The following is a 112,281-nucleotide window of genomic DNA, read 5'->3' as shown; positions in this document are numbered from 1 at the left end:
CCGACGCCTTGCTCGATGCACTGGACAAATTCGCCGGTGAGCGTGCGGCGCTGCCTCCCGTGTTGCATGGCAGGTTGCAGGATCGCTTCAGCTTCCCGGCGCTCGCCGGCGACTGGCAACGTATCCTTGCCACGGTGGCAGAGACGGAATGAGACGATGAACCTCTTCTTTGGCCATCTCGGTCAGCTAACAACGCGCCCGGACGCGGTCGAGCGCGTGACCGAAGGTTTTGGCGTGGTTCCAAGCCTGCTTTCGGAACAGGCCGGAGCGGCGCTCTATTCCGCCACCGACGGCGGGGCGACGCTGGGGACTGCGCAAGAGGACGGCACCTCGCTTGTCCTGTTGGGCATGATCCTGGGCGGCGCGCCTGACTGGAAAGGGCCGGGAAATCCCATCGATGATCCCGACAGTGCGGCGGCATACCTGCTGCAGCGATACCGGAAACTGGGTACGGGCTTTCTGGACGGCATTCCCGGAACCTATGTCCTGGCGCTGCATGATGGTGAGAAGGGCGCAACCCTGCTCGCGACCGATCCTGCTGGAGGACATTCGCTGTTCCTGCGGGAAACTGGCGAGGGATTGCAGTTCGCCAGCAACCTCGCGCTGATGCCGACGGCATTCTCCGGCATCGCGCTAGATCGCGGGCTGGAGGATTTCCTGCTGGGATACCAGTTCCTTCCGGGAGGCCGGACGGTCTACAAAGGCGTAACGACGCTGCCCGGAGGAACGCTGCTGCAATGGCGGCAGGGGCAGGTCGAGCGGCACAAGATTGCCGCCTGGGCGGGCGATGCGCCGGACTTGTCGCAGGCCACGCTCGAAGAGGCCATGGATGCGCTGCACGACGGCTTCCTGCAGGCGCTTGAAGACGTAGCGCCGACCCACGAACGGGTGGCGGTGATGCTGGGCGGGTTCGATTCCGCGCTGGTCGCCGCTGGTCTGCGCAGGCTGGGCAAGACGGTGGAGACGTTCACCTTCGAATTTGCCGATGGCAGCTTCAACCAGCCGATGACGGAGAGGCTTTCGGCCGAGATCGGTTCGCAGCATCATTGGGTGGCCATCGGCCCCGAAGTGATCGCCGATGGCCTGCGGAACTACGGTCGCCGCTTCAACCTGACGGCCGTGCAGCCGCACTATCCGATCGAAAGCGTCGAGGTATGCCGCGTGATCCGCGCAGCCGGCCTGAAACATGCGCTGACGGGTGACGGCTGCGACGGCCTGTTCCTGGGCTATCCCACGATCTACCGGCGCACGCGGGTGGTGGAGGCATTGGCGAAGATTCCATCGCCGATCCGGGGATTGGCGGAAAGCGTCTTCGGATCGCGCGCGCTGGAGCGGCGGCTGGGCCATCCGCTGCGTGTCGGTCGCAACCTGATGACCATGCTGCGACGCGAGCCGCTGGTGCGTGACCACTTCGCGGCGCGCGCACTGGACAACAGATCGCTCGAATGGGCGCGTGGTGGGCCTTTCGAGCAGGAACGCGATGTCGAAGAGATATTGCGGGAACTGGCGCAGCCGGTCGCGAACCTCAGCCGGGTCCGTCGCGCCTATCACAGCAAGGCGCTGGCCGGCAGCAACCGCAACAAGGTGGAAGGCTGTTTCGATACGACCGGCGTCGCCATCGTTTCCCCGTTCAGCCACCCGCGCTTTGCCAAGCTGGCGAGCTCCATGTCGGATGAAATGTCGCGCCCGCAGGGTGGCCCTGCAAACATGGGCAAACATGCCCTGATGCAGATGGCGGTGACGAGGGAATTGCTGCCCGCCGATATCGTCTACCAACCGAAGCGATCCCCGGCAGAAGCCCCGGTCGACGGCTGGTATCGCGGCGAGTTGCGCCCTCTGATGGAAGACCTGCTGGGGCAGCTCCCCTTCGAGATCGACCGGCAATTTGCCGACAGCCTGTTTTCGAAGAAGTGGTCCGAAGACCTGTTCCGCAACAAGGTGGCGCTCGACACCATCGCCTCGCACGCGCTTACCGCCCTTGCGACATATGGCGCATTCAACGGTGTGCTGCAGGAAACCGAGGCATGAAACGCGCCTGGCGACTGATCGAGCAGGTGCTGTCGGTCGTCGGCTTCGCATGGCTGTGCTGGTTCATTTACGATAGCCGCGACACGATCTTCGAAGGAGTCGCCACTACCAGCGCCTTCGATCTTGCCGCGCTGATCGGGCTGATTCTGGTCAGCTGGTTTGCCATGGGCCTGCAGAACGTCGTCCTGCTCAAGAGCCAGAACGTGAACCTGGGGGCCGGGGAAAGCCTGTTGGTCCATGCCTCCAGCAGCCTGCTGAACTATGTGCCCACTCGCCTCGGCACCATGTTTCGCTTCCGCTACCTGTTGCAGGTCCACGGGCTTTCCTACGACAGGAACCTCGGCCTGATCGCGCTGAGGTTCGGCCTGCTGCTGGCGATTTCGGCGGTCATGGCGACAATCGGCATCGTTGGCCTCGGCCTGGTCGACGGCGTGAAGGATGCGGCGCTGACGCTGGGCCTGTTCGCCGTGGCGGGCATCGTCGTATTGCTGTTCCTCTGGCGCGTTGCCCCGTCGCAAGGGGAGGGGCTGTTATGGCGACTTTGGAACGGATTCGTCGCGGCTATCCATGAAGGCCGTCAGCGGAAGGACAGGCTCGCCATTCTGGCAGTGTTGATTGTCGTGCAGCTGGCTCTTGGCGCAATCCGGATGGATATCGCCTTCGACATTGTCGGCACCCCGGTGGACCTGCCCTTGCTGCTGGTCGTGTCACCCGTTGTCGTGGTGCTTGGGCTGTTCTCCTTCGCCTCGCTCGGCGTTCGTGAAGCGATCATCGGCGGGCTGGTGGCCGCGACAGGTCACAACTTTGCGGCGGGCGTCATCGCCGCCTCGGCGGAGCGCGCCGCCTTGCTGCTGCTCTGCCTTACGCTGGGCGTGGTGGGAACGGCGGTGATGTCTTTGCGGATGCGCGCGGTAGCCCGTGCAGAGGACGAGAGCGCCAGCTAGGCTGCGGGCTTGCGCGCCAGCAGCAGGTAGCCTGGGCCAAGATCGGTGGGTGCTGCGGCAGCCTGCATGGCGAAAAAGCCGCGCATGGCCAGGCGACCAGGCAGGGACTTCAGGATTGGCAGCATGCGCCGCTCGGCAGATCGTTCGATGCCGCTTTCGGCGGTGCGGGCGGCCGTGCTGTCTGCGGCGCTGGCTTTCGCCTTCGACCGGGCGCGGATCGGCGCGAGCATGTTCGCCAGCGGCCAGCCGTAGGTTTCCACCTGCTCTACCTTCGCGCCGCAGGAGGTGACGAGGTCTGTCAGCCCGTCGCGCGTGTAGCGGCGGATATGGCCTGCCCATTCGTCCGACGCATCCCAACGATGCGGACCTGCCGGAACGCTGAGGACAAGCTTTCCACCGGGCCTCAGGTAGGACAGCCATTCGCTGAGCGCCTCGCGGTCTTCCTCGATGTGTTCAAGGACTTCGAACGAGACCACGCAGTCGAAGCTTTCACGCCACGACGGGTCCGTTTCGCTTAGGATGGTGACAGACGGGTTTCCGGCGTGGAATTGGGTCGCCCCGGCGCGTGCGGCTTCCGATGTTTCGACAGCCGTGCACCTGTGCCCCAGCGCGGCGAAATCGGCGAGCATCGCCCCCGCTCCGCAGCCCAGTTCCAGCAAGTCGCCGCCGGGAATGTCCCGCATCATCTTCAGGATCCGATTGCGGCGCAGCAGGAAGCCGGGCGAGGGCACCCATTGGGACCCGGCTGGCGGCGTGGCTCCGAAAACCGGGTCTAAGGCCATCATGCGGCGGCTCGCGCCCGGCTGGCATCGATCAGCTCCACGGCGCGTGCCGTGGTGTTGCAGGAACGATCATGCAGCCTCGATGCGGCTTCGATCATCTGCGGGGAGAGCTCCGCGCGCTTGTCCAGCGCTTCGTCGATGGCCGCGATCACCTTGGTCTTGTCGAGGTCGTCGACCGGGAAAGCAAAGCGATCGAGGCCCATCTGCTTCATGAAGCCGGTCATCTTGTGTTCGTAGGCAATGCAGATGCCCGGCACACCGGCCGAAGCGGCGAAGATCTGCGGGTGGTAGCGACTGGCGATGAACAGGTCGCATGCACGGATCGCTTCGCGTTGCATGTCGGAATCTGCTTCTGGATCGAAGATCTCGGTTGCGATCACGTCCTGATGACGCTCGGCAAAGGCTTCCAGCACGGGCACGTCGCTGTGCGCCGTGCCGTAAAGCTGCGGGAACAGGACCAGCTTCGTCGCACCGCGCGCGGCAAGGTGCCGCACGGCATCGTCCAGCACCTCGACATAGCGAGCCTGGAGAGCCTTGCGCTCTTCCTCGTCCGCGGCATCGGCAAAGGGATGGTGGCGCACCGTCATGCCCACGACGAGGTCCGTGTCCTGCGGCGCAGGCTTGGGCTGGTAGGGCTTGCGCTGAAGGGCGGAATCCGCGGTCACTTCCACCGTCACGCCCGGAACGAAGTCCTCCAGCATGGCGCGGGAAAGGTCTTCACGCACGCACAGCTTGTCGAACCGGCGGAACATGATCCGTCGCACCGGATTCAACAGTCGATGGCGGAACGGCCCGACAGACGTGGCATAGAGGAACGCGGGCTTACCGTAGCGCCTGGCAAGCCAGACGTAGAACCAGTGCACGATCTCGTGTGCGGCGTAGATGTCACCGAAATAGGGGCCGCCCGGCGCGCTGACGACAAGGTCCGCGCTTTCGTAGGCGCGGCGAAATTGCGCAAGCTGGCTGTTCCCACGCGGACTCTTGCCGATGCCCAAGGGGCGCAGCAGCGCCGCGATCAGCAGGCCGAGGCCGATCAGCGGATTGAGCACCAGCGAATGCCATTCGACCTGCGCATCAAGCCGGGGGCGCAGGTTGCGGTCGCGAAACTGGTGCAGGATCGTGAAGCGCACATCGCCCAGCCGGTTTGTGAACTCGTCGATCATGGCGCGCAGGGCAGCCTCGTCGCCGCGGTTGTCGCCGTGCTGGTTCACGATCAGGATGTGAGTGGTGTTCGCCATGTTCTCTCAGAAGTCCGTGTAGAGCGGGCCGGGGGCAATGGGAACCGCTGGGCGGGCCAGGTTCGCACCCCAGACGAGCCGGGCGGTCGTTCCTTCTTGGACGAGGATCGCGTGAGTGCCACGGGTGATTTCCAGGGTATCCCCGGTCTCGTAGCTCACGCCGTCGATCCCGATGGGGCCCTCTTCGACCGTGTAGGTGCCGGGCACCAGGAATTCGTCGGTGAATTCGCTTTGCTGTCCGGCATAGTTCTTGCCGGCAATCCATACAGGCCATGCGAACTCGACATAGTTGTTGCGCAAGGCCTCGATGTCTTCGCGCAGAAACAGGTCGTCGCGCTCTCCGGTGATCACCTGCTCAAGGTCCGGATAGTTGGCAAGGAACAGGGGGATCGGCTGCTCCTCCATCGCCATCCGATACTGGGGGACTTTGTTCAGCCGATACAGTTCAAGGCCCCACGGCGTCAGCAGGCCATTTCCCTTGGGCCATCCGCCAAGCATGTAGTTGTGATCGAAATAGGCCACCGGTTCGGGGAAAATCTGCTGGACGTTGCTTTCGACCTGCCGCTGGCGCTCGATGATGGAGCGGTCTTCCGTCAGCCAGATGAGCGAGCCCATGGCCAGCAGGGCAAGCGCAAGGTTGCGCGAGGAGAACCGTTCGATGGCGAGGCGCAGCACCGGTATGCCGGCTATCGCGAGCGGCGCGAACAGGAAGACGTAAAAATAGCCCGCCGTGTTGGTGTAGAAGAGCAGGCAGAGCACGGGCAGCCACAGGCCGAGCAGAGCGACCTTTGTGACCGTATCAAGGCCTGCCTTCCGGACCACGAAGGGCAGCAGCAGGATGATCGCTGCCATCAGTGGTGCTGTCAGCAGGGCCTTGATGATCATTTGCCAATAGGGCGGAACGCCAAGGAAGAAGGCCCAGCTTCGCGAACGGCCGAGAACCTCGCTGGATGCCGCCACCGGGCTGTCGTCACCCGTCACGCCTTGCGAATGCAGCCAGTAGATCGCGCCGAAGGCCAGGGCCGCGGCAAGCCCGCAGGCCGCGATGCGGACCATTTCCGCTGCTTGCCAGCCGCTCCTGGAAGCGCGCCAGTAGGCAAGGCCAGCGAAGGCGGGGGCATAGAGAACCACCTTGATCGACACCATGGGCGCAAGGCCTGCGAGCGCACCGAAGCCGAGGATGTGCAGCAGCCTGAGCGGCGAGAGGACCAGAATGGCAAGCGCAGAGCAGAGCAGGGCAGTGGCAATCGGATCGACGCGGAAGGACGTCCCGTGTTGCAGGACGAAGCCTGCCGACACGTAGGCCAGCAGGGCAAAGGCCGCCGTGCGATTATCACTGAAGCGCTGGGCAATCGCGAAGATGCTGGCCAGCGTCACCAGTTCGAAGCCGAACATCGCCACGCGGGCAGCCACGATATGGTCGGTGCTGGTGGAAAACATCCCCGGCAGCCATGCGAACAGGCGCGTGTGGATGCTCTGCAGCGGTCGATCGAGGCGACCGTCAGCGAGCCAGGCTACCCCGCGGAAATAGGAGTATTCGTCCCAGTTGATGGCGCGGGTGAAGACGAGGGTGAATTGCAGGACCAGCAGCAGGACGAGGGCGGCCAGGGGCCAGATCGCGCTGTCAGTCGTACGCCACCACGGACGGGTGGTCGCCGACGTGGGCAGCTGCCCGTCGTGCAACGGATTGGCGGCACTCGCCATTGTCAGCCCAGCTTGCGCTTGGCGACTTCGACGACCGGGACGTCAACCTCTTTCGAGGGTTCGCTGATGGTCAGCTCGTGCTGGGTCAGCTTTTCCTCGATCTCGCGCACCTTCTGCAGGTTCATTTCCAGCAGCTTGCGGTTGGTGGCGATCAGGTCGGCAAGGATACCCATGACCGCCACGATCGTGCCGAGCATCAGAAGGGCGCCGCCAAGGATCAGCGACTGTACGTGTCCGGCGCCTTCGCCATTGGCCCAGAACCACAGGAAGCGCAGGATCGGCAGGGTGCCGATCAGGGCGGTGATCAGGCCCGTGCCCACGAAGGCGCGCAGCGCGTTGTGGGTGGTGTAGGCGCGCATGATGGTGACGCCGGTCTGCGCGATGAAGCCGGGGATCGACTTGAACAGGCGCGAGGGGCGTTCGGTCCGGTGGGTACGCACCGGCACCGACTTGATGGCCAGCCGCTTGCGGCCTGCCTGGATCAGCATGTCGGTGGTGTAGGAAAACTCGGTGGTGATGTTGATGCGGCGTGCGGCCTCGCGGCTGATGGCGCGGAAGCCGCTGACCGCGTCGCTTACCTCGACGCCGGCGCAGCTTTGCACCACGCGGCTGCCCAGCCGTTGCAGCAGCCGCTTGATCGGCCCGAAATGGGCGTTGTCGGCCACGCCGCGGTCGCCAATCACGATGTCGGCATTGCCGGCGATGATCGGCTGCACCAGCGCGGCGATATCCGCGCCTTCGTACTGCCCGTCACCATCGGTGTTGACGATGATGTCCGCGCCTTCGGCCAGGGCGCGGTCGATGCCGCTGCGGAAAGCGGCGGCGAGGCCGCGATTACGCCGGTGGCTGACGATGTGGTGCACACCCCACTGGCGCGCCACCTGGGCGGTGCCATCGCTGCTGCCGTCGTCGATCAGGAGGAATTCCACCGTGTCCACGCCATCTACCCGGCGCGGCAGGGCTGCCAGCGTTTCGGGCAGGCTGTTGGCCTCGTTCAGGCAGGGAATCTGGATAATAAGCTTCGTCATGACGCCCCCGGAAGGCACCCACTACGGGCACCGTCATAGGGCTTTGTTAAGCATGACCGTTTAACGCTTCGTAAACTTCGCCCACATGCATTTGCGACGGTTGCACAGGAAACCTTTGCCCCTGCTTCGCGCGATCACTAAGCCGCCCACAGCGCGAGTGGAGGGGACCGGGCGACATGCAACAATCCGACAGGGCAGGCCTGCTGTTCGCGCTGGCCGGATTCTGCACGCTTTCGCTCGGTGACGCGATCATCAAGGGCATGGCCGGCGAGTGGCCGGCCCCGGCCATGGCGGCGACCCGTTATATCGTCGGCACGGCGCTGCTGGCAGTCCTCATCGCGCGGCGTGAGGGACTGGGGGCACTGGCCCTGCCGAAGTCCCGGCTCCAGTGGCTGCGCGGCGTCTCGATCAGCATTTCGGCGGTGGGCATGTTCCTCGCCGTGTGGATCATGCCGCTGTCGGAGGCGACCTCGATCGGCTTTACCCAGCCGATCATCACGGCGATCCTGGCTATGATCTTCCTGGGAGAGCGCGCACGGCTGAGCACCTGGCTGGCCACGCTGGCGGCCTTTACCGGCGTCTTCATCGTGCTGCGGCCGACATTCGAGACGGCGGGATGGGGCGTCCTGCTGCCGCTGGTGGCGGCGACTGGTATGGCCGTGGTGCTGATCCTGAACCGCAAGGTCCACGGCAGCGCAAGCGTGCTGGCCATGCAGTACTACATGTCGGTGACGGCGCTCATCTTCCTGGTGATTGCCACGGCTGTTGGCCATGTCAGCGGGGTCGAGGGCTTTACCCTCCACTGGCCGGACTGGACCATCATCGCCCGCTGCGCCTTCATCGGCTGCTCCGCTACGCTGGCGCAGTGGCTGATCTACATGGGCACGGCCAAGGCAGGCGCGGGGACCATCGCCCCGATGACCTATGGGCAATTGCTGATGGCCGTGGCGCTGGGCGCGATCTTCTTCGAGGATTACCCCGATGCCGTCGCCCTGCTCGGCGCGGCGATCATCATTGCTGCGGGGCTGTTCCTGTGGTGGCGGTCGCGGGGACAGAAGAAGGCGAGCGCCGCACCCAAGCCGTAATGTTGCGGCCGTGCATCTGCACCGTGACCTTTTCTTCAAAGTCGCTTGCAAGTGCCTGATCCACAAGCGCGGCAGCGTCCGGATTACGGATGGTCATGCCGGTATCGGCGGTGACGATGGCACCGGGCTGGCTCGCTAGGATGCGCGAGATTTCCTCCACCTGATCCACGCCTAGCGCGCCGGTTTCCAGCGCATTGTTGAGATGGTCGGGATAGACGAAACGGGTCGGCACGCAGCTGTCGGCAAGGCGGTAGAGCGCCGTGGGGCCGTCCCAGATCCACAGGCAGTTCTCTTCGCGCCCGACATGCGGTGAGATGGCCCGCGCCAGCTCTGCGGCGGCGGCGCGTTCTTCCAGCGACTGTACGCGACGATCCGGCAAGGAGAGCAACGCCAGCAGGGCAATCGGCAGCACGAGAGCAGGCCCGAGCTTCATCGGCCCCCTGCGGTCGAGCAGCGGCAAGGCCACCAGCGCGGCAGGCGCGGACATGGCGGCGTAGTAGTAGAGGTAGACCGTGCCGGGCAGCAGTACCGTAGCCAGCGTGGCCAGCGCCCAGCCGGCGAAGAAGAGCCACGTGGCGAAGGGCTCGGGCCGGTTCATGCGCAAGGCAGCGTAGGTGCCTCCGGCGGCCAGGATCGCCACCGGGGCGACGCCGATCAAGTGACTGGGGATCCAGCGTCCCTGCGGCGCAGCGGCCCGCTCGAAGAAGCTGGCGAAATTGGCGAACCAGAAGGCGTCGAAATCGCCGATGGCGGCGTAGAAAGCCCCCACCAGAATGGTCGGCAGCAGGCCCATCGCGGCGAACAGCGCGGCAATGGCGGCAAGGGCGGGGACGCTGCGCCCGCGCCGATATTCCACCCACAGCGCGTAAAGGCCGAAGAAGGCGCATTGTGGCACCACGGTGTACTTTACCTGCAGCGCCAAGCCGCCAAGCAGCATGGCCACGGCGGCACGGCGCGTGAAATGCGGGTGATCGGGATCGACCAGCAGCGTGGCCATCACCAGCATCATGGGCACGAAGAAGACCTCGCTCTGGCCCGAATAGCTGGCATAGGCCGACAGCAGCAGCACGGCGATGGCGGCGGCTGCCGTAGCAGCGGCGCGATCGACCAGGCGGCGCGCCAGGCGGAATGTCAGCAGCGCAGTGAGAAAGGCGAAACCCGCGGCGACCAGTTGGTAGGCCAGCGCACTCGGCCCGAACAAGGCGTGCGCTACGCCGAACACGGCGAAGAGGCCGAAGGGTTTGCGGTCCCACCAGTCGACGAAGGGCAGTTCGCCATATTGCATGCGCCAGCCGATGAAGGAGTAGAGCTGCTCGTCGAAATCGGCGACCGGATCGCCGAACCAGATGCCGCGCACCGCCAGCACCAGCAGGGCCAGGGGGACCAGCCACGGCGCATCGCCGCGCAGCCACGATTGGGCCTGCGCGGTGGTTCCACTTTCTGGCGATGCTGCCACGCTCGTCATTGGGCGATTGGCCTCCTGTCTGGCGCGTGATCGCGCAACATGGTTAAGAACCGCTTATGACCGAGGCGAATGGCGAGACATGCTGGCTCTGCGAAAGGCCGCTGGGACGGCGCGTGCAGTTCCATCACGTGGTGCCCAAGGCGAAGAAGGGTAGGGAGACAGTGCCGGTCCACCCGATCTGCCACCGGACGATCCACCTGCACGCCACAAACGCCGAACTGAAGCGGATGGACGGGAATCGCACCCTGCTGCTGGCGATGGAAGAGGTGGCGAAATTCGTGGACTGGGTTGCCGACAAGCCGCCCGATTTCCATGCGCCGACACGGCGCAAGCGCTAGCGCTGCTGCTCGCTCAGTCTCAGGGCATAGGCGCGGCGCACGGCCTCTATGCTATTGCCGTGGACCCGGTCCCAGTTGGCTTGCGCTTCGGCACGGCTGTCGCCGCGTTCCCGTCGCACGGCGAGGGTGATTTCCTCGAGTGCCAGTCGCTTGGTGCGGCATTCGCTCTCCAGCCGGGCGAGCATCGCCTCTTCCGGCAGGCGGGCCTCGCGTGCCGCGCGCACCTGCGCGAACAGGCATTCGGTATAGGCGAGGTTGCGCCGGTCGGCTTCCTCGACCAGCGCCGTGCCGCTGAGGGCGGAGGCAAGCAGGATGGTGGTCAGCATGCACGCAGTGTGCGCTTGCCCGGTTACCGTGCCCTTAAAAGCAAAGGGCCGCGGCGATGGTTCGCTGCGGCCCTTCGTCTTTTCAGGTCAACCTGTGGGTCAGTCTTCGACGTGTTCCGCCAGGACCGTCAGGCCGTTGTCGCCCACTTCGGCAAAGCCACCGCGCACTTCGATGCTCTCGGGCTCGCCGCCTTCGGTCTTGTAGACCTGCACCGCGCCGTCGCGGATGGTCGACATGAAGGGCGCGTGGCCCTCCAGCACGCCGAATTCGCCTTCGGCACCGGGCACGACCACCATGTGGACGTCCTCGGAGCGGACTAGCTTGCTCGGCGTGACCAGTTCGAAGTGGAGTGCCATGCTGATTAGGCTTCCTCAGCCATCTTCTGGGCCTTCTCGACGGCTTCGTCGATACCGCCGACCATGTAGAAGGCAGCTTCCGGCAGGTGGTCGTATTCACCGTCCACAACCGCCTTGAACGAGCGCACGGTGTCTTCCAGCTGCACGAACTTGCCGGGGATGTTGGTGAACACCTCGGCCACGTGGAACGGCTGCGACAGGAAGCGCTGGATCTTGCGGGCGCGGGCCACGGTCAGCTTATCTTCTTCGCTCAGTTCGTCCATGCCGAGAATGGCGATGATGTCCTGCAGGCTCTTGTACTTCTGCAGGATTTCCTGGACGCGGCGAGCGGTTTCGTAGTGCTCCTGGCCGACGACGCGCGGTTCGAGAACGCGGCTGGTCGAGTCCAGCGGATCCACCGCCGGGTAGATGCCCAGTTCCGAAATCGCGCGGTTCAGCGTGGTCGTTGCGTCAAGGTGAGCAAACGAGGTTGCCGGGGCCGGGTCGGTAAGGTCGTCCGCGGGAACGTAGATGGCCTGCACCGAGGTGATCGAGCCCTTGGTGGTGGAGGTAATGCGTTCCTGCAGGTTACCCATGTCGGTCGACAGGGTCGGCTGGTAGCCCACGGCCGAAGGAATACGGCCGAGCAGGGCCGACACTTCCGAACCCGCCTGGGTGAAGCGGAAGATGTTGTCGACGAAGAACAGCACGTCCTGGCCTTCCTCGTCGCGGAAGTATTCCGCCATGGTCAGGCCGGACAGGGCCACACGGGCACGAGCGCCCGGCGGTTCGTTCATCTGGCCGAAGACCAGTGCCACCTTCGAACCCTCGGAGATGGCGTTGCCGTCTTCGTCCTTGGCGATAACGCCGGCGTCGAGGAATTCGTGGTAGAGGTCGTTACCTTCGCGGGTACGCTCGCCAACACCGGCGAAGACGGACACACCACCGTGGCCCTTCGCGATGTTGTTGATCAGTTCCTGGATCAGCACGGTCTTGCCCACGCCGGCACCGCCGAACAGGCCGATCTTGCCGCCCTTGGCATAGGGAGCGAGAAGGTCGATCACCTTGATGCCGGTGACGAGGATGTCGGCTTCGGTCGACTGGTCGACGAATTCCGGGGCCTCGGCGTGGATCGGGGCGCTCTTGTCGGCACCGATGGGGCCGCGCTCGTCGATCGGCTCGCCAACCACGTTCATGATGCGACCCAGCGTCTTCGGGCCGACCGGCACGGAGATCTGCGCGCCGGTGTTGATCACTTCCTGGCCGCGGACGAGACCGTCCGTGCCGTCCATGGCGATCGTGCGCACGGTGTTCTCACCGAGGTGCTGTGCCACTTCGAGCACGAGCGTGTTGTCGCCGTTCTTGGTCTCCAGCGCGGAGAGAATGGCGGGCAGTTCGCCTTCGAAGGTCACGTCGACGACGGCGCCGATGACCTGGGCAATGGTGCCGTTGGTGGTTTGGTTCAGTGCAGGTGCGGTAGCCATGATCAGTTCCTGTGGCGTCAAATAAGTGTCTGGTTCAATTCAATTACTGGGCGCAGACCGTCTCGGGATCGACGATGGCCCAGGCTTCGCCCGCCTCGTCGATTGCCAGAGTCGCATCGTGGCGCAGGTATTCGTCTTCACCCAGGCCGAACTCGCAGGAAACCGTGTCGGCTCCCATGGCGCGGCGGCAGACCGAGGTGCTTACCGGCTCGGCGCCCTCGCAGGTCGCGGCGTGCAGCGAGGCAAACAGCTCTTCGTCCGGCGCGGGCACGGTCGGGGTCGGCTCCGGCGTTGCCGTTTCGGTCGGCACCGGCTCGGGAGCGGGTTCTTCGCCACATGCGGCCAGCAGGGCGACGGGAAGGAGGAGGGGGAGATACTTCACGATTTCTGGTCCTGCTTACAGCGCTTCCGCGCCGGCAATGATTTCGATGAGTTCGGTGGTAATCGCGGCCTGGCGGCTGCGGTTGTACTGGATCGTCAGCTTGTCGATCAGGTCACCGGCGTTGCGCGTGGCGTTGTCCATCGCGGTCATCGAGGCGCCCTGTTCGGAGGCCTCGCGCTCCAGCAGCGCGCCGAATAGCTGCGTCTTGATGTAGCGCGGCAGCAAGTCTTCGAGGATTTCCTCCTCGCCCGGTTCGTATTCCACCACGGCTTCGGACGCCTCGGCGGTTTCCGGAGCCGGAACCGGCAGGATCTGCACCGTGGTCGGGTCCTGCGCCAGCGCGCTCTTGAACACCGGGTAGACGAGGTGGGCGACGTCGAATTCGCCCTTCTCGAACTTCGTCACCAGCTCGTCAGCGATCTTGTCCGCTTCGGCGAAGTCGGGGTTCTTCATCGCGCTGGTGTCGTAGTGGTGGTCGATCTTGTCGGCATAGTCGCGCTTGATCGGCGCACGGCCCTTCTTGCCGACGAGGTAGAAGCTCACGTCCTTGCCTTCGGCGATCAGCTTCTTCGCCTGCGCCTTGGCTTCCTTGACGATGTTGGAGTTCAGACCGCCACACAGGCCCTTGTCGGTGTTCACCACCACGAGCAGGTGCTTCTGGTTCGAGCCGGTGCCGCGCAGCAGCAGCGGGGCGGAATCGCCGCTCACCTTGCCGGCGAGCGAGCCCATCACCGACGCCAGCCGCTCGGCATAGGGACGCGCGCTTTCAGCGGCGGCCTGCGCCTTGCGCAGCTTCGCCGCGGCGACCATCTGCTTCGCCTTGGTGATCTTCTGCGTCGACTTGACCGACTTGATCCGGTCTTTGAGTTCCTTGAGGCTTGCCATGTCGGCTCCCTGTTAGGCTCGGTCCCGGATCAGGCGAACTGCTTGGCGAAGGCGTCGAGGGCAGCCACGACGGCTGCCTTGGTGTCGTCTTCGAACTTTCCGGTGTCGCGGATCGTCTTCAGCACGTCGGCATGCTCGTTGCGCATGAAGCTGAGCATGGCGGCTTCGTACTCGGTCACGCGCTCCACCGGAACGCTGTCGATGTAGCCGTTGGTACCGGCGAAGATCGACACGACCTGTTCTTCCACCGGCATCGGCGAGAACTGCGGCTGCTTCAGCAGCTCGGTCAGGCGCGCACCGCGGTTAAGCAGCTTCTGGGTCGAAGCGTCGAGGTCCGAACCGAACTGCGCGAAGGCAGCCATTTCGCGGTACTGCGCGAGGTCCAGCTTGATCGAGCCGGCGACCTTCTTCATCGCCTTGGTCTGGGCGGCACCGCCCACACGCGACACCGAAAGGCCGACGTTAATGGCCGGACGGATGCCCTGGTAGAACAGGTCGGTTTCGAGGAAGATCTGGCCGTCGGTGATCGAGATTACGTTGGTCGGAATGTAGGCCGACACGTCACCGGCCTGGGTTTCGATGACGGGCAGGGCGGTCAGCGAACCGGCGCCGTTTTCCTCGTTCATCTTCGCCGCACGCTCCAGCAGGCGGGAGTGCAGGTAGAACACGTCACCCGGATAGGCTTCGCGGCCCGGCGGGCGACGCAGCAGCAGCGACATCTGGCGATAGGCGACGGCCTGCTTGGAAAGGTCGTCGTACACGATCACGGCGTGCATGCCGTTGTCGCGGAAGAATTCGCCCATGGCGCAGCCGGTGTAGGGCGCCAGGTACTGCAGCGGAGCGGGCTCCGATGCGGTGGCGGCGACGACGATGGAATATTCCATTGCGCCGTTTTCTTCGAGCTGCTTCACGATCTGCGCGACGGTGGAGCGCTTCTGGCCGACGGCGACGTAGATGCAGTAGAGCTTCTTGCTCTCGTCGTCGCCCTGGTTGATTTCCTTCTGGTTGATGAAGGTATCGATGGCGACGGCGGACTTGCCGGTCTGGCGGTCACCGATGATCAGTTCGCGCTGGCCACGACCGACGGGGACGAGGGCGTCCAGTGCCTTCAGGCCGGTCTGCACGGGCTCGTGCACCGACTTGCGCGGGATGATGCCCGGAGCCTTCACTTCGACGCGCTTGCGCTCGGCAGCTTCGATCGGGCCCTTGCCGTCGATCGGGTTGCCCAGGGCGTCGACCACGCGGCCCAGCAGGCCCTTGCCGACCGGCACGTCCACGATGGTGCCGGTGCGCTTGACGCTGTCGCCTTCCTTGATCTCGGCGTCCGAGCCGAAGATCACGACACCGACGTTGTCGGCTTCGAGGTTCAGCGCCATGCCCTGTACGCCGTTTGCGAACTCGACCATTTCACCGGCCTGGACCTTGTCGAGGCCGTGGATGCGGGCGATGCCGTCACCCACCGACAGCACGGAGCCGACTTCGCTGACTTCGGCTTCGGTGCCGAAATTGGCGATCTGGTCCTTGATGACCTTGGAGATTTCTGCGGCGCGGATATCCATTTGCGTTCAGCCTTCTTGCGTTGGGCTACTCAGGCGCTCTTCATGGCCTGGGCGAGGGAGTTGAGACGGGTGCGGATCGAGCTGTCGATGCGCTTCGATCCGATGGTGACGACGAGTCCGCCGAGCAGGTCGGGGTCGACGCGGGATTTCAGTTTCACCGTGCGGCCTTCGCGGGCGCGCAGCTTGGTTTCCAGCTCTGCCAGCTGGGCATCGGTGAGCGCGTGCGCGCTGGCGACTTCGGCCTGCACTTCGCCGCGCTGGGCAGCGGCGATGGTGGCGAAAGCGCGGATCATGCCCGGCAGCTTCGACACGCGGCGGTTTTCCGCCAGCACGCCGAGGAAGTTGCGGGTGAGTTCGGACAGGCCGAGATGCTTGCCCACACCGCTCATCACGCCGGCCAACTGGCCGCGGCTGATCTGCGGGTTGTTGATAAGGGCTGCCAGCTCTTCCGATTCGCGAAGCGCAGCGTCCAGCTTCTCGAGATCGCTCTCGACAGCGGTGACGGTGCCAGCTTCACTGGCGAGATCGAATAGGGCCGAGGCATAACGCCCTGCCAGGCTGGCCTGAATACCGGCGGAAAGCTCCACGCGAGAAGGTCCTCTTGGGTCCGAAAAACGGAAAAATGTGACTGCCTTGATAAGGCATGCGAAAACGCACCCCCGTAAGGCTGGCGCGCGACTAGCACCGAGGTTGGATTAGTGCAACCCGAGTCCGGCCCGGTTCTGCCGGCTGAGCCCAAAGTGGCGGAATTTACTCGCCCGGTTCGGGCAGGGTTGTCGCCAAACAGCGATAGACCAGCCGTTCGTTCGGGCGCTGGGGCAGGGCGGAGATGATGGTGTTCTGGTTTGCGCTGAGTGCGCGCGCCGCGTCCTCGCCCGCGCCGCAACCGGGCGCCTGGTAACTACCGCGGGCGGTGCGGGCATCGCGCATGGCATTGAGGTCGAGCAGGTAGCGCTCCATCACCAGTTCGCCTTCGCCCGGATTGAAGCGGTTGATCGACACGGCCGCTTCGTTGGCGGGCACGAAGACCCGCGTCCAGTTACCGCCGTTGAGGCCATACTGGGTGCGCTCATTCACGCAACCATCTGCCGACCAGGCAATCGCGAGGTCGGTTTCCGGCGCGCCGGTGACGCGGCTGCGTTCCGTATCGAGGACGCACATGTAATTGGTCTGCGCCGTGGGGCTGGGGGCGGGCGTGTCGATGGTGCCGCTGGGGCCATCGGTCTCGATCCCTTCGCGCAATACCTCTTCCACGCGCTCGTCGATTTCGGCGAAGGGCGGGCGGGTAATCCACGATACCAGCGCGCCGACCATGCTGAGCGCGGCGATGGCCCCGGCGATGGAGCGCGTGCGCATGTCGTTCTGCAGATGGCCGAATGTCGCTACGCCGCCCGCGCCGAGCGCGACGATCAGCAGCAGCAGCGAAAAGGCCATCCCGTTGGTGCGCGCTTCCAGCACTTCATAGGTAATCACGCGACGGGTTTCGGCGGTGCGCTGTTCCAGCGCTTCGGCCTCGCGTTTGGAACGCTCTTTCTCCGCTTGGGTCTCCGCTTCCATGCGCGCGGCTTCCTGCGCCTCGAGGTCGGCCATGCTGCGGCAGGGCAGCGCGTTTAGGCGCGGCGTCACGTCATTGGCACGCAGAAAGGGCAGCAGCTCGCGGTTGCTGATGGCGAAGAAGAACTCCGCATCCGAGCCGGCGCTCTCCGTGCCGAAGGAATTGACGCCCAGCACCCGCCCGCAATCGTCGAGCAGCGGTCCGCCCGAATTGCCACGGGCGATGGGGGCAGTGTGGAGGATGGTGTCGAATTCGCGGCTGGGGCGGCGGCCGGACAGGAAGCCCGTGGCCGTCACCGGCGGCTGCGCCCGGAAGATATCAGACTGTCCAAGGCCCTGCGCCCGGTCGACGTTCAACGGATAGCCCACTGCCGTCACCGATCCGCTTTGCGCCGGATTGCCGGCAATGGTCAGCGGCGGCAGGCCGAGCGGTTCGGTCAACTCCAGCAACGCCAGGTCGTTGCGCGGGCTGACCGAGACCAGCCGGGCATAGACCGCTTCCGCACCTTCCGCCGGCACCACGCCTATTGCGAGCCGCTCGTCCTCTATCGCCTCCGCCACGACATGGGCATTGGTGATGATGCGCTCGCCGCCCACGGCAAAGCCGGTGCCGTGCGAGATGGGGAAGATTTCCTCCCCGTCGCGGCCGATGATGATCACGCGCACCACGCCGCGCGCGGCGGCTTCGATATCGGCGGCATCGGCGTGGGCCGGACGCGGCGCCACGGCGAAGGCGGCGACCAGTAGGGCTATGATGGCGAGCAAGCGGTGCATATGCGCGCCTCTCTATAGCACCCGACATTGACCGCAAGCTTCGGGAAGCACAGGTTCAGGCGAGGCGGTATATACAGGCCATGACCGACAAACCTCTCACCGATGACGACCGCTGGCAGATCGCGCTGGCGAAGGATCGCCGCTTCGACGGCGTTTTCGTCACGGGCGTGCACTCCACCGGCATCTATTGCCGGCCAAGCTGCCCGGCGCGCGCGCCCAAGCGGGAGAACGTGCGCTTCTACGCCACGCCCGACGCGGCGGAAGCTGCGGGCCTGCGTGCCTGCAAGCGCTGCGCGCCCGATCAGCAGAGCCGCGAGGAAGGGGCCGTGCTGCGCGTGCTGGAAATCCTGCGCGATGCCGAAGGACCTGTCTCGCTGGAGAGCCTTGGCGCGGCGACCGACTATTCGCCCACGCACCTGCAACGCGTGTTCACCCGCGCGGTGGGCATGTCTCCCGCCGCCTATTCCCGCGCGCTGCGGCGCGAACGGGCGGGAGAGGCACTGTCGCGGGAAGACCGCGTGACCGATGCGATTTACGAAGCGGGCTATGGCGCGCCCTCACGGTTCTACGAAGACATGAAAGGTAGCGGGATGACCCCTTCGGACTGGCGTGATGGCGGCGCGGGGCGGACGATCAATTATGCGCTGGTCGAGACCACGCTGGGCCAGATGCTGGTCGCGGCCAGCGAGAAGGGCGTGTGCACGCTTTCCTTCAACGAAGGTGTCGAGGAATTGCGCGTGCGCTTTCCCAAGGCGGAACTGATGGAGGGCGGGAATGCCTTCCGCGACTTGCTGGACCGGGTCATCGCCGCAGTGGAGGCTCCCGGCACCGGGCAGGACATCCCGCTCGACGTGAAGGGCACGGTGTTCCAGCAGCGCGTGTGGGAAGCCCTGCGGCAAATTCCGGCAGGCGAGACGCTGAGCTATGGCGAATTGGCGGCGAAGCTGGGCAAGCCCAAGGCCAGCCGCGCGGTCGGCGGGGCCAATGGTGCGAACAACATCGCCGTGCTGATCCCGTGCCACCGCGTGATCGCGGCGGACGGGTCGCTGGGCGGCTATGCCTACGGGCTGGAGATCAAGGCCGAACTGCTCCGGCGCGAGGGGAAGGCCACCGACTGACTGCCCGGAGGCCCGTATTGCCGCTCACGACACCCGGATGCATGACTGGCAAATGACAAACCGAGCTTCCATCGGCGACTACGCGCGCCAATCCGCGGTCCTGACACTGGCATTCGCCTATCCGTTGTCGAACTACCTGCCCAACGTCCTCGGCTTCGGGCGAGAGGTGGGCGAGAACAGTCCCGGCGAAATGCAGTTGCTGGTCCCGTTCGAGGCGGCCTTTGCGATCTGGGGGCTGATCTTCCTCGGCACCCTGCTGGCCGCGCTGGTGCAGGCCATGCCGTCGCGGCGGACGATGTCGGTCCATCGCCGGACGGGCTGGTGGTGGGCCGCAGCCATGGCGCTGTCGTGCTGCTGGTCGATTGCCGAGAGCTTCTCGCCCGACAACCTGCGGTCGTGGACCACGGCCTTTATCTTCACTCCCTACGTCGTCGCCATCTGCATCGCGATGGTGCGCTATTCGCGGGAGACCGCCGGAGCCGACTGGCCCGAGCGGCTGTGCTCCGCCGCAATCGGCCTCTACGCCGGCTGGACCTCGGTCGCCGTCTTCATCAACTGGGAACGGATCTTCACCAACGAACTGGGCTGGCTGACGGTCGAACTGACCGCGCTGGCGCTGCTGGCAGCAGCGCTCGGCTGGGTCTGCTGGAACCTGTGGCGCTCTGCCGGCCACGGCTTTTATGCCTTCACCGCTTGCTGGGGGCTGGCTTTCCTCGCCTATGACCGGCTGGCCACCGAAGACTACTCGTTGCCAATCGCCATTGCCTCGCTGGTGGGCATCGCTCTTATCGTGCTGGCAGTGTGGGGATCGCGCAAGCGGCGGGTGGCAGGCGCCTAGTCCTCAAGCGCCTGCCCCGCTCTTGCCACTCGCTCAGGCGTCGTCCGGGTCTTCCCAGTTGATGCGCTCGTCCATCAGCGCCAGAGCCGCGTCGCGATCGCCAGCGTCGATCTGCTCGACGATTTCATCGAGGCTCGGCGGACGCTCGCTGGGATCGCGTTCCTCGTCGCCGTCCGGGTTCTGGTTGTGCCCGCTGAAAGCGATCGGCATCAGCACCGTCTTGGCGTCGCTCAGTCGGTTCTCGAACAGCAACTGGCGCGCCAGCAGATGGCGATACCCGCGGTCGGAACCGGCGGTGTCGAAGGCGTCCTCCAGGGCGATGATGGCATTTTCGGGCGCTTCCATGCCGGCAGCGTAGAACGCGTAGTAGAAGGCAATGCGGCTGCGCGGGTCGTATTCGTCGATGAACAGCGCATCGACGGCATATTGCACCGCGCGGTCGTGCCAGTTGGCATCTTCGCGCGACAGCTCGGCAGCAGCCTGGCTGGCCAGCAGCGGACCGGTGATTTCGTCGGGCGCGACTTCGCTCATGTGATCGGCAACCGCGATTACCTGCTGCCAGTCCTCTGCCAGCGCATAGGCGCGGGCCAGCAGGCCAAGGCGGTGGCCATCGTTGGGCAGCGTGCCACCGGCATCGGCGAGGATGGAGCGGGCAATCGCGCTGGCTTCGTCCTTGTCGAGGAACTGCATCCGCAGTTCCATCTCCTCGCGGATGTTGCCTTCCTCTGCTTCGGTCAGGCGGCGCATCTCCACCTGCGGTTCGACGTAGTTCGGGATCGTCACCTGGATGCCGGGGAAGCCGTCCCCGCCGTCCTTGTAATCGTAAAGAGCCCGGTTGAGCGCATCGAGATCGCCGAAGATGCGGCGCGCGGCGGTCAGGCTGTCTTCGCCCTGGCCCAGCGCGACGAGATATTCGTTCAACTGCGCATAACGCTGCGGATCGAAGAACATGTAGTGCGAGAACAGCCAGCCGGTGGCGTAATGCTGCAGGGCATCCCAACGGCGCAGCGTATGGTTCTGGTCGAACATTTCCTCGAGGTCGAACGCCGACATCTGGAAAATCTGGTAGGCACGGTCCTGCGGCGGGTCACCGACGTGGAAGCTGCCGTCTTCGTTGAAGCGCAGCGTCGACATCAGCTCGGCATAGCCCTCGACATACCAGCGCGGATAGGTCGCGGCGAAGCGCTGCAGCATGAAATAGTGGACGTACTCGTGGTTGAGCACGGTGTTGATGTCAGTCTCCGCCTGGCGGTTTCGGCTGCGATCGACGTTGACCACGGTCATCGAGCGGCGACGCGGCTGGCGGGCCGGAGCGAACGCAACGTTGTCGCCAGCGTAGGCGAGGTAGAATCCCAGCACACTGCGGGCATTGATCAGTCGGCCCACGTCGCTCGGCTCGCCGAAGCGATAGACGGTCAGCTTGGTCGATTCGCTCGGCTGTTCCTCGCCGATTGGCATGTTCTGCAAGGTGCGCAGCGCCATGTCATAGCGTTCCAACTCGGCCGCGAAGTGGCGAACATCCTCTTCGTCGTCTTCCGAGATGATGATGAGAAATTGTTGGTCTCTGCGCGCCACCAGTCACGTGCGGCGGCCGGAGCTGAAACGAGCAAGAAAGTAAGAGCAGCGAGCAGCAGCCGCATATTGAGTCCCCATCGAGTTAGCGATTCGATCCGCCAGCACCTTAGCCAAAGTCATTTCGAATGAAACCTGAACCTTGGCAGATGTTTATTCACGTGTTGCGCGCCCATTCGTTGCCCGCCGGTTCCAGCGTGACGAGAAAATTCTCTGCGCTTTCAAGGTATTCGCGCTGGCGCTCCTCGCCCATGCGATCCCAGGTGGAATAGATGCGTCCGATGCGGTGATTGCTCTCCAGCCGGTCGCGGTGGCGGTGCATGAAATGCCAGTAGAGCGCGTTGAAGGGGCAGGCGCCTGCGCCGGTCTTTCTGGAGACCGAGTAGGCGCAGTCGCTGCAGTAGTTGCTCATCTTGTTGATGTAGTTGCCGCTGGCCGCATAGGGCTTGGACGCCAGCTTCCCGCCATCGGCATAGAGCACCATGGCGGCAACGTTGGGCAGCTCCACCCATTCATAGGCATCGGCGTAAACGACGAGGAACCAGTCCTGCACCGCACGCGGCTCCACGCCGGCCAGCAGGGCGAAATTGCCCAGCACCATCAGCCGCTGGATATGGTGCGCGTGGGCATTGTCGCGGGTGGAGCGGATGCAATCCGCAAGGCAGCGCATGTCGGTTTCGCCGGTCCAGTAGAACTCCGGCAGACCGCGCTGGGCATTGAGCTTGTTGGCCGATTGCAGGCCGGGCATCTGGTGCCAGTAGAAACCGCGCACATATTCGCGCCAGCCGATGATCTGGCGAATGAAGCCTTCCACACTGTTGAGTGGCGCGTGGCCGTCTTCGTAGGCCTTCTCCGCCCGCTGACACAGGTCCAGCGGATCGAGCAGGCCGAGGTTGATGCTGGTCGAGAGCATGGAGTGGAACAGGTCGTCCTCCCCATGCACCATGGCATCCTGGTAAGCGCCGAAGTCCGGCAACCGGTCGGCGAAGAAGGTGTCGGCGGCTTCCTCGGCCTGGTCGCGGGTAACCGGCCATTCGAAGCGGTCGAGACTGCCGAAATGGTCACCGAAACGGTCCTCGACCAGTTCGATAACCGCGCGAGTGATCTCGTCCGGTTCGAACTTCGGACGCTCGGGTGCCGAGAGACCGTCCTTGGGCGGCTTGCGGTTCTCTGCATCGAGGTTCCATTGTCCGCCAACCGGCTTGTCGCCCTCCATCAAGAGGCCGGTCTTGCGGCGCATCTCGCGGTAGAAGTACTCCATCCGCAGCGCCTCGCGCCCTTCGGCCCAGTCGCGGAATTCGGCCTTGCTGGCAATGAAGCGGTCGTCGGGGAGGATCTCGACCTCACAGTCGAACTTGTCGGGCCATTCATCGATGGCCTGTTGCACGCGCCATTCCCCGGCCTCGACCATGTGGATGGCACGCGGTGAGTGACGCTCCACCGCACGGGCGACTTCGCCGGTGAAGCTGCCGGAATTCCCCTCGTCAGTCAGCTTGACGTAGTCGACCTGCCATCCGGCATCGCGCAATTCCTGCGCGAAGTGCCGCATGGCGGAGAAGATCAAGGCGATCTTCTGCTTGTGGTGTTTGACGTAGGTCGCCTCGTCCCACACCTCCATCATTAGGATAACGGTGTCGTTCTTGGTCCGACCCCGGATCGAAGCGAGGTCGCGGGTCAGCTGGTCGCCGAGGATGGGAACGAGGATGGGATTGGACATGGATGCCCGCCCCTTAGCTGGCAGCCGTCAGACGAAGCTATACGGATCAATGTCCACGCCTAAGCGCACGCCGGGTGGGTGATCGACGCTGGCCAGCCAGTCGCGGATCACGCTTTGCAGGTTCGCCGTGCGCCGCGCATTGAGCAGCAGGCGATAGCGATAGCGACCGCGCAGCAGCGCCAGCGGGGCGGGGGCGGGGCCGAGCACCATGACATCGTCGAGCGTGGGGCGGGTGGTGCCCAGCCGGTTGGCGGCCTCGCGCGCTTCGGCCTCGTCCTCGCTGGAAATGATGATGGCGGCCCAGCGACCGAACGGCGGTGCCCCGGCATAACGGCGCGCCTCGGTCTCGGCCTCGTAGAAGGCATCGCGGTCGCCCGCTTCCAGCGCAGCGATGACAGGCGCTTCGGGATGGCGCGTCTGGATCAGAACTTCGCCCGGCTTCTCGCCGCGACCGGCGCGCCCGGCCACCTGCGCAACCTGCTGGTAGGTCCGCTCGGCTGCGCGCAAGTCTCCGCCTTCAAGGCCAAGGTCGGCGTCGATCACCCCCACCAGCGTCAGTTCGGGGAAGTGGAAGCCCTTGGTGACCAGCTGCGTGCCGACAATCACGTCGATCGTACCAGCCTCCGCCATGGCGACGAATTCGGCGGCCTTTTCGGGCGAATTGAGCGTGTCGGAGGTGACGATTGCAACGCGCGCCTCCGGCAGCATTTCGGCCACCTCGTCGGCAATTCGTTCCACGCCCGGACCGCAGGCGACCAGGCAATCGGGCTCGCCGCATTCGGGGCATTTCTCCGGCGGGGCGGTTTCGTGGCCGCAATGGTGGCAAGCGAGGCGGGCGGAGAGGCGATGCTCGACCAGCCAGGCACTGCAATTGGGGCACTGGAAGCGAAAGCCGCAATGCCGGCACAGCGTCAGCGGGGCATAGCCGCGACGATTGAGGAACAGCAGCGACTGCTCGCCCTTCTCCAGCCGGTCGAACATGGCACGGCGCAGGGGCGGGGCGATCCAGGCCCCGCTGCCGGGCTTTTCCTCCGTCAGGTTCACCAGCTTGATGTCGGGCAGCTCGGCGCCGCCGAAACGGCTGGGGAGCACCAGTTTCTCGTAGATGCCGCTGTCGGCCATGTGCAGGCTTTCGAGCGCGGGCGTGGCGCTGGCCAGCACCACCGGCACGCTTTCGAAGCGGGCACGCATCACGGCGACGTCGCGGGCGTTGTAGCGCACGCCGTCTTCCTGCTTGAAGCTGACCTCGTGCGCTTCGTCGACGACGATCAGGCCGAGGTTGGCATAAGGCAGGAACAGTGCACTGCGGGCGCCGACCACCACCTGCGCTTCTCCGCTGGCGATGGCGCGCCAGGCCCGTCGCCGCTCGGTCGACTTGAGCGAGCTGTGCCAGGTGACCGGAGCGGCACCGAAGCGTGCTTCAAAGCGACTGAGAAAGGCCTCGGTCAGGGCGATTTCGGGCAGCAGCACCAGCACTTGCCGGTCTGCGGCGATGGCCGCGCTAATGGCTTCGAAATAGGTTTCCGTCTTGCCCGATCCGGTGACGCCGTCGAGCAGGATCGGGGCGAATTCTTCTGCCTTCACCGCTTCCACCAGCCGATCCGCGACCTTGCGCTGGTCGTCGGACAGGTCCGGCAAGTGGAAGTCGGCGCGGGCGCGGGGGTAGGGACGGTCGATGTCGACCTCCACCGGCTCCAGCACGCCCTGGTTCACGAGGCCCCGCAGCACGCCTTCGGACACGCCGGCGATGCCGGAGAGTTCGCGGATCGTGGCCTGTTCGCCTTCCAGTGCCTCGATTGCTGCCGCGCGCTGCGGGGTCATGCGTTCGGGGGTGCCGCCGGTCAGCCGGTATTCGGTCATGGTGGCAGGACCGCGCAGCGCGCCGCCGCTGGAGATCACCATGCGCGCCACTGCCGCCATCGGGGCGACGTAGTATTCGGACGTCCACTCGATCAGCCGGCGCAGTTCCTCGCGCAGCGGCGGCACGTCGAGCACGGCCAGCAATCCGCGCAGCTTGGCATCCGGCACGCTGGTGGCAGGGAGGCGATCCGCCTCCCACACGATTCCCGTCACCTGCCGCGGCCCCAGCGGGGCGACGACGACCGAGCCGTATTCGACCTCCATCCCGTCAGGAACCTTGTAGTCCAGCGGGCCGAGCGCGGCGTTCATCACCAGTAGTCGGGCACGGTTTATGGGCATTGCGCGTTATATGGGCACCAGCCTATCCACCCGGCAAGGAGAGGGACAATCTTATGACCGAATTCGCCAGCCAGCCCACCAGCCGCCGCCGGTTCCTTGTCGGAGCAGGGGCGGGCGCGACGCTCCTGACGCTGCCGTCATGCGCCAGTTTCGGCGGGTTCAGCCTGACCGATGCGATCCGCCGCCTGCTTTACCTTTCCAGCGAACGTGCATTCCTGCGGCTGACCGCGCCCGGCGGTTTCTGGGACGAACAGGTGGCGGCGCTGGGGCTGCCCAACCTGCTGGGCACGCGCGGCGGGGTGCTGGCGAGCATTCTCACCTCTTCGCTGTTCAAGGACCGGCTGGAAGGCGCTTTTGCCGATATTGCCATCGAGGGGGCGGAACGCGCTGCCCCGCTGGTGGCAGATGCGGTACGGGTGATCGGTATCGACAACGCCATCGCGCTGGTCAATGGCGGGCCGACCTCGGCCACCGCTTTCTTGCGCCAGAGCATGGGCACGACGCTGGTCGAAGCCATGGTGCCCGAGGTGGGCGAGGCGATGACCATCGCCAGCGAACCGCTGGTGGCACAGCTGCTGGCGGGCCTTACCGGCATCGACGTGGCGGGCGTGGCGCGCAACGTTTCGACCAGCGTCGACAACGCCATCTGGCGCGAGATGGGCGTGGAGGAAGCCGCCATCCGGCGCGACCCTGGCTCCACCAACGATCCGCTGCTGATCGGCGTATTCGGCGCGGGTGCAGTCCTTTAACCCCTGCATGTTTGCAAGGTGGTGCACAAAAGAGCCCCTTGCGCCTAGCCGCACAGGCTCTAGGCAGCGGCACGAGAAAGTAGCCGCATGTCCGACGAATCCCCTCTCGATCGCTTCAAGACCGCGCTGACCGGCGCGACGCGCGCGATTGCGCGCAATCCGGAAGCGGAGATCGCCTGGACGGCGGACCAGCCTTCGCAGCAGGGCAAGTCCGCCCGCGTGCCCATGCCCCCGCGCGATGTGCCGCCCGAAGCGGCGCGGGAAGCACGCGGCTTTGCCGACAGCTTTGCCCTGCGCCTGCGCCATCATGACGGGGCGCTGCACAACAAGCTGCGGCCCGAGGATGCCGATGCGCGCGCCTGCTACGACACCATCGAGCGCGTGCGTTACGAGGCCATCGGCGAGACCGAATATGCCGGCATGCGCGGCAATCTGGAGGCGATGCAGGACCGCCGCTTGGCAGGCGACCCCATCACTCGCGCCGAAACCGCCGAGGAGGTGCCGCTGCACACCGCGCTGGGCTTGCTGCTGCGCGAGCAGCTGACCGGGCAGAAGGTCCCGCTCGCCGCGCGCGAGGGTGTGGAACTGGTGCGTGAATTCATCGAAAGCCGCACTGGCGACGATTTCGAGCAGCTGGGCGAGCTGCTGCACGACCAGTCGGCCTTCCAGCAGCTTGGCCTCGACATGCTGCGCCACCTCGACATGGTGCCTGCCCAGCCGGAGGAGGCCGACGGCTTCGACGAGGACGAGGGCGAGGACAAGGGCGAGGACGAAAGCCCCGAAGATCAGGACGAGGACGGCAGCGAACAGTCCGACCAGCCGGAAATGCGCGCCGAAGGTGCCGAGGGCGAGGAGGGCGAGGGCGACGAGTCAGAGCAGGTGCCTGGCGAGGACGAACTGGTCGAAGGCGATCCCGGCGAAGACGGCGAGGAAATGATGCTGCCCCAGCGCAAGAACGCGCCGTGGCAGGATATTCCCAGCACCTTCGAATACAAGGCCTTCACCGAGAGCTTCGACGAAGTGGTCGAGGCGACGGACCTATGCGATTACGAGGAACTCGATCGCCTGCGCGCCTACCTCGACAGCCAGCTTGCCGGGTTGGCAGGTGTGGTGACGCGCCTTGCCAATCGCCTGCAGCGCCGCCTGATGGCACAGCAGAGCCGCAGCTGGGATTTCGACCAGGAAGAGGGCCTGCTGGACGCCGCCCGTCTGGCGCGTGTCGTGGTCAGCCCCGGTCACTCGCTCAGCTACAAGGTCGAGCACGAGCAGGAGTTCAAGGACACCGTCGTCACCCTGCTGATCGACAATTCCGGCTCCATGCGCGGTCGTCCGATCTCCATCGCCGCGATCAGCGCGGACATCCTTGCCCGCACGCTGGAACGCTGCGGGGTGAAGGTGGAAATCCTCGGCTTCACCACCCGGGCCTGGAAGGGCGGGCAGAGCCGCGAGAAGTGGCTGGCCGATGGCCGCCCGGAGAATCCCGGTCGCCTGAACGACCTGCGCCACATCATCTACAAGAAGGCCGACGAGCCGATGCGCCGCGCGCGCCGCAGTCTCGGCCTGATGATGCGCGAAGGGCTGCTGAAGGAAAACATCGACGGGGAGGCGTTGCTCTGGGCGCACGAACGCCTGCTCGCCCGCCCTGAAGACCGCCGCATCCTGATGGTGATTTCAGACGGCGCGCCGGTGGACGACTCCACCCTGTCGGTGAACTCCGCAGGTTACCTGGAGGCGCACCTGCGCAAGGTGATCGAGTGGATCGAGAAGGTCAGCCCGGTCCAACTCGTCGCCATCGGCATCGGCCATGACGTGACCCGTTATTACAAGAAGGCGGTGACGATCATGGACGTCGAGCAACTCGGCGGCACGATCATCGAGCAGCTGGCGGACCTGTTCGAGATCGAGTGATGAAGAAATACCTCGCCGTCTTCTCGCTTACAGCTCTCGTCATCGGCGGTTGGTATCTCGCATCGCCGTACTGGTCGCTGATGAAGCTGGGCGAGGCGGTGCGCGATCGGAACGTGGCGGAACTGCAGGAACGCGTCGACTATCCCGCGCTGCGCGCCTCGGCCGCCGAGCAGTTCGGGCGCATTGCCCGGGAGCGCATCGAAGAGGGCAACCTGCTGGAGCAACTTGGCCGGGCAGCAGCATCTGCGCTTGACCGGAATGGCGACGATTTCACCCTTTCGCCGGAAGTCATGGTCGATACGCTGCTGACCGACGATCTTGCCCGCAACCTGGTGCCGCCGGACATCCAGGGCCCGCCGCTGGGCTTCGATATCGAGCGCCAGGGCTTCGACCGCTTTGTCGCGCTGGGCATCCACGATGACGGCACACGCGGTCCGGACCTGATTTTCGAGCGCGACGGGCTGGGCTGGGACCTGGTGGGCTTCGAACTGCCCTGAACCTGCTAGCGGCGCCACTCGCCGGCGCGCTGCAACAGGTCGATGACTTCCTCGTCGGTATTCTGCGCGAAGTCGGCATAGTGCGCGCCCACCGCGTAGAAGGGGTCGGGCGTTTTCAGGAAGACCAGTTCGTCGCACAGTTCTCGCATCTCCTCGACGGCAGACAGCGGCGCGACGGGGACTGCCAGAACGATCTTGGTGGCATTCGATTTGCGCAACGCCTGCAGGGCGGCCTTCACGGTGCCGCCGGTGGCGATACCGTCATCGACCACCACCACGGTGCGGCCTTCCGAGGAGAGCGCTTCGCCCGGCCGGTAGAGCGCGCGGCGGCGTTCGATTTCTTCCAGCTGCCGCGTCTTCTCCTGCTCGATATATTCCGGCGTCGCGCCGACAATCCGGGCGATCTGCTCGTCGATGACGACTTGCGGCGAGGCTCCGTCCACCAGCGCGCCGATGCCGTATTCCTCGTGACCGGGCGCGCCCAGTTTGCGCACCAGAATGATGTCGAGCGGAGCTTCCAGCCGCTTCGCCACCTCGTAGGCCACCGGCACGCCGCCGCGCGGCAGCGCGAGGATCAACGGATCGTCGAGGCCGAGCGCGGCCACCGCTTCGGCAAGTTCCCGCCCGGCGCTACGGCGATGTTCGAACTGGTCACGTCGCAGAGTCATTCCTGTCTCTCCGGCAGGTGGTTAAGGAACCAGCCGGTGGCGAGGTCGACGACCTGGTCCAGCGTTCCCGGCTCTTCGAACAGGTGGCCGGCACCGGGTACGATTGCCAACTCATGCTTGCATGTCATCGGCTCGGCGGCGGCACGGTTGAGGTCGATCACCATGCCATCCAGGCTGCCGACGATCAGCAGCGTGGGCGCCTTCAGTTCCACCAGCGCTGCCACGCCCGCGAGGTCGGGCCTGCCCCCGCGCGAAACCACGGCGGCGATCCGCCTGTCCCCGGCCGCCGCGCGGATCGCTGCCCCGCCGCCGGTGCTGGCGCCGAAATATGCGGGCCGGAGGCGGGCCGTGTCGGCATTGTCTGCCACCCAGTCGACCGCCAGCCGCAGGCGGGAGGCGAGCAGGCCGATATCGAACACGTTGCGCCGGTCCTGTTCCTCGGCCGGCGAAAGCAGGTCCAGCAGCAGGGTGGCGAGCCCGGCCTGGCGCAGCCGCGCGGCGACGTAGTTGTTGCGCGGACTCATCCGGCCGGAGCCGCTGCCATGAGCGAAGATGACGATCCCCGCCGCCTTGTCCGGCACGCCGAGAAAGGCTTGCAGCGCCAGTTCCCCGCCGAGGGTGACCTCGCGGCAGTCGGGTGGAGGCAGGGCCATGCTCATAGTCCGAACGGCCATGTGTCGGGCGCCCCGTGCGGGCGTTCGGCCCCCAACGGTGTGACCGCGCGACTTTCGTCGAACCAGACCCAGGCGTCGAACTGGTCGGCCATGATCGATTCGAAGTAGTGGCTCGAAAGCTCGCTTTGCGGGCGGTAGACGACGCCGATCGCCCGTTCGAGCAGGTTGTTCGATAGTGCATCGACCAGCTCGCGCCGCGTGCGGCCGCGCCAGTCGGTCAGCGAGCGGGCGATTCCGGTCTTGCGGAACATGCCTTCCCAGCTGTCGTCGCGGGCGGTGCGCACGCGCTTCACCTCCATGGCGCCGCCCCAGTCGGAAGCGGCGGCCACGGTGCCGCGGTCGGTTCCGAAGCCGATCAGCACCGCATCGTCGCCATAGGCATTGCGCACCAGTTCGCCGATGTTGAATTCGCCTTGCCAGCCCATCGCCGTGGCCGAGGCATTGCCGACGTGCGAATTGTGCGCCCAGACTACCGCGCGGGCCTCCTTGGTGTGGGCCATCAGCCGCTGGAGCGTGTCGAACATGTGCCGGTCGCGCAGGTTCCAGCTTTCGGCCGCGCCGCGATAGAGCGAGCGGTAATACCTCTCGGCTGCGCGCACGATGCGGGCGTTCTGTTCGGCATCGAAATAGGCTTCGCCGTCCTCGACTCCCTGCCGTGCGATCAGCTCCATCCGCCGCTTCAGGAGATCGCCGAGCTGGGCGACCATGGTTTCCTCGCACTTGGCAAGGCCGCCGTAGGCAACGGCACGGGCGTATTCCTGCGGTTCGTCCTGCCACGGGGTCAGGCAGCCGTACCGCTGCCGTGCCTGGTCCACTTCGTCAGGGCAGTGGTTTTCGAGATAGGCGATGACCGCGTGGATCGATTCACGCAGGCTGTAGACGTCGAGACCGCGCATGCTGGCGCGGCTTTCCTGGGGCAGGTCGGCATTGTGGTGACGCAGCCAGTCGGCAAAGGCGAGCACTTCCTCGTTGCGCCACATCCACGTGGGGAAGCGGGCGAAGGGCTCGCCGCCGCGTGGGCGCGCGGCACCATGGCGGACATAGTCGTCGATCCGGGCGACGTCCGGCCAGTCGCCTTCGATCGCCACGATATTGAAGCCGTGCCGCTCGATCAGGCGCCGGGTGATCTGCGCCCGCGCGGCATAGAATTCGTGCGTCCCATGGGTCGCTTCGCCCAGCAGGACGATCCGGGCGTCGGCAAATCGCTCGAACTTGTCGGCGAAATCGGGCGTATCGGGTGAGGGCAGCAGTTCGGCATGTTCGCGCAGGGTCACGGGCAGGTCAGCGGGAACCTGGGTGATTGGACTATGGATGGTCACTGTGCGCCTCCACTGCCGGAACTATCACGCCATATCAGGGCAAGCGCGCACGCCTTGCATTGATGTACGTCAAGTGCCGAGATGGCCGTGTCGGCGAGATTGCCGCAAGCGCGGCTTGTCCCCCGCCGCCGCCCGCTCTAAGCGAACGCGCAATGTCTGAACTGAAGCTCTTCAATTCCCTCACCCGCACGGTCGAGCCGTTCCACCCCGTCCATGAAGGCGAGGCTCGGGTCTATACCTGCGGGCCGACGGTCTACAATTACCCGCATATCGGCAACATGCGCGCCTATGTCTTCGCCGACGTGCTGGGCCGCACGCTGAGCTGGAAGGGCTACAAGCTCACCCACGTGATCAACATCACCGACGTCGGCCACCTGACCGACGATGCCGATGCCGGCGAGGACAAGATGGAGAAAATGGCTGCCGAACGCGCGCAGTCGATCTGGGACATCGCCAAGCACTATACCGAGGCCTACTGGGCCGACGTGAAGGCGCTCAACATCCGCCAGCCGGCACACTGGTCCGTCGCCACCGACTACATCGACGAGATGCTGGAGTTCGCCAAGAGCATTGCCGACAAGCATTGCTACGAGCTCGACAGCGGCCTCTACTTCGATGTTTCCACCGTGGAGGACTACGGGCGGCTGGCGCGTGCGGTCACCGAAGAAGGCGAAGGCCGGATCGATACGGTGGAAGGCAAGCGCAACGCTGCCGATTTCGCCATCTGGCGCAAGACCCCGCCGGGTGAGAAGCGGCAGATGGAATGGGACAGCCCGTGGGGCAAGGGCGCGCCGGGCTGGCACCTCGAATGTTCAGTGATGGGCGAGAAGCTGCTCGGCTTCCCGTTCGACATTCATACCGGCGGCATCGACCACCGCGAAATCCACCACCCCAACGAGATCGCCCAGAACCAGGCCTTCTGCGGTTGCGGCGGCCTGTCCGAAGCCACCAACAGCGGGGCGCGCTTCTGGATGCACAACAACTTCCTGGTCGAGCGCAGCGGCAAGATGAGCAAGAGCGCAGGCGAGTTCCTGCGGCTGCAACTGCTGATCGACAAGGGCTACCACCCGCTCGCCTACCGCATGATGTGCCTGCAGGCGCATTACCGCAGCGAACTGGAGTTCAGCTGGGAAGGGCTGGGCGCGGCACTCACCCGCCTCAAGCGCATGGTGATGCAGGTCGAACGCTGGAAGGACCGCCATGCCGAGCGCGGCGGCGAGGCCATTGAGGCCGATGCCTGGAAGGGTCATCCCAAGACGCGCGAGCCGCTGGACAGGTTCGATGCCGCCATTTCCAGCGATCTCAACACCGCCGATGCACTGGTGATGCTGGACGACGTGCTGTCGCTGAAGAAGATCGATCCCGCGATTGTGCTTTCCGCCGTGGCGCGAATGGACGCGGTGCTGGGCCTCGGCCTGCTCGACCTCTCGCGCACCGACCTGCGCATCCGCCCGAAAAACGCCGAGATTACCGAGGCGGAGATCGAGGATGCGCTGGAACGCCGCAAGGTCGCTCGCGCAGAGAAGGACTTTGCCACCAGCGATGCCTTGCGTGACGAGCTAACTGCCAAGGGCGTCGAGGTGATGGACGGCGACCCGCTCGGCTGGGAGTGGAAGCTATAGTCCGCGCGGTCCTCCCCGCATGGGCTCGCCCCGGACTGGAAGGGAATCTTCCCGACTGGCTGGACGTTGCCTGGTGGGAGGACGAGCAGCAGTTGCTCGACCTCGCGCCCTCGGCGCAGATCGGCTGGTTCGACATGCACGTGAAGCCGCCCGCGCTGGCCGCCATTGCCAAGGCGCGCCGCCTCGAATGGCTTTTCAGTGCCTATGCCGGGGTCGACTGGATGCCGCTCGCGGACCTTAAGGAACGCGGGGTGACGCTGACCTGCGGCGCGGGGCTGGCGGCGAACCAGGTGGCTGAATTCGCGGTCATGTCGATGCTCGCCTACGCCCGGGGCTATCGTCAGATCGTGCGCGCGCAGGACAAGCACGAATGGCTCGGCTGGCCGCCCTCGATGCGCGAAATGGCGGGCAGCCGCGCGCTGATCCTCGGCTATGGCTCAATCGGACAGGCCATCGGGCGGATGCTGGCAGGTTTCGAAGTCGACTGCGTTCCCGTGCGCAGCAAGCCGGGCGAGGGTGTGCTCGGCCCCGACGAATGGCAGGCACAGCTGGGCGAATTCGACTGGGTCGTGATGTCGCTGCCCAATACGCCGGAGACGAACGGCATGTTCGGCGCGACGGAACTGGCGGCGATGAAGGACGACGCGGTGCTGGTGAACTACGGACGCGCCGAAGTTGTCGACCAGGAGGCGCTGGTTGCGGCGCTGGAGGGCGAGATCATCGGCGGGGCGATCCTCGACCTGACGCTGCCCGAGCCGCTGCCGCCCGAACACGGGCTCTGGTCGCTGGAGAACGCGCATGTCACCATGCACCTCTCCGGTATTCCCAACGAGGCGAGCCGCCAGCGCGCAGCGCAGCGTTTCCTCGACAATTGCGAACGGTTTCGCACAGGCCAGCCGCTGGAGGCGGAAGTCGACCTGGTGCGCGGCTACTAGAGTCAGATTATTTCCTGACAGCGTAAGCCCATTCTGATACGCCACTGCCACGCCGAGCCGGTAATCGGACGGATGGGGTCGCAATCTGATGGGGGGCGAGCGCAGGGGGCGCGCGCCGCAACAGGGGGGAATTGCGACCGTGGCCGACACCAAGAAAGCGTCTGACCTTTTCATCGAATGCCTTGAAGCCGAGGGCGTCGAGTACATCTTCGGCGTGCCCGGAGAGGAAAATCTCGACTTCCTCGAGAGCCTGTCGGACTCCAAGCAGATCAAGCTGATCCTGACCCGGCATGAACAGGGAGCGGGCTTCATGGCGGCCACCTACGGGCGCCATACCGGCAAGACCGGGGTCTGCGTCGCCACGCTTGGCCCGGGCGCGACCAACTTCGTGACGGCGGGCGCCTATGCCCAGCTGGGCGGCATGCCGATGATGATGATCACCGGGCAGAAGCCGATCAAGAAGTCCAAGCAGGGCCGCTTCCAGATCCTCGACGTGGTCGAGATGATGAAGCCGATCACCAAGTATGCGCACCAGCTGGCGGCGGGCGAGAACATCCCCAGTCGCATCCGCGAGGCCTTCCGCCTGGCGGAAGAGGAGAAACCCGGCGCGGTGCACCTCGAATTCCCGGAGGACATTGCCGAGGAACAGTGCCACTCGCGCCCGATCCCGGCCTCCATCGCTCGTCGCCCCTCGGCGGAAGGCAAGGCCGTGCGGCAGGCGGTCGAGGCGCTTGAGGCGGCCGAGCGTCCGGTGCTGGTGATCGGCGCCGGCGCCAACCGCAAGATGACCGGTCGCATGCTGCGCCAGTTCATCGAGAAGACCGGCATCCCCTTCGTCACCACGCAGATGGGCAAGGGCGTGATCGACGAACGGCACCCGTTGTTCCTCGGCTGCGCGGCGCTGTCTGCGGGCGACTTCGTCCACCGCGCGATCGAAGATTTCGGACTGTATCGTGAACATTCGGCCCACGACGTGATGAAAAGCCGCCCCTTTTTCATGGAAGCCGGCGGACCCGCTGATCCACGTTTTCCACCAAGACGGCGGAGGTGGACCCGGTCGAATTTCCCCGCAGATCGAAGTAATCGCGACATCGCCAACGCCATCTGGCAGATCAAGGAAGACATCGTCCCCCGCAGGGCAGTGATGCTGAGGCGCTCACCCAGGATCGCAAAGGCCGATGTCGCGCACACGCAGGAACTGGCCCGCCGACGATCGCTTCCCGATCTTCCCGCCGCACCTGGTGGCAGCAAGTGCCCCGCGATTGCATGCCCGAAGACGGCATCAGCTGCCTCGACACCGCGTCTACAAGATCTGGTTCGCGCGCGTTACACCCGCGTACCTGCCCAACACCGTGCTGCTGGACAATGCCTGGCGACCATGTGCGGGCCTGCCCTCGGCGATGATGAGCGCCATGCTTCTATCCGGAAACGCAGGTGATGGCGATCTGCGGTACGGCGGCTTCATATAACAGCCAGGAAATGAAACCGCCCCCGGGGGGGGTCCGTCCTCGGCCTCATCGACCGTGCTGATCCGGCGCACGATGCCTACGGCATGATTCCGCTGGAAGCAGGCCACATGGGCTTTTCAAGACTGGGGGCCTGACCTACGGCAACCCGGATTCGTCGACTAAGGCCAACAGCTATGGCGCCATCGGCCACCGCGTCGAAAGCCAGTGAGCCCAGCGCGAAGTGCTCGCTCACTGCCGTGAGACCCGGGCGTGCACCTATCGAGTGTCCGGTCCGATTACACCGAGAACGACCAGAACCCTGAACATCGACATCAAGGAACGGAGCAAGAAGGCTCTGAGTCGGCCCTCAGGAGGACCCGATGCCCAACTGAAAGACGTTTACCCGCTCTACCTCAACAACAAGGCAGTGGCAGCCCAACACCGACCTGGAGGTGACGGACAAGTACACCGCGAAGTCGCCTTCCGCACCGCGCTGGCACCCCGGAAACGTGATCCGAGGACAGCATTGCCGGGTGCCGTGCGCGCGGCGGAGCCGATGGCCCAGATGGCACAGCTTCGAACTTCAGGCCGTGCTCGAACACTGCGTGAAGCGGTTCCGCGAACGCTATGACGAGCTGGCCTATTCGTTGTGCGTGGAGGCGGGCAAGCCGATCAAGGATGCCGAGGGCGAGGTCGACCGGCTGATCGACACCTTCAAGATTGCCGCCGAGGAATCGACGCGCAATTACGGAGAGGTCCAGCCGCTGGACATTTCCGCGCGCGCCAAGGGCTACATGGGAATGTGGAAGCGCGTGCCGATCGGCCCGTGCAGCTTCATCTCGCCGTTCAACTTCCCGCTGAACCTGGCCGCGCACAAGATCGCACCGGCCATTGCCGTGGGCTGTCCGTTCGTGATGAAGCCCGCGTCCAAGACACCGCTCGGCGCATTGATCATGGGGGAAGTGCTGGCGGAGACGGACCTGCCGGAAGGTGCCTTCTCAATCCTGCCCGCCAGCCGCGACGGGGCCGACCTGTTCACGGTGGATGAACGGCTCAAGCTGCTCAGCTTCACCGGTTCCCCCGGCGTGGGCTGGGATCTGAAGGCCAAGGCGGGCAAGAAGCCGGTGATTCTGGAACTGGGCGGCAATGCGGCGGTGATCGTCGACAAGGATGCCGACCTCGATCACGCGCTGGCGCGGATCATCTTCGGAGCCTTTTACCAGTCCGGCCAGAGCTGCATCGGCGTGCAGCGCATCATCATCCACGAAGACATCTACGACACCTTCAAGGACATGCTGGTCGCCAAGACCAAGACGCTGGTGGCGGGCGATCCGAAGGACCGCGATACCTTCATCGGGCCGATGATCTCGGAAAAGGAAGCCCAGCGTCTGAAGGGCTGGATCGACTCGGCGGTGGAGCAGGGCGCAAAGCTGCTGTGCGGTGGCGGGCTGGAAGGCGCGATGCTGGAAGCGACGCTGCTGGAAGACGTGCCGACCAATGCCGACGCCAACTGGGAAGAGGCTTTTGGGCCGCTGGCCAACCTGTCGAAGTTCTCCGACTTCTACGAGGCGCTGGAGCAGGTGAACAATTCCAAGTTCGGCCTGCAGGCGGGCATTTTCACGCGCGATATCCACCAGGTGCTGGACGCGTGGGACACGCTGGACGTAGGCGGCGTGGTGGTGAACGATGTCTCGTCCTACCGCGTGGACAACATGCCCTATGGCGGGGTGAAGGATTCCGGTCTCGGCCGCGAAGGCATTCGCTTTGCCATGGACGACATGACCGAGATCCGGAACCTCGTGATCCGCCGCGCCTAGGGCCTAGCTCTCCTCGAGCAGCAGGACCTCGCAGCTTACCCGCAGCTGCGGCGGCTCTACCCGGCTGTCGACTTCGACCACTGCCGCATCGGCGACCAGTTGGCCGCGGATGGTGAATTCGTGTTCGGGCAGGAAGGCGATGAAGCACTCGCCCGCGTCGGTGGCATCTTCACCTTCGAACAGCAGTTCTACCCGGTGCCGGGTGCCGGCGAAGGTGATGCTGGCCCAGCTCTTTTCCTCGTGCCGGGTGATGCGGCCCTTGCGCTCGGCCAGCGTCAGCAGGGCATCGGCTAGCAGTTCGCGCGGGCCGCGCTTGATGTGGCGCCTGGCCGGGGGCGGGGTGATGGAATCAGAATGCACCAGTGGCCTCCCGATATTCGTTCATGAAATGCTCTACCCGTCTTTCCGTGGAGGGTCGGGGTGTGCGGCCATTGCGCAAGTCGAGCACGAAGCGGGGATCGCGAGTCGCCAGGCGACCGAACTTGGTGGGCGGCATGCGCGTGTGACGCAGGAATACTTCGATTTTACGGATGAGCATGGTGCGAACCCTCCTCCTGATTTCGTTTTGTATCGGTCACATACGCGACTCGATGACGCTATTGGTTGCCCGCCAAATCCTACTTGTCTAGGAAAAATACATCGTATAGGAAGAATTTCTTGCGAGAGATAGGAAGCGAATGATGGATCCGCGTGAAAGACTGTCAGAGTTGGCCAAGGAAAAGGGCGTGAGCCTCGCTGCCCTGTCCCGGATGCTTTCGCGCAATCCTACGTATCTTCAGCAGTATATCACCAAGGGAAGCCCCAAGAAGCTGGAAGAAGAGGACCGGCGCACGCTGGCGCAGTTCCTCGGTGTGCCGGAACGCGAATTGGGTGGGCCTAAGGAAAATTCCTACGCTCCGCGAAGCGATTCGGAGTGGGTCGAAGTGCCGCGCCTCGATGTCGATGCCTCGGCCGGGCCGGGTACATCCGGAGCGCAGGAAAAGGTTTTCGACGCCTTCCGCTTCTCGCGCCGCTGGCTGGCCGAACAGGGCCTTGATGGCGCGCAGCTATCCGCCATTCGGGTGGTCGGTGATTCGATGGAACCGCTGCTGCGCGAAGGAGACGAGGTGCTGGTCGACAGCCGTGAGGCGCCCTTCCGCGACGGCGTGCATGTCGTGCGCCTGGACGACGTGCTGCTGGTGAAGCGCGTCGCCAGCAAAGGCGGCGGGCGCTTCTCGCTGCTTAGCCAGAACCTCGCCTATCCACCGATCGACGTCAGCGCCGACGAGTTCGCCGTGATCGGCCGTGTGGTGTGGAAGAGTGGGCGGGTCTAGGCCCAGCCAATCTGCCGCAAGGCCTGCACGTCGTTCCAGATCTTGGTCATGTGGCTGATCTTCCCGTCTTCCAGCTTGATGACATAGCAGTAGTCGGAAGCCGCCGCCTTGCCCGTGGGCGGTACGGGGCCACCTTCGCCGGTGTGTGTGCCATGGAAGACAGCTGCCGCGCTGATGGCTCCGCGTTCCTCGTCATGACCGAAGGCCAGCATGTCATAGCGGGCGTCGGGCATCAGTCCGGCCATGCCGGCCATCCAGTCCGTATAGCCTTCCAGGGTGCTCACATCCGCCAGCGCGTCCGCTTGTGCCGAAAAGCCGGCATCGGGCTTGCACCACTGCTTGCAGACAGCCCATCCCTTGCCGGTTTCGCAGGCGTCGAAAAACGCGAGCACATCGTCCTTGATTGCCATTGATATACCCCCTGTTACCCGCGACCCCTGACTTGTGTGCCTCTTCTCGTGAAGATGGTCCAGTCCGGTGTCACCGATCGATCAGAGCCGCAGCTTGAACCCGGCGTGAGTCGCCGAGAAGCCGAGCCTTTCGTAAAACCGGTGCGCGTCCGGACGATTCACGTCGCTGGTCAGTTGCACCACCCCGCAGCCTCGCTCCTCGCAGCGCGCAATCGCCCAGCGCATCATCGCCGCACCCACGCCCTTGCCGCGCAGCTCGGGCGTGACCCGCACGCTCTCGATCTGGCCGCGCCAGGCGCCCTTGCGGGATACGCCGGGCAGGTAGCTGAGCTGGAAGCTGGCGACGGGCGTACCGTCCAGTTCGACTATCCACAATTCGTGATTGGGATCGGCTTCTATCGCCCGCATCGCCTCCTGCTGTTGGCCGTGGTTGTCGGGCGGGGCGATGTCGCGCGCGGCGGCCACCTCGTCGGCCTCGATCAGCGCGTCGAGGAAGGGCAGGTCGGCCATGCTGGCCTCGCGATAGGTCAGTTCGTTCATGCCCGCCTTCTAGGCTTGCATCCTGCCCACGTCACCGCCACGTAACCAGCCATGCAAGAAGCACCGATCCGCGCCGCCATCATTCCCGTTACCGCCTTCCAGCAGAACTGCTCGCTGGTATGGTGTTCCAAGACCATGCGCGGCGTGCTGGTCGATCCCGGCGGCGACCTCGACAGGCTGAAGGACGCCGTGGCACGGGCCGGGGTGACGCTGGAGAAGATCCTCCTCACCCACGGCCATGCCGACCACTGCGGACAGGCGGGTATGCTGGCCAAGGAACTGGGCCTGCCGATCGAAGGCCCGCACGAGGACGACCGCTTCTGGATCAGCCGCCTCGAAGACGATGGTCCGCGTTTCCAGATGCAGTGCGAAGTGTTCGAGCCCGACCGCTGGCTGAAGGACGGCGATACCGTCACATTCGGCGAGGTGGAGATGGAGGTGATCCATTGTCCTGGGCACACGCCGGGCCACGTGGTCTTCTTCCATCGGCCCACCAATTTCGCCTTTGTCGGCGACGTGCTGTTCCAGGGCAGTATCGGGCGCACCGATTTCCCCATGGGCAACCATCAGGACTTGCTCGACGCGATCACCCAGAAGCTCTGGCCACTAGGCGATGGCGTGACCTTCGTGCCGGGGCATGGCCCCACCAGCACCTTCGGTCACGAGCGGCAGACCAACCAGTTCGTCAGCGATGCCGCGATGGCGGCTCGCGGCTAGACCACCTCGAAGGCGACAAGCGCCGCCCAGACGATCCAGATCAGGTAGGGCAGCATCGTCGTCATCATGCCCAGCATGCGGGGCAAGGCAGGCTTTTCATCCTGCATGCCGATGGCGTGCAGCACGCGGCCCAGCAGGAATACCAGCGCGGTGCTTCCGAGCAGCCAGCCGGCCTGACCGGACAGTTCCAGCACCAGGATCAGCACCAGCGCGATCGGTGTATATTCGGCGAAATTGGCATGGGCGCGCATGTGCCGCCCAAGCGCCACGTCGCCGCCGTCGCCATGCGCAACCTTCGCTGCCTGTCGTGCCTTGCCGCAGCGCATCGACAACCACAGGTTGATGAGTGCCGCGAGGCCTGCGCTAAGCAGGGTGATGTGCAGTTCCGCCATTGAATATTCCCTCCTGTGTCCCATCTGCTGGCTAATCCGGGTCGCGCGTGCTTGCAACCTCGTGAGAAATCGCTATAGCGCGCGCCTTCGCCGTACCGACGGACAGGCTGTGGCTGGCGCGCTTGCGCACCGGACCGGCTTCGCCTAGGGCGGCTCCGAACAGATTTTGCACGTATTCAAGGAACAGGTGCCGCAATGGCTGTCCCTAAAAGAAAAGTTTCGCCGCATCGCCGGGGCAATCGCCGGGCGCACGATTCGCTGAAGGTCGAAGCCTTCCACGAATGCTCCAACTGTGGCGAGCTGAAGCGTCCGCACATGCTTTGCAATGCTTGCGGCCACTACAACGGCCGCCAGGTCGTTGAGCCCAAGGGTCTCTAAAGCCCCTTTCGGACCGAGGAGCGTACGTCCATGAGCCTGCCCCGTATCGCGGTCGATGCGATGGGCGGGGACCATGGCGTGCGCGTCATGGTCGAAGGTGCTGCCCTGGCGCGTCGTCGCCACGACAAGTTCAAATTCCTGCTGGTGGGTGACGAGGAGCGGATCAAGGCCGCGCTCGACGATCATCCCGGCATGCGCGAGGCATCCGAAATACTCCACTGCGAGGATGTGGTGGCGGGCGACGAGAAGCCCAGCCGCGCGCTGCGTCGTGCCAAGACCACCAGCATGGGCCTCGCCATCCAGGCGGTGAAGGACGGCAAGGCCGGCGCCGCCGTCAGTGCCGGCAACACCGGCGCGCTGATGGCGATGAGCAAGCTGGCCCTGCGCACCATGCCCGGCATTGACCGGCCCGCGCTGGCCGCGCTCCTGCCCACGCTGAAAGAGCACGACGTGGTCATGCTCGACCTTGGCGCGAACACCGAGGCGGATGCCCGCAACCTGGTGCAATACGCCATCATGGGCGCCGCATATTCGCGGATTGTCACGGGTTTCGACAAGCCGCGTGTGCGCCTGCTGAACATCGGCACCGAGGATATCAAGGGCACCGATGCGCTGCGCGATGCCGCAGCCGCGCTGCAGGAAGCCACCGATCTCGCCCTGCAGTTCGACGGCTTCATCGAAAGCGACAAGATCAACCGCGGTGAAGTGGACGTGGTGGTGACGGACGGCTTCTCCGGCAACATCGCCCTCAAGGCGATCGAGGGCACGGCGCGCTTCGTGACCGACCTGCTGAAGACCGCCTTCTCGTCCTCGCTGCGTTCGAAGTTCGGCTTCCTCGTGTCGCGTCCGGCGACCGAACTGCTGAAGCACCACCTCGATCCCAACAATCACAACGGCGGGGTCTTCCTCGGCCTCAACGGCGTGATCGTGAAGTCGCATGGCAGCGCCAATGCGCAGGGCGTCGCCAATGCGGTGGCGGTTACGGCGCGGATGCTGGAAGCCGACATTACCCGCCGGATTACCGCCGACCTTGCTGCGCTTGGCGAAGACGCCCTGCGCGAAAGCCACAATGGGTCGGCGACGACGGACAGCGCGGGGGCTAAGTGATCCGTTCGGTACTCAAGGGCACGGGCTCCGCCCTGCCAAAGAACTGCGTCAGCAATGACGAGTTGGCCAAGCGCGTCGATACCAGCGACGAATGGATCCGCGAACGCACCGGGATTACCCAGCGCTATATCGCCGCTGAGGGGGAGACCACCGGCTCGCTGGCGACCGCAGCCGCGCAGGCCGCTCTCGACGATGCGGGCCTGACCATCGAAGATATCGACTTGATCGTGCTGGCCACGGCCACGCCCGACAATACCTTCCCGGCCACGGCCACGCAGGTGCAGCACCGGCTGGGCGGCGCACGTTTCCCGGCGTTCGACGTCGCGGCCGTGTGCTCGGGCTTCCTCTATGCGCTGACCACCGCCGATGCCATGCTCCGCACCGGCATGGCCAAGCGCGCCATCGTCATCGGCGCGGAAACCTTCAGCCGCATCCTCGACTGGGAAGACCGCACCACCTGCGTGCTGTTCGGCGACGGTGCGGGCGCCTTCGTCATCGAGGCACAGGACGTCGCTGAAGATGGCGCCGGAATCATCGCCAGCCGCCTGCATGCCGAGGGCGAGCATTGCGAAATGCTCTATGTCGACGGCGGTCCGTCAAGCACGGGCGAGGTCGGCAAGGTGCGGATGAAGGGCCGCGAGGTCTTCCGCCATGCCGTGGTGAACCTTGCCGGCGTGCTGGAAGAAGTGCTGACCGAGGCCGGGTGCCAGCCGAGCGATATCGACTGGGTCGTGCCGCACCAGGCCAACCTGCGCATCCTCGATGCCACCGCGCGCAAGCTGGGGCTGCCGATGGAACGGGTGGTGGTGACGGTCGACCAGCATGCCAACACATCGGCTGCCTCGGTGCCGCTGGCATTCGACGTGGCGAAGAAGGACGGGCGCATCAAGCCGGGCGACCTGGTGATGCTGGAAGCCATGGGTGGCGGCTTCACCTGGGGCGCGAGTTTGTTGCGGGTCTAGGATTTTTCCCCCGAAAAGCCCATGAAACCTTGCGCTTGAGTGCTCTTTCCTACATGCTCGTGATCGGGTCGCGAGATAAAATAAGGAGAGGGACGCATGAACGTTATGCGATCCGTGGGAACGTTGACCCGGGCCGATCTCGCCGAGACAATCAATCATAAGATGGGCTTTTCCCGGGCCGAGAGCCTGGACTTGGTCGAAGCCATTCTCGCCAAGATGTGTGACGCCATGACCGATGGCGAAAACGTCAAGATCTCCGGATTCGGCAGCTTTATCCTGCGCGACAAGAAGGAACGCATCGGCCGCAACCCGAAGACGGGTGTCGAAGTGCCGATCACGCCGCGCCGGGTCATGACGTTCCGTGCCAGCCAGAAGCTGAAAGAGCGCATCGCGCAAGGCTGATGAGCGAATTGCCGCCTCCAACCGATCGCTTCGACGATGGCAAGGCACCGGATGCCATGCGCACCATCGGAGAGGTCTCGGCGGCATTCGGCATCAAGCCGCACGTGTTGCGGTATTGGGAGCAGCAGTTCCCGATGCTCTCGCCGCTCAAGCGCAGCGGCGGGCGGAGGCTTTACCGACCGGACGATGTCGCCTTGGTGGAACGGATCGACGATCTGGTGAACCGCCAAGGCTACACGCTGAAGGGCGCGCAGAAGGCCCTGAAGGGTGGCTCTGCGACTTCGCCGCGCAAGGCGGAAACCACGGCTGTTGCTGCCGAGCAGCCCTCGCCGGAGAGCAACGGCGCGAATTCGCCGCAAGTGCTTGAACGCCTGCGTGGAATTCGCAGCCGACTGGATGCCGCGCTTACCCGGTAAAACGGCAATTCCGTAGTCCTACGGATTGCGGCGCCCCCTTGCGATGACGGACACTTGCAGTCCCGATCCGCCACGCGGTGCGCCGATGCCAGGTTCCAATCCCAGAAACTCCGCCCGAACCGGATTCCGTCGTCGGCTGTTCCTGCTGCCCAGGCACGGTTACCGACAGCAGGGCCGCGCCCTGTTGTGGGGCCTTGTGCGCTGCCGCTGGTCTGTCGGGCTGGAGAGTTGGACCACCGAGCCGCCGCGTCCATCGACGCGCAGGGAATGCCAGATCAGGCCCGCAGGGACCGTCCGGCTGCAGGTCTCGGATCGCTTCTAGCCGACGCTCTGCGGTCCCAGCTCGGGGTCGAGGTCGCGTGGGCGCGCGAAGTGAACCAGCCGGCCGCAGCCCGGCGCGATCTCGCGCCAGCTGTCGATATCGAGTTCGAACTGCGCGAAGGCGGCGGTCGGATACTTCTGCATGACTTCGTTGAACAGGGCGTTCTCATTTTCGGGAGCGACCAGTTCCAGCGCCAGCTCCTGCAGGCCCGGATTGTGCCCCATCAGCAGCACCGATTCTGCCCGGTCGTTGCAATCGGCCAGCAGCCGCAGCAGCGTGGCCGCATCGGCAAGATAGGCTTCCTCCTCGAACCGGGCGGGCACCTGCAGGCCGCTTGCTTCCAATGTGCGCTTCACCCGCTCCGCCGGGCTGGCGAGAACGAGGTCCCACTTGGTGCCTTGGCCGATGATGTGTTCGCCCATCAGGGCCGCGCCCTTGCGGCCGCGCTGGTTCAGGCCGCGGTCGAAATCCCGCAGGCTCATGTCATCCCAGTCGGACTTGGCGTGGCGCAGGAGGCCAAGGCGTTTCACTCGTGCACATCCTCTTCGCTGGCACCCGCTGGGCAGGAAACACCTGCTGCGACCCGTTGTAAAGCCTCGTCGAGGGTCAGGCGGATGACAGGCACGCCGGGCGGGAATGCGGTGAGCAGGCGGGAGGGGAACGCGGGGGACAGCACGACGAAGTGCCCGCGATCCTCGCGCGTGCGGATCAGCCGCCCGAATGCCTGGGCCAGCCGCCCGCGAATGATCTGGTCGTCATAGGTACTGCCGCCATTGGCCGCGCGGCGGGCGCGGTGGAGGATGCTGGGCTTGGGCCAGGGGACCTGCTCCATCACCACGCAGCGAAGCGATTCCCCCGGCACGTCGACACCGTCGCGCAGGGCATCGGTGCCCAGCAGGCTGGAATGCGGATCGTCGCGGAAGATGTCCACCAGCGTGCCGGTGTCGATCGGATCGACGTGCTGGGCGTAGAGTGGCAGGCCCTCGCGGGCGAGCCGGTCGGCGATGCGACCGTGCACGGCGCGGAGGCGGCGGATGGCGGTGAACAGCCCCAGCACGCCGCCCTGGCTCGCCTCGATCAGCCGGGCATAGGCCCCGGCAAGGCCGGCCAGGTCGCCCTTCTTGACGTCGGTGACGATCAGCACTTCGGCATTGCTGGCATAGTCGAACGGACTGGTGGCATCGGCCAGTTGCGGGTGGACTTCGATGTGCGTCGCACCCGACCGGGCGATGGCGGTCGGCCAGTCCGGCCCCTCGGCCGCGCGGTCGGTCAGCGTGGCGCTGGTCAGCATGACGCCGTGCGCAGGCTCCAGCACGACCCGGGCAAAGGGCTTCATCGGGTCGAGGAAGCGGCGGTGGAGGCCGATATCGAACTCGCGCGAATCGTTGCGCTCGACGCTCAGCCAGTCGACGAATTCGGGGTCTGCCGGACCGCCCAGTCGGTTGAGCAGGGCTTCCCACGCCGCCAGCGTATCGATCCGCCAGCTGAGCGAGAAGCGCGCACCTTCGATCCGGGCGCGGCCCTGGCCGTCGAGCCAGTCGGGGGCGTCCTCCAGCATGGCTTCCAGCCGCAGGCCCAGCTTGATCAGCGGTCCGCGAATTTCGGCCAGCGCCTGCGCAGCGGCCTGCGCGCGTTCGATGAAGTCGCCGTCGAGCCCGGCGGCCTCGGTCTCGATGCCATAGCCGGCGTCCAGCGCGCCGCTCTCGTCGCGCGCGTAGGTGAGGGCACGCACGGCGGCCAACAGCGCCTCTATCGGTCCCGAAGGCTCGTTCTCCGCCAGCCGCCCGATCCAGCCTTCGCCGGGCAGCGCCTGCGCTGCCTCGACCGCGGCATCGATGGCTTCACTGCCGGCTTCGTCGTAGCTCGCGACATCGGCCAGCCGTGCGGCGAGGCCACGACGGCGCCCCTTGGATCCGCGTTCGGGGCCGAGGATCCAGCGCTTCAGCTCGATTGCTTCCTGCCCGGTCAGCGCGGCGGCGAAGGTGCTGTCGGCGGCGTCGAAGACATGGTGTCCCTCGTCGAAGACGATGCGCGTGGGGCGCTGCGCGTGGTCGCGTCCGCGCGCGGCGTTGACCATCACCAGCGCATGGTTGGCGATGACGAGATCGGCCTGCGCGCTGGCCCGCGCGGCGCGTTCGATGAAGCACTTCCGATAGTGCGGACAGCCGGCATAGACGCATTCGCCGCGCTGGTCGGTCAGCGACTTGATGGCGCGCTGGCGGAACAAGGTGCCCAACCAGCCGGGCAGGTCGCCGCCGATCATGTCGCCGTCCTGCGAAAAGGCAGCCCAGCGTGCCACCAGCTGTGCCAGCACGGCCGCGCGGCCGCCGAAGCCGCCTTGCAGGGCGTCCTCCAGGTTGAGCAGGCACAGGTAGTTCTCCCGCCCCTTACGCACCACCACCGGCCGGGTGCCGTCGGCGCGCCGCTCCGGCCAGGCGCGCTGGCTTTCGGCGCGCAACTGCCGTTGCAGGTTCTTGGTATAGGTGCTCACCCAGACGGTGCCGCCCGACTGCTCCGCCCACAGCGAGGCGGGGGCGAGATAGCCCAGCGTCTTGCCGATGCCTGTGCCCGCCTGTGCCAGCAGCACGTGCGGCTTCTCCTGCCGTTCGCGCGGGGCGAAGATGCTGCCGACGTTGCGGGCATAGTCGCGCTGGCCCTCGCGCCGCTCCGCCCCTGCGCCGGTCAGGCGTTCGAGTTGTCCCTCAATCGCCGCTTCGTCCAGCGCCACCTGGGCGGGCTGCGGGCGCTCGGCGCTTTCCTCCCATTCGGGCAGGCGGGAGAACAGCCACTTCTCGGCGCTTTGCGGTGGGCGAACGTGCGGCGCGAGCACCGTCGCCCAGGGCCAGCGCAAGCGCGCCAGCGATTGCAGCACGCTCCACGCGCCTTCGCGCTCTTCCCAGTCCTCCGCCTCGCAATGCGATAGCAGGATGGCGGCGGCCCGTTGCAAAAGTAGCGGTACGTCGCCGCCGTCTTCGGGCTCGGCCAGTCCGACAGCATGGGCAAGGCCCTTTGGCGTCGGCACGCAGAACTTTGCCGGATGGACGAAGGCGAACAGCTCCAGCAGGTCCAGCCCCGAAAGATCCGGATAGCCCAGCCGCGTCGCCACCAGCGGAGCATTGAGGATCAAATGCGGCGTATCCGCCGCCGCCATTACCGCTTCACCCTTGGAAACCCCGCGTGCGCTGCCGTTCGCCGGACAGATCCAGCTGCCCGCATGGCTGGCGTGCAATGCGGGGAGGGGAAGGGGCGCGGGGGAGGCCATTAGGACGCACTATCGCCGATGAGAACGAAATGTAAACGATACTCGGTGGGTCGCGGTTAACCCCTCCACCGTATTCCTGATCGGCAATTCTACGGGGACCAGAAGACCGGGGAGATTAGCCATGCGCCGTCTCGCAATCGCAACCACCGCCTGTGCCGCGCTCGCCGCTGCAATCGCTGCACCGCTCAGCGCGCAGGACTCGCGCGACGTGCTCGACGAGCACAACCAGGCCTACAACACCGGCGATTTCGAGGCCTTCATGGGCACCTTTGCCGAGGATGCCGTGGTCGTGGTCGAGGGCTACGAGTTCCGCGGGCGCGACGCGATTGCCGCGAGCTACGCCCCCAACTTCGGCCCCGGCGCTCCCCGCGCGCGGATCGAGCGCATGGGCCGTGCTTCGGGCGGCGGCATCGTCCAGCGTGAAAGCTATGTCTACGCCGACGGCACGGAAGTGTGCTGCACCGTCACCGCCATCTGGGTGGAAGGCGGCGAGATCACTCGCGTGCTGGTCGACACGGGCGGCCTTGGCGGCTGATTTCCGCAGATTGCGGGTGGGCCGGACCCACCCGGTCATTCCCCATCAGTTGCGCGGCGAGCAGGTCCAGTTCGACGGATCGTTAGCGTCGCCGCTGCCGTTGTAGCGGGCGACATTGGGCCATGCGCAATGCGGGCGGACGAGGTCGCTGTCGGCCTTGCCGCCAAGCAGGTAATCCGGCGCCTGTCCCGTCTCCATCCAGTCTTCCATCGCGGCGAGGTAGTCGATCCGGTCAGCGCCCGGTCCGCCCGAACAGTGGCCCATGCCGGGGACGAGGTAGTAGCTGAACTGCGTGCCGGCCTCGAGATTGTCGCGGTAGACTGCGCGAGCATAGTCGTTCGACAGCACCGGGCTGGGCCCGGCATCGTTCTCGCCATGCCAAAGCATCAGCTTGCCGCCACGTTCGAAGAAGGCGGAAAGGTCGGTCTCGTCAGCCTCGTACATGTCGGCGAAGTCGGAATTGCGCACGGTCAGGTAGTTGGCGTCGGAGAAGTTCTCCCAGTCGACGGCACGGGCGCCGAAGATCACCGGTTGCAGGCCCATCAGGCCGCCGCCGCGCGTGGGATCGGCATTCTGACCGGCACCGTCGGCGCGGTTGAAGAAGCCCCATGAGGCTTCGCCGCCGCGGCTCATCGGGTGCATGGCCCAGCTGCCGTCGGAGGCGCGCTGCCCATTGTACAGCGTCATCAGGGCATCGACCTGCTGCGGGCTGAGACAGCCCTCGCTTTCACCCGGCGCGCATTGCAGGCTGCGCGGCTGCCAGCTGCACTGGCGCGGGCCGTTGATAAGGCCATCGGCCAAGCCATCATTGGCGTCGCAGGCGGCAACGGCGGCGTCCTGCACCATCTGCAGCTCTTCGTTGGTGAACGCGGCACCCGGCTCGGCGAACACGCCGTTGCGATAGACCGCGCTGGTCTGCACCTGCAGCGTGTAGACCGGCGCGCCGACAATCACCGCGTCATAGTCCGCCGGATAGCGCTGCGCTTCCATCAGGCCCATGCGGCCACCGGTGGAGCAGCCGGAATAGACGGCGTTATCATGCGTGCGGCCGTAGAAGCTGGCGGCCACGCGCTTGCCTTCCTGCGTCATGGTGTGGATGGCGCGGTGGCTGAAATCCTCGGCCTGGATGGGATTGATCGTCCACTGGTTGCCCCAGGCCTCGGTGCTGGTGTGGCCGCCGTTGGTCTGCATGGTGGCGTAGCCCTTCAGCAGTCCGTCGCGCGCAGCCATCAGCGTGGTATTGCCCAGCCAGGCTCCTCCGCCGATCCCCAGCACGTCCCCGTTCCAGTTCTCCGGCAGGCGATAGACCACGCCGATGTTGGAGCCATCGACCGGGTGCAGCGTGGTGCTGACCTCACAGAAGGCGGGCAGCCCATCTGCCGCGGCGACCCACATGGCCTGCATCGTGCCGCTGGCCATGGCAGCGCAGGCATCGGCGCCCACGAGCAGGGTTTCTTCGGGCATTGCCGTGTCGGCAGTGGTGCAGGAGGCGAGGGCCAGCAGGCTGGCGGAAGCGGTCAGGATACGCATGGAAGTCTCCGGATCAGGCGAGGGCAAGGCGGGTGATCGTCCAGCCCTCTTGAGTGCGAGCGAATTCGGCTTCGAGGCGACGGCTGACGCGTGAAGAGGCGCTGCCCTGGCCCTGGAAGCGGGCCATCTTCTCGATCGTGGTATCGCCATCGAAATCGGTCAGCAGGTCTACCTCTGCGCGCGACTGCCAGCTGGCGCTGCTGCCGTCTGCGGCGAAGGCCAGCTGCGGATCGCGGCTACTGTCTTCGCGGATGGCGCAGACCTGCGGATCGATGCGGATCGCGCCCGAACTGGCGACGAAGCTGCTGCAATCGCCATTGCCGTTGAAGCGGCGGACAAAGCCCTTCACGAGGTCGGCGATGGCGCGCTCGTCCTCCATCCGGGCGAGGCGAATGGCCGTATCGTCAGCCGCCATTGCTGCGGCGGGGGCGAGGACGGCAACCGGCGTCGCCGCAAGGGCGCCAAGCTTCACGAAGCTGCGGCGGTCGGTGGTGGTGAATTTCTCGCTCATGCGTCTCTCTCCCACGCATCGGGTCCGAAGAACCGGTCGACGTCGATCTTGCCGGCGTGACGGGCCGGGGCACCGACGTTGCTCATGCTGAGACCGCGCTCTGCACCCATGTGATAGCCGATCCCGGCATCGTGCATCGTGCGCATGTTGATCAGGATCGTGCCCAGCGTGCCGTTGCATGCTTCTTCCTGCCAGCGCGCGAAATAGAGCTGGTCGCGGATCTTCACGAAATCGCCGCTGCCGCTCCATTCGGTGGCGAAGTGCCCGCTGGGCGTCGGGATGATCCAGCTGGTCGTGTTGGGCGTCGAATAGAGGTGCATCGAGTTGAGCCCCGGCGAATATTCCCAGGTGAATGCGCGCCCCAGCAGGTCGCGTGTGCGCTCGTGTCGCCGCGTTCCCGGATCGGGGATGCCTTCGCCCACCAGCTTGCCGAACAACGTCTCGCACCCTGCCTCGTTGGCGAAATAGGGGGTGTTGAGGAAACCATGGAAGTTGGTCGCGAGCCCCGCATCGAAATCGGCCACCACGATATGACAATCGTGGTTTCGCGCACCCTCGATAAGGTGCCCGAAGATGAAGGCGCCGGGCATGACTTCCCAGGCGTTGTAGCGCGCCTCGGTGAAGCCGCCCCGGCCGTCCATCCGCCATTCGAGCGTTTCGGGTCCGGTTACCCGGTATTCCATGCGCGGACCGTCGTCATAGTCGATGACGAAGGTCTTGCCCGCCATGGCCGCGCTCTTTTCCGTGCCGTTGCCGGCCATCGGGCTGTCGCGGTCGAAGACGTGGACGTTACCTGCGGCGATGACGGCATCGACCTCTTCCGGGGTCATCTTGTCCATCGTTTCCAGCGGGCGATAGATGCGGCGCTCGCCCTTCGCCCCGTCAGGCATGGCCAGCGGCGTGGCACTGAAGTCGCCAAGTGCTTCGAAGCGGGCATTCTGGCCCAGCCACTCGCCCGTTCCGCGGAACATGTAGTATTCCAGCTCGTCCAGCCCGTTGAAGCCCATGCGCAGGCCGACCGATTGCAGCCGATTGGCGTCCATCACGTAGAGGTGCAGCATGCCCGAAAACTCGGCCTCGACGCGGGCGAACAGGTAGAGATCCTCGGTCAGGAAGATGTAGTCGGCGGGCGCGGAATAGCCGCGATTGTCGCTGAGGCGATCCAGCTCGACCCAATGGGTGTAGGTCACCGAACAATAGTATTCGAGCGTCCGGTTGCCGGTGTCCTCGGTCCATGAGAGCGCGCGTCCCTCGCAGCGCAGGGTGGGATGGTGCGGTTCGCCTTCGGGCGCTGCATCGCCTTCGACATGGCCATGCCAGACGGCGCGATTGACCTCGCGCGCGCGCGGCGCCGGGCCATCGCCGTACCACAGCTCGAACAGTGTCGCGCGATTGCTGTGCCGGTCCCACGCCAGCGCATAGCCGCGCGGTTCGCGGGGCAGCAGTACGCTGACGAGCGTGACATGCTCCAGCGTCTGCGCGCCATAGCCGGTTTCGGTACCGCCAACTTCCACCCGCATTTCAGGGCTGAAGATGAAATCCAGCTCAGGCCCGTCCTCGCTGCGAAATCGCAGGGTGGTTCCGGCAAGGTTGTCATGCGGTGCTAGGCTCTGCGGCCCGGCCAGGGCGGGCGCCGTCAGGCGGCGCTGCACCTCTGCCAGCGAAAGATCGGTGTATTCGTACCGGAACAGTGGAACGTCCGGATAGGCCTTTCGGCTGGCAGTCGGGCGTATCGCCATGTGAGATTCTCCCCTCTCTCAACGAAGGGAGGATGCCACAGCACCTCTACGCTGCCAATCGCTTTCGTTGACTTAGTCCGCAGCCGCGCCGGCGACCTGCTCGATCCGCAGGGGTTCGGGGAAATAGTTGGTCTGGATGGGGAAGGGGATGTCGATGCCCTTCGCGTCCAGCGCCTTCTTGATCGCCTTGATCGCCTCGCTCTTGGTCTGTCGCAGGTCGCGCGAGGCGGACTGCGCATACCACTGCACGAGGAAATCGATCGAGCTGCCGCCGAATTCCTGTGCATAGACCACCACGGGGCGATCCTTCACGATGGCATCCACCGTGCCCATTGCTTCCTCGATGGTCTTCTGCGCCAGCTCCAGGTCGGTGTCGTAGGCCACGCCCACGATCACCTCGTTCCGACGCACGGTATCGTCGGTCAGGATCTTCACCGCGTTCTTGAACAGCATGGAATTGGGCATGATGGTCAGTTCGTTGGAAAGCTGGCGGACATAGGTTTCGCGCAGGGTGATCTTCTCCACCTTGCCCAGCACGCCCTCGACCTCGATCAGGTCACCGATGCGCATCTTCTCACGCAGCATGATCAGCACGCCGGCGAGGAAGTTCTCGAAAATGTCCTGGAAGGCGAAGCCGATGGCCAGTGCGCCGATGCCCAGGCCGGCGATCAGGCCAGTCGGTGTAAAGCCGGGGATGGCGATGATCAGCGCCAGCATGATGCCTGCCAGCCAGATGGCCAGCCGCACCACAGTTTCGAGCAATTGCCGCAGGTCCTCGCGCATGGTGGACTTGCCCGCCAGCCGGTCGACGATGCGCACGGCGAACTTCGCCACCAGCCAGGTGACGAACATTACGAGCAGGGCGATGGCGAGGTTGGGCAGGATGGCGATGAAGCCTTCCCACATGGAAACAATCTGGTTTTCGAGGATTTCGACGTAGTTCAAGGGTGCCCCCGGTTCTGTGGTTTTGCCAATCAATGGCGCGCGCCCGCTAGGGTTCCGAATCGTTTCGCGCTTGCGAAAGCTTCGGTCATGCGCAAAAGGCCCAGCCCATGTTCAGCACCGATCTCATCGAAGCCGCCCGCGTATCCAAGGCCTGGCCCTTTCAGGAGGCCCAGCGTCTAGCGAAGCGATACCGGGACGGTAAACCCGGCGGAAAGCCCGTGCTGTTCGAAACCGGCTATGGCCCCTCGGGCCTGCCGCATATCGGCACCTTCCAGGAAGTGCTGCGCACCACGCTGGTGCGCAAGGCTTATGAAATCGTGGCGGCCAGCGACGACGGTACGCCCGCGCCTACGCGACTGGTCGCCTTCTCCGATGACATGGACGGCCTGCGCAAGGTGCCCGACAACGTGCCCAACAAGGCGCTGCTGGAAGACAACCTGCACAAGCCGCTGAGCCGCATTCCCGACCCGTTCGAGAAGTACGAGAGCTTTGCCGCGCACAACAACGCCATGCTGCGCGAATTCCTCGACCGATTCGGCTTCGAGTACGAGTTCATCGCGGCGTCCGACCGTTACAACTCCGGCGCTTTCGACGATGCGCTGAAGCAGGTGCTGCGGCACAACCGGGACATTCTCGACATCATGCTGCCGACGCTGCGTGAAGAGCGGCGGCAGACCTATTCGCCGGTGCTGCCGATCAGCCCGAAGACCGGCCATGTGTTGCAGGTGCCGGTGGAAGTGCTCGACGCCGAGACCGGGATGATCCGCTTCACCGACGAAGACGGCGAAGTGATCGAGCAAAGCGCGCTGGGCGGCATGTCCAAGCTGCAGTGGAAGGTCGACTGGGCCATGCGCTGGTATGCGCTGGGCGTCGATTACGAGATGTACGGCAAGGACCTGACCGACAGCGGCGTCCAGTCGGGCCGGATCATCAAGGCGCTGGGCGGTCGCAAGCCCGAAGGCCTGATCTACGAGATGTTCCTCGACGAGAAGGGCGAGAAGATCTCCAAGTCCAAGGGCAACGGCCTCTCGATTGAGGAATGGCTGACCTATGGCAGTGAAGAAAGCCTGGGCTTCTACATCTTCCCCAATCCCAAGAGCGCGAAGCAGCTGCACGTCGGCGTGATCCCGCGCGCGGTGGACGACTACTGGCAGTTCCGCGAGCGCATCCTCGAACAGGATATCGACAAGCAGCTGGGCAACCCGGTGTGGAACCTACTGCGGGTGAAGGATTCGAGCGGCTCGCAGCCGCCCATCGGTTCGGGCGACAGCCTGCCGGTGACCTATGGCCTGCTGCTCAACCTCGTCAGCGTGCTGGGCGCGACGGCAACACACGAGCAGGTGTGGTCCTACCTCGGCAATTACATGCACGACATGGACCCCGACGATCACCCGGACCTCTACCGGCTGGTGGAGAAGGCGCTCGCCTACAACCGCGATTTCGTCGCGCCGACATTGCAGAAGCGCGCGCCGGCGGAGAACGAGGCCGCGGCGCTGCGCGAGCTGGATGCGCGGCTGGCCGAAGTCGATCCCGACATGGCAGCGGAAGATCTGCAGACCATCGTCTACGAGATCGGCAAGAACGAGGCGCACGGGTTCGACAACCTGCGCGACTGGTTCAAGGCGCTCTACGAGACGCTGCTGGGTTCCTCGCAGGGGCCGCGCATGGGCAGCTTCATCGCGCTCTACGGCGTCGAGAACACCCGCAAGCTGATTGCCGAGGCGCTGGCCGCCTGACGCGGCGCGGCTCGCGGTGGCCTAGTGCCACTCGCGGGCGCGATACCACTTGGTGATGATGTATTTGCAGCCGGCCGTTACCGGACGGCCCGCATGCATCGTCTTGGTATTGGTCAGCCCGTCTGGCGTGGCATTGTTCCATGCCAGCAGCACGCCGGGCTTCGGTTCCAGGGCGATACCCAATTCGGTGAAATCGGTGGTGCCGCCGGCTTCCACGTCGTTGAGGAAGACCATGGTGGTGAAGCTGCGCTGCCCGCCACGGCTCATCTCGAAATCCCAGTAGCTGGTATCGGGATAGAACCAGTCGTGGTGCGGCTGGAATTCCTGCCCCGGCATGTAGCGCTGGCCCTGCACGGTTTCGCCGTGGCTCGGGTCTACCCCCAGCAGGTCGTCAATGCGGCGGCTGATCTTCTTCACGAAGGGATCGTGCGGGTCGACATCGCCCGAATAACTGGTGCGGTAGCCGGAGGAGTAATCGAGGTCGAACACCTTGCTCGGCTTGGCCGTGGCATCGATCAGTTCGATCATCTTCGCGCATTCGGCCGGCGTCATGAAGTCGCCCACGGCGAACAGTTCCACCTCCTCGCTCGGCACCTTGTAGACCTGCGGATTGGCGGCCAGCCGCTCGCGCACCTGCTGGCCCTGCTTCTTCAGCCGGGCCTGGTCGGCATTGGGCGGATACTTGCTCTTGGTGTCGGTCGTCATTGCCCCGGTGTTCTTCCAAACCCGCCTGCCGCTGGCAAGACAATTGCGGGCATAGAAAAACCCCCCGCCCGGTTGGGGCGGGGGGTCCATCGCCGGCCACTCGCTCCGGCAATGACATTGCTCTTCCTTACCAGAAGAAATCGTAGATCACGTCGACCACCTCGCCGGTGTAGATGTCCACCAGCAGCACGTCGTCATAGTAGCGGACCCAGCGATAGGGGCCGTAGACCTCGGGCAGGCGGTACTGCCAGGGATCGGTGATCCAGTAGCGCGAACCGAAGAACAGGCTGTCGATGAAGAAGCCGATGCTCAGGCGGCGATAGCTGTAGTTTCGGTACGGCGCGTAGTAACGGCCGAGGCGGTACAGGCGCCGGTTGTGGTCGCGATAACGATGCCAGTTGTACCGGCTGTCGCGACGCCACTGGTTGCGGTTCCACCGGCGATAGTCGCGGCGCGCATCCCGATAGCCGTCCCGGTACGAACCGTTGCGGTCGCGATAGCGGCGCTGGTCCCGATCCCGGTCGCGATAGCGGCGCTGGTCGCGGTCGCGGTAGCTGCGGTTGCGATCCCGGTCACGATAGCTGCGATTGCGATCACTGTCGCGATAGCGGCGCTGGTCCCGATCCCGGTCGCGGTAGCTCCGGTTGCGATCACCATCGCGATAGTTGCGATCGCGATCCCGCTCTGTCCGGCGATCCCGGTCGCGGTCACGGTCACGGGTGGAAACCGCGCCGCTGCGATTGCGGATGGTCAGGTTGCGATCACCCCGGCGATTGTCGTCTGCCCGGCGGTCGACGCGGCGGTCTGTACGTCGGTCAGCGCGGCGGTCGGTCCGATCCGCGCGCCGCTCGGTGCGAACATCGCGGCTGCGTTCGTTGCGTGCCTGGCGGGCCTGTTCGCGGGCGACCGAGAAATCACGCAGTTCGCGCGGGGCGCGGTCTTCCGCCTGGCTGCCACGATTGGTGGCACGCTCGCGGCTCTGGCGATTTCCGGAACGGGCCTCGCGATTGCCGCGTCGGCCTTCGCCACGCGCCTCGCGGTCACCCCGGCGCTGTTCGTCGGCCGAGGTATCGACATTGGTGGCTGCGGCGGCGGTAGCCGGAAGCATGGGTGCCGCCATTGCCGCGGCGAGTGCGGCAAGGCCGCAGGATTTCAGAAGTTCTGCGAGTTGCATTGCAACATCTCCCTATGTTGACCAATGCCGCCCGAGTGCCGCGGCCATGAGTAAGTCAGTAGAAGTCATTCGATGTCGCAAGTTGTATCGATTCGCGATGAGCGTTAACTGAACCGGCTTGTTTGCTTAACGTTCAGGTTTCTTGGATCGAAACTGAACAATGGAAATCGGGGGCAAATTGCTCGAATCATTTGAAAATGTCCGGGATGATGTCGCGACGCGCTTGCTTGACGGCGCCCGGAACCGGCGATCAGCCATGCATCTGGGCACGGTGGCGACCTCCGATGCCGATGTGCGGATCATGGTGCTGCGCGCCTTCGATCAGGATGGCTGGACCCTGCGTTTCCACACCGACGCACGCTCGCCCAAGTGTGCGGCGATCGGCGAGGGCGCGCCTGTCGGCGTGCTGTTCTACGACCGCGAGGCGAAGATCCAGCTGCGCTGCCGCGGCACGGGGCGGATACACCGCGACGATCCGCTGGTAGAGCAGGCCTGGCAATCCAGCACCAACTTCGCCCGCCGCTGCTACCTGGGCGACGGGCCGGGCACGGTGGCCAACGGTCCCAGCTCCGGTCTGCCGGCGGAGTGGGAGGGGCGGGAGCCCAGCGACGATGTGTTGATGCCCGCGCGGGAGAACTTCGCGGTGCTGCTGGTCGATTTGCACGAAGTCGACTGGTTCTACCTCTCCAATGACGGCCATCGCCGCGCCGTGCTGGACCTCCAATCCGGCGAGGGGCGCTGGATAACGCCCTGATTGGCAGAGGCGTTCGGTGATTCGACGGGGCTGTGGTATGGTGCAGCCATCGCGTCGCAGTCATCGGAGGGGTGTCATGCGGACCTTGCGTTTTGTCGTCGCCATTGCGGCATACCTGCTGTTCTTTGCCACGTTCCTGTACCTGGTCGGCTGGACGGGGAACCTCGTCGTCCCGCGAACCGTGGATGCGGGCGGGCCGGAAGGTGCCCTGGGCACCGCCATCTTCACCAACATCGGGCTGCTCGCCGTGTTCGGCTTGCAGCATTCGGTGATGGCACGCCCCGGCTTCAAGAAGGCCCTGACCAGGACTGTGCCGCCCGCGTTCGAGCGGACGGTCTACGTCCTCGCCTCGGTCGCGGTGCTGTGGCTGATGTTCATCTTCTGGATGCCGATGCCCGAAGTGGTGTGGTCGGTCGGCGAGGAAGGACCGGCGGCCATGGTGCTGTGGGCGGCCTTTGCCACGGGCTGGCTGATCGTCTTCATCTCCACCTGGCTGCTCAACCATTTCGAGCTGTTCGGCCTGCAGCAGGCCTGGCACGACATGCGCGGCACCCCGGTGCCCGATCCGCGCTTTCGCGAGCCGCTGTTCTACAAGGTCAGCCGCCACCCGCTTTACCTCGGTTTCCTGATCGCCTTCTGGGCCATCCCGACGATGACGCAGGGCCACCTGCTGTTCGCCGCCGGAATGACGGTCTACGTGCTGGTCGCCATCCGGTACGAAGAGCGCGACCTGGCCGATGCGCTGGGCGATGCCTACCGCGAGTATCGCACGCGAGTGGGGATGCTGCTGCCCGGTATCGGCAAGGCCAAGGGCTGACCCCGCTCTCCGCGGCCGATTGCCCGCATGGTGCCGAACAGCAGCGCAATGACCGGTCGGGGCAAGCGCTAATGGGCGTGACTCGCGCTTGTGGATGCAATACTTTTTGCCCGTGCCAGACCTGAAACCTTTCCAGCAGAACAGCGCCGAGCACCTGCGGCTGGTGATCGAGACCGGCCATATCGGCATCTGGGAACTGGACGTGAAGAGCGGCCAGGCATGGCGCAACCGCATCCATGACGAGATCTTCGGCTATCCCGAGATGCTCGACGAATGGACCTACGAGCAATTCCTCGATCACATCGTGGAGAAAGACCGCGAGCGGGTCGATAACGCGCAGCAGGATGCCATCGCCAACGGCCGCGAATGGGTGTTCGAATGCCGCATCACCCGTGCCGACGGAGCCGAACGCTGGATCAGCGCGGCGGGCCGCCCGTTGCTCGACGAGCAGGGCGAGACGGTGAAGCTGATCGGCCACGTGATCGACGTGACCGAGACCAAGCGCAAGGAAGCGCGGCTGGAACTGCTGACCGAGGAACTGAACCACCGCGTGCGCAACATGCTGGCGATGATCACCTCCATGGTGAAGCTGACCGGCGCGGTGGCGCGCGACATTCCGTCGTTCACGCAGACGCTGCTGGGGCGCGTGGGCGCGCTGGCCCGCACGCAGGAACTGATCGTGGGCGATACCTCTACCCGGATGCCGCCCTCCGCCATCCTGCGGCAGGAGTTGCAGGCCTTTCCCGACCTCGGTCGCCGCACCGACATCTCGGTGGCGGGGGAGCAGGAGCTACGCGGCTTCGTGGGGCAGGGGCTGGCACTGGTGTTCCACGAGCTGATCACCAACGCGGTGAAGTACGGCGCCTTTTCCAACGACCACGGCCGGGTGGCGGTGCGTTTCGACGTGCAGGACGGCGTGCTGCACATCGACTGGAAGGAAACCGGCGGCCCGCCGGTGGAGCCGCAGGAAAGCACCGGCTTCGGCACCCGCCTGATCGCCGGGGCGATAGGCTCCTACGCCAAGGTCGACCTGCAATTCCCCGAGGATGGCGTGCACTGCGAGATTGCGCTGACGCTGGGGCCCGAGACGGCTTAAGATTGGGTCCAGTGCAACAGCGGTAGAATGCGCTTTTCACACAGTCGCGCGCGCTGAGGTGGATGGACGTCAAGAACCTTGGTCTTGATTCTCTGTCCTACGTGAGTCACGCGCCGCAAGATATTGTTCTGTGAGCTCAAGATCGACTGCAGGAATCGGATTGGATGCTCGCCGTCTTTGATATTCAGCCTTCCTTCGACGAGCTCTAAATCGAAGTGGCAAGCTCCCAAAGAAACCTAAACTTTCAATTTTAGCCTTTTCCCACTCTTCTTTCAGTAGGTCATTACAATATATTTTTAAAAGTGAAGACCATCGAGAGTAAGAAGTCTTATCGCCACCTGTAGCCCATATAACGTGAGCAATAATTCTCACAATTTCCTGATCTAGTTCAGCTCTTCGATTTAGTTTGAGTTGAATAATCTGGGCTTTCTCTTTGGCTCCCGAAAGTTTTTCCGTAAGTTGGGCTGCGTCGCCTGTGTCCCAAGCAAGCTCCACTTCTTGAATTGAATAGGCGAAGTCAGCGAAGTCGCTTCGAAGTTCTCCAACCCACTTAATTCGTTCGGTGACAATCGTCTCGACAAATTTGGAATGTCGTGAACTAGCAGAATGTACGACAAGTCCGATCAGGCCGCCAATTAGGGCAATAATTGCAGCAGCAGTACCATCTACCGCTACTATCTCTGCCCAAATTCCGCTCAACGACTCCACACAAATTACCTAGTCAGCTTCTTATACTGCATCCGTGTCGGACGGTCGGCCGCGTCGCCCAGGCGGCGGCGCTTGTCTTCTTCGTAGGCTTCGAAGTTGCCCTCGAACCATTCGACATGGCTGTCGCCTTCGAAGGCGAGGATGTGGGTGGCCAGGCGGTCGAGGAAGAAGCGGTCGTGCGAGATCACCACGGCGCAGCCGGCGAAGTTCTCGATGGCGTCTTCCAGCGCCGACAGCGTTTCCACGTCGAGGTCGTTGGTCGGTTCGTCCAGCAGCAGCACGTTACCGCCTTCCTTCAGCATCTTGGCCATGTGTACGCGGTTGCGTTCACCGCCCGACAGCTTGCCGACGTTCTTCTGCTGGTCCGCGCCCTTGAAGTTGAACGCGCCGACATAGGCACGCGTGCTCACGTCGTGGCCGTTGACCTTCATGTAGTCGAGCCCGTCAGAGATTTCCTCCCACACGTTGTTCTTCGGGTCGAGGTGGTCGCGGCTCTGGTCGACGTAGCCGAGGCGCACGGTGTCGCCGATCTCGATGGTGCCGCTGTCGGGCTGTTCCTTGCCGGTGATGATCTTGAACAACGTGGACTTACCCGCGCCGTTGGGGCCGATCACGCCGACGATGCCGCCCGGTGGCAGCATGAACGAGAGGTTCTCGAACAGCAGCTTGTCGCCATAGGCCTTGGAGATGTTCTTGGCCTCGATCACCTTGCCGCCAAGGCGCTCGGGCACCTGGATGACGATCTGCGCCTTGCCCGGCTTGCGGTCGCCCATCTCGTCCTGCAGCTGCTCGAACTTGCGCACGCGGGCCTTGGACTTGGTCTGGCGCGCGGCGGGGGTCTGCCGGATCCACTCCAGTTCGCGGGCGAGCGCCTTCTGGCGGCCCGATTCCTCGCGGCTTTCCTGTTCCAGGCGCTTGGCCTTCTTCTCGAGGTAGGTCGAGTAGTTGCCTTCGTACGGGTAGTAGGAACCGCGGTCGAGTTCGAGGATCCAGCCGACCACGTTATCGAGGAAGTAGCGGTCGTGGGTGATCATCAGCACGGCGCCGGCATATTCCTTGAGGTGGTTTTCCAGCCACTGCACGCTCTCGGCGTCGAGGTGGTTGGTCGGTTCGTCCAGTAGCAGGATGTCGGGCTTCTGGATCAGCAGGCGGGTGAGCGCGACGCGGCGCTTTTCACCGCCCGAGAGGTTTTCGACGCTGGCGTCCGACGGCGGGCAGCGCAGCGCTTCCATGGCGATTTCCAGCTGGTTGTCGAGCGTCCAGCCGTCGACGGCGTCGATCTCGGTCTGCAGCTCGGCCATGCGTTCGCCCAGCGCCTCGAAATCGGCGTCGGGTTCGGCCATCTGCGCGGCGATGGCGTTGTACTCGTCGACCTTGTCGGCGATGTGGCGCGCGCCGTCCTTGACGTTCTCCAGCACTGTCTTGCTCGGGTCCAGCTCCGGCTCCTGCGGCAGGTAGCCGACGGTGATGTTCTCGCCCGGCCAGGCCTCGCCCGAGATGTCGGTGTCGATGCCTGCCATGATCTTCATCAGCGTCGACTTGCCGGCGCCGTTCGGGCCGACGATGCCGATCTTCGCCCCGCGGTAGAACTGCAGGTTGATGTTCGACAGCACCGGCTTCTGCGCACCGGGGAAAGTCTTCGTCATGTTCTTCATGACGTATGCGTACTGGGCGGCCATCTGGGGTCCTTCGGGAACTTGTCTGGAGTTGTCTGGAATTCGGTCAGGTTTCGGTTGGCCAGATAGGCGAGGGCGGGGGCGCTCGCAAGGGGCGGAACAATCTTACGGCAAACGGCAGAAATGTTGCGATCCCGAAGAGTTCCTTATGTGGCCGTTAACCTGTTCGTGCCAATTGAAGTACTTCGAAACGGGCGGGAAAATGCGCGAACAGATCCTGGGAATGACGACGCCCCTGATGGCGGTGCTGTTTGCCGCCATGTTCGTCGTGCTCTGGTGGCGCGGACGGATGGGCGGTCACGTGCTCGCCTTCGGTGGCGCCTATATCCTGTTCAGCGCCGGCTTTGCCGTCACGCACTGGCTGCCCACTTCGTCGAACTTCGTCTTTGTCCTGACGCAGGCGTTCTATTCGTTCGCCTCGGCCTTGCTGGTCTGGGCCGCCTGCCGCCGCTCGGACAGGCCGCCGTTGCTTGGCGTGCAGGCATCGATCTACGCCATCGCGGTGGTCACCCTGTGCACTGCCACGGTGCTGTCCGACGATGCCGGCCCGCGTGTGGTGATCGCCAATGCCGGTTACGGCATGATGTTCTTCGTCGGCGTGATCTCGCTGCTGGGTGCGCCGCGACGATCGTTCGTGGATACGCTGGTCATCGCCATCCTCGCCTTCAACACCGTCGACTTCATGGTCCGCCCGATGATGACCGTGCTGGCCGAAGGGGTGATCCCGGCCGAGTTCTATCGCCAGTCGCTATACTACTCGATCATCGGCCTGGTGCTCTCGATCAAGTCGCTGCTGACGGCGATGGTGCTGGTGGGGGCCTGCGCCTACGACCTTGCCATCCGGATGCGCGAAAACTCGGACCGCGACACCCTGACCGGGCTGCGCAACCGCCGCGCGTTCGAGCATGACATCGCCGCGCCGCTGATGCGTGCCCGCGACGCCAAGGTGCCCGTCAGCCTGGTGATTGCCGACATCGATCACTTCAAGCAGGTGAACGACCTGTGGGGGCACCAGGCCGGCGACCAGGCCATCGCTGCGTTCGGCAAGCTGATCGACGGCATGATCCGCGAGCACGACATTTCCGGCCGCATCGGCGGCGAGGAATTCTGCGTGCTGGTGTGGAACTGTCCGCACGATGCCGCCTGCCGCCTGGCGGAACGATTGCGCGTGGCCTTCGCCCGGCAAGTCCATCCTGCAATCGGCGAGAACATCCGCCTGACGGCCAGCTTCGGCGTGGCAGCACTGCGCGAGGACGAAACCTACGACCGCCTGTTCAGCCGGGCGGACGCGGCACTCTACCGAGCGAAAGACAGCGGCCGCGACCGCGTGCTGGGCGAGCACAAGGTGGACCACCCGGTCGCCGCCAACGAAAGTGGCGTTCGGCACGTCGCCACCGGCTGATCCGCACCGCCCCTCCCAAGGGCTGTATTGGCCAAGGGCCGTATTGGAGTCGGCCGGTTAGGCAGTCAGTATTGCCGCCATGGATATTGCGATCATCGGAGCCGGCATGGCCGGTCTTTCCTGCGGCCAGAGGCTGGCTGAGGCAGGGCATCAGGTGCGCCTGTTCGACAAGGGCCGGGGTCCCGGTGGGCGCATGTCCACGCGGCGCGTAGACCTCGAAGGCCAGACGCTGCACTTCGATCACGGCGCGCAGTATTTCACCGCCAGCAGCGATGCCTTTGCCCGGCAGGTGAGCGAATGGCATGCGACCGGTGCCGTGGCCCGCTGGCCTGCCGCGGGTGACGATGCCTGGGTGGGTACGCCCGGGATGAACGCTCCGGTAAAGGTCATGGCTTCGCAGCAGGACGTGCAGTTCGGCACGCGCATAGAGACGATCGAGCGCACCGAGGGACGCTGGTGGCTGCTTGGCGAAAATGCGCCTCGCGAGACCTTCGATGCCGTGATCAGCGCCGTTCCGGCAGAGCAGGCCGCCCCGCTGCTGGCACCGCATGTGGCAGCCGTGGCAAGCTTGGCCGAGGGCACCGTGTCGCAACCCTGCTGGACGCTGATGGTCGCCTTCGAACGCCCTGCCGACCTGCCGCATGTCATCCGGGACACGGGCAGCATCGGCTGGGCCGCACGCAATTCCAGCAAGCCGGGTCGCGGCGGGAGCGAGTGCTGGGTGGTGCAGGCGTCGCCCGAATGGTCGCAGCGCCACCTCGAACAGCAGCCGGGCGTGATCGTGGCCCTGCTGGTGCTGGCCTTGCGCCAGCTGGGCAACGGCGAACTGCCCGACATCCGCCATGCCGCCGCGCATCGCTGGCGTTATGCCTTTGGCGGCGATGCCGGCCAGGGCGCCGTGTGGGATGAGCAGGCGCGGCTTGGCGTGTGCGGAGATTGGCTGGCAGGTGGCCGGGTGGAGCAGGCCTACCTGTCGGGATTGCAGCTTGCCGAGGAAGTGCTTGGCCAGTCAGCCGCGGCTGGCGTGACCCAACGCTATGGCTGAGGTCACCGTCTGGTACGACAGTACCTGTCCGCTGTGCCGCCGCGAGATTGCCTTCCTGCGCCGGCTGGATCGAGGCGACCGGATTGCCTTTGTCGACGCGCACGGGCCGGAGGCACAGTCCTGCCCGGTATCGACTGAAGACCTGCTGGCCCGCTTCCATGCCAGCGAGCATGGGAACATCCTTTCCGGCGCGGCTGCCTTCGCCGCCATGTGGCGCGCGATTCCCTTGCTCCGCCCGCTGGGCGAAGCGGCACGCATCCCCTTCGTCCTGCGGTTGCTGGAGAAGGCCTACCTGCGCTTCTTGAAGCTGCGTCCCCGACTACAGAAATGGGCGGGCGACAACTAGCCGACTTGCGGCCCCCGCCGCGCTCGGTTAGCGCATGCCGCCATGCACAAGACCCTTCTCGCGGCCACTGCCGCCTTCGCGCTCGCCATTCCCTCCAGCCTCTCTGCCCAACGCTACGACAGCCGCTACGGTTTGGAGCCGGGCGCGCACGACGAGATCGCCTGGGACTTCCTCGAGGGGATCACCACCGAGGTCGGCCCGCGACTGGCGGGCACGGAAGACGAGGCGCGCGGCCGCGCTTGGGCGATGGATTGGCTGCGTGAACGCGGCTTCGTCAATGTCGTCGACGAACCCTTTCCGATGGACGGCTGGGTGCGCGGCGAGGAACGCGCGCGCATCGTGGGCAATTTCGCGCAGCCGCTGGTGCTGACCGCGCTCGGCTACAGCGGGGCGACCCCGCCAGAGGGCATCACGGCGGAAGTGGTGCACTTCGCCACCTTCTCCGACCTCAGCGAAGCCGACCCGGAAAGCCTCGCCGGGAAGATCGTCTATGTCGGCCACGCCATGCGCGCGACGCAGGACGGTTCGCACTACGGCTGGTATGGCCAGCCGCGCCGGCAGGGACCTTCGGTGGCCGCCCGCGCCGGAGCTGCCGCCATCGTCATCCGTTCGGTCGGTTCGGACAATGACCGCCTGCCGCATACCGGTGCCACCAGCTGGGCGGACGGTGTCGAGCCGATCCCGGCTGCGGCCCTCTCCAATCCCGACGCTGACAACCTCGAACGCATGTTCGCGCGCGGCGAGACGGTGACGATGGAGCTGGTGCTGACACCCCGCCACACCGGAGAGGTGATGAGCGGCAACGTCACTGGGGAGATTGTCGGCCGCGACCCGTCGCTGCCGCCGGTGCTGCTCGCCTGCCACCTCGACAGCTGGGACAATGGCACCGGCGCGGTGGACGATGCTGCAGGCTGCGCCATTGCCGCCGCGGCTGCCCTGCGCGTCGCCGAACAGGGTCAGCCGCTGCGCACGATCCGCGTGCTGTTTGCCGGGGCCGAGGAAAACGGCCTGTGGGGCAGCGCCGCCTACTCCGCCGCGCACCGCGACGAGCCGATTGGTGTCGGGCTCGAAAGCGATTTCGGCGCTGGCGGCATCTGGCGCATCGAGAGCAATTTCACCGAGAGCAACCGCGATCTCTACGCCCGGCTGGTGCGGGCGGTGGAAGGCTATGGGGTGATCCCCAGCACCATCGTGGCGACTGGCGGTGCGGACCTCAACATCGTGCGCGACCAGGGCGGGGCGATCATCGACCTGCAGCAGGACGGCACCCGCTATTTCGACCTGCACCACACCGCCAACGATACGCTCGACAAGGTCGATCCGGAAGAGCTGGCGCAGAACGTGGCAGTGTGGACCGCCGTCGCTGGAATCCTGGCGAACGAGGCCGGGCCGATCCTCGGCAGTGCAGACTGACGCCTTGCGGCTTGAAGGCGGGCTGCCTTGTAGCTAGTTGCGAGAGGTACGCCCCCTTGGGTGCGGGCCTGTAGCTCAGCGGTTAGAGCTGGCCGCTCATAACGGCTAGGTCGCGGGTTCGAATCCTGCCGGGCCCACCACTCCCTTCAATTCCGCGCAATCGTCGTCGTGGCGAGGGTAGGGCAGTCGTTCGCCACCACCCCGTCATCGTCCCAGCGGGCGATGTAGAAGGCCTGTCCGGCGGCCAGCTGCGCGCAGGCGATGTTCACGCCATCGGCATAGACCACGGCCAGTGTCCGCCCGTAGCGATCCCGGCCGAAGCGGGTGATCGACAGCTGCGCGCCGGAGACGATTTGCTCCAGCGCCCGTTTCGAGGCTTGCCCGTCGCCCGGCACGCATTGCCTCCCGGCGCGGCAGGCGCGGGTTTCGGGCGCGTCGATCCCGGTGATGCGGATGCGTTCGTCGCCGCAACGGATGGTATCTCCGTCGGTGACTGTACAAGCGATGGTGAGCGCGATGGCGGTAGCAGTGGGGGTGATGAGCATGTCCGGCGGATAGGCCAGGCATTGGACTGATAGTCAGTCCGTCAGCATCCGATCCGGAGGCATAGAATCAGGGGAACTACATAGGTCTGGCGACATGCTTCCACCGACGCCGAAGCATTCGTGCTTGCACCGTTTTCGCGGCTTCTCTAGGGGCCACGACGGCTCGGGGAGTAGCGCAGCCTGGTAGCGCATCTGTTTTGGGAACAGAGGGTCGCAGGTTCGAATCCTGTCTCCCCGACCATCCTTGCGAAGCAGGTCGATTGAATCCGGAGCAGGATCGGCGAAGCCAATCCTGTCTCCCCGACCGCTTCCTCGCTCAGCGGACGACCGACGACATCACGTCCTTTACGCTCGAGGCCTTCACGCCGCGCTGGTGCAGGTAGGCGAAGATCCGCCGCCACCAGTCGTACAGTTCGTCGAGGTCGTCCTCGTCGCGGACATAGGGGGTGGAGCCGGGCCGCAGCGAAGGGCTGTGGAAGGACAGCACCAGCATCGGCAGGCCATCGTCCAGCGCCATGTCGATACCGCGAATGGCCTCTTCCACGCTCACGCCCTCGGGAGTCAGCGGCACGCGCTCCAGCAGGCCCAGCTTGGCGAGGATTCCCCGCATTTGCGGCATCCGCCACATGCGCGGATAGATGAAATTGCCCTGCCGCCGCAGCATGCCCCAGAAAGTGCTGGTCAGCGGCAGTTCCAGCAGCGTCTTTTCCGCGTTGACCCAGTATGGTGCGAGGGGGTGCTGGCGGAAATCGGGTCCACCGGCGCTCGAATAGTCGAACAGCGGGCGCACCGAGGTGTCGACCGCGATGCCGTGGCGTTGCAGGATGCCGGCGGTATTCGCGCCGACCCCGTAACGTCCCGCGCGGTAGATCAGCGGCGCCACGCCGAAATTCGTCTCGATGGCATCGCGCAGGGCGGCAAGCTTCGCTTCCTCGAGGTCTGGCGGCAGGTTGCCGGCGAAGGAATTGGCCTGCGTGACCTCCTCGTTGAACGGCGGATTGACCCAGGGATGCAGCTGCACGCCGATTTCCGCGTGCCCGCCTGCCAGTGGCTCCTTCAGGATTTCCGCTGCGCGCCTGGACGTGGCGATGGGCCAGTCGACCAGGTAGACCGGCACGACGCCCTCGTTCTCGCAGAACTCCTGGAATTTCTGGAGCCGAGGCACGTGCTGGGTGCCGTGGCTATCGCGCGAGAGCGGTTGCTCCCAGTCGAAGTCCTCCTCGGTATCGATCGTCAGCAGGAAGCGCGGGGTAGCGTCCGCAAATGACGCCATGGCGCCTGCGGCAGGCGGTTCGAGCAGGTTGCCCTTCGCCAATCCAATTGCTCCCCTGTGTGCGACAGCCTAGCCGCCGCCCGCGTCCGTTACGGTGCTATGGGTCTGATTTGCGGAGGTCAAGGTGGGCAGCCGCAGCGTCACACGATCCCCCTCGCATTCGAGCATGCCTCCGGCTGAACGGGCCTCCGCCTCGGCCAGGCGGAAGGTGAAGCGGGGGCCGAACATGCCCGCGCTCACGACCTTGCGCCGCTGGGCCTCGCGCGAGGTATCCGGTGCAGCGTCGCGCAGCGTTTCCGGAATGTCGAGCTGGAGCACGATGAATTCGCCATCGCTATGAAGGTCCATCTGCGCCTCTTCACCCGGGCCGAGTGCGGCGGCGGCCGTGGCCAGCAGTCGCCAGCTCAGCACCAGTGCTTCGTCCCGCGACAGCGCCACGTCGAAGGGTGAGCCGGAAACGGCCATCCTGAAGCCCGCATTGCGTGGTCGCAGCACGCCTTCCAGCCGGCGGATCGTCTCCACCAGGATGGAGCGGAAGTCGCACTCGCCTTCCTCCAGTTCCATCGCCTGGCTGTCCAGCTTCACCAGTCGGTCGACCTCGTCGAACCCGGCGAGCAGTTTGGCGGCGTCGACGGCGATGGCCGCGGCATGGGCGCGGTATTCGTGCGGGACATTGCCGAACAGTTGCTGCTGGATGATCTCGGCAAAGCCCTGGATGGCGTTCACCGGCGTGCGCAGCTCGTGCAGCACCTGGCGCATGGCGTCGGCGGGCGAACTCCGTTCCACCGCTTCCGGGGCCTCGACGGGGCGATAGAGCCGCGCGGCGTAGCCGGTGAATGCCCCGGTGCCGGGCGCAAATAGCGGTGTCGCATCCATGCGCCAGTCGCCACTGACGTCCGGCGCGGCGCTGATGGCGATCCGGGCATGCCGCAGCGGTTGCCGTTGGCGCAACAGCGTCGCGACGTCTTCGTCGAAGCTGACCAGCTCGCCCGGCTGCGGGGCGGTGAGGTGCAGGCCGACCAGCATGGGGGCGAAAAGTCCGTCGCTGGAGATGACGATGCCGCTCGCGTCGGTCAGCACGTCGAGCAGGTCTGGCGGCGCACTGTCACGGTGATGGGCGGCGTCGCCCAGCGGCAGGCGCGGGTGGGTGGAGGGCGTTCGGCGGCTTTCCTGGAAGGCCTCGATCCGGCGGCGCAGCCGACCGATGGGATCGTCGCTTGCCGGCACTTCTGCCGCAACGGTCTTCGTGGAGGATTGATCCGCCGGTTCGGCAGGCGCAGTCTCCTCCTGTGCCTGCACGCTCGCGCCCATGGGCAGCACGAGGTCTCGCACCCCCAGCCGTTCCAGCACTTGCTTGGCTGATGGCGGCAGGTCCCGACGATGGCGCAGGAAGCCGCGCGCGGTGACGGGAAGCACGGGAATCAGATCCAGCCATTCGCGTTCGTCCAGCCGCGCGGTTGCCATGGCGGCAGCGGCTGGCTTCGGCTCGCTTTCGGCGAGGAAGGCGACGAAGGTCGGATTGCGCAACCGCAAACCCGGTTCGCGTAGGATTTCCGACTGCACTTCCTGCGGCAAGGCCTGCATGATTTCGTCCAGTCGGACATAACCGGCGATGGTTCCGAGGCGAAGATCCTCGGATGCGAGCGCCGGATGCATCAGCAAGCGGTCGATTTCCGCCTTCGACAAGTGACGGGAAAGGCGCGCGATTCTGGCCAACGACGGGCCCCGCAACATCGTCTTGCGCGTGCCCAGCAAATCGAGCAACTGCCTGAATTGCGTACGCAATCCCGCCTCGCTGCCGGCGCGCATGCGCAGCACGGTGGCAAGGCGGTCGTCAAATTGCATCGATGCTCCACTCGGAACGAAGGTTAAGTTTCTGCAATCTCGGCAATAGCGTGGAGCCGCCGCGCAAGCATGGTTAAGGGTGAGCGCGTTGCAAAAGGGGACAATTGCGGTAATAAAGAACAATATTCCGCCGGGGAGAGGTTTGGCGCCACGGATGTTTCGCCATTCGTGCGCTGGGGAGCGGAATGCAAAAGGGGATCATCGCGATGTCCACACTCGATAAAATTGACCGCCGGCTGCTGGCTGAACTGCAGGCCGAGGGACGGGTGACGAATGTCGACTTGGCGCGGCGTGTCGGGCTGACCGCCCCGCCGTGCCTGCGTCGTGTCCGCGCCTTGGAAGAAGACGGCGTCATCCGCGGCTACCACGCCGATCTCGACGCTTCGAAGCTGGGCTTCGCCATCACCGTTTTTGCCATGGTCAGCTTGCGCAGCCAGGCGGAAGAAGACCTCAAGGCCTTCGAGGATCACATTCGCGGGCTGCCCGAAGTGCGCGAGTGCCACATGCTCAATGGCGAGATCGATTTCATCTTAAAGATCGTCAGCAAGGATCTGCAAAGCTTCCAGGAATTTCTGACCAGCAAGCTCACGCCGGCGCCGAACGTGGCGAGCGTAAAGACCAGCCTGACTATTCGCACGTCCAAGCACGAACCCGGCGTCCCGCTGGAATAGTGCCATGACTGCCGATCGTATCGAAGGCCATTGCCTGTGCGGTGCGGTGCGGATTTCGCTCGATCGACCGAAGCACAGCGTCGAAATCTGCCATTGCGACATGTGTCGCCGCTGGGGCGGAGCCTTCTACTCGGCCTTGTCCGGCGAGAGCTTCACCATTTCCGGCGAGGACGCAGTGAAGGTCTACAAGTCCAGCGACTGGGCCGAGCGCGCCTTCTGCGGCACCTGCGGCAGCAACCTCTGGTATCGCTTTCTGCCGACCGGCAATCGCAGCTTCCTGGCGGGTCTGTTCTCCGACGCGGACCAATACCCGGTGGAAAAAGAAATTTTCACCGACGAGCAGGCGAAGTGGTGCGATCTTTCCGGCAAGCACCCGCGCCAGACCGGTGCCGAAGTGCTGGCCGAGGCCAAGGCGGCCGGCTTCAGCTTCGACTAGGAGGCAAGGTCAGACCAACCCGGAGGTAATCGCCATGTAGGCGAGGTAGCCTGCTAGCAGCACTGCGCCTTCGCGGCGGCTGAGGCGTCCCCCGGTAAAGGCGAAAACCATCACTAGAAGAGCGGCCAACGTCGCAAGCGGCAGGTCAAAACCGGTGATCTTCTGCGGCACCTCGCCGGGGGCGACCAGGCCGGTGATGCCGCCGATGAAGAGCAGGTTGTAGATGTTGGAGCCGAGCACGTTGCCAAGCGCGATTTCGCTCTCCTTGCGAGTGGCAGCGATGATCGAGGTCACCAGTTCCGGGGCCGAGGTGCCAAAGGCGACGATGGTGAGGCCGATCACTTCCTCGCTGACGCCCATGCCGGTGGCAATGCCCACGGCGCCGTCCACCAGCAGCGTGCCTCCGCCGACGATCAGTGCCAGGCCGATTGCGAAGTAAAACAGTGCACTGGCGAGCGTTCCTGAGGGCGTTTCATGCGGCACGAGGGCCGGGTCAAAGCCCTCGCTCGCCATGGCCCTGTCGTAGGCCGCCGAGTGGTCGACGGGTGCCCGCTGTTCCTCGCGATAGGCCCACCACAGGTAGCCGCCGAGGGCAATCAGGAAGGCGACAGCGACATACTGGTCCAGCCCCAGCGTGAAAGCCGCCGCCAGCAGTGCGCCGGAAGCTACCAGCCCAACGCCGCCATCGCGCCACAGCGCCGCGCGTTCCACCACCATCGGTGCGATCAGCGCGGCGGTGCCGAGCACCAGCAGCAGGTTGGCGATGTTGGAGCCGACGATATTGCCGAGCGCGATGCCCGGCGAGCCGGCGAGGGCCGCCTGCACGCTGGCCGCGAGTTCGGGCGAGGAGGTGCCAAGACCGACGATCAGCAGGCCGATCAGCATGGGGGACATGCCCAGCCGTTCGGCCAGGCGAACGGCGCCGCGCACCAGCCAGTCCCCGCCCAGCATCAGCAGCACGAGGCCGCCGGCCAGTGCGCCAAGATCTAGCAGGTCAGGCATTAGCCGTGATTAGCCCTCTGAGCTGTCCCGCTCTGTCAGCCACTCTTCGAGCCACTTGATGGTGTAATTGCCGCTGATGACGTCTGGCTGCTTGAGCAGCTCCTGGTGCAGCGGGATCGAGGTCTTTACCCCGGTAATCACCATTTCCTCCAGCGCGCGGCGCAGGCGCATCAGGCAGCCTTCGCGGGTGCGGCCGTAGACGATCAGCTTGGCGATCATCGAATCGTAGTAGGGCGGGATCGCGTAGCCCGCGTAGAGCCCGCTATCGACGCGCACGTGCATGCCGCCGGCCTGGTGGTAGTAATCGACCTTGCCGGGGCTGGGTGCGAAGGTGAACGGGTCTTCGGCGTTGATGCGGCATTCGATGGCGTGGCCGCTGAAGACCAGTTCTTCCTGCTTCACCGACAGGTCCTTGCCGTCGGCGATGCGGATCTGTTCGCGCACCAGGTCCACCCCGGTGATCATCTCGGTAACCGGATGCTCCACCTGCAGGCGGGTGTTCATCTCGATGAAGTAGAACTCGCCGTCTTCCCACAGGAACTCGATGGTGCCCGCACCGCGATAACCCATCTCGGCCATCGCCTTGGCGACGATGCCGCCCATCCGCTCCCGCTCTTCGGGCGTGATGACGGGGGAAGGGGCTTCCTCGAAAACCTTCTGGTGGCGGCGTTGCAGCGAGCAGTCGCGTTCGCCGAGGTGGATGGCGTTGCCGCGCCCGTCGCCGAACACCTGGAACTCGATATGCCGCGGATTGCCGAGGTACTTCTCGAGGTACATGGTGTCGTCGCCGAACGCCGCCTTGGCTTCGTTCATGGCCTGCTTGACCAGGCTTTCGAGCTGCGATTCCTCCGGGATGACCTTCATCCCGCGACCGCCGCCGCCAGCGGCAGCCTTGGCCAGCACCGGATAGCCGATCTCGGCCGCGACTTTGCGCATCTCGTCGAAGTCGGAAACCGCGCCGTCGGAGCCGGGCACCAGCGGCAGGCCCAGTTCGCCGGCGGTCTTCTTGGCCTGCACCTTGTCGCCCATGGTGCGGATGTGCTCGGGCTTGGGGCCGATCCAGGCGATATCGTGCGCCTCGACGATCTCGGCGAAGCGGGCATTTTCGGACAGGAAGCCGTAGCCGGGGTGGATCGCGTCCGCGCCGGTGATCTCCGCCGCCGAAATGATCGCGGCGTGGTTCAGGTAGCTTTCGCTGGCCTGCGGCGGGCCGATGCACACCGCGTGGTCGGCCAGGCGCACATGCATGGCATCGGCGTCGGCAGTGGAGTGCACCGCGACGGTCTCGATCCCCATCTCATGGGCAGCACGGTGGATCCGCAGGGCGATTTCCCCGCGATTGGCGATCAGAATGCGCGAAATTCCCATGCCCTGGCGTCCCCTTAGGCGACGACGACCAGCGGCTGGTCGAATTCGACCGGGTCGCCGTTGTCGACGAGCATGGCCTTGACCGTGCCATCGGCGGGCGCCGTGATCGGGTTCATAACCTTCATCGCCTCGACGATCAGCAGGGTGTCGCCCTTCTTCACCGCATCACCGACGCTGACGAAGCTGGGCGAGCCGGGATCGGGTGCGAGGTAGGCGGTGCCCACCATCGGCGACTTGACGGCATTGGCGTGGTCGGCAGGAGCTGCCTCCGCCGGCGCTTCCGCTGGCGCGGCTGCTGCCGGAGCGGCCGGTGCCGGCGCTGCCGGGGCCGCGACCGTAACGGGCGCCGCCGCTGCGGCCACGCCGCCGCGCGAGACGCGAATCTTGCGATCGTCGTCCTCGACCTCGATTTCGGTCAGGCCGGTCTCGGCCAGGATATCGGCGAGTTCGCGCACCAGCGCGGTGTCGATATTGATGCCACCCTTGCGGGCGGGTTTGGCCTTAGTGTCAGCCATGCAATCCCCATTCTGCGACCATCATCTGGATGGCAGGCGGGCTATCGCCTGTATCGCTGCAACGCAAGGGTTAGCGTCGCCTCACTTGCGCGATTTCCTAAAGCTTGGAAGCCGCGTCCAGCGCCAATTCGTAGCCGTAGGCGCCAAAGCCGGCGATCGTGCCGAGCGCAGCCATGCCGACATAGCTCTTGTGGCGATAGGCCTCGCGCGCAGCGGGATTGGAGATATGCACCTCCAGCACCGGCGTCTTGATCGAGCGGATGGCGTCGTAGAGCGCCAGCGAGGTGTGGGTGAGTGCGCCGGCGTTGAGGATCACCGCCTTGGCGCCCTCGGCCTGGGCTTCGTGCAGCCAGTCGACGAGGTGGCCCTCGTGATTCGATTGCCGCATCTCGATTTCGAGACCGAGTCCGCGGCCACGGTCTTCCAGCCGCCCGGCAATGTCGTCGAGCGAATCCGCGCCGTAGATTTCCGGCTCGCGCACGCCGAGCAGGTTGAGGTTGGGGCCGTTGAGAACGAATACGGTATCAGTCATGCGCTCCCCTTAGCCGCGCAGCGGCCGTGCGGCCAAGGGGAAAGCGCGGGTTTTGCGCGGCGGCCTAGCGTTCCACGCCCTTGATCTTCCCCCACTGGCGCGCCGCCGTGTAGCCGAGATAGCCGGTGCCGAAGAGCGCGTAGAGCGGTTCGGGCAGGCTGGCGAGGTAGTCGGTCATGCCCGCTGCGATTTCGCGCGCGGTGGCGGGGGAGAAGGCCGACAGCACCCCCATCGGCAGCGCCGTGAGCAGCAGGACGTACATCACGTAGAGGAAACTGGGCCGGGCGCGGCTGGTCCAGGGGTCCTTCGAATTGGCCTCCGCCACGATGGCAGACAGCCGCGCCTCGATCTGCTGCATCTCCTGCGTTCCCTCGAGCTTGATCAGTTCGATCTTGGCGCGTTCGCGCGCTTCCTTGTCGGGAATGATCTTGTCGATGATCGAGGAAATGGGGCCGATGAGGCTTTCAAGTAGGGCCATGGGCGCGCTCCGCAGGCAGGAAATGAGTCGCCGGGGTGCTGCGCGCGGGGCAAGGCTGTAGGACAGCCATTTCGTGCAGCCGATTGAAATCGGCTCCGCAATGCGCAACAGCTTCGCGCAAGAAAAAGGGGAGACCGGGATGACTGCAGCCACTCGCTATTCGACGGGCGCCATCGTTTTGCACTGGCTGATCGCGCTGGCCCTGGCCGGCGAGATCGCGCTGGGCTTCGCCATGCCCAAGGATGCCAGCGGCTTTGCCGAATACCAGCTGCACAAGTCCATCGGCATGACCATCCTCGCGCTCAGCCTGCTGCGGCTCGGCTGGCGCTTTACCCACGCCCGCCCCGCGCCGATCGAGGGCGGCGTGACCGGCATGTTGGCCGGCGCGGTGCATGTCGGCTTCTATGTCTTCATGATCGCCATGCCGTTGACCGGCTGGGCCCTCGTCTCGTCCGATCCCATCGACGTGCCCACGGTGCTGTTCGGCGTGGTCCCGCTGCCGCACCTGCCGATTGGCGAGGCGTGGAACGAACTGGCGGAGGAAGCGCACGAGTGGCTGGCATGGGGCGGCCTTGCCCTGTTCGCGCTGCACGTGATCGGTGCGCTGCGGCACCATTTCCTGATCAAGGACGGATTGCTGGCCCGGATGAGCCCGGACAAGGGCGGCTTCGCGCTCGGGATGCTGGCATTCGTTCTGCTGCTGGGCCTTGGCGTGCTGTTCGGCGTGGCGCAGGACCGCTCGATGGAAATCGAGCCGCCGGTCGAGGAAACCGCCGCGCTCGAACCGGTCGAACCCTCACCGACACCCACGCAGGAAGCGGTCGAGGATGAGGAAGCAGTCGAAGAGGCCGAGGAGGAGGTTGCCGAAGCAGACGAGCCGGAAGAGGTCGCGCCGGAACCTGCCGGCCCGCCGCCGAGCTGGGCGATCCAGCCGGGCGGTTCGCTGCGCTTCAGCGTCACCAATTCGGGCAGCGCGCTGAATGGCCGGTTCGAGAGCTGGTCGGGCAATATCGTGATGGACCCGGACAATCCCGCCACCGCCACGATCACGATTCGCGTCGACCTGGGCAGCGCCACGCTTGGTGACGCGACGCAGGACACCATGCTTCGCGGAGGGGATTTCCTCGATGCGTCCTCCTTCCCGCAGGCGACCTGGCGCAGCACAGCGGTGCGGCGCGTGTCGGGCAATCGCTACGAGGCGGATGGCACGCTGTCGCTGAAGGGCGCCAGCCGCCCGCAGCGCATCACCTTCACGCTGGAGGGCAGCGGGAATCGGCGCTCGGTGACCGGGAATGCCACGGTGGATCGCAATGCCTTCTCGGTCGGCACCGGCTCGAACGCGGCCAACCTTGCCGGCAGTGTGCAGGTGAATTTCGCCTTCGAGGCGACCTCCTGATACAGCCAGGCTCAGCAGGGCTGGCGTCACCGGCGCGGGTCTGTATGAGGATGGTTTCATGAGTGACCAAAATTCGCCTGAGAATCCGAAGCGGGCCGACTGGCAGGCCAAGGCCGACAAGGAAGTGAAGGGCCGCGACCTGACGTGGCAGACGCCCGAAGGCATTGCCGTGCAGCCGCTTTACACCGCCGAGGATGTGGAGGGCATCGACCCCGGCCTGCCCGGTTTCGAGCCGTTCACCCGCGGCCCCTACGCCTCCATGTACACCGGTCGTCCGTGGACGATTCGCCAGTACGCGGGTTTCTCCACCGCCGAGGAATCGAACGCCTTCTATCGCCGCAACCTGGCGATGGGGCAGAAGGGCCTGTCGGTCGCCTTCGACCTTGCCACGCACCGTGGCTACGATTCGGACCACCCGCGCGTGGTCGGCGATGTCGGCAAGGCGGGCGTTGCCATCGATACCGTGCGCGACATGGAAATCCTGTTCGACCAGATCCCGCTCGACACCATGAGCGTGTCGATGACGATGAACGGCGCGGTGATCCCGGTGATGGCCTTCTACATCGTCGCGGCAGAGCGGCAGGGCGTCAGCCAGGAACAGCTGAGCGGCACCATCCAGAACGACATCCTCAAAGAGTTCATGGTCCGCAACACCTACATCTATCCGCCCGAGCCTTCGATGCGGATCGTGTCGGACATCATCGCCTACACCAGCAGGCACATGCCGCGCTTCAACTCGATTTCCATCAGCGGCTATCACATGCACGAGGCTGGGGCGACTGCGGTGCAGGAGCTCGCCTTCACCATTGCCGACGGCAAGGAATATGCGATGCGCGCGATGGCAACGGGCCTCGACATCGATGCCTTTGCGCCGCGCCTGTCCTTCTTCTGGGGCATCGGCATGAACTTCTTCATGGAGATCGCCAAGATGCGCGCCGCGCGCACGCTGTGGCACGATGTCATGACCGAGCTGGGCGCGAAGAACCCCAAGTCGAAGATGCTGCGCACGCACTGCCAGACTTCGGGCGTCAGCCTGCAGGAGCAGGACCCCTACAACAACGTCATCCGCACCACGCTGGAAGCGCTTTCCGCCGTGCTGGGCGGTACCCAGTCGCTGCACACCAATGCGCTCGACGAGGCCATTGCGCTGCCCACCGACTTTTCCGCTCGCATCGCCCGCAACACGCAGCTGGTGATCCAGGAAGAAAGCGGCGTCTGCAATGTCGCCGATCCGCTCGGCGGCTCCTACTACATCGAGGCGCTGACCGCCGAGATTACCGAGCAGGCGCGCGCCCTGATGGCGGAGGTCGACGCGGCCGGCGGGATGACCGCCTATGTCGCCAGCGGCAAGCCCAAGGCGCAGATCGAGGAGGCCGCCGCCGCCAAGCAGGCGAAGATCGACAAGGGCGAGACGGTGATCGTCGGCGTCAACAAGTACCGCAAGGCCGAAGAAGACCCGATCGACACGCTCGACATCGACAACTTCGCGGTGCGCCAGTCACAGATCGCGCGGATCGAGAAGGTGCGTGCGGGACGGGATGAGGAGGCGGTGAAGGCGGCGCTGGCCAACCTCACGCGCGGCGCGAAGGCCGATGTCTCGCGCAATGCCGCGCTGCTGCAGGAAGGCCGCGACGAACGCGGGGTGCCGCTGCCGCCTTCCGAATTGGAAAAGCTGGCGGCTGACAGCGAGACCAACCTGCTGGCGCTGGCGGTGGAAGCTGCGCGCGCCGATGCGACGCTGGGCGAGATTTCAAAGGCAATGGAAGACGCCTTCGGACGCTACGACACCGTGCCGAAACCCGTTCGCGGCGTCTATTCCGCCGCCTACGAGGACGATGCCCGCTACGCCGCCGTGGTGGAAGGCGTGCAGGCCGTTGCCCGGCGACTGGACCACGCGCCGCGTATCCTCGTCGCCAAGATGGGGCAGGACGGCCATGATCGCGGCGCCAACGTGATCGCCAGCGCCTTTGGCGACATGGGCTTCGAGGTGATTTCCGGTCCGCTGTTCCAGACGCCCGAGGAAACCGCGCAGATGGCACTGGAGCACAATGTCGATGCCGTGGGCGCTTCGTCGTTGGCGGCAGGCCACAAGACCCTGATCCCCGAACTGATCCAGCACCTGCGCGATGCCGGTCGCGCCGATATCAAGGTAGTGGCCGGCGGCGTGATCCCGCCACAGGACTACGATTTCCTCAAGAAGGCCGGTGTGCAGGGCATCTACGGCCCCGGCACCAACGTGGTCGAGGCGGCAGCGGACCTGCTGCGCCTACTGGGCCACAACATGCCTCCTGCAGGTGACGAGCTGGAAGCAGCGGAGTAAAAATGTTCGAGAAGATCCTCATCGCCAACCGTGGTGAAATCGCCTGCCGGGTCATCAAGACCGCGCGGCGCATGGGTATTGCCACGGTGGCGGTCTATTCCGATGCCGATGCGCGCGCGCCTTTCGTGCAGATGGCCGACGAGGCCGTGCATATCGGCCCGGCGGCTGCGGCAGAGAGCTACCTCGTCGCCGAGAAGATCATCGAGGCGTGCAGGCAGACCGGGGCGGAGGCGGTGCATCCGGGCTATGGCTTCCTTTCCGAACGCGCGAGCTTCGTCGAAGCGCTGGAGAAGGAGAATATCGCCTTCATCGGTCCGCCCGCCAATGCCATCGCAGCCATGGGCGACAAGATCGAGTCCAAGAAGCTGGCCAAGGAAGCGGGCGTCAACGTCGTCCCCGGTTTCGTCGGCGAGATCGAGGACACGGAGCACGCGGTGCGCATCTCCAACGATATCGGTTATCCGGTGATGATGAAGGCCAGCGCGGGCGGCGGCGGCAAGGGCATGCGCCTCGCCTACAGCGAGCAGGACGTGCGTGAAGGCTTCGAAAGCGTGCGGCGCGAGGGCAAGAACTCCTTCGGCGACGACCGCGTCTTCATCGAGAAATTCATCGAGGACCCGCGCCACATCGAGATCCAGGTGCTGGGCGACAAGCACGGCACGGTGCTCTACCTCAATGAGCGCGAATGTTCGATCCAGCGCCGCCATCAGAAGGTGGTGGAAGAAGCTCCTTCGCCGTTCGTCTCGCCGGAAATGCGCCGCAAGATGGGTGAGCAGGCTGTCGCGCTGTCGCAGGCCGTGGGTTACCACTCGGCGGGCACGGTGGAGCTGATCGTCAGCGGCGCGGACCCGACCGGCGAGAGCTTCTACTTCCTCGAGATGAACACCCGCCTGCAGGTGGAACATCCCGTTACCGAGGCGATCACCGGCATCGACCTGGTGGAACAGATGATCCGCGTGGCGGCTGGCGAGAAGCTGCCGATGACGCAGGACGACATCGGCATCGATGGCTGGTCCATCGAGACCCGCATTTACGCCGAAGACCCCTATCGCGGCTTCCTGCCCAGCACCGGGCGACTGGTGCGCTATTCCACCCCGGTCGAGGCTTGGGCGGGCGACCTGCGCGGTAACGATGGCGTGCGCGTGGACAGCGGCGTGCAGGAAGGCGGTGAGGTGTCGATTTTCTACGACCCGATGATCGCCAAGCTGATCACCTGGGGCGAGACCCGCGACGCAGCGGCGGACCTGCAGATCAAGGCGCTCGACCGGATCGAGCTCGACGGCCTCGGCCACAATGTCGATTTCCTCTCCGCGCTGATGCAGCACTCGCGCTTCCGCAGCGGCGAACTCACCACCGGCTTCATCGCCGAGGAATATCCCGAGGGTTTCACGGGCGCCGAGCCGGACGAGCACATGCTGCGCACGGTCGCGGGCCTTGTCGCTGGGGCCCAGTGCACCTGGGATGCGCGCGCCGGGCGGATTTCCGGCCAGTTGAACGGCCCGCCGTCGCCCGGATCGGAATGGACGGTGAAAATGGAAGGCCGGCAGTTCGACGTGACGCTGGGCGAGGGCGGGGCTACCGTCGACGGCCAGTGGATCGAGGGCACTTGGGACTGGCATCCGGGCAAGAGCCTCTCCACCGCCACCGCAGACGGCAAGGAACTGGGCGTGCACCTGCACCGCAATGGGGCCTGGTGGAACTTGACCACCCATGGCCGGCGCTACCGCGCCATGGCACTGCCCGCACGCCTTGCCCCGCATGCCGCGCACATGATCGAGAAGGTGCCGCCCGACACCTCCAAGATGCTGCTGTGCCCCATGCCGGGCTTGCTGGTGAAGCTCCACGTCGGCGAAGGCGACGCGGTTGATGCCGGCCAGCCGCTTGCCACGGTCGAAGCGATGAAGATGGAGAACATCCTGCGCGCCGAGAAGGCGGGCACGGTGGCCACCATCAACGCCGCCGAGGGCGAGACGCTGGTGGTCGACGCGGTTATCCTCGAACTGGAGTGATACCGTCCAATTCAGGTATTGGCAGCCGCGCACCCCGTGGCTAAAGGCGCACCCTAGCGGATACCGGGCCCCTCTGGCGCGACGGCTTAGGCCACGCGTGATGTCGGACCGCATCGGACAGCCGATGCCGGACGACGGGGTGCCAACTCCTCCAAATGCATCGGCAGATGAAAAGAGGAGTAACATCGAATGTATCGCAAGTTCTTTGCCGGCGCCGCCGTGATCGGCCTGCTGGCTGCCCCTGCCACCGCCACCGACTGGACCTACGAAGGCGAAACCGGCGCTGACCGCTGGGGCCACCTGCACACCGATTTCGAAATGTGCGAGCGCGGCATCATGCAGTCGCCGATCGACCTGGGCGCTGGCAACGTGAACGCCACCGGCGAAGTCGAAGTGATGGTGCACTGGAACGCCGGGCCCCTGACCATCCTCAACAACGGCCACACCGTGCAGGCGAACTTCGCCGAAGGTTCGCACCTGATGAGCGGCGGCAAGACCTTCAACTTGGTGCAGGTCCACTTCCACACGCCGTCCGAGCATGCCGTCGATGGCGAACGCTTCCCGCTGACCGCGCACTTCGTCCACGCCAGCGATGCCGGCGAACTGGCTGTGCTGGGCGTGATGTACGTCGAGGGCGACGCGCATTCGGAAATGCAGAAGCTGGTCGACGCCGCGCCTGCCGAGGCAGCCGATGCCGCGACTGTGGATGGCGTGACCTTCGATCCCGCCATGCTGCTGCCCGCGAACGACGGTGAAATCGAAGTCTATCGCTACATGGGTTCGCTCACCACGCCGCCGTGCAGCGAGGGTGTGAACTGGCACGTCGTGCCCGAGCCGGTGGAAGTCAGCGCCGAGCAGATTGCCGCCATGGAAGGCGTGATGGGCATGAACGCCCGTCCGCTGCAGCTGCTCAACGGCCGCCTGCTGGTCGCTCCGGAGTAACCTGGCCTGGCTGCGGGCAGCCGGGTGCTGCCCGCAGCCATAACTTGACTTTGTCCGCCCGTTTGCGCCTGTATGGCGGCGGGGAGAGACAAGCATGCGAAGATTAACGGGATTCCTGCTCGCCGCAGCACTGGCCGTGCCTGCAGCCGCGCAGGACGCGCCGCTCGAACAGCCGGAGGTGGAGCGCGTCTATACGCCGATCCCGGCAGAGCGGCTGGACCAGATGGTGCCCAAGCATCCCGGCTATCTTGGCGCGCTGGCACCCGCCAATCTCAATGCCGAGCGCCCACCGGCGCCGATCGACCTGACCGGGACATGGTTCGTCGACCTGTCCGAAGGCTTCCTGCATTTCCTGTTCGGCCCGCCGTATCCGCGGTTCGGCCCGGAAGGGGTGGAGGCACTGATCGATTCCGCCGCCGCGCGCGAGGCGGGCGAGACGTACCGCGACAGCATCGGCCAGTGCTACCCGCCGGGCATGCCGATGATCATGACGCGCGTCTGGCCGCACGCCTTCATCCAGCTGCCGACCGCGATCTACATGATTTCCGGCTTCAACAACTCGGTCCGCACGATCTTCCTCGACGGGCGCGAGTTCTCCAACGCCGACATCGTCGTGCCCAGCTACAATGGTGAGAGCATCGGCCATTTCGAAGGCGATACGCTGGTGGTCGAAACCCGCTATTTCGAGACCGACAACCACTGGATCGACTACGGCATCCCGATCAGCGACGAGTTCCGCATCATCGAGCGCATCACCCTGTCGGGCGACGACAACGAGGTGATGGAAATCGAATACATCATGACGGACCCGCAGATGTGGGAGGGCGAATGGCGCTCCACCAAGCGGTTCACCCGGCAGGATTACACCGACATCAACGAGGCGAACTGCATCCTTGCCTACAATGCCAACCTGCCCGGCACCGATCTCGGCAGCGAGGCGGCGGAAGAGCGCGGGCAGAGCAACCTGGTGGGAGAGGACGAATGAAGCGTTTGGCTTTGGGCGCGATGGCTGCCGCACTGGCCCTGGCGGGCGGTGCCTCCGCACATCACAGCTTCGCCATGTTCGACCAGCGCCAGATCATGACGCTGGAAGGCACGGTCACCGAATTCCAGTGGACCAACCCGCACGCCTTCATCGAGATGGATGTGCCGCAACAGGGGCAGGTGGTGCACTGGTCGATCGAGCTGAACAGCCCGAACAACCTGCGGCGGCAGGGCTGGCGGCGCAATTCGCTGACTCCGGAGGAGGAAATCACCCTGCGCATGAACCCGCTGCGCAACGGCCATCATGGCGGCCTGTTCCTCGACCTGGTCAAGGCCGACGGCACGGTGCTCGATTCCGGCCTGCCGAAGAACGGCACGCCCGTTAACGTCCCGCAATTGTGAGGAGGGGACACATGCGATTTGCCAAGATTTCCGCTTGCCTGCTGGCACTGGCCGCCTTCGGCGCCACGCCCAGCACGGCGCATCATTCCTATTCGATGTTCGACATGCAGCGCACCATCGTGCTCGATGCCACGGTGGTGCAGTTCCGCTGGTCGAACCCCCACGCCTTCATCCGCGTCAACGTGCAGGCAGGCGACGAGGTGGAGCTGTGGTCGATCGAGATGACCAGCCCCAACAACCTCGTGCAGGAGGGCTGGACCCGCCGCACGCTGCGGCAAGGCGACAGGGTGCAGCTCTACGTCCACCCGCTACGTAGCGGGGCGCAGGGCGGCAGCTATGCCGGTGTGCGCCTGCCTGACGGTTCGACGCTGGGCGAGGTCGAATGAAGCGTGTCGCAATAGCGCTTGCCGCGCTGGCCTGCACCGTGGCGGTGCAGGCGCAGGTCACTTCGCCGGTGCCCGAAGGTCTGGCATCGCCCGGTGACAGCGCCGGCTTTGCCAAGGGCCGCTATGCCGAACTGGACGCGTTGCCCGACTGGGGTGGTATCTGGTTCGTCGAGTTCGACCGCAGCAACCCGCCCTCGCAACCGCTGTTGCAGGGTGAATACCTCACCTCGCTGGAGCAATGGCGCGAGGAAGTGCGGGCCAACAACGGCGTGGAAATGCGCCCGCGCGGCAATTGCTCGCCGCCCGGCCTGCCGCGCATCATGATGCTGCCCCAGTATCCTTACGAGTTCCTGTTCACGCCCGGCCGCGTCACCATCAACCAGGAAGCCTGGATGCAGACGCGCACGATCTGGACCGACGGGCGCGACCATCCTCCGCTGGAGGAATTGGACCCCAGCTATCACGGGCATTCCATAGGCCACTGGGAGGGCGATGTGCTGGTGGTCGACACCATCGGCATCGACGAGGGGCTGGAGATCGACGACGGCGCGCGCCATTCGAACCAGTTCCGCCTGGTCGAACGTATCCATCTCGATCCCGACGATCCGGATGTGCTGGTGAACGAGATGCGCATGACCGATCCGGTGGCATTTGCCGAACCGTGGGAAGTGACCATGCGCTATCGCCGCGACCGGCACGGTGCGCTGATCGAGTTCCAGTGTTCGGAAAACAACCGCAACCCGGTGAACGAGGACGGCGAGACGCAGTTTCTTTGACTCGCAATCTCAACGGGCTAGACCTTGGTCATGGCCGAGACGAACCGCATTGCTGTGATCCGCGCGCTGTTCGGCTGTGCCGAGGATACGGCGGATGAAATCTCCCGGTCAGCCATCTGGCGGTCGAACAAGGCGGGTGAGCCGGTGCTGCACCAGGGCAGCGATCACGGCGCCTGCAACATGGTGGTCAGCGGTTCGGCGGACCTGAAGCTGCTGGGTCAGGACGGGCGCTACTCGCAGATCGCCACGATCGAGGTGGGCGAACCCTTCGGCGTCTATCCCGCCGCCGACGTGATGACGACCGACGTGGTCGCGCGCCGGGATCTGGAGCATATCAGCATCGATGCCGGCGTGCTGGCGCGGATCGCCGAGGTGCGGGCCGACCTTGGCGCGGCGCTGGCGCGGCTGTTCGCCAAGCAGCTCCAGGCCCTGCTGGGGCGCTTTGCCGCGCGGTTGACGCTGTCGGCGACGGGCCGCGTTTACGAACAGCTGCTGCTGGAAATGGACGAAGATCGCCGCATCGCGCCGGTCCCGGTCGTCGCTGCGCTGGCCGTGCAGGCGCAGACCACGCGTGAAACCGCTTCGCGCGCCGTCAGTGCGCTGGAACGGCGCGGCATCATCGAGCGGCATCCCGATCACTGGCGGGTGACTTCGCCGCGCATGCTGGAGGAAATGCTGGTCTAGGCCAGCAGGAAGACGTCGAACGGGCCTTCGGCGGAGCGGACCTCGCCGTAGGATTCGATCGTTGCCTCCGGTCGCTGCGCCAACATGGCAAAGGCGAAGGCCTTCGATGCCAAGACTTGGCCGGCTTCGCCGACCGACAGCATCGGACCGAGCCGGGAATGGGCCTCCGCCGGATCTGCGCCTTCGGGCCGGTAGCGATAGTCTAGCACGACCCTGTGGCCTGCCGCGATCCAGCCGGTGATGCCGACCATCGCGGCTGCGGGCGTGTCGAACTCCTGCACGATTACCTCGCCGCCGGACGACTTGCTCGCGCCCAGCGTCACCAGTTTGCCCGCAGGGGGTACGTGGTAGGAGCTGCCGCCGGCCCGCGCCGCCTTGAGCACGATTGCCTTCAGCTCGGAGCCATCCTGCTGGGGTGGCTCCTCGTCGATGGCGACGATGCGCAGCGAACAGGCACTGGTCTGCAGCAGGTTGGCATTCTGCAGCGCCATTCCGCGCGCGACATCATCGGCAAGCACCACCGACGGGGCATCGGGCGCGGAACTGCTTTCCAGTTCGTCCACCGATGCCGCCGCTTCCAGGGCACGGTCGAAGCGCTCTCCCCATGCGGGATCGACCGCCATGACCGAACGCTCGCGAAAGACGTCGCGCGGGCAGGGCAGGACGACGTGCAGCATGGCCCCGCGTTCGATCAGGCACTCGGCAATGAGGATATCCGCTCCCGCTGCCAGCGCCCCGAAGCCGAAGCCGATGTTCTCGCTGGCGATGGTCTCGCAGATGCGGCGGTGCAGCGCCTCATCCTTGGGGTCGATATCCATGATCCCGCTGAACTGCAGCGAACGCGGCGGGCGATGCTTGTCGAGCCATGCCGTCGGGAGGCCGCGTTCCTCGCAGATCAGCGTGAACTGGCCGATGGTAACGGCATGGTCTTCCCAGGCCTGCGGAGCCAGCGCCATGGCCGAGGCGAGCGCCGCGCGCGCTTCCACGTCCTGGCCTAGCAACAGCAGGGCTTCCGCCCGCGTGGCGTGCCGCCAGTAGGGCGTTTCCGCCTCGTCCGGGTTTTCATCCAGCACGTCGAGCACGCGCGCGGCCAGCGCCTCGGCGCGGCGATCCTTTCCGGCCAACCGGGCCAGGGTGGCGGCATTGATCAGCGGATAGGAGAACTGGTCGCTGCCTGCTGCCTGCTCGTAGCGTTCGGAGGCGCGCAGGAAGAGATCGGCGGCTGCCGAGCCTTCGGCCCGCTTGCCCCGCTCCTTCAGGATGCGGCCCAGCATCAGGCACAGGTCGGCGTCGTCCGGCGACCGCCCTTCGCCATATTCGGTCAGCAGTGCCGTGGCCCGATCGAGCGAACCCGACCGGGCATGACGGATGATCTGTGCCCGTAACTGGTGGCTTCGCATCAGGTCATCTCGCCAGCGGCTGGGCTCACGGCCGGCTGCCCTGGCCGTTCCCGGTATCGGGGTCGACAACGATGGCGATGGTCTCGTCAGCCTTGCCGAGGTCGCAACTGGGCTTGCGCCCGGTACAGGCCCGCAGGTGCAGGTTCATCGAGAACCAGGCGTCTTCCCAGGCTGGGTCGCTGGCGGGACGTCCCTCGGCGTCGAGGAAGGCGTTGTAGATGGTGAGACCGGATATGCTGCGGGAACCGGCCAAGGGGCCGACACTCGCTCCGCTCCAGCTGGTATTCGGGTGGCGGGTGGGCAGCATGCCTTCGCGCACTTCGTCGTCAGCTCCGAATGGCGTGAAGGAAACCGGCGTCAGGTCGTTGAAGCCGATATCGGTATTGGCGATGTGCACATACAGCACATGCGGAGAGCCAAAGTCGAAATCCTGGAAGTCTTCGCGATAGGCCTCGCCATTGCGCTGCCTGCCCGGATCGACATAGGCGGAACACGGATTGTTGCCCTGTGGATTGCCACGCAACCAGCGCACCAGGCACTCGATCCGTTGGGCATCGTCGCCGTCGCGCTCGAAGTAGGCATGGCGGGAAGTCACCCGCCCGCCCGGTCCGAAATTCAGATACAGCAGGGTCGCGTTGGCAGGCTCCGCCGTCAACATGCTGGGGGATGAAGGATCCTTGCCGTAAATTGCGGGAATACCCACCGCTGCCTCCGTTTCAGTCACGCCGGCTTCCTCCTCCGTCGAATTATCGGAACAGGCTGCAACGCTCGCTGCCAGGATGACAGCAGCAGTGCCGCCAGCAAGTTTGCGACGCATTCGTGTGTTCTCAATGCTCATGTCGTCTCTCCCTCCGTCTCCAGGAATTCCTCGAACCGTTGCACGCCCCTGCAGGAGGATCCGACATTGGCTGCAACGAAGATTTCCCTGGCTTCATTCAGATAGCGTTGCTGCGGCGCACCGTCGGGCCCGGCCATGGCGCGTGCCAGCAGCAGCAAGGTGCGGATCCGGGTCGCGGCGATGCTGTCTCGCGTTTCCGCGTTCTGTTCGGCCAGCTGTTCCAGATCGCCCGCCGCGCGCGACAACATCTGCACCGCTTCCGGCTTATGGCCCCTCAGCAACTCGATTTCGCCCATGCCGATCAACGGCGCCACCGCGCGCTGTTGCAGGTCGAAATTGCGGGGACTGGAAGCCAGCAGGGCGGTGAGCAGGTCAAGTTCGCGCTGCCGGTGGTCGAAGGCTTCGTCATATTCCTCCACTTCCACCAGTATGTCGGCCAGCCACCCCAGGCGATTGGCCAGCGCAGCCACGTACCCGTCCTCGGCGGGGTCCCGACTGATCGCCTGTTCGACATGGACGATGGACTGCCGGCAATTGGCGATGGCTTCCGCGCGTCGCGCCGGATCGCGGCCCAGCACCTCGCACATGTTCCCATGGGCGTAGCCAAGCTCCATGGCGCTTCGGGCCGTATCCGGCTCGAGCTCCGCCAGCGCCCGGGCTTGGGTCAAGTATCCGCGCCAGTGGGTTTCGGTACGCTCGAGCTCGCGTAGCTGCCAGGCGGCGGCGCCGACGTAGAACTCGCTCTGGGCATGCGCGAAGACCCGTTCGGGATTGCGCGGCTCCCGCTCCAGCAGGCTGGCGGTTGTCCGGTGCGACTGATTGATGAAGGCAATGGCGCTGTCGTAATCGCAGGCCTCCTGCTCGTCCTCGCTGATCGCGTGCAGCGTACGCGCCCACCACTGCAGGCTATCGTCCGGCAAGTCGTCGAGGTCGCCCTGGGCCGAGTAATAGCCCAGAACCCGCTGGTTCACGCCGCTCATGATGTCCAGCCTCCCGACGCCGCGCAATTCGGTCCGCAGGTCGGTGAGCATGTACTGCACCAGCCCCTCGGCCTCGGCACGCTGGTGCTCGGCTTCGTTGCGGGCCTGGATGGCGAGGTAGGTCATGGCGCTCATGACTAGCAGCAGTGCGACCGCGGCCACCGTGACTGCCGTCACGCGCCGCAGCCGGCGCTGGGCATCGCGCTGCATCAACTGGGCCAGCGGCACGTCGGCCACGCCAGCCACCAGCTTCAGCAGGGCAAGCCGCTTGCCGTCCGTGTTGGGCCGGAAGTCTGCCGCCAGCGGTTTGGCCTCTTCGCTGACATCCAGCAGGGTCGACGGGAACGCGGTGGCAGGTTCCCCGGCGACCAGCGCGGGCAGGATGGGGCGGTCCGGGTGCAGCTCCCGGAAGAGTTCGATCTCCCGGTTGACCCATTGTGACGCTGCCGCAGCGGGGGAGCAGATGACCACCAGGGCGCGAGACTTGGCCAGCGCGGCCACCACCTCCTCTGTCAGGCTGGTGGCGGCGGGCAATTCCTCGCGGTCGCGAAAGATCGGCGGCAGCCGTGCCGGCAGGGGGCCATGCCCGGTCGGCGTGCCGACGACGGACTTGGGAAAACGATAGGTCTCCAGCCGCCCATGCAGCCAGCGGGCAAAGCCGGCATCGGCGTGGCTGTAACTGATGAAGGCGCAATAATGCTTCGCCATGCCCTACGACCCTGTTGCGACCTCCGGAAAGGTCACACAATCGGGCTGGCGAAGCAACTTCTGTTACGAATCAGGCGTTTTTCAGCCGAAGCTGAAATGTCGGCACGCCTGTCTCTGCCTATTCGTCATCGTCTGCATCGGATCCGCCGAACAGGTCGCGGAGGGCTTCCACGATGGCATCTTCGTTATCCGAAAAGGCCTCGGTGAAGGCGTCGAGAGCCAGCGACGGATCGTCCGATTCGAAGACGATTGCGGTCATCACCATGTTCGGCGATGCCGGGACGTCGATCGTGGTGACGGAGCCGGCATGTCCGATCATCGACCCGGGATAGGTGAAGCCATCCTCCAGCCTTCCCAGGTCGATCCGCAAGGCCCCGGTAATGGCTTTCTCTTCCCCGGTCGGGCTACCCGCTGCAAGGAACGGGCTTTCGCTGAAGACGAGGTAAGCGATCACGTGTTTGCGGCCGCTGCCGCTGCGGGTGGGAGCATGGCGGCCATAGACGAACTCGGTGGGCGCGAACTCGATCGTGATGGCGGGTTTGGCGCTGTTCCCGGTGCCGCGCGTGGCGGCATGGAAGGTGACGTTGCCGCTCAGGGCGAAGCCCGGGTCGCCCACGCGCGAGCCTTGCACATTGCGCACTTCGCGCACCACCGAGAGCGGATAGGTCCTCGACGCACCTCCGGGCGTTTCCACGCACCGCGCGATGCCCGATGCCGCCCACACGGCGTTGCGGCGGCTCTGCGCACGCTCGAGCAGTCCCTCGCCGAACTTGAAGGCGAAGTCGACCGCCAGTCCGACCAGGGCAGGGGTGACACTGCTGACCCCGATACCGCCCGGTCCGCAATTCAGCGAGACTGCCTGGACCTCGATCTCGCTGGCGGTAGGGGCGGCGGCCACCTGCGGGCGCGTCAGTCCGGGAGAGCCGCAGCTGCTCAGCGCAAGGCTGGCGGTGGCCAGCGCAAGCGCGGTTCTGTTCGTCGTATTCATGGCCATGTCCTCCTGTCCAAATCGCCTCTCAGCTGTCGTCCAGCGCGCGGTTCCACCACTTGGCGGCTTCCTCGCGCACTTCCCGGTTGAACTTGTCGCTGGCGTAGCTGCGCGTGGTCCACGGAGGGGTGCGGTTGTCGTAGGGCCAGACCAGGATCTGCGCCGGGTCCGCTTCGGGTACGCCGCCGTTGCCGGGATGGCAGTCGCCGCCGGTGCCGGCCAGCATGATCCAGTCGCCGTCGAAGCTGGTGAAGCGCATCGACATCGGCTCGGTCCAGGTGAGCAGCTGTTCCTGCAGGATGCCGACCGCGATCCGCTCGCCCAGGCGCAGCGATTCGTAGTAGTCGGTGTAGTAGTGCACCCCAGCCCAGTCGCGGCCGATGGAGATGTTCGCCGCCAGCTTGTCTAGCTCGCCCAGCAGCGAGATGCCGCTGGCATCGCCTCCCCATGCGTCCAGCGCGGTGCCGTTGGCATTGGGAACGTAGAACTGCTGCAACTTGTTTCTGGAGGCATCGAACAGCGACAGTTCATCGGCGAACAGCGCCGGCGCATTGGCGATCATCTGCGGCAGCGCAAGGCCATTGCTGCCGCGATAGATGCCTTCGGGCCCCGAGGCACCGCCGATACTGACGGCGGACAGGTCATACATCTCGAAAAATGCCTTGATCATGGTGACGCAGGCACCGGCCACGGTCGCATGGCCCGCGCCATAACTGCCGTGTACCGGCGAGCCTTCGGGGAAAGCCATCGGCAGCAGCCAGTTCTGCCCTGGCGCGAAATCCGGCGAACCAACGGCATCCTGCGACAGCGGCACCCCGGCAGCGCTGAGCTGCTGCCGCAGCGACGCCACGGCATTCTCGAAATCGCCCAGCTTGTTTGCCTGGGCGCTGTCAGACAGGCACAGCGCGCCGCCGATGGCTTCCGGACGGCCGCGCAGGTGGACCTGGAACTTCTGCCGCCGCACCGCCTTCAGCGCGCGCGTCGCCACCTCGGTAAGCAGCGAGAGGATATGCGGTCCGCCGAAAGTGGCAAAGCCCTGGCGCGTGGGATGGCCCTTGCCTTCCGGCAGGCCGGAGTCGGTCGGCGCCCCGACCGAGAGCATCCACAGGCAGGCATTGAGATAGGCCTGGTACAGCGCATCGAAGTGGACATAGTGCGCCAGATCACGCGGCTTGTGGATGAAGCGGCGTTCGCCGTCTGCCTCGAATTCCAGTGCATCGGTGGTATCCTTGCCGTTCTGGACATCGAGCCAGGACTGCCAGGTGGTCATGTAATCCTTGCCATAGCGTGCCGGCAGTACGCGCTGGTCGACCACCTGGGCGCCGTACTGGATCATCCCGGTGTCGATCTGGAAACGGTTGGCGGCGCTGCCACGATCCTCGTTTCCGATCAGCAGGAATTGCGAGAGGTAGGGTCCTACCTTTGAACCGGGCGTCGACCCGCGGAACAGCGTTTGCAGCGTCAGGTCGCCGTTGTCGTCCAGCCGGGCCTGGCGGCGGCTGGCTTCACGCTTCTTTGCGGGCTGCGGGCCGGTGAACCAGTCCATTCCGCCAATGGATGTCGCCGCGGCAGTGACCTGCGCATTGCCGCCGCTTTCCAGGTTGCTGACATGCTCGTCGCGCAGCGAGGCCATCCAGTAAACTTCGGCCATCTCGACCGCCAGTTCGTCCGAGCCGACCTTGGGCGCGGGCGGCATGGCCACCGCGTCCATGTCCGGGCCTTCGAGCTCGTAGTAATGGCCGCAGATCGGCGACTCGAAAATCCGCTCCGCACCACTGGCGAGGGGAACATTGAACTCGGCACGCCGGCCCGAGGGGCAGGTATCGTCGAAGCGCCGCGAGGTCTTGCGGTCGGGCCCGTCCTGACCCAGCTGATCGAGGAACTGGTCGAAGTCCGACTGCGTCACGATCCCATACTTGTCGTGCTGGAGCGACTTGGAGAAAGAGGCGATCGGCGGCACCAGGCCAGCTTCGCCATTGCCCTTCTGCTTGATTGTCCCGAGCCCCTTCGCCCGGCGGCGCGACAGCACGGTGGCTTCGTTGCGCACGTCGCGGGCATGGGCAGCGCGCTTCTGGCGATCAGGCTTGGGATTGGTGGCAGTCGTCATCTCTTCCTCCGGAACCTTGTGAACTCGGTCGGGAGGAAATTGACGTCTTGCACCGTCGATGCGCGTGACGCACGTCACGGCATGTGGGAATTATCGATTTGAAGAGAGGAAACCACTGGTCGGGAAGACAGGATTCGAACCTGCGACCCCCACACCCCCAGTGTGATGCGCTACCAGGCTGCGCTACTTCCCGAGACCAGTGGAGAGCGCGCCTATAGTGGGCAGTTTCGCCGCTGGCAACCACCTCGATTGCCTCATATCACCAATGCTGCTAGGCGCGCGCACCACGTGCCGAGGAGGGGTGCGACTTGAACCTCGCCGAGGCCTCCCCACACTAGTTGTTCCTCGAATTTGGACGGACCCGAGACTCATGCTTGATTTCCTCGCCGCCGCCGGAGCTGCCGATGCCCCTCCCGGCTGGCTCCAGTTCCTGCCCATTGTCGGTATGATCCTGATCTTCTGGTTCCTGCTGTTCCGCCCGCAGATGAAGCGCGCGAAGGAGCACCAGCAAAAGGTCGCCTCCATGAAGAAGAACGACAAGGTCGTGACTGCCGGCGGCATCGTCGGCAAGGTCGTGAAGGTGGATGACGACTATGCCGAAGTCGAAATCGCTCAGGGCACGCGGGTGAAGATCGTCAAGAGCACGATCGGCGACATCCTGCCGCCCGGTGGCAAGCCGGCCAACGACTGACGCTCCTTTCGGATAGGTAGCCATGCTCGATTTTCCTCTCTGGAAACGCATTTCGCTCTGGGCCATCACGCTGCTGGTGGCCCTGGCGGCGGTGCCTTCCATCACTTCGCTGACGGGCGTGGACCTGCCGGACTGGGCCGAAGGGCCCGAAGTCAACCTCGGCCTCGACCTTGCCGGTGGCAGCCACATCCTGCTGGAGGCCGACCCGGCGCAGGTTGAGCGCCAGCGGCTGGAAACCATGGAAGAGAGCGTGCGCACGGCGCTGCGCGACGCCCAGCCGCGTATCCAGATCGGCGATGTGTCGACTGCCGACAACCGCCTGTCCTTCATGCTGGAGGATGCCAGCGAGATCGACCGCGCCCGCGAGGAACTGCTGCCGCTGATCAACGGCAGTGGCTTGGTGGCCGAATGGCAGCTGCAGGTCGTCGACGGCAGCCGCTTCGTGCTGACGCAGACGGAGCAGGGCCTCGACCAGGCCGTGACCGATGCGATGGACTCCGCCACCGACGTGGTGCGCCGCCGTATCGACGATCTCGGCACGCGTGAGCCGACCATCATCCGGCAGGGTGACAACCGCATCGTGGTGCAGGTGCCGGGCCTGGAAGACCCGCAGCAGCTGAAAGACCTGCTGGGCCAGACCGCCCGCCTCGAATTCAAGCTGGTTGCCCCCAGCCTGCAGTTCGAAATGACCGAGGAAGAGGCGCGCGCCCGCGCCATTCCGGGTACCGAATGGGTGCCCTATGCGGAGGACAACGTGCAGGCCGGCCTGGGCATGGTGGTCAACCGGCTTGGCGGCATCCGCGGCGACAGCCTGACCAATGCGCAGCAGAGCTTCGACGCGCAGACCAACGAACCGGTGGTCGGAATCCAGTTCGACGCGCAGGGCGGTGCCCGCTTCGCGCAGCTTTCCACCCAGAACGTCGATCGCCGCTTCGCCATCATCCTCGATGACGAGGTGATCTCGGCGCCGTCGTTCAACGAACCGATCCTCAGCGGCTCGGCGCAGATTTCCGGCGGCTTCACCGTCGAAAGCGCCAATGCGCTGGCAATCTCGCTGCGTTCGGGCGCGCTGCCGGTGGACCTGACCATCATCGAGGAACGCACTGTCGGCCCCGACCTTGGCCGCGATTCGATCGTGGCCGGCGCCGTGGCCATGGGTATCGGTTCGATGCTGGTCGTACTGCTGATGGTTGCCACTTACGGCCGCTTCGGCATCTATTCGACCGTAGCGCTGGTCTTCAACGTGCTGATGGTGCTGGGCATCATGGCGGTGATGAACACCACGCTGACGCTGCCCGGCATTGCCGGCTTCGTGCTGACTATCGGCGCAGCGGTGGACGCCAACGTGCTGATCAACGAACGTATCCGCGAGGAACGACGACGCGGGCGCCGCGTCGTGGCGGCGGTGGAGAATGGCTACAAGGAAGCCAGCCGCGCCATCTACGACGCCAACGTCACCAACTTCATCGCCGGTGTGCTGCTGTTCCTGTTCGGCTCCGGACCAGTGCGCGGCTTTGCCGTCGTCCTCATCATCGGCCTGTTCACCTCGGTCTTCACCGCGGTGACGCTCACCCGCATGTGGGTCGCTGGCTGGCTGCGCGACAAGCGCCCCAGCGACATCAACGTGTAAGGGGAGGGACCAAACATGAAACTGCTCAAGCTCGTCCCCGAAAACACCAACATCAAGTTCCTGCGCTGGCGGGTACCCTTTTACGTCGTCAGCCTGCTGCTGATTGCGGCCAGCTGGGCGCTGGTGTTTACCAAGGGCCTCAACTACGGCGTTGACTTCGCCGGCGGCCAGGAAATCACCGGCACCTTCCTCGAAGAGCAGGAAGCCCCCATCGGTGAACTGCGCGGCACGCTCAGCACGCTGGGGCTCGGCGAACCGGTGATCCAGCGCTTCGGCGACGATAACCAGGTCTCCATCCGCGTGCGGCTGCCGGAAGAGGCCGAGGGCGATCCCGCGGCCGCCAACCGCATCGCCAACCAGATCATCGGCGCGGTGACGGAAGCGCATGCGGATTTCCGTGTCGATTCGAACAACACCGTCTCGGGCAAGGTGTCCGGTGAATTCCGCGAGACTGCGCTCTACGCGCTGCTGTTCGCCATGCTGGCGATTGCCGCCTACATCTGGATTCGTTTCGAATGGCAGTTCGGCGTGGGCGCGCTGTTCGCGCTGTTCCACGACGTCAGCCTGACGCTGGGCATGTTCGCGCTGTTCCAGCTGGAATTCAGCCTGCAGATCATCGCCGCAATCCTGGCCATCATCGGCTACTCGCTGAACGACACCATCGTCGTCTACGACCGTATCCGCGAGAACCTGAAGAAGTACCGCAAGATGGAGCTGCCCGAGCTGCTCGACCTGTCGGTGAACGAGACGCTGGCGCGTACGGTGATGACCTCGCTGACGCTGCTCGTCGCGCTGATCCCGCTGCTGCTCTTCGGCCCGGCCAGCCTGTTCGGCCTGACCGCCGCCATCGTGCTGGGCATCTTCGTGGGTACCTATTCCTCGGTCTACATGGCGGCGCCGATCCTGGTGTGGCTGGGCGTGACCAGCAACAGCTTCGTGCCCGAGGAAACCGTGGCCGAGCGGCAGGAAAAGAAGGCTCGCGGCGAGATCTAGGTCGACGGGCCTAGGTTAGCAGGCTTTCGTAATAGGCGGCCAGCGCGGCGGCGTTGGCCTCCCAGCTGAAGTGGTCGACGCTCGAGGCGACGTCCTTCTTCTTGTAGCCGGCTGCAAATACCTCGCGAACGCCATCGGCAACGCCTGCAACGCTGCGTTCGACGATGCGCCCAGCTTCCGGCCGCGTCAGCAGTTCGCGCGCGCCGCCCGCGTCGGTAATGACCAGCGGAATGCCGCAGGCGAGCGCCTCGACCCAGGCATTGGCAAGGCCCTCGCTGGCCGAGGGCAGGACCATGGCATTGGCAGCGCCCAGCACCATCGGCAGCGTCCCGTGATCGAGGCTGCCGAGAAAGTGCACGCGATGCGAAACGTCGCACTCGAAGGCGAGCTGGGCGAGGGCGTCACGGTCCGCTCCCGTACCGACCAGCGCGAGGTGCGTGTCCGGCAGCTCCGGCAAGGCGCGGATGACGAACTGCTGCCCCTTTCGTGGAATGAGCGCGCCGACCGTCACCAGCAGTTTGTCGCCGTCGCCCAACTGGACGTTGAACTCCTCGGCCAACCGCTCCCGACACTTGCCGCGCCCCAGCGGCCGGAACAGCTCATGGTCCAGCCCGGTGTAGTGCACGGTGATCTTGTCGGCTGGCAGGCCGATTGCCGCCATGTCCGCCTTCAGCGCCTCGCTGACCGCCAGCAGGCCGGCCGCCTGTCGGGACGCGGCCTGCATCTTGGCCAGCGCATAGCCCTTGTGGCCCCAGTGCGAGATGTCCGCCCCACGCGCCTTGATGCTGAGCGGCAGGTCCAGTTCCGCCGCGATCCGTGCCGCCGCAGGGCCATCGGGGTAGAAGAACTGCGCGTCGACGAGATCGTATGGCTGGTTCGCATGCAGCCGGCGCGCCAGCGGCAGCACGGCGCGGGCGATCATCCTTGGATTGAAGGGGCCGCCCACTGCGGGGATCAGGTTGAAACGCGGGCGGCGCACGTCGACTCCGCCTTCTTCGCCCGACACCGCCGCAGCCGCCAGTGCCTTGTAGCGCCCCATCGGCACCGGCGGCACGCCGATCGGGTTGATCACCGTCACTTCCCAATCCGGCCGCGCGGCCAGCGCCTCCATCTGCCGGGCGACGAAGGTGCCGAAGCGCGGCACATGGGCGTTGGGATAGAGCGTGGCGATGGAGAGGACGCGTCTCATCGTGTCACCTTCGCGTAGGCTGCTCCCTAGAGTTTCCGCACCAGCATTTCGGACACCGCCAGCCAGGCCGGGCTGTCGATGACGATCTGTCGCTGGCCAATGCCCGGCGGCAGCAGGCCCACCAGCGTTCCTTGCCGGTCGATCAGGCGACCGAAGGCGAAGCGTCCGCCGGAGCGGGGTGCCAGCACGTCACGGTTGATGAGATTGGCGGCATCTTCCGGCGAGACCTGCCGCATCCATAGCTGGTCGCCGCTGCGATATTCGCCCTGGCTGGTCTCGATCGAGAGGCACACCAGCGAACCGGCATCGACCAGCTCGGTCGGCAGGATGGCATCACGCGGGGCGGACAGCGCTTCCGCTCCAGCTTCAGTCAGCCGGGCGATGATCTGCGTTGGCTGGTCGTCGTCGCCTTTCACCAGGGTTTCCGGGTCGACGCCGAGCGCGGCACCGATGCGGTTCATCCAGGCGAGCGAGAGATTGCGCATGCCGGTTTCCAGCCGCCCGATGGTCTGCGCGGTTGTGGGCGGATCGCAAGCGGCGGCCACCTCGGCCAGCGTCATGCCCTTCTGCTTGCGAATGTCGCGGATGCGGTTGATCACGATCAGGCTCCAAATAACCAATCTGGTTGCAAAAACCCCTTTCCTACAACCGATTCGCTTTTGCAAGGCGCGCGGCGAAGGAAGAAGGGGAATAGCCTTGCAGCATCGCAAACTCGTCGAACGGGAACTGACCGAAGAAGGCCCGCGCCGTCGCAATGGCGCGGTGAAGAGCCGCCGCAGCGTGACGGTGAACCTGGGCGAGAGCCCGCTGGGCTGGCTGCATGCCCACGGCCACCTCGACGATCGGCTGTTCGACGCGGGCGAGCGGCTGCGCGCCGATTACGAGCGCGCCAGTCTTGGCCCCAATGTCACCATGCGCTGGGATCCGGTGCGGGTGAAGGGGACGGGCGACCAGGGCCTGACCCCGTCCGAACGCCAGCTGTCTGCACGCACACGGTTCGACGGGGCGCTGAAGCAGGCGGGCAAGGGGCTGGAGGACATCCTCTGGCGCGTGGTTTGCGCGGGTGAGTCGCTACCGGTTGCGGAAAGGGCGCTGGCCTGGCCGGCGCGCAGCGGCAAGCTGGTGCTGAAGCTGGCGCTCGACCGGGTGGCCGACTTCTACCGGATAACCTAGCCGAACAGGCCGCGCAGCCAGGCGACGAACTTGCCTGCCAGCGATTGCGAGCGCGCCCGTTCGCGTGCTTCCGCGGCTTCCTGCTGGCGCTCGCGGATCAGCTTCTGGCGGAGCGAATTGCTCTGGCCGGAGGAGACGGAGTCGAGGGTCCGCTCGCGCGAGACGTCGGCATACATGAAGGCGTAGCCATCGACCTCGTCGTCCTCGATTTCGGTGAACCGGGTTTCCGCTTCGGCCGGCTGCTCGACCTCTTCCACCACGGGTTCTGCGGCAGTCTCTGGCTCAGCCTCCGCCTCGACTTCGGTCTCGGGCCATTCGACGTTGCCCGTTGCGAATTTCTCCGCTTCGCCTTCGGCCAGCTCGTCCTCGGCCTCGATTTCGTCGTACATACCCAGTTCGAGCGGCTCTTGCGCAGCGGCGCGCTCAGGTTCGACCAAGGAGGCAAAACCGGGTTCGGGTACGGCGTCGAACTGTTCCTGCCAGTCGTCGACCGGCGGTGTCTCGGCCAGCGGTTCATCGAAGTCCGGACCGGCGACTTCCGGCTCGACAGCTTCGGCCTCGGCTTCCTCGACTTCCTCGACTTCCGCGGCTTCGACTGCGACAGGTGCCGGCTCTTCGTCTTCCGGCAGCTCGGCCAAGGCTTCTTCGCTGTCCGCTTCCGCGGTGAAGGTGTCTTCGGCTTCCGGCTCCTCGATGAAGTCCTGCTCGGTCTCCGCTTCTTCGGCAAAGCCTGCTTCGGTCGCCAGTTCTTCCGGCGCTTCCGGCAGTGAATCTTCGATCGTCGGCTCGTCGCTGAAGGATTCCTCTTCGCCCATGGCTTCGGCTTCTTCCGGCTCCACGGGAGCGGGCGGCGTCACCGCATCGCGCATGGCTGCCAGCGGGTCGAAGGTCTCGGCTTCCGGTTCGTCGTCGAACGCATCGTCGAAGTCCGGGGCGATCGGCGCATGGCGCCCGAAGGCTGCGCGGTTGTCGTCGAACGGAGCGATGTAACGGCTGGCCGGCCGCGCTTCCGGCGCATCTTCGATACGCGGCGCGCGGAATGCGTCGGGCGTTTCCAGGCTCTCCGGCTTTGCGGCGCGTTGTCCGACCGGAACCAGCGGATCGCCTGCGGGCGGCTGGTACGGGGCAGGGGGCACGCGCAGCACCACCCGGTCAAGCGCGCTCGGCTTGCTGCGGGCGGGCTTGTCGTCCGCCGACTCTGCGAGATCGGCTTCCTCGTCGACCACCTCGTCTTCGGCGAATTGGTCCAGTTCGGCGTGCTCGAGCTCTGCCGGTTCGTCGAAATCCGCCGCTTCGGCTTCCGTAGTGTCGTATTCTTCGGCCTCGAAAGCATTTTCGACGGCGGGCGCTTCCCCTGCGAACTCTTCGGCTTCCCAGCCTGTCGCTTCGGGCATGGGCTCGACTTCGGCTTCTGTCTCTTCGGCCGGCGCTTCTTCATCGACGGGTTCCGGAGTTACGAAATCCTCGGCTTCCGGCTCGTCGAAATAGGCAGGTCCCACGGCAAGTTCCGGTTCGGCGTCCGCTTCGGACTCCGGTCCCGCCTCGAACGCTTCGTCCTGCTCAGCAAATTCCTCCTCCGGCTGCGTCGGCAGCGAGGGGAAGATGCGGTGCTCCATGTCGAGGTCCTGATCGAGCGCCTGGGCGGCCATGGCGTCGATATCCAGGTGCTCGTCCGGCAATTCGGGCAGGTCCGCGATGGTGGGCTCTTCCGCTTCACGAATGCGCGACATGCCCAGCACGTCGTCGTTGGTTACGATATCGCCATCGTCGCCGCCGTTCTGCGCGTCGTCGACCTCGCCCATGTCTTCGGGGCTGGCGCTCTCGTCGTCCATCGGGGCCAGGCCCAGCAGCGAGCTGGCCGGGCGGGCAGGTCGTTCGACCGGCTGGCCAAGCAGCTCTGCCGAGGCATCCTGGAACATCGAATGCGCCTTTTCCAGTTCCTCTGGAGCGAGGACCAGAACCGGCTTTTTCTTGAACTTCTTGGGTCCGCCCAAGGTGGACAGACTGCCGAATGCATCTGCCTGCGCGGCATCATCGGCGCGAACTGCGGAGGAAGTGGCGTGGCCCATAGATTGCCCGTTGTGGCGCTACTTGGTGCAAACGCCATGAGCGAACGTGGTTAACGGCCCTTTTACAATCGCGAGACGCGCTATCCCTCGACCCGGGCCGCCAGATCGAGCCAGCGCTCTTCCGCTTCGTCCTTCTCGGCCCGCGCCATTTCCAGCGACTTGCCGATGCGCGAAAATCGGTCCGGATCCTTGCTGTAGAGATCGGGATCGCCCAGCGCCGCTTCGCCCTTGGCGATCAGTTCTTCCAGCTCTTCGATGCGCGCGGGGAGCAGCTCGTAATCGCGCTGTTCCTTGTACGAGAGCTTGGCCGGGTTTTGCGGCGGGGGAGGGGGCGCAGCGGGCCTGGTGTCCTTCTCGGTGCCGTTCTGTGCCTTCTTTGCCGGGCGCGCCGCCTTGCGCTTGGCTTCCCAGTCCTCGTAGCCGCCGGCCACGATATCCACCGTGCCGCTGCCGTCGAGGCCCAGCGTTACGGTTACGGTGCGGTCGAGGAAGTCGCGATCGTGGCTGACGATCAGCACCGTGCCCTCGTAGTCGGCGATGACTTCCTGCAAGAGGTCGAGCGTTTCCAGGTCGAGGTCGTTGGTCGGCTCGTCGAGCACCAGCAGGTTGCTCGTGCGGGCGAATTCGCGCGCCAGCAGCAGGCGGCTGCGCTCGCCGCCGGAGAAGGTGCCGATCTTGGCATCGACCAGCGAGGGATCGAACAGGAAGTCCTTGAGGTAGGCCTGCACGTGCTTGCGATGGCCGCGCACGTCGATCCAGTCGCCGCCTTCGGCCAGCACCTGCCGCACTGTCAGCTCCGGCTGCAGCAGGGCGCGCTGCTGGTCGATCATCACGCCCGACAGCGTCCGGGCGTGAGTGACAGTTCCGGTGTCCGGCTCGATTTCCTTGGTCAGCAGCTTCAGCAGCGTGGTCTTGCCCGCGCCGTTGGCGCCGACGATACCGATCCGGTCACCGCGCTGGATGCGCAGGCTGAACGGCTTGATGATCTGGCGCCCGTCGTAGCTCTTGGAGATGTCCTCCGCGACGATGACGGACTTGCTCTTGAATTCCTCGTCGCTTGCCAGCTTGAGCTTGGCCGTGCCGCCGGGGGTGATCATCGCGGCGCGGGCGGCGCGCATCTCCCACAGCTTCTCGAGGCGTCCCATGTTGCGCTTGCGTCGGGCGGTGACACCGCGTTCCAGCCAGTGCGCCTCGATCTTCAGCTTGGCGTCCAGCTTCTCGGCTGCGCGGGCTTCCTCGGCATAGACCTGTTCCTCCCAGGCCTCGTAGCCGCCGAAGCCGACTTCCTTGCGGCGCAGCTGCCCACGGTCGAGCCACAGCGTCGACTTGGTCAGGCGCTTCAGGAAGGTACGGTCGTGGCTGATGACGATGAAGGCGCCGCGATAGCGGGTCAGCCAGTCTTCCAGCCAGTCGATCGCGGCAAGGTCGAGGTGGTTGGTCGGCTCGTCCAGCAGCAGCAGGTCCGGGTCGAGCGCGAGGGCGCGGGCGATTGCGGCGCGGCGCTTCTCGCCGCCGCTGGCGGTCGCCGCCTCGGTCGTCATGTCGATGCCGAGCTGTCCGGCGATGGACTCCACCTCGTGCTCGGCCGGGGGCGATCCCCCGACAGCGCGAAGTCCATCAGCGTCTTGAAACCGGAAAGGTCCGGCTCCTGCTCCAGCCAGACGATCTGCGTATGCGGCTTCACCTTGCGGATACCGCGATCCGCCTCGATCTCGCCGGTGATGAGTTTCAGCAGCGTGGTCTTGCCCACGCCGTTGCGGCCGATCAGCGCCAGCCGGTCGCGCGGGCCGATGTGCAGGTCCAGTCCGTCACCCTGCGCCGGGTCGCCGAACAGCCAGCGCCCGCCTTGTTGCAGGCCCAGTCCTTCCCAGCTCAAGATCGGTGGTTCCGCCATGGTCGGGCGCAGGTAGGCGCGGGGGAGGCGGCTGGCAAGCGGCTGCTGAGGAAAGGGCGATGTTCATGCATGTGAAAGCGGGATTGGCGCAGTCATTCCAACGCCATGCTTCCGTAGACGTATGAGATGGTGCGTTAGGGATACACCTAACCTTGCTGAATGATGGGGCGCGAATTCACGCCTTGTTCAACGCTTCGGGTTTAGGCACACGAACATCATGAGGACTGCTTCCGCCCTGCTTGCTGCAATTGCGCTCACGGCCTCGCTCGGGGCTGCGCCGGCATATGCCCAGTCGCAGCAGTCGCGCGGCGACCAGCAGAGCGCCCGGGCAGAGATGCAGGCGGGTCGCAACCTGCCCATTCGCGATATCGAGCGCCGGATCATCCCCCGGATGGAAGAAGGCGACGAGTATATCGGCTTCGAATACGATGCGACGGCGCAGGCCTATCGCCTTAAGTTCATTCGCAATGGCCGGATGATCTGGGTCGATGTGGACGCGCAGACCGCCCGTATCCTGCGAATTTCACGCTAACCGGGCATGGGGACCTCCCGCTTGCTTGACGCGTTTGGGTCAAAAGCCCAAGTGAAGAGCGCGTAGAGCAGGGAAGGAATACGATGCGCATCCTGATCGTCGAGGACGAGCCCACACTCGGCCAGCAGCTGAAGTCCACGCTGGAACAGAATGGCTATGCGGTGGACCTGTCCACCGATGGCGAGGACGGCCATTTCCTTGGCAGCACCGAAGATTACGACGCCGCCATCCTCGACCTCGGCCTGCCCGAGATCGATGGTCTCACCGTGCTGGGCATGTGGCGCAAGGAGCGCCGCAACTTCCCGGTGCTGGTGCTGACCGCGCGCGACAGCTGGTCGGACAAGGTGGCGGGCCTCGATGCCGGCGCCGACGATTACCTGGCCAAGCCGTTCCAGACCGAAGAGCTGATCGCTCGGCTGCGGGCACTGATCCGCCGTGCCTCGGGCAATGCCAGCAGCGAACTGACCGCTGGCGACGTGCGGCTGGACACGCGTTCGGGCCGCGTCACGCTGGCGGGCGAGCCGGTGAAGCTGACCGCGCAGGAATACAAGCTGCTCAGCTACCTGATGCACCACAAGGGCAAGGTCGTCAGCCGCACCGAGCTTATCGAACATATCTACGACCAGGATTTCGATCGTGATTCGAATACGATCGAGGTCTTCGTCACCCGCATCCGCAAGAAACTCGGTGCAGACGTAATTACGACGATCCGTGGCCTCGGTTACAGCCTCGACGACCCCGACGACGCCCCCCGCGAGTAACACTCCCGCAACGGCAGACGCGGCGACGCAAGCGCAGGAGGGCGACACCGCCGCTCCGGCCGGCGAGCGCCATACGGGCAGCCTGGCCCGGCGCATGATGCTGATTGCGGCGGGGTGGATTACCGCCCTGCTGCTGGTCGGCGGCGTGGCGCTGGACCGGGCGCTGACCAACCTCGTTTCCAACCAGTTCGACGAGCAGCTGGCGATCTCGCTCAATTCGATGGTGCTGTCCGCCGAGCTGGACCCGTTCGGCGAGGTGCGCTTCAACCGCATCCTTGGCGACCAGCGCTTCCTGGAGCCGAACAGCGGCTTCTACTGGCAGATCGATGGCGAGGGCGTGCCTCCCTATGCCTCGCGCTCGCTGTGGGACAACCTGCTGGAGATTCGCGAGGATGCGCGTGCCTACGAGCCGATCTTCTACAACTCCAGCCAGTTCGAAAACGAGGACCTGCGCATAGCCCAGCGGACCGTCGCGCTGCCGGGTAGCGATGTCGAATGGCAGTTCGTCGTCGCCGGCTCGCGCGAGGACCTGGATCAGCAACTGGCCGACATTCGCGCCATCCTGGTCTGGTCTTTCGCCGTGCTCGGTATCGGCCTGTTCCTGATGGCGATGGCGCAGACCTGGTACGGCCTTGGCCCGCTGCGGCGGGTCCGCAAGGCCATCGCGCGCATCCGCACCACCGGTACCAACCGCGTCACCGATCCGCTGCCGCTGGAAGTGCAGCCGATGGTGGACGAGCTGAACGCGCTGCTCGAACATTCGGAAAAGCAGGCCGAGGAGGCGCGCACCCATGCGGGTAACCTTGCCCATGCGCTGAAGACGCCGCTGACGGTGCTCAACAATGCCGCCAGTGCCGGCGCGCCCGACCTTGACCGGACGGTGATGCGCGAAGCGGCGGTGATGCGCCGCCAGGTCGATCACCACCTGGCCCGCGCCCGCGCCGTGGGCCGCCGCGCCGTCGGCCTGTCCCGCGCCAGCGCGCTGGACAGTGCCGTGGCCGTGGAACGGGCGGTATCGCGCCTCTATCCGGACGTGCGCTTCGATATCGACGGCAAGGGCGAAGGCGAAGTCGCGGTGGAACGGCAGGACCTCGACGAGATGATCGGCAACCTGATCGAGAATGCCGCCAAGTACGGTGGCGGCAGCGTCTTCGTTACCGTCGATGCGGAGCCGGACGCCGAAACCTGCGCCATCCTGGTCGAAGACGACGGCACGGGCATTCCCGAAGCCAAGCGCGCCGAGATTTTTGGTCGCGGAGCGCGGCTGGATACGGAAAAGCCCGGTACCGGCCTCGGCCTCGCCATCGTGCGCGATGTCGCGGTGATCTATGGCGGGGATGTGCAACTGGGCGAGAGCGAGGACCTTGGCGGCCTGCTCGTGACGCTGCGGTTGCCGCGCGCGGCCAGCTAGCCGGTCGGCGTTGCCGGCATTCCTTCGAAATGCGGGATGTCCGGGTCCAGCTTGTCCCACGGAATCCGGTCTTTCACATAGATGGCGTTCTGCGGGGTGACCTGGGCGGGATCGTCCAGCGATCCGGCCTGCACCATGATCATGTCGCCCGGCAGGTCTCCCGACGTGTAGATGCGCCCGGCGCAGGTGCCGCAGAAATGCCGCGTCACCTTGCCGCCGGTTTCACCCACATTGGTGTAGGTCGCCAGCGAGCCGTTCAGCGCCAGCTGGTCCTTGTGGATGCCCAGGATCGTCGCATGGCCGGTGCCGGTGGCCTTCTGGCAATCCTTGCAGCAGCACTGGCTGACGAAAGCGGCAGGAGGGGTGATCTCGTAGCGGATTTCACCGCACAGGCATCCACCGCTCATCGTCGCATCGGCCACGGCGCTGCTCCTATCCGCCGCGCGCGATGCGGTGGTGGCGGATAACCTCGTCGATCACGAAGCGGATGAATTTCTCGCTGAATTCGGGATCCAGGTCGGCTTCCACCGCCAGCTTGCGCAGCCGTTCGATCTGGCGTGCCTCGCGCCCCGGATCGGCGGGTGGCAGGTGCGTCTTCGCCTTGTACTCGCCCACCGCCTGGGTGATGCGGAAACGTTCCGCCAGCATGTGGATCAGCGCGGCATCGATGTTGTCGATGCTCTTGCGGTAGGCCGAAAGGACGGGATCGGTCTGCGGATCGGGCACTTGCGGGTCCTGAATTCTCGATTGCGACTGGGGTGACTGGATCGACATGGTTGCGTTGTGCGGCACAAATGCCGCCTTGCCAACACCTCATGACATCCCCATGGAGGGCGCCATGAGCGACAATGTCGTCCCCATCAAGCGCGGCCCCGATGCCGCCAAGCCGACGTTGACGCCAATCCTGTCGTTGACGGCGACGCCGATGAACGCGGTGAACTCCATCATCCTCGATCGGATGCAGAGCGAGATTCCGCTTATTCCCGCCCTTGCCGGACACCTGATCGCCGGGGGTGGCAAGCGCATGCGTCCGATGCTGACGCTCGCCGGGGCAGAGCTGGTGGGATACCAGGGTACCCGCCATCACAAGCTCGCCGCCGCGGTCGAATTCATCCACACCGCCACCCTGCTGCACGACGACGTCGTCGACGGCAGCGAGACGCGGCGTGGCAAGGAAGCCGCCAACATCGTCTACGGCAATCCGGCCACGGTGCTGGTGGGCGATTTCTTGTTCTCCCGCGCGTTCGAGCTGATGGTGGAGGACGGCAGCCTGAAGGTGCTGAAGATCCTTTCCGGCGCCAGCGCCATCATCGCCCAGGGCGAGGTCGACCAGCTGACCGCGCAGCGCAAGATCGAGACGAGCGAGGAACGCTATCTCGACATCATCGGCGCCAAGACCGCCGCGCTGTTCGCCGCCGCCAGCCGCATTTCCGCCGTCGTCGCCGAGAAGGACGAGGCGGAAGAGCTGGCGCTGGATGCCTATGGTCGCAACCTGGGCGTCGCTTTCCAGCTGGTGGACGATGCCATCGACTACGATTCCGAACGCGCCGAAATGGGCAAGGATCGCGGCGACGACTTCCGCGAGGGCAAGATGACGCTGCCCGTCATCCTCGCCTATGCCCGCGGCAACGAGGAGGAGCGGCGCTTCTGGCAGGATGCCATCGCCGGCTTCGCCAACGAGGACGAGGATCTCGCCCACGCCGTCGACTTGATCCGCAAGCACGACTGTGTCGAGGCGACCCGCGAACGGGCTCGTCACTATGCCCAGCGCGCCTGCGATGCGCTGTCCAACTTCCCTGATGGCCGGGCAAAGGCCGCCATGGTGGAAGCCGCGCAGTTCGCGGTGGCACGCGGATACTGATCCGCTAGCGCGGTGGCGCAGAACCTTCCCATCGACTCCGTCTTGCCTGACCTGCTGGCCGCCCTGCGCGGCAGCAATGGCGCCGTGCTGGTCGCGCCGCCGGGGGCGGGCAAGACCACCGCCGTGGCTCCTGCCTTGCTGGACGAGGACTGGTGCGGCGGGCAGATCATCCTGACCAGTCCGCGCCGCGTGGCCGCCCGCGCGGCGGCGGAACGCATGGCCGAACTGCTGGGCGAGAAGGTGGGCGAACGCGTCGGCTACCTGACCCGCATGGACAGCAAGATCAGCAAGGCGACGCGCGTGCTGGTGGTGACCGAGGCGATCCTGGTGAACCGCCTGCTGGAGGATCAGGAGCTGGAAGGCGTTTCCGCCGTGCTGTTCGACGAGGCGCACGAGCGGCATCTCGACAGCGACCTTGGGCTGGCGCTGGCGCTGGAAAGCCAGTCCGTGCTGCGCGAGGACCTGCGCATCTGCGTCATGTCCGCCACCATCGACGGTGCGCGTTTCGCCCGGCTGATGGGGCAGGACGCTTCGGTTATCGAGAGCGAGGGCAAGGCCTGGCCGCTGCGGCTGGAATGGCTGGGCGCCTCGCCCGAAAAGCGGATCGAGGAGGCGATGACCTCCGCCGTGCTGCAGGCGTGGCGGGAAGAAGAGGGCGATGTGCTCGTCTTCCTGCCCGGCGTCGGCGAGATCGAACGCACCCGTGAACGGCTCTCCGAAAAGCTGCCGAACACGCCGATCCTGCCGCTGCACGGGCAAGTCCAACCGCAGGACCAGCGCGCTGCCATTCGCCGCGATCCCGAGGGGCGGCGGCGCATCGTGCTCGCCACCAGCATCGCCGAGACCTCGCTGACGCTCGACGGGGTGAGCGTGGTGGTCGATTCCGGCCTGGCCCGGCGCGCGCAGTTCGACCGGGCCGCAGGCACCACGCACCTGGTTACCCAGCGCGCCAGCCAGGCGGCGGCGGCGCAGCGGGCAGGGCGTGCGGCACGACAGGGGCCGGGTGTCGCCTATCGCCTGTGGGAAGAGGCGGGCCATGCCGGCCGCCCCGAATTCGATGCGCCGGAAATGCTTACCGCCGACCTCGCGCCGCTGGTCCTCAGCTTGGCGCGCTGGGGCGTCACCGATCCGGCGAGCCTGCGCTGGCTTGACGCGCCGCCTGAAGCCTCCGTCAGCGCGGCGCGCAAGCTGTTGCATGCCATGGGCGCGCTCGACGAAGCGGGTGCCATCACGCCCTGGGGCGATAAGGTCGCGCAATTGCCGATGGACCCGGCATCCGCAGCCGCTGTGCTGTTCGGTGCCCGGCACGGACAGGCAGTCGAAGCTGCCAAGCTGGTGTTGCTGGTGCAGGAGCGCGGGCTGGGCGGTCGCGGCGAGGACTTGCTGGCGCGGCTGCAGCGCTGGAACGGCGATCGCGGCAAGCGGGCCGAAACCTCGCGCAAGCTGGCAGGCAACTGGGCGAGGGCCGCCGAACGGCTGGTGACTGACGCCAAGCAGGCAAGTCTCGACCCGGCGCTGTTTATGGCCATGGCACGTCCCGAGATGGTCGCGCGACGTCGCGATGCTTCTGGCGAGCAATGGCTGGTGTCAGGCGGGCGCGGTTTCATGCTCGATCCTGCCTCCTCGTTGGCGCGCGCCGAGTGGCTGGTGATTGCCGATGCCCAAGGGCAGGCGAAGGGCGCGCGGATCACCGCCGCGGCCGAGTTGGCGCGCGAGGAGGTCGAAAAGCACCTTCAGCATCTGATCGAAGAGCGAACGATAGCCCGCTGGAACAACAGTGAAAAACGTGTCGAAGCGCGGCGCGAGAAGCGGCTGGGTGCGATCACGCTGTCCTCCGGTCCGGACCCTGATCCCGACCCGCAGGCGATTGTGGACATCCTTGTGGAAAAGTCCGTGGAGCAATTGGGGACATTGCTGCCGCCCGGTCTGCTGGCCCGTGCACGCTACGCCGGGATCGATGCCTTGTCGGAAGAGTCCCTGGCCAAGCGAGCGGACGACTGGTTGACGCCATTGCTGCATGGGCGGCGTGACCTGAACCTGCCCGCATCACGGTTCGCGGATGCCGCACTGAACCTGCTCTCCTGGGAAGAACGCCAGCAGCTCGATGCCGCTGCCCCGCGCGAGTTTTCCAGTCCGGCGGGAACCACCCACACAATCGACTACACCGGCGACGATGCGCCATGCGTGGAGGTGCGGGTGCAGGCGCTGTTCGGCCTTGAACGCCATCCGATGATCGGCACCACGCCGCTGCTGCTCAAGCTCACCAGTCCGGCTGGCCGCCCGATCCAGGCGACTCGCGACCTGCCGGGATTCTGGCGCGGCAGCTGGGACGATGTGCGCAAGGAGATGAAGGGCCGCTACCCCAAGCATCGCTGGCCCGAGGAACCTTGGGCGGAAAAGCCCAGTTTGAAGACCAAGAACGCCTTCCAAAATTCGGGAAGCTGAATTACAGGCCCACCCATGACTGACGCCCGCATCTACAAACGCCCCAAGAACGCCATGCAGTCCGGCAAGGCGCTGACCGACCAGTGGATCCTCGATTTCGTCCCGGCGGAAGCGAAGAAGCCTGATCCCCTGATGGGCTGGGCGGGCAGCGGCGACACGCGTCAGCAGGTGCAGCTGAAGTTCGAAAGCTGCGAGGCCGCCCAGGCCTATGCCGAAAAGCACGGCATCAAGGCGCGCGTGCACGCGGTTCCGCCGAAGAAACTGAAGATCCAGGCCTACGCCGACAACTTTCGGTGAGGTTGGTGTCATGAGCCTGCCGCCGCAGGCTCGTCCTCGCTAAACGCGCAGCAGAGCTGCGCCTGCTGAGGGCGACCGTTCGGTCTTGCGGTCCTGCGGTCCGATTCATGCTCTGCACCTTCCCTGTTGAAATGCGCTGAGTTCGCCGCCATATGGCCCGCGGGAGTCGGGTGGACGTTCGCGTTTGCTCACCGGGTCAGGTCCGGAAGGAAGCAGCCCAGGTAAATGGCAGCGGGTCGCTCGGCTCCTTTATCCACCACATTGTTGCGATGACATCTCCGGCGTGACCGCCTAGGTTCACGCGCATGAGTGATTCCCCCGAGAATTCCGACACGCCTCCATGGGAGGACGGTGAAGAGGGCGAGGCCGAGGCCAAGCCGTCTGCTGCCGAGCTGGAAGCTGCGGGGCAGAATTCAATGTTCGGCGAACCGGCCCCGGCTGCGCCCAAGCCGCCGGAGGAGCTGGAAGCTGCGCTCGCGCCTCCTTCACCGCCTGCGGAACAGCCTGCTGCGGCACCGGCATCGGCGCCTGCATCGGCATCGGCCCCGGACGCCGCACAGCCCTATCGCGTGCTGGCGCGCAAGTACCGTCCGCAGACCTTCTCCGAACTGATCGGGCAGGAACCGATGGTCCGCACGCTGGGCAATGCCATCGAGCGTGACCGGCTGGCCCATGCCTTCCTGATGACCGGCGTGCGCGGGGTGGGCAAGACCTCCACCGCGCGCCTGATCGCCAAGGCGCTCAATTGCGTGGGGCCGGATGGGCAGGGTGGCCCCACCATCAACCCGTGCGGTCAGTGCGAGCCGTGCCGGGCGATTGCCGAGGGGCGCCATATCGACGTGATCGAGATGGACGCCGCCAGCCATACCGGCGTCGATGACGTGCGCGAAATTATTGAGGCGGTGCGCTATGCCGCCGTTTCCGCGCGCTACAAGATCTACATCATCGACGAAGTCCACATGCTGTCGCGCAATGCCTTCAACGCGCTGCTGAAGACACTGGAAGAGCCGCCCGCGCATGTGAAGTTCCTGTTCGCCACGACCGAGGTCGACAAGCTGCCGGTGACGGTGCTCAGCCGCACCCAGCGGTTCGACCTGCGCCGCATCCCGCGCGAGATGCTGCAGGATCACTTCGCCTATGTCTGTTCGCAGGAAGGCGTCGAGGCCGAGGACGAGGCGTTGGCGATGATCGCGGCAGCCGCCGAAGGCTCGGTGCGCGATGGCCTGTCGATCCTCGACCAGGCGATCGCCCATGCCGACATGGATTCGGGCGATGCCGGAACCGTGGTTCGCGCCGCCAAGGTGCGCGACATGCTGGGTCTGGCCGACAAGGGTGCGCAGCGGCGCCTGTTCCAGCACCTGCTGGAAGGCGATCCGCAGGCGCTGTTGGCGGCGGTGGACCAGCAATATTCGCTGGGTGTCGAGCCGCTGGCGCTGATCCGTTCCCTGATGGAATTCACCCACCGCATCGCCGTGACGCAGGTCGCGGGCGGGGAGGCCGATGCGCCGACCGAGGAAGAGCGCGTTGCCATCGGCGAATGGGCGGAGCGTTTGTCACCCGGACAGGTGCATCGCCTGTGGCAACTGCTGCTGAAGGGCCATGACGAGGTGCGCACCGCCCCCGATCCGCTGGTCGCGGCGCAGATGGCGCTGCTGCGCGTGCTGCACGCCTCCGACATGCCCGATCCCGGCAAGCTGGCCAAGGAATTGAAGGACCTCGCCATGTCCGGCGGCGGCATTGGTGCTCCGGCCAGCGGTGGCGCGGGTGGCGGCACGCAAGCGCTGCGCTGGGAAGACGTAGTCGACCGCGTCGACAAGTCCGCGCTACCCAATGCCATGTCGCTCGCCACCAAGCTGCGCATGCAGGTGCGCGTGATCGAGTTGGAGCCAGGCAAGCTGGTCTTCACCCAGCCCGAAGGCTTCGACGACGACATCGCCCCGGAAATCCGCCAGGCGCTGCTCGAGGTGACCGGCCAGCGCTGGGATATCCAGCGTGGTGATAGCGAGGGCACGCCCACCCTGGTGGAGCAGGAAGAGGCTGCCCGCCGCGCCGAGAAGGAACGGCTGGAAAAGCACCCGATGATGGAAGCCGTGCGCGCCCATTTCCCCGATGCGCAGCTGGTCGAGCAGGTGGAACCCGCGCGTGGTCGCAAGGATTGGAGCCGCAGGGCTTGAAATTCGGCCGATCGACCTGAGCTTGGCCACAGGCCGCTCGCGAACGGCGCAAGACACGAAAAGGTGATCCGATGCAGAACATGGAAGAGATGATGAAGGCTGCGCAGGAAGCGGCGCAGAAGATCCAGCAGCAGATGAACGATGCGCAGGTGAAGCTGGACCAGATCGAGGTGGAAGGCACCGCCGGCGGCGGGCTGGTGAAGGTTCGCGCCAGCGCCCGTGGCCGCATCATCGGCGTCAACATCGACGACAGCCTGTTCAAGGAAGAGGAAAAGTCGATCCTCGAAGACCTCGTCACTGCCGCCTTCAATGACGCGCGCGACAAGGCCGATCGCGCCGCCAACGAACAGATGCAGGAAATGCAGGCCGGCCTCGGCCTGCCGCCGGGCTTTAACCTGCCGGGCATGGGATAGCCACCTGCGAAATCTGTGATAGGCTCCGGCCATGTCACTGATTCGACTTGGCTTCGTCGGCGTTATTGCAGGCGCCCTTCTGACATCTCCGGCACAGGCGGAAACGCCGCTCGAATATTTCGATCCGGCCTCCAACTGGGTGATGGATTACGGCGAGGACAGCTGCGCGCTGCGCCGTGCCTATGCCGACGCGGAGGGACGCACCGTCTATGTCGACATGCGGCAGGTGGCGCCGGGCACCTGGCTGACCTTCACCGTCTTCAGCGAGGACCTGGAGCGCATGCCCGAGGAGGTGCGCTACCGGTTCGAGCCGGATGACGAGAACAGCGACGTCGGCTTCGCCTTCGCGCTGGATTTCGGCGAGACGGCGCGGGGCTTCCGCTTTTCCGGAGATTACCTGCGCAAGGAGGAGCGGCCCGACGACTGGGAAGATTACCAGAATGTCGACCCCTCGATTCTCGCCGCACGGGAAGCGGAGGTGTCCGCCATGGTCATCCTCGAGGGTTTCGAGGATTCGATCCTGTTGCGCACCGGATCGCTGACCGGGCCGATGCAGGCCATGCGCGCCTGCCTTGATGACCTGATGAGCGGCCTCGGCGTCGATCCGGAAGTCCAGCGCACGCTCAGCCGCCGGGCGGAGCCGGTCAACGACATCAGCATTTCACAGAACCTTGGCGCCGACTTCCCGCGCGCCATGATTCGCGACCGGCAATCGGCGACGATGCAGGTACGACTGGTCGTCGGGCCGGACGGGCGTGTCAGCGACTGCAGCATCATCGGCATTGTCGGCCCGCCCGACTATGGCGAGGCGGCCTGCGGCAGTTTTTCCCGCTATGCCCGCTTCGAACCCGCGCTGGACGCCGATGGCAACCCGGTGGCGACCCTGTGGAACACCGACCTGAGTTACTGGACACGGTGATGCGCTGGCTGCCAGCGGCTGCCGTGTTTGCGGCGCTATCGGTTCAACCGGCGGCGGCGCAGGACGATGACTGGCTGCGCCTGGCGCCTGCCACGCCGTGGAACCTCGACTATGCCGAGGATAGCTGCGCGCTGCGCCGTGTTTTCGGGGAAGAAGGCCAGCAGGTTTTCCTCGAACTTCGGCAGTATCAGCCCGGTGAGGTGATGCAGCTGATCGTTACCAGCGACGATATCCGTCGCCGCGACAGTGCCTTCGATTTTCGCAGCGCTCGCGGCGTTACCGCGAACTTCATCCCGGATAACGAGCCTTACAACCATGGACGCCCGATGGGGGTCGATAACGACAACTGGGGGAAGGGTTTCATTTCCCGGATCGGCATCCTTACGGGCGCCGAACGCGATCTCGATACCCAGCTGACCCTCCGCCAGGGCGTGGACCTAGCCATTACCGATGAGCGGCGGGAAGAGCGTGAGAACGAGATTACGGGTCTCGCCGTCGGCAACGCCTTCAGGGAAGACTTCGTGCTGGAAACGGGAGCCATGCGGGCCCCCATGGAAGCGATGCGCGCATGCCTCGACGAATTGCTGACCCACTGGGGCATCGACGCCGAAGCGCAGAAGAACCTGTTACGGCCGGTCAGGCCGCTCGGCATCGAGCGCTGGGCGCGCGAACTGCAGGAACGATATCCGATGGAAATGCTGCGGCGCGGGCAGCAGGCGATTGTCAACGTGCGGCTGACCGTCGGCGAAGATGGGCGAGCAACCGGTTGCGCCGTGCAGAACTCGCTCAACGAGGCGACCTTCGACGAACTGGCGTGCGAACTGCTGCTGGAGCATAGCCGCTTTGAACCGGCACTGGATGGCAACGGCGATCCCATCACCAGCTACTGGGTTACGCG

At 65.3% G+C, this 112,281-nt stretch carries 106 protein-coding genes, 3 tRNA genes, 1 other RNA gene and 2 pseudogenes (2 of these 112 cut by a window edge); 58 read left to right on the top strand and 54 right to left on the bottom strand.

All coding sequences use genetic code 11. From position 1 onward, the window contains the following. The 3 genes in view from OZN62_RS04125 to OZN62_RS04115 are tightly spaced (at most 4 nt apart) and all read left to right on the top strand, a layout consistent with a single transcriptional unit that may run on beyond the window. Window positions 1-152, top strand: partial view of a glycosyltransferase gene (locus OZN62_RS04125; protein WP_269101472.1) — the 3' end only. 1,003 nt of this gene lie to the left of the window's left edge; only the last 152 of its 1,155 coding nucleotides appear in the window; the start codon falls outside the window, past its left edge; its stop codon occupies window positions 150-152. A 4-nt stretch (window positions 153-156) separates the two neighbouring features. Beyond that, entirely contained in the window at window positions 157-2,028 is a 1,872-nt protein-coding gene (locus tag OZN62_RS04120) for an asparagine synthase-related protein (protein WP_269101471.1), read from the top strand. Further along, a complete protein-coding gene (locus tag OZN62_RS04115; RefSeq protein WP_269101470.1) occupies window positions 2,025-2,972 on the top strand; it encodes a lysylphosphatidylglycerol synthase domain-containing protein in 948 nt (315 codons plus the stop codon). Before OZN62_RS04120 ends, OZN62_RS04115 begins: the two co-directional genes overlap by 4 nt. Here OZN62_RS04115 and OZN62_RS04110 read toward each other — a convergent pair. The 4 genes from OZN62_RS04110 to OZN62_RS04095 are packed head-to-tail and all read right to left on the bottom strand — an operon-like array spanning window position 2,969 to window position 7,724. Then, a complete protein-coding gene (locus tag OZN62_RS04110) occupies window positions 2,969-3,757 on the bottom strand; it encodes a class I SAM-dependent methyltransferase (protein WP_269101469.1) in 789 nt (262 codons plus the stop codon). The genes OZN62_RS04115 and OZN62_RS04110 overlap by 4 nt on opposite strands. Next, the gene (locus OZN62_RS04105; protein ID WP_269101468.1) at window positions 3,754-4,992 is read right to left on the bottom strand and encodes a polysaccharide pyruvyl transferase family protein; all 1,239 of its coding nucleotides are present in this window, start codon (window positions 4,990-4,992) and stop codon (window positions 3,754-3,756) included. Before OZN62_RS04105 ends, OZN62_RS04110 begins: the two co-directional genes overlap by 4 nt. A 6-nt stretch (window positions 4,993-4,998) precedes the next feature. Further along, window positions 4,999-6,696 carry an ArnT family glycosyltransferase gene (locus OZN62_RS04100; RefSeq protein ID WP_269101467.1) on the bottom strand — a complete coding sequence of 566 codons (1,698 nt, stop codon included), beginning with the start codon at window positions 6,694-6,696 and terminating at the stop codon, window positions 4,999-5,001. 2 nt (window positions 6,697-6,698) lie between these two features. Next, complete coding sequence (locus OZN62_RS04095) at window positions 6,699-7,724, bottom strand: glycosyltransferase family 2 protein (RefSeq protein ID WP_269101466.1); 1,026 nt, start codon at window positions 7,722-7,724, stop codon at window positions 6,699-6,701. Between the two features lie 176 nt (window positions 7,725-7,900). Here OZN62_RS04095 and OZN62_RS04090 point away from each other — a divergent pair, with 176 nt between their 5' ends. Next, window positions 7,901-8,809 (top strand): DMT family transporter, encoded by a 909-nt coding sequence (locus OZN62_RS04090; RefSeq protein WP_269101465.1) that lies wholly within the window; start codon window positions 7,901-7,903, stop codon window positions 8,807-8,809. On the opposite strand, the gene OZN62_RS04085 is transcribed toward OZN62_RS04090, so the two are convergent. Further along, entirely contained in the window at window positions 8,736-10,274 is a 1,539-nt protein-coding gene (locus tag OZN62_RS04085; protein ID WP_269101464.1) for an ArnT family glycosyltransferase, read from the bottom strand. The two genes, OZN62_RS04090 and OZN62_RS04085, sit on opposite strands and share 74 nt — an antisense overlap. A 56-nt stretch (window positions 10,275-10,330) precedes the next feature. Between OZN62_RS04085 and OZN62_RS04080 the strand changes: the two genes are divergently transcribed. Then, entirely contained in the window at window positions 10,331-10,612 is a 282-nt protein-coding gene (locus OZN62_RS04080) for an HNH endonuclease (protein ID WP_269101463.1), read from the top strand. On the opposite strand, the gene OZN62_RS04075 is transcribed toward OZN62_RS04080, so the two are convergent. From OZN62_RS04075 to OZN62_RS04040, 8 genes are all read right to left on the bottom strand, one after another. Next, a complete protein-coding gene (locus OZN62_RS04075) occupies window positions 10,609-10,938 on the bottom strand; it encodes a hypothetical protein (RefSeq protein WP_269101462.1) in 330 nt (109 codons plus the stop codon). The genes OZN62_RS04080 and OZN62_RS04075 overlap by 4 nt on opposite strands. A gap of 99 nt (window positions 10,939-11,037) precedes the next feature. After that, entirely contained in the window at window positions 11,038-11,295 is a 258-nt protein-coding gene (locus OZN62_RS04070) for an ATP synthase F1 subunit epsilon (RefSeq protein WP_269101461.1), read from the bottom strand. Window positions 11,296-11,300: 5 nt separating this feature from the next. Continuing rightward, a complete protein-coding gene (gene atpD, locus OZN62_RS04065; RefSeq protein ID WP_269101460.1) occupies window positions 11,301-12,758 on the bottom strand; it encodes a F0F1 ATP synthase subunit beta in 1,458 nt (485 codons plus the stop codon). A 43-nt stretch (window positions 12,759-12,801) separates the two neighbouring features. Further along, a complete protein-coding gene (locus OZN62_RS04060; protein WP_269101459.1) occupies window positions 12,802-13,140 on the bottom strand; it encodes a hypothetical protein in 339 nt (112 codons plus the stop codon). A 15-nt stretch (window positions 13,141-13,155) separates the two neighbouring features. Beyond that, complete coding sequence (locus tag OZN62_RS04055) at window positions 13,156-14,025, bottom strand: F0F1 ATP synthase subunit gamma (RefSeq protein ID WP_269101458.1); 870 nt, start codon at window positions 14,023-14,025, stop codon at window positions 13,156-13,158. Window positions 14,026-14,054: 29 nt separating this feature from the next. Continuing rightward, complete coding sequence (gene atpA / locus OZN62_RS04050; protein WP_269101457.1) at window positions 14,055-15,584, bottom strand: F0F1 ATP synthase subunit alpha; 1,530 nt, start codon at window positions 15,582-15,584, stop codon at window positions 14,055-14,057. A 29-nt stretch (window positions 15,585-15,613) separates the two neighbouring features. After that, on the bottom strand, window positions 15,614-16,171 hold the full coding sequence (locus tag OZN62_RS04045) for a F0F1 ATP synthase subunit delta (protein WP_269101456.1): 558 nt from the start codon (window positions 16,169-16,171) through the stop codon (window positions 15,614-15,616). Between the two features lie 163 nt (window positions 16,172-16,334). Then, the gene (locus OZN62_RS04040) at window positions 16,335-17,912 is read right to left on the bottom strand and encodes a S1 family peptidase (RefSeq protein ID WP_269101455.1); all 1,578 of its coding nucleotides are present in this window, start codon (window positions 17,910-17,912) and stop codon (window positions 16,335-16,337) included. A gap of 80 nt (window positions 17,913-17,992) precedes the next feature. Here OZN62_RS04040 and ada point away from each other — a divergent pair, with 80 nt between their 5' ends. Together ada and OZN62_RS04030 are read left to right on the top strand one after the other, a co-directional pair. Further along, entirely contained in the window at window positions 17,993-19,030 is a 1,038-nt protein-coding gene (gene ada, locus OZN62_RS04035; RefSeq protein WP_269101454.1) for a bifunctional DNA-binding transcriptional regulator/O6-methylguanine-DNA methyltransferase Ada, read from the top strand. 52 nt (window positions 19,031-19,082) lie between these two features. Further along, complete coding sequence (locus OZN62_RS04030) at window positions 19,083-19,868, top strand: hypothetical protein (protein WP_269101453.1); 786 nt, start codon at window positions 19,083-19,085, stop codon at window positions 19,866-19,868. A 33-nt stretch (window positions 19,869-19,901) separates the two neighbouring features. On the opposite strand, the gene OZN62_RS04025 is transcribed toward OZN62_RS04030, so the two are convergent. The 3 genes from OZN62_RS04025 to OZN62_RS04015 form a co-directional block, all read right to left on the bottom strand. Further along, on the bottom strand, window positions 19,902-21,443 hold the full coding sequence (locus tag OZN62_RS04025; RefSeq protein WP_269101452.1) for a tetratricopeptide repeat protein: 1,542 nt from the start codon (window positions 21,441-21,443) through the stop codon (window positions 19,902-19,904). 154 nt (window positions 21,444-21,597) lie between these two features. Next, complete coding sequence (locus tag OZN62_RS04020; protein ID WP_269101451.1) at window positions 21,598-23,157, bottom strand: cryptochrome/photolyase family protein; 1,560 nt, start codon at window positions 23,155-23,157, stop codon at window positions 21,598-21,600. A 27-nt stretch (window positions 23,158-23,184) separates the two neighbouring features. Then, window positions 23,185-25,350, bottom strand: a complete 2,166-nt coding sequence (locus OZN62_RS04015; RefSeq protein ID WP_269102102.1) for a primosomal protein N' — start codon at window positions 25,348-25,350, stop codon at window positions 23,185-23,187. A 59-nt stretch (window positions 25,351-25,409) separates the two neighbouring features. On the opposite strand from OZN62_RS04015, the gene OZN62_RS04010 reads away from it, so the two are divergent. From OZN62_RS04010 to OZN62_RS04000, 3 genes are all read left to right on the top strand, one after another. Then, window positions 25,410-26,105 (top strand): DUF4197 domain-containing protein, encoded by a 696-nt coding sequence (locus tag OZN62_RS04010; protein WP_269101450.1) that lies wholly within the window; start codon window positions 25,410-25,412, stop codon window positions 26,103-26,105. Window positions 26,106-26,192: 87 nt separating this feature from the next. Further along, complete coding sequence (gene cobT / locus OZN62_RS04005) at window positions 26,193-28,013, top strand: cobaltochelatase subunit CobT (RefSeq protein WP_269101449.1); 1,821 nt, start codon at window positions 26,193-26,195, stop codon at window positions 28,011-28,013. Next, on the top strand, window positions 28,013-28,510 hold the full coding sequence (locus OZN62_RS04000; RefSeq protein WP_269101448.1) for a DUF2939 domain-containing protein: 498 nt from the start codon (window positions 28,013-28,015) through the stop codon (window positions 28,508-28,510). Before cobT ends, OZN62_RS04000 begins: the two co-directional genes overlap by 1 nt. 5 nt (window positions 28,511-28,515) lie before the next feature. Here OZN62_RS04000 and OZN62_RS03995 read toward each other — a convergent pair whose 3' ends face one another. Genes OZN62_RS03995 through OZN62_RS03985 form a run of 3 tightly spaced genes read right to left on the bottom strand, consistent with a single transcriptional unit; the run spans window position 28,516 to window position 31,171 of the window. Next, window positions 28,516-29,178 (bottom strand): phosphoribosyltransferase, encoded by a 663-nt coding sequence (locus tag OZN62_RS03995; protein WP_269101447.1) that lies wholly within the window; start codon window positions 29,176-29,178, stop codon window positions 28,516-28,518. Next, on the bottom strand, window positions 29,175-29,831 hold the full coding sequence (locus OZN62_RS03990) for a dienelactone hydrolase family protein (protein ID WP_269101446.1): 657 nt from the start codon (window positions 29,829-29,831) through the stop codon (window positions 29,175-29,177). The genes OZN62_RS03995 and OZN62_RS03990 overlap by 4 nt, the downstream gene beginning before the upstream one ends. A gap of 2 nt (window positions 29,832-29,833) precedes the next feature. Then, entirely contained in the window at window positions 29,834-31,171 is a 1,338-nt protein-coding gene (locus tag OZN62_RS03985; protein ID WP_269101445.1) for an erythromycin esterase family protein, read from the bottom strand. Window positions 31,172-31,323: 152 nt separating this feature from the next. Between OZN62_RS03985 and cysS the strand changes: the two genes are divergently transcribed. The 4 genes and pseudogenes from cysS (at window position 31,324) to OZN62_RS03965 (ending at window position 36,993) form a co-directional block, all read left to right on the top strand. Next, window positions 31,324-32,793, top strand: a complete 1,470-nt coding sequence (gene cysS / locus OZN62_RS03980) for a cysteine--tRNA ligase (RefSeq protein WP_269101444.1) — start codon at window positions 31,324-31,326, stop codon at window positions 32,791-32,793. Further along, entirely contained in the window at window positions 32,781-33,728 is a 948-nt protein-coding gene (locus OZN62_RS03975) for a D-2-hydroxyacid dehydrogenase (protein WP_330848763.1), read from the top strand. The genes cysS and OZN62_RS03975 overlap by 13 nt, the downstream gene beginning before the upstream one ends. Window positions 33,729-33,867: 139 nt before the next feature. Further along, window positions 33,868-35,166: a thiamine pyrophosphate-binding protein gene (locus OZN62_RS03970; RefSeq protein WP_330848762.1), complete on the top strand. Its 1,299-nt coding sequence runs from the start codon at window positions 33,868-33,870 to the stop codon at window positions 35,164-35,166. A 365-nt stretch (window positions 35,167-35,531) separates the two neighbouring features. After that, window positions 35,532-36,993: pseudogene (locus OZN62_RS03965) on the top strand (aldehyde dehydrogenase family protein). 3 nt (window positions 36,994-36,996) lie between these two features. On the opposite strand, the gene OZN62_RS03960 reads toward OZN62_RS03965, so the two are convergent. Together OZN62_RS03960 and OZN62_RS03955 are read right to left on the bottom strand one after the other, a co-directional pair. Further along, window positions 36,997-37,353, bottom strand: coding sequence for a hypothetical protein (locus OZN62_RS03960; RefSeq protein WP_269101443.1), 357 nt, complete (start codon window positions 37,351-37,353; stop codon window positions 36,997-36,999). Further along, window positions 37,343-37,531: a hypothetical protein gene (locus tag OZN62_RS03955; RefSeq protein ID WP_269101442.1), complete on the bottom strand. Its 189-nt coding sequence runs from the start codon at window positions 37,529-37,531 to the stop codon at window positions 37,343-37,345. Before OZN62_RS03955 ends, OZN62_RS03960 begins: the two co-directional genes overlap by 11 nt. A gap of 187 nt (window positions 37,532-37,718) precedes the next feature. Here OZN62_RS03955 and OZN62_RS03950 point away from each other — a divergent pair, with 187 nt between their 5' ends. Then, a complete protein-coding gene (locus tag OZN62_RS03950; RefSeq protein ID WP_330848761.1) occupies window positions 37,719-38,306 on the top strand; it encodes a S24 family peptidase in 588 nt (195 codons plus the stop codon). On the opposite strand, the gene OZN62_RS03945 is transcribed toward OZN62_RS03950, so the two are convergent. Together OZN62_RS03945 and OZN62_RS03940 are read right to left on the bottom strand one after the other, a co-directional pair. Next, on the bottom strand, window positions 38,303-38,716 hold the full coding sequence (locus OZN62_RS03945; protein WP_269101441.1) for an ester cyclase: 414 nt from the start codon (window positions 38,714-38,716) through the stop codon (window positions 38,303-38,305). The two genes, OZN62_RS03950 and OZN62_RS03945, sit on opposite strands and share 4 nt — an antisense overlap. 81 nt (window positions 38,717-38,797) lie before the next feature. Then, on the bottom strand, window positions 38,798-39,256 hold the full coding sequence (locus OZN62_RS03940; RefSeq protein WP_269101440.1) for a GNAT family N-acetyltransferase: 459 nt from the start codon (window positions 39,254-39,256) through the stop codon (window positions 38,798-38,800). Window positions 39,257-39,307: 51 nt separating this feature from the next. On the opposite strand from OZN62_RS03940, the gene OZN62_RS03935 reads away from it, so the two are divergent. Next, window positions 39,308-39,973, top strand: a complete 666-nt coding sequence (locus OZN62_RS03935; protein ID WP_330848760.1) for an MBL fold metallo-hydrolase — start codon at window positions 39,308-39,310, stop codon at window positions 39,971-39,973. Here the strand turns inward: OZN62_RS03935 and OZN62_RS03930 are convergent. After that, window positions 39,970-40,365, bottom strand: a complete 396-nt coding sequence (locus OZN62_RS03930) for an MAPEG family protein (protein WP_269101439.1) — start codon at window positions 40,363-40,365, stop codon at window positions 39,970-39,972. The two genes, OZN62_RS03935 and OZN62_RS03930, sit on opposite strands and share 4 nt — an antisense overlap. A 195-nt stretch (window positions 40,366-40,560) precedes the next feature. Between OZN62_RS03930 and rpmF the strand changes: the two genes are divergently transcribed. The 5 genes from rpmF to OZN62_RS03905 all read left to right on the top strand — a co-directional run bounded on the left by rpmF (window position 40,561) and on the right by OZN62_RS03905 (window position 43,630). After that, window positions 40,561-40,743: a 50S ribosomal protein L32 gene (rpmF, locus tag OZN62_RS03925; protein ID WP_269101438.1), complete on the top strand. Its 183-nt coding sequence runs from the start codon at window positions 40,561-40,563 to the stop codon at window positions 40,741-40,743. Window positions 40,744-40,773: 30 nt separating this feature from the next. Next, complete coding sequence (gene plsX, locus OZN62_RS03920) at window positions 40,774-41,850, top strand: phosphate acyltransferase PlsX (protein ID WP_269101437.1); 1,077 nt, start codon at window positions 40,774-40,776, stop codon at window positions 41,848-41,850. Continuing rightward, window positions 41,847-42,812, top strand: coding sequence for a beta-ketoacyl-ACP synthase III (locus tag OZN62_RS03915; RefSeq protein ID WP_330848759.1), 966 nt, complete (start codon window positions 41,847-41,849; stop codon window positions 42,810-42,812). Before plsX ends, OZN62_RS03915 begins: the two co-directional genes overlap by 4 nt. A gap of 105 nt (window positions 42,813-42,917) precedes the next feature. Further along, window positions 42,918-43,214: an integration host factor subunit alpha gene (locus tag OZN62_RS03910; protein ID WP_269102097.1), complete on the top strand. Its 297-nt coding sequence runs from the start codon at window positions 42,918-42,920 to the stop codon at window positions 43,212-43,214. Beyond that, window positions 43,214-43,630: a MerR family transcriptional regulator gene (locus OZN62_RS03905; RefSeq protein WP_269101436.1), complete on the top strand. Its 417-nt coding sequence runs from the start codon at window positions 43,214-43,216 to the stop codon at window positions 43,628-43,630. Before OZN62_RS03910 ends, OZN62_RS03905 begins: the two co-directional genes overlap by 1 nt. A gap of 318 nt (window positions 43,631-43,948) precedes the next feature. Here OZN62_RS03905 and OZN62_RS03900 read toward each other — a convergent pair whose 3' ends face one another. Then, window positions 43,949-44,482: a SixA phosphatase family protein gene (locus tag OZN62_RS03900; protein ID WP_269101435.1), complete on the bottom strand. Its 534-nt coding sequence runs from the start codon at window positions 44,480-44,482 to the stop codon at window positions 43,949-43,951. Then, entirely contained in the window at window positions 44,479-47,214 is a 2,736-nt protein-coding gene (locus tag OZN62_RS03895) for an ATP-dependent DNA helicase (protein ID WP_269101434.1), read from the bottom strand. Before OZN62_RS03895 ends, OZN62_RS03900 begins: the two co-directional genes overlap by 4 nt. A gap of 121 nt (window positions 47,215-47,335) precedes the next feature. On the opposite strand from OZN62_RS03895, the gene OZN62_RS03890 reads away from it, so the two are divergent. Then, window positions 47,336-47,749 (top strand): SgcJ/EcaC family oxidoreductase, encoded by a 414-nt coding sequence (locus OZN62_RS03890; RefSeq protein ID WP_269101433.1) that lies wholly within the window; start codon window positions 47,336-47,338, stop codon window positions 47,747-47,749. Between the two features lie 45 nt (window positions 47,750-47,794). On the opposite strand, the gene OZN62_RS03885 is transcribed toward OZN62_RS03890, so the two are convergent. From OZN62_RS03885 to OZN62_RS03870, 4 genes are all read right to left on the bottom strand, one after another. Then, the gene (locus tag OZN62_RS03885; RefSeq protein WP_269101432.1) at window positions 47,795-49,279 is read right to left on the bottom strand and encodes a tannase/feruloyl esterase family alpha/beta hydrolase; all 1,485 of its coding nucleotides are present in this window, start codon (window positions 49,277-49,279) and stop codon (window positions 47,795-47,797) included. 13 nt (window positions 49,280-49,292) lie between these two features. Further along, entirely contained in the window at window positions 49,293-49,790 is a 498-nt protein-coding gene (locus OZN62_RS03880; protein WP_269101431.1) for a hypothetical protein, read from the bottom strand. Beyond that, window positions 49,787-51,529, bottom strand: a complete 1,743-nt coding sequence (locus OZN62_RS03875) for a MoaF N-terminal domain-containing protein (protein WP_269101430.1) — start codon at window positions 51,527-51,529, stop codon at window positions 49,787-49,789. Before OZN62_RS03875 ends, OZN62_RS03880 begins: the two co-directional genes overlap by 4 nt. Before the next feature lie 72 nt (window positions 51,530-51,601). Continuing rightward, a complete protein-coding gene (locus OZN62_RS03870; protein WP_269101429.1) occupies window positions 51,602-52,474 on the bottom strand; it encodes a mechanosensitive ion channel family protein in 873 nt (290 codons plus the stop codon). Window positions 52,475-52,581: 107 nt separating this feature from the next. On the opposite strand from OZN62_RS03870, the gene OZN62_RS03865 reads away from it, so the two are divergent. Continuing rightward, entirely contained in the window at window positions 52,582-54,210 is a 1,629-nt protein-coding gene (locus OZN62_RS03865; RefSeq protein WP_269101428.1) for a lysine--tRNA ligase, read from the top strand. 21 nt (window positions 54,211-54,231) lie between these two features. Here OZN62_RS03865 and OZN62_RS03860 read toward each other — a convergent pair whose 3' ends face one another. After that, window positions 54,232-54,915, bottom strand: coding sequence for a prolyl hydroxylase family protein (locus OZN62_RS03860; protein ID WP_269101427.1), 684 nt, complete (start codon window positions 54,913-54,915; stop codon window positions 54,232-54,234). A gap of 127 nt (window positions 54,916-55,042) precedes the next feature. Then, window positions 55,043-56,089, bottom strand: a complete 1,047-nt coding sequence (locus tag OZN62_RS03855) for an RcnB family protein (RefSeq protein ID WP_269101426.1) — start codon at window positions 56,087-56,089, stop codon at window positions 55,043-55,045. A 160-nt stretch (window positions 56,090-56,249) separates the two neighbouring features. Between OZN62_RS03855 and OZN62_RS03850 the strand changes: the two genes are divergently transcribed. The 3 genes from OZN62_RS03850 (at window position 56,250) to OZN62_RS03840 (ending at window position 58,756) form a co-directional block, all read left to right on the top strand. After that, window positions 56,250-56,843, top strand: coding sequence for a pyridoxamine 5'-phosphate oxidase family protein (locus tag OZN62_RS03850; RefSeq protein ID WP_269101425.1), 594 nt, complete (start codon window positions 56,250-56,252; stop codon window positions 56,841-56,843). A gap of 76 nt (window positions 56,844-56,919) precedes the next feature. Then, complete coding sequence (gene mddA / locus OZN62_RS03845; RefSeq protein ID WP_269101424.1) at window positions 56,920-57,660, top strand: methanethiol S-methyltransferase; 741 nt, start codon at window positions 56,920-56,922, stop codon at window positions 57,658-57,660. A gap of 112 nt (window positions 57,661-57,772) precedes the next feature. Then, window positions 57,773-58,756, top strand: a complete 984-nt coding sequence (locus OZN62_RS03840; protein WP_269101423.1) for a sensor histidine kinase — start codon at window positions 57,773-57,775, stop codon at window positions 58,754-58,756. 69 nt (window positions 58,757-58,825) lie between these two features. On the opposite strand, the gene OZN62_RS03835 is transcribed toward OZN62_RS03840, so the two are convergent. Next, window positions 58,826-59,455 (bottom strand): hypothetical protein, encoded by a 630-nt coding sequence (locus OZN62_RS03835; protein WP_269101422.1) that lies wholly within the window; start codon window positions 59,453-59,455, stop codon window positions 58,826-58,828. A 14-nt stretch (window positions 59,456-59,469) separates the two neighbouring features. Next, a complete protein-coding gene (gene ettA, locus OZN62_RS03830; RefSeq protein ID WP_269101421.1) occupies window positions 59,470-61,143 on the bottom strand; it encodes an energy-dependent translational throttle protein EttA in 1,674 nt (557 codons plus the stop codon). 220 nt (window positions 61,144-61,363) lie between these two features. Here ettA and OZN62_RS03825 point away from each other — a divergent pair, with 220 nt between their 5' ends. The 5 genes from OZN62_RS03825 to OZN62_RS03805 all read left to right on the top strand — a co-directional run bounded on the left by OZN62_RS03825 (window position 61,364) and on the right by OZN62_RS03805 (window position 65,486). Further along, window positions 61,364-62,542 (top strand): GGDEF domain-containing protein, encoded by a 1,179-nt coding sequence (locus OZN62_RS03825; RefSeq protein WP_269101420.1) that lies wholly within the window; start codon window positions 61,364-61,366, stop codon window positions 62,540-62,542. 79 nt (window positions 62,543-62,621) lie between these two features. After that, window positions 62,622-63,587, top strand: a complete 966-nt coding sequence (locus OZN62_RS03820) for an NAD(P)/FAD-dependent oxidoreductase (protein ID WP_269101419.1) — start codon at window positions 62,622-62,624, stop codon at window positions 63,585-63,587. After that, window positions 63,580-63,933 (top strand): thiol-disulfide oxidoreductase DCC family protein, encoded by a 354-nt coding sequence (locus OZN62_RS03815; RefSeq protein WP_269101418.1) that lies wholly within the window; start codon window positions 63,580-63,582, stop codon window positions 63,931-63,933. The genes OZN62_RS03820 and OZN62_RS03815 overlap by 8 nt, the downstream gene beginning before the upstream one ends. Window positions 63,934-63,975: 42 nt before the next feature. Further along, the gene (locus tag OZN62_RS03810) at window positions 63,976-65,346 is read left to right on the top strand and encodes a M20/M25/M40 family metallo-hydrolase (RefSeq protein WP_269101417.1); all 1,371 of its coding nucleotides are present in this window, start codon (window positions 63,976-63,978) and stop codon (window positions 65,344-65,346) included. Window positions 65,347-65,410: 64 nt separating this feature from the next. Next, window positions 65,411-65,486 (top strand) — tRNA-Ile (locus OZN62_RS03805). Window positions 65,487-65,492: 6 nt separating this feature from the next. On the opposite strand, the gene OZN62_RS03800 is transcribed toward OZN62_RS03805, so the two are convergent. Continuing rightward, complete coding sequence (locus OZN62_RS03800; RefSeq protein WP_269101416.1) at window positions 65,493-65,891, bottom strand: thermonuclease family protein; 399 nt, start codon at window positions 65,889-65,891, stop codon at window positions 65,493-65,495. A 164-nt stretch (window positions 65,892-66,055) separates the two neighbouring features. Here OZN62_RS03800 and OZN62_RS03795 point away from each other — a divergent pair. Further along, window positions 66,056-66,132, top strand: a tRNA-Pro gene (locus tag OZN62_RS03795). Window positions 66,133-66,207: 75 nt separating this feature from the next. On the opposite strand, the gene OZN62_RS03790 is transcribed toward OZN62_RS03795, so the two are convergent. Continuing rightward, window positions 66,208-67,206 carry a polysaccharide deacetylase family protein gene (locus tag OZN62_RS03790; protein WP_269101415.1) on the bottom strand — a complete coding sequence of 333 codons (999 nt, stop codon included), beginning with the start codon at window positions 67,204-67,206 and terminating at the stop codon, window positions 66,208-66,210. 27 nt (window positions 67,207-67,233) lie between these two features. After that, on the bottom strand, window positions 67,234-69,009 hold the full coding sequence (locus tag OZN62_RS03785; RefSeq protein ID WP_269101414.1) for a histidine kinase dimerization/phospho-acceptor domain-containing protein: 1,776 nt from the start codon (window positions 69,007-69,009) through the stop codon (window positions 67,234-67,236). A 206-nt stretch (window positions 69,010-69,215) separates the two neighbouring features. Here OZN62_RS03785 and OZN62_RS03780 point away from each other — a divergent pair, with 206 nt between their 5' ends. Further along, on the top strand, window positions 69,216-69,680 hold the full coding sequence (locus tag OZN62_RS03780; RefSeq protein ID WP_269102096.1) for an Lrp/AsnC family transcriptional regulator: 465 nt from the start codon (window positions 69,216-69,218) through the stop codon (window positions 69,678-69,680). A gap of 4 nt (window positions 69,681-69,684) precedes the next feature. Continuing rightward, window positions 69,685-70,116 carry a GFA family protein gene (locus tag OZN62_RS03775; protein WP_269101413.1) on the top strand — a complete coding sequence of 144 codons (432 nt, stop codon included), beginning with the start codon at window positions 69,685-69,687 and terminating at the stop codon, window positions 70,114-70,116. A gap of 9 nt (window positions 70,117-70,125) precedes the next feature. On the opposite strand, the gene OZN62_RS03770 is transcribed toward OZN62_RS03775, so the two are convergent. The 5 genes from OZN62_RS03770 to OZN62_RS03750 all read right to left on the bottom strand — a co-directional run bounded on the left by OZN62_RS03770 (window position 70,126) and on the right by OZN62_RS03750 (window position 74,011). After that, window positions 70,126-71,118, bottom strand: a complete 993-nt coding sequence (locus OZN62_RS03770; protein ID WP_269101412.1) for a calcium/sodium antiporter — start codon at window positions 71,116-71,118, stop codon at window positions 70,126-70,128. A gap of 9 nt (window positions 71,119-71,127) precedes the next feature. After that, complete coding sequence (gene accC / locus OZN62_RS03765) at window positions 71,128-72,486, bottom strand: acetyl-CoA carboxylase biotin carboxylase subunit (protein ID WP_269101411.1); 1,359 nt, start codon at window positions 72,484-72,486, stop codon at window positions 71,128-71,130. 14 nt (window positions 72,487-72,500) lie between these two features. Further along, window positions 72,501-73,001 carry an acetyl-CoA carboxylase biotin carboxyl carrier protein gene (accB, locus tag OZN62_RS03760; protein WP_269101410.1) on the bottom strand — a complete coding sequence of 167 codons (501 nt, stop codon included), beginning with the start codon at window positions 72,999-73,001 and terminating at the stop codon, window positions 72,501-72,503. A 97-nt stretch (window positions 73,002-73,098) separates the two neighbouring features. Further along, the gene (aroQ, locus tag OZN62_RS03755) at window positions 73,099-73,533 is read right to left on the bottom strand and encodes a type II 3-dehydroquinate dehydratase (RefSeq protein WP_269101409.1); all 435 of its coding nucleotides are present in this window, start codon (window positions 73,531-73,533) and stop codon (window positions 73,099-73,101) included. Window positions 73,534-73,597: 64 nt separating this feature from the next. Next, entirely contained in the window at window positions 73,598-74,011 is a 414-nt protein-coding gene (locus tag OZN62_RS03750) for a holin family protein (RefSeq protein WP_269101408.1), read from the bottom strand. Between the two features lie 139 nt (window positions 74,012-74,150). Here OZN62_RS03750 and OZN62_RS03745 point away from each other — a divergent pair, with 139 nt between their 5' ends. The 9 genes from OZN62_RS03745 (at window position 74,151) to OZN62_RS03705 (ending at window position 83,910) form a co-directional block, all read left to right on the top strand. Beyond that, window positions 74,151-75,407: a cytochrome b/b6 domain-containing protein gene (locus OZN62_RS03745; protein ID WP_269101407.1), complete on the top strand. Its 1,257-nt coding sequence runs from the start codon at window positions 74,151-74,153 to the stop codon at window positions 75,405-75,407. 58 nt (window positions 75,408-75,465) lie between these two features. Continuing rightward, window positions 75,466-77,727: a methylmalonyl-CoA mutase gene (gene scpA / locus OZN62_RS03740; RefSeq protein ID WP_269101406.1), complete on the top strand. Its 2,262-nt coding sequence runs from the start codon at window positions 75,466-75,468 to the stop codon at window positions 77,725-77,727. 2 nt (window positions 77,728-77,729) lie between these two features. Then, window positions 77,730-79,736 carry an acetyl-CoA carboxylase biotin carboxylase subunit gene (locus OZN62_RS03735; RefSeq protein ID WP_269101405.1) on the top strand — a complete coding sequence of 669 codons (2,007 nt, stop codon included), beginning with the start codon at window positions 77,730-77,732 and terminating at the stop codon, window positions 79,734-79,736. A 189-nt stretch (window positions 79,737-79,925) separates the two neighbouring features. Continuing rightward, the gene (locus tag OZN62_RS03730; protein WP_269101404.1) at window positions 79,926-80,678 is read left to right on the top strand and encodes a carbonic anhydrase; all 753 of its coding nucleotides are present in this window, start codon (window positions 79,926-79,928) and stop codon (window positions 80,676-80,678) included. Window positions 80,679-80,772: 94 nt separating this feature from the next. Further along, window positions 80,773-81,663 carry a hypothetical protein gene (locus OZN62_RS03725; protein WP_269101403.1) on the top strand — a complete coding sequence of 297 codons (891 nt, stop codon included), beginning with the start codon at window positions 80,773-80,775 and terminating at the stop codon, window positions 81,661-81,663. Further along, the gene (locus OZN62_RS03720; protein WP_269101402.1) at window positions 81,660-82,064 is read left to right on the top strand and encodes a DUF6152 family protein; all 405 of its coding nucleotides are present in this window, start codon (window positions 81,660-81,662) and stop codon (window positions 82,062-82,064) included. The genes OZN62_RS03725 and OZN62_RS03720 overlap by 4 nt, the downstream gene beginning before the upstream one ends. An 11-nt stretch (window positions 82,065-82,075) precedes the next feature. Further along, window positions 82,076-82,450, top strand: coding sequence for a DUF6152 family protein (locus tag OZN62_RS03715; protein WP_269101401.1), 375 nt, complete (start codon window positions 82,076-82,078; stop codon window positions 82,448-82,450). Beyond that, window positions 82,447-83,226 carry a hypothetical protein gene (locus tag OZN62_RS03710; protein ID WP_269101400.1) on the top strand — a complete coding sequence of 260 codons (780 nt, stop codon included), beginning with the start codon at window positions 82,447-82,449 and terminating at the stop codon, window positions 83,224-83,226. Before OZN62_RS03715 ends, OZN62_RS03710 begins: the two co-directional genes overlap by 4 nt. A 30-nt stretch (window positions 83,227-83,256) precedes the next feature. Further along, on the top strand, window positions 83,257-83,910 hold the full coding sequence (locus OZN62_RS03705; RefSeq protein WP_269101399.1) for a Crp/Fnr family transcriptional regulator: 654 nt from the start codon (window positions 83,257-83,259) through the stop codon (window positions 83,908-83,910). On the opposite strand, the gene OZN62_RS03700 is transcribed toward OZN62_RS03705, so the two are convergent. The 6 genes from OZN62_RS03700 to OZN62_RS03675 form a co-directional block, all read right to left on the bottom strand. Continuing rightward, on the bottom strand, window positions 83,907-85,310 hold the full coding sequence (locus OZN62_RS03700; RefSeq protein WP_269101398.1) for a TRAFs-binding domain-containing protein: 1,404 nt from the start codon (window positions 85,308-85,310) through the stop codon (window positions 83,907-83,909). The genes OZN62_RS03705 and OZN62_RS03700 overlap by 4 nt on opposite strands. 25 nt (window positions 85,311-85,335) lie before the next feature. Next, complete coding sequence (locus OZN62_RS03695; protein ID WP_269101397.1) at window positions 85,336-86,148, bottom strand: hypothetical protein; 813 nt, start codon at window positions 86,146-86,148, stop codon at window positions 85,336-85,338. After that, window positions 86,145-87,836, bottom strand: a complete 1,692-nt coding sequence (locus OZN62_RS03690) for a toll/interleukin-1 receptor domain-containing protein (protein WP_269101396.1) — start codon at window positions 87,834-87,836, stop codon at window positions 86,145-86,147. Before OZN62_RS03690 ends, OZN62_RS03695 begins: the two co-directional genes overlap by 4 nt. A 118-nt stretch (window positions 87,837-87,954) precedes the next feature. Beyond that, complete coding sequence (locus OZN62_RS03685) at window positions 87,955-88,824, bottom strand: hypothetical protein (RefSeq protein WP_269101395.1); 870 nt, start codon at window positions 88,822-88,824, stop codon at window positions 87,955-87,957. Between the two features lie 28 nt (window positions 88,825-88,852). Then, window positions 88,853-90,931, bottom strand: a complete 2,079-nt coding sequence (locus tag OZN62_RS03680) for a hypothetical protein (RefSeq protein ID WP_269101394.1) — start codon at window positions 90,929-90,931, stop codon at window positions 88,853-88,855. A gap of 116 nt (window positions 90,932-91,047) precedes the next feature. Next, window positions 91,048-91,124: transfer RNA gene (locus tag OZN62_RS03675), tRNA-Pro, on the bottom strand. Window positions 91,125-91,301: 177 nt separating this feature from the next. On the opposite strand from OZN62_RS03675, the gene yajC reads away from it, so the two are divergent. The 3 genes from yajC to secF are packed head-to-tail and all read left to right on the top strand — an operon-like array spanning window position 91,302 to window position 94,245. Next, window positions 91,302-91,622: a preprotein translocase subunit YajC gene (gene yajC / locus OZN62_RS03670; protein WP_269101393.1), complete on the top strand. Its 321-nt coding sequence runs from the start codon at window positions 91,302-91,304 to the stop codon at window positions 91,620-91,622. A gap of 22 nt (window positions 91,623-91,644) precedes the next feature. Further along, window positions 91,645-93,252 (top strand): protein translocase subunit SecD, encoded by a 1,608-nt coding sequence (gene secD, locus OZN62_RS03665; protein ID WP_269101392.1) that lies wholly within the window; start codon window positions 91,645-91,647, stop codon window positions 93,250-93,252. Between the two features lie 15 nt (window positions 93,253-93,267). Continuing rightward, the gene (gene secF, locus OZN62_RS03660) at window positions 93,268-94,245 is read left to right on the top strand and encodes a protein translocase subunit SecF (RefSeq protein ID WP_269101391.1); all 978 of its coding nucleotides are present in this window, start codon (window positions 93,268-93,270) and stop codon (window positions 94,243-94,245) included. Window positions 94,246-94,255: 10 nt separating this feature from the next. On the opposite strand, the gene OZN62_RS03655 is transcribed toward secF, so the two are convergent. Together OZN62_RS03655 and OZN62_RS03650 are read right to left on the bottom strand one after the other, a co-directional pair. Further along, window positions 94,256-95,434, bottom strand: coding sequence for a glycosyltransferase (locus tag OZN62_RS03655; RefSeq protein ID WP_269101390.1), 1,179 nt, complete (start codon window positions 95,432-95,434; stop codon window positions 94,256-94,258). Window positions 95,435-95,460: 26 nt separating this feature from the next. Then, the gene (locus OZN62_RS03650; RefSeq protein WP_269102095.1) at window positions 95,461-96,033 is read right to left on the bottom strand and encodes a helix-turn-helix domain-containing protein; all 573 of its coding nucleotides are present in this window, start codon (window positions 96,031-96,033) and stop codon (window positions 95,461-95,463) included. 97 nt (window positions 96,034-96,130) lie between these two features. On the opposite strand from OZN62_RS03650, the gene OZN62_RS03645 reads away from it, so the two are divergent. Beyond that, a complete protein-coding gene (locus tag OZN62_RS03645; protein ID WP_269101389.1) occupies window positions 96,131-96,607 on the top strand; it encodes a DUF6456 domain-containing protein in 477 nt (158 codons plus the stop codon). Here OZN62_RS03645 and OZN62_RS03640 read toward each other — a convergent pair. Then, window positions 96,604-98,676 (bottom strand): hypothetical protein, encoded by a 2,073-nt coding sequence (locus OZN62_RS03640; RefSeq protein ID WP_269101388.1) that lies wholly within the window; start codon window positions 98,674-98,676, stop codon window positions 96,604-96,606. The genes OZN62_RS03645 and OZN62_RS03640 overlap by 4 nt on opposite strands. 80 nt (window positions 98,677-98,756) lie before the next feature. Further along, window positions 98,757-100,570, bottom strand: a pseudogene (locus OZN62_RS03635) (ABC-F family ATP-binding cassette domain-containing protein). 217 nt (window positions 100,571-100,787) lie between these two features. On the opposite strand from OZN62_RS03635, the gene OZN62_RS03630 reads away from it, so the two are divergent. The 3 genes from OZN62_RS03630 (at window position 100,788) to OZN62_RS03620 (ending at window position 103,274) form a co-directional block, all read left to right on the top strand. Further along, on the top strand, window positions 100,788-101,102 hold the full coding sequence (locus OZN62_RS03630) for a hypothetical protein (protein ID WP_269101387.1): 315 nt from the start codon (window positions 100,788-100,790) through the stop codon (window positions 101,100-101,102). 83 nt (window positions 101,103-101,185) lie between these two features. After that, window positions 101,186-101,863, top strand: a complete 678-nt coding sequence (locus OZN62_RS03625; protein WP_269101386.1) for a response regulator transcription factor — start codon at window positions 101,186-101,188, stop codon at window positions 101,861-101,863. A 94-nt stretch (window positions 101,864-101,957) separates the two neighbouring features. After that, complete coding sequence (locus OZN62_RS03620; RefSeq protein WP_269101385.1) at window positions 101,958-103,274, top strand: sensor histidine kinase; 1,317 nt, start codon at window positions 101,958-101,960, stop codon at window positions 103,272-103,274. On the opposite strand, the gene OZN62_RS03615 is transcribed toward OZN62_RS03620, so the two are convergent. Both OZN62_RS03615 and OZN62_RS03610 read right to left on the bottom strand, forming a co-directional pair. Further along, window positions 103,271-103,696 carry a GFA family protein gene (locus OZN62_RS03615; RefSeq protein ID WP_269101384.1) on the bottom strand — a complete coding sequence of 142 codons (426 nt, stop codon included), beginning with the start codon at window positions 103,694-103,696 and terminating at the stop codon, window positions 103,271-103,273. The two genes, OZN62_RS03620 and OZN62_RS03615, sit on opposite strands and share 4 nt — an antisense overlap. 10 nt (window positions 103,697-103,706) lie before the next feature. Continuing rightward, entirely contained in the window at window positions 103,707-104,048 is a 342-nt protein-coding gene (locus OZN62_RS03610) for a chorismate mutase (RefSeq protein WP_269102094.1), read from the bottom strand. Between the two features lie 64 nt (window positions 104,049-104,112). On the opposite strand from OZN62_RS03610, the gene OZN62_RS03605 reads away from it, so the two are divergent. From OZN62_RS03605 to OZN62_RS03570, 8 genes are all read left to right on the top strand, one after another. Further along, window positions 104,113-105,135 (top strand): polyprenyl synthetase family protein, encoded by a 1,023-nt coding sequence (locus OZN62_RS03605; protein WP_269101383.1) that lies wholly within the window; start codon window positions 104,113-104,115, stop codon window positions 105,133-105,135. 12 nt (window positions 105,136-105,147) lie between these two features. Then, a complete protein-coding gene (gene hrpB / locus OZN62_RS03600) occupies window positions 105,148-107,580 on the top strand; it encodes an ATP-dependent helicase HrpB (RefSeq protein WP_269101382.1) in 2,433 nt (810 codons plus the stop codon). A gap of 15 nt (window positions 107,581-107,595) precedes the next feature. After that, window positions 107,596-107,877: an ETC complex I subunit gene (locus tag OZN62_RS03595; RefSeq protein WP_269101381.1), complete on the top strand. Its 282-nt coding sequence runs from the start codon at window positions 107,596-107,598 to the stop codon at window positions 107,875-107,877. A gap of 159 nt (window positions 107,878-108,036) precedes the next feature. Next, an RNA gene (gene ffs / locus OZN62_RS03590) (signal recognition particle sRNA small type) lies at window positions 108,037-108,131 on the top strand. A gap of 51 nt (window positions 108,132-108,182) precedes the next feature. Continuing rightward, window positions 108,183-110,051: a DNA polymerase III subunit gamma/tau gene (locus OZN62_RS03585; protein ID WP_269101380.1), complete on the top strand. Its 1,869-nt coding sequence runs from the start codon at window positions 108,183-108,185 to the stop codon at window positions 110,049-110,051. Window positions 110,052-110,122: 71 nt separating this feature from the next. Then, a complete protein-coding gene (locus OZN62_RS03580; RefSeq protein ID WP_269101379.1) occupies window positions 110,123-110,464 on the top strand; it encodes a YbaB/EbfC family nucleoid-associated protein in 342 nt (113 codons plus the stop codon). Window positions 110,465-110,495: 31 nt separating this feature from the next. After that, the gene (locus OZN62_RS03575) at window positions 110,496-111,383 is read left to right on the top strand and encodes an energy transducer TonB (protein WP_269101378.1); all 888 of its coding nucleotides are present in this window, start codon (window positions 110,496-110,498) and stop codon (window positions 111,381-111,383) included. Beyond that, window positions 111,383-112,281, top strand: the 5' portion of a protein-coding gene (locus OZN62_RS03570; RefSeq protein WP_269101377.1) for an energy transducer TonB. 22 nt of this gene lie beyond the right edge of the window; 899 of the gene's 921 nt are visible here — the first part of the coding sequence; the start codon lies at window positions 111,383-111,385; its stop codon lies off the right edge, out of view. Before OZN62_RS03575 ends, OZN62_RS03570 begins: the two co-directional genes overlap by 1 nt.

It is taken from the genome of Aurantiacibacter sp. MUD11, from assembly GCF_026967575.1.
GTDB lineage: Bacteria > Pseudomonadota > Alphaproteobacteria > Sphingomonadales > Sphingomonadaceae > Alteraurantiacibacter.
The sequence above is the reverse complement of the archived record's forward strand: the minus strand, read 5'-3'. Positions and strand labels throughout refer to the sequence as shown.

Coding starts and splice junctions, on each gene's coding strand:
- plsX (WP_269101437.1), top strand. CDS start 40,774: ATGAGCCTGCCCCGTATCGCGGTCGATGCGATGGGCGGGGACCATGGC.
- OZN62_RS04055 (WP_269101458.1), bottom strand. CDS start 14,025: ATGGCAAGCCTCAAGGAACTCAAAGACCGGATCAAGTCGGTCAAGTCG.
- OZN62_RS03825 (WP_269101420.1), top strand. CDS start 61,364: ATGACGACGCCCCTGATGGCGGTGCTGTTTGCCGCCATGTTCGTCGTG.
- OZN62_RS04010 (WP_269101450.1), top strand. CDS start 25,410: ATGACCGAATTCGCCAGCCAGCCCACCAGCCGCCGCCGGTTCCTTGTC.
- OZN62_RS03910 (WP_269102097.1), top strand. CDS start 42,918: ATGCGATCCGTGGGAACGTTGACCCGGGCCGATCTCGCCGAGACAATC.
- OZN62_RS04110 (WP_269101469.1), bottom strand. CDS start 3,757: ATGATGGCCTTAGACCCGGTTTTCGGAGCCACGCCGCCAGCCGGGTCC.
- OZN62_RS03575 (WP_269101378.1), top strand. CDS start 110,496: ATGTCACTGATTCGACTTGGCTTCGTCGGCGTTATTGCAGGCGCCCTT.
- atpA (WP_269101457.1), bottom strand. CDS start 15,584: ATGGATATCCGCGCCGCAGAAATCTCCAAGGTCATCAAGGACCAGATC.
- OZN62_RS03680 (WP_269101394.1), bottom strand. CDS start 90,931: ATGACGACTGCCACCAATCCCAAGCCTGATCGCCAGAAGCGCGCTGCC.
- OZN62_RS03625 (WP_269101386.1), top strand. CDS start 101,186: ATGCGCATCCTGATCGTCGAGGACGAGCCCACACTCGGCCAGCAGCTG.
- OZN62_RS04105 (WP_269101468.1), bottom strand. CDS start 4,992: ATGGCGAACACCACTCACATCCTGATCGTGAACCAGCACGGCGACAAC.
- OZN62_RS04085 (WP_269101464.1), bottom strand. CDS start 10,274: ATGACGAGCGTGGCAGCATCGCCAGAAAGTGGAACCACCGCGCAGGCC.
- cysS (WP_269101444.1), top strand. CDS start 31,324: ATGTCTGAACTGAAGCTCTTCAATTCCCTCACCCGCACGGTCGAGCCG.
- scpA (WP_269101406.1), top strand. CDS start 75,466: ATGAGTGACCAAAATTCGCCTGAGAATCCGAAGCGGGCCGACTGGCAG.
- accC (WP_269101411.1), bottom strand. CDS start 72,486: ATGGGAATTTCGCGCATTCTGATCGCCAATCGCGGGGAAATCGCCCTG.
- OZN62_RS03885 (WP_269101432.1), bottom strand. CDS start 49,279: ATGCGTATCCTGACCGCTTCCGCCAGCCTGCTGGCCCTCGCCTCCTGC.
- OZN62_RS04090 (WP_269101465.1), top strand. CDS start 7,901: ATGCAACAATCCGACAGGGCAGGCCTGCTGTTCGCGCTGGCCGGATTC.
- yajC (WP_269101393.1), top strand. CDS start 91,302: ATGCTTGATTTCCTCGCCGCCGCCGGAGCTGCCGATGCCCCTCCCGGC.
- OZN62_RS03880 (WP_269101431.1), bottom strand. CDS start 49,790: ATGAGCGAGAAATTCACCACCACCGACCGCCGCAGCTTCGTGAAGCTT.
- OZN62_RS04080 (WP_269101463.1), top strand. CDS start 10,331: ATGACCGAGGCGAATGGCGAGACATGCTGGCTCTGCGAAAGGCCGCTG.
- OZN62_RS04000 (WP_269101448.1), top strand. CDS start 28,013: ATGAAGAAATACCTCGCCGTCTTCTCGCTTACAGCTCTCGTCATCGGC.
- OZN62_RS03905 (WP_269101436.1), top strand. CDS start 43,214: ATGAGCGAATTGCCGCCTCCAACCGATCGCTTCGACGATGGCAAGGCA.
- OZN62_RS03700 (WP_269101398.1), bottom strand. CDS start 85,310: ATGCGAAGCCACCAGTTACGGGCACAGATCATCCGTCATGCCCGGTCG.
- ada (WP_269101454.1), top strand. CDS start 17,993: ATGACCGACAAACCTCTCACCGATGACGACCGCTGGCAGATCGCGCTG.
- OZN62_RS03610 (WP_269102094.1), bottom strand. CDS start 104,048: ATGTCGATCCAGTCACCCCAGTCGCAATCGAGAATTCAGGACCCGCAA.
- OZN62_RS03745 (WP_269101407.1), top strand. CDS start 74,151: ATGACTGCAGCCACTCGCTATTCGACGGGCGCCATCGTTTTGCACTGG.
- OZN62_RS03820 (WP_269101419.1), top strand. CDS start 62,622: ATGGATATTGCGATCATCGGAGCCGGCATGGCCGGTCTTTCCTGCGGC.
- OZN62_RS03770 (WP_269101412.1), bottom strand. CDS start 71,118: ATGCCTGACCTGCTAGATCTTGGCGCACTGGCCGGCGGCCTCGTGCTG.
- OZN62_RS03890 (WP_269101433.1), top strand. CDS start 47,336: ATGCGCCGTCTCGCAATCGCAACCACCGCCTGTGCCGCGCTCGCCGCT.
- OZN62_RS03895 (WP_269101434.1), bottom strand. CDS start 47,214: ATGGCCTCCCCCGCGCCCCTTCCCCTCCCCGCATTGCACGCCAGCCAT.
- OZN62_RS03785 (WP_269101414.1), bottom strand. CDS start 69,009: ATGCAATTTGACGACCGCCTTGCCACCGTGCTGCGCATGCGCGCCGGC.
- OZN62_RS03730 (WP_269101404.1), top strand. CDS start 79,926: ATGTATCGCAAGTTCTTTGCCGGCGCCGCCGTGATCGGCCTGCTGGCT.
- OZN62_RS03990 (WP_269101446.1), bottom strand. CDS start 29,831: ATGGCCCTGCCTCCACCCGACTGCCGCGAGGTCACCCTCGGCGGGGAA.
- OZN62_RS04120 (WP_269101471.1), top strand. CDS start 157: ATGAACCTCTTCTTTGGCCATCTCGGTCAGCTAACAACGCGCCCGGAC.
- OZN62_RS03585 (WP_269101380.1), top strand. CDS start 108,183: ATGAGTGATTCCCCCGAGAATTCCGACACGCCTCCATGGGAGGACGGT.
- OZN62_RS03815 (WP_269101418.1), top strand. CDS start 63,580: ATGGCTGAGGTCACCGTCTGGTACGACAGTACCTGTCCGCTGTGCCGC.
- OZN62_RS03705 (WP_269101399.1), top strand. CDS start 83,257: ATGGCCGAGACGAACCGCATTGCTGTGATCCGCGCGCTGTTCGGCTGT.
- rpmF (WP_269101438.1), top strand. CDS start 40,561: ATGGCTGTCCCTAAAAGAAAAGTTTCGCCGCATCGCCGGGGCAATCGC.
- OZN62_RS03850 (WP_269101425.1), top strand. CDS start 56,250: ATGGAAATCGGGGGCAAATTGCTCGAATCATTTGAAAATGTCCGGGAT.
- OZN62_RS03945 (WP_269101441.1), bottom strand. CDS start 38,716: ATGGCAATCAAGGACGATGTGCTCGCGTTTTTCGACGCCTGCGAAACC.
- OZN62_RS03955 (WP_269101442.1), bottom strand. CDS start 37,531: ATGCTCATCCGTAAAATCGAAGTATTCCTGCGTCACACGCGCATGCCG.
- OZN62_RS03695 (WP_269101397.1), bottom strand. CDS start 86,148: ATGAGCATTGAGAACACACGAATGCGTCGCAAACTTGCTGGCGGCACT.
- OZN62_RS04115 (WP_269101470.1), top strand. CDS start 2,025: ATGAAACGCGCCTGGCGACTGATCGAGCAGGTGCTGTCGGTCGTCGGC.
- OZN62_RS04100 (WP_269101467.1), bottom strand. CDS start 6,696: ATGGCGAGTGCCGCCAATCCGTTGCACGACGGGCAGCTGCCCACGTCG.
- OZN62_RS03775 (WP_269101413.1), top strand. CDS start 69,685: ATGACTGCCGATCGTATCGAAGGCCATTGCCTGTGCGGTGCGGTGCGG.
- OZN62_RS03780 (WP_269102096.1), top strand. CDS start 69,216: ATGTCCACACTCGATAAAATTGACCGCCGGCTGCTGGCTGAACTGCAG.
- OZN62_RS04070 (WP_269101461.1), bottom strand. CDS start 11,295: ATGGCACTCCACTTCGAACTGGTCACGCCGAGCAAGCTAGTCCGCTCC.
- OZN62_RS03995 (WP_269101447.1), bottom strand. CDS start 29,178: ATGACTCTGCGACGTGACCAGTTCGAACATCGCCGTAGCGCCGGGCGG.
- OZN62_RS03940 (WP_269101440.1), bottom strand. CDS start 39,256: ATGAACGAACTGACCTATCGCGAGGCCAGCATGGCCGACCTGCCCTTC.
- OZN62_RS03750 (WP_269101408.1), bottom strand. CDS start 74,011: ATGGCCCTACTTGAAAGCCTCATCGGCCCCATTTCCTCGATCATCGAC.
- OZN62_RS03655 (WP_269101390.1), bottom strand. CDS start 95,434: ATGAGACGCGTCCTCTCCATCGCCACGCTCTATCCCAACGCCCATGTG.
- secD (WP_269101392.1), top strand. CDS start 91,645: ATGCTCGATTTTCCTCTCTGGAAACGCATTTCGCTCTGGGCCATCACG.
- OZN62_RS04095 (WP_269101466.1), bottom strand. CDS start 7,724: ATGACGAAGCTTATTATCCAGATTCCCTGCCTGAACGAGGCCAACAGC.
- OZN62_RS04040 (WP_269101455.1), bottom strand. CDS start 17,912: ATGCACCGCTTGCTCGCCATCATAGCCCTACTGGTCGCCGCCTTCGCC.
- secF (WP_269101391.1), top strand. CDS start 93,268: ATGAAACTGCTCAAGCTCGTCCCCGAAAACACCAACATCAAGTTCCTG.
- OZN62_RS03735 (WP_269101405.1), top strand. CDS start 77,730: ATGTTCGAGAAGATCCTCATCGCCAACCGTGGTGAAATCGCCTGCCGG.
- OZN62_RS04030 (WP_269101453.1), top strand. CDS start 19,083: ATGACAAACCGAGCTTCCATCGGCGACTACGCGCGCCAATCCGCGGTC.
- OZN62_RS03710 (WP_269101400.1), top strand. CDS start 82,447: ATGAAGCGTGTCGCAATAGCGCTTGCCGCGCTGGCCTGCACCGTGGCG.
- OZN62_RS03690 (WP_269101396.1), bottom strand. CDS start 87,836: ATGGCGAAGCATTATTGCGCCTTCATCAGTTACAGCCACGCCGATGCC.
- accB (WP_269101410.1), bottom strand. CDS start 73,001: ATGGCTGACACTAAGGCCAAACCCGCCCGCAAGGGTGGCATCAATATC.
- OZN62_RS03810 (WP_269101417.1), top strand. CDS start 63,976: ATGCACAAGACCCTTCTCGCGGCCACTGCCGCCTTCGCGCTCGCCATT.
- aroQ (WP_269101409.1), bottom strand. CDS start 73,533: ATGACTGATACCGTATTCGTTCTCAACGGCCCCAACCTCAACCTGCTC.
- OZN62_RS03935 (WP_330848760.1), top strand. CDS start 39,308: ATGCAAGAAGCACCGATCCGCGCCGCCATCATTCCCGTTACCGCCTTC.
- OZN62_RS03640 (WP_269101388.1), bottom strand. CDS start 98,676: ATGGGCCACGCCACTTCCTCCGCAGTTCGCGCCGATGATGCCGCGCAG.
- OZN62_RS03800 (WP_269101416.1), bottom strand. CDS start 65,891: ATGCTCATCACCCCCACTGCTACCGCCATCGCGCTCACCATCGCTTGT.
- OZN62_RS03580 (WP_269101379.1), top strand. CDS start 110,123: ATGCAGAACATGGAAGAGATGATGAAGGCTGCGCAGGAAGCGGCGCAG.
- OZN62_RS03725 (WP_269101403.1), top strand. CDS start 80,773: ATGCGAAGATTAACGGGATTCCTGCTCGCCGCAGCACTGGCCGTGCCT.
- OZN62_RS03605 (WP_269101383.1), top strand. CDS start 104,113: ATGAGCGACAATGTCGTCCCCATCAAGCGCGGCCCCGATGCCGCCAAG.
- OZN62_RS03620 (WP_269101385.1), top strand. CDS start 101,958: ATGATGCTGATTGCGGCGGGGTGGATTACCGCCCTGCTGCTGGTCGGC.
- OZN62_RS03875 (WP_269101430.1), bottom strand. CDS start 51,529: ATGGCGATACGCCCGACTGCCAGCCGAAAGGCCTATCCGGACGTTCCA.
- ettA (WP_269101421.1), bottom strand. CDS start 61,143: ATGGCCGCCCAGTACGCATACGTCATGAAGAACATGACGAAGACTTTC.
- OZN62_RS03855 (WP_269101426.1), bottom strand. CDS start 56,089: ATGCAACTCGCAGAACTTCTGAAATCCTGCGGCCTTGCCGCACTCGCC.
- OZN62_RS03860 (WP_269101427.1), bottom strand. CDS start 54,915: ATGACGACCGACACCAAGAGCAAGTATCCGCCCAATGCCGACCAGGCC.
- OZN62_RS03865 (WP_269101428.1), top strand. CDS start 52,582: ATGTTCAGCACCGATCTCATCGAAGCCGCCCGCGTATCCAAGGCCTGG.
- atpD (WP_269101460.1), bottom strand. CDS start 12,758: ATGGCTACCGCACCTGCACTGAACCAAACCACCAACGGCACCATTGCC.
- mddA (WP_269101424.1), top strand. CDS start 56,920: ATGCGGACCTTGCGTTTTGTCGTCGCCATTGCGGCATACCTGCTGTTC.
- OZN62_RS03720 (WP_269101402.1), top strand. CDS start 81,660: ATGAAGCGTTTGGCTTTGGGCGCGATGGCTGCCGCACTGGCCCTGGCG.
- OZN62_RS03630 (WP_269101387.1), top strand. CDS start 100,788: ATGAGGACTGCTTCCGCCCTGCTTGCTGCAATTGCGCTCACGGCCTCG.
- OZN62_RS04020 (WP_269101451.1), bottom strand. CDS start 23,157: ATGTCCAATCCCATCCTCGTTCCCATCCTCGGCGACCAGCTGACCCGC.
- OZN62_RS03930 (WP_269101439.1), bottom strand. CDS start 40,365: ATGGCGGAACTGCACATCACCCTGCTTAGCGCAGGCCTCGCGGCACTC.
- OZN62_RS04075 (WP_269101462.1), bottom strand. CDS start 10,938: ATGCTGACCACCATCCTGCTTGCCTCCGCCCTCAGCGGCACGGCGCTG.
- OZN62_RS03685 (WP_269101395.1), bottom strand. CDS start 88,824: ATGAATACGACGAACAGAACCGCGCTTGCGCTGGCCACCGCCAGCCTT.
- cobT (WP_269101449.1), top strand. CDS start 26,193: ATGTCCGACGAATCCCCTCTCGATCGCTTCAAGACCGCGCTGACCGGC.
- OZN62_RS03715 (WP_269101401.1), top strand. CDS start 82,076: ATGCGATTTGCCAAGATTTCCGCTTGCCTGCTGGCACTGGCCGCCTTC.
- OZN62_RS03595 (WP_269101381.1), top strand. CDS start 107,596: ATGACTGACGCCCGCATCTACAAACGCCCCAAGAACGCCATGCAGTCC.